This is a genomic window from Chitinophaga sp. 05T412 (assembly GCF_056396465.1).
The window spans coordinates 1-115,343 of sequence record NZ_JBFTLN010000008.1; the positions used below are offsets into that span (position 1 = coordinate 1).

The following is a 115,343-nucleotide window of genomic DNA, read 5'->3' on the forward strand; positions in this document are numbered from 1 at the left end:
ATATATGCCACAGGCAGTATTTGTAATGGATGTATGTCTTTGTGGAGATGAATTTTATATTGTAGAATGTAATTGCATGAATGCCGCCGGTTTTTATAAAGCAGATGTCACCGCCATTGTGGCCGCAGTCTCTGTGCATTTTGCCAATATTTTGTCATAATAAACGTTTTATTACTACGCATGTACATTGCGCTTGGCAGGCATATATTACACCGTAAATAATACTAATTGCTATCTTATGAGTGAATTTAAATTCTGGCATATTATTGAAGAAGCCTGGGCGGCAGCTCCTGCTTTGCTTGAGATGCGGAATACAGCGTTGATAACAAACGACGCTGCATTAATTGAAGATCTGACAGGTGAAGTATACGGTACCATTACCAATAATATCAGGGATTTACTGCAGGAATTGAACAAGGAAGAACTAACCGCCTTTAACCATATCATGGAAGAAAGATTATTCCATATTGACCGGGAAGATATCCACCAACAGACCGATGGTTCAGACGATGGTTTTCTTTATTGCAGATGCTTCATCGTAGGGATGGGCAGAGCGTATTATGAAATGATTGATGAAACCCCCTCCAAAGCAACCTACGGTGCAGAAGCGGAAATTGTAGGCTTCATTGGTTATATCGTGTACCAGGAATTGTTTGGAGAGGAATTTGATCGTAACACCGTGCATTGCATTGAAACCTGCTCCAATGCCCGGGGTTGGGAAAGTCAGTAAAACCATACACATGAAAAACGAAGAATTATATGGCATCAATAAAGAACACGCACACCCAAGAGCCATTGAACTAATACCGGAAGATTTTTTCTGGGATTGTGTAGATGAACTGGCTCCTTTTGGTTCTGATGAAGGCGATATGGCGCTCGCTGAATTCCGGGAATGGCGCAAAGCTAATCCGGATAAGCGGGTCAGGGAATGCCTCCAATGGGTGATTGAGTCGGTAGGGGAAATGAATATCGACGCATATAACGAAGACCTGCTCGACCGCGATCATATAAAAGCATTGATGGATGACCCCAACTATGATGACAGCTATTATATATTCACACTGGATGCTTCTATCATCGCAACGGGATTGGGGCAACTGGTAGATGAAGGCGTCATCGATGCAGAAAATAAAACAATCATCAGTATCGCACTGGAGCGGCAAATAGCTTGGGCGCTCCTCTCTGAAAGCTGGTCGTATGCAGAACAGCATATCGGCTACCTGAACATTATGAAACGCGCACTGGAAGAGGCGTAATTGATGTAAGCCCACTGAAATTTGTTAACTTGTAGCTGCATTACAACGCCCGCTCATGATCACACTCAACGATAAAACATACACTTGTCCTGTTGATGTAACACTCGGTTTTATAGGAGGTAAATGGAAACTGTTAATCCTTTTTCACCTGCACTATTTCAACAAAAGAAGCTATGCAGACATCAGGAATAACCTCCCCGGTGTTTCTGAAAAAATGCTGAGCCAGCAATTAAAAGAACTGGAACGTGATCAGCTCATTGAAAAAAATGTGCTGTCAGCCAAACCTTACCGGGTGGAATATGGACTAACGCCCATGGGGAAAAGCCTGGCGCCATTGTATGAATTCGCGAGTGAATGGGGCGTTGCTTACCTGAAAACAAATGGCATTGATTATATCAAGGATCAGCAGTTATATAAATAGATGAAGAAGACACACCGTGATGAAATGGTGGTATGCAGGAGTGCAGCGGATTATTTGTGTAGTAGCTCACTTAGCTGTTGCTATTCACATCACCGCATTATGATTCGCCGGTGATAATCTCCCGCTCCACGCCGGGTATCTCCATAATAAACTCCGCACCATAAGCGGTACCCGGTGTTTGATATCCCGCTTTCCATTGCCCACTACATATTTTCTGCGCCATCAGTAAACAACTGAGCATGGTGAGGGTATATCCGTCCGGGCACTTTAACCGCACCGTGGCTTTTCTGCCCGCCATGTTATACACTTGTCCCCATACCAGGCTGTAAGCAGTGCTGCGCATTTCATCCGTAGGACCAGAAGGACGTTGCGCTATTTTCTTCCTGATAAAATTCCGGACGAGTGCAGTCCGCAATAACCAGTTGAATAATTTCTGCAGTTTTAATAAACGATGCACATTCACCGGAACGGCCGTATAAGTGGTGATATTGGGAATGTGTGTGCTCACATAAGCAGTAGCCACATCGCCCCACGGAATACTCATCGTGAAAAGCTTCTTTTGACCAAAATCTATCCACCGTCCCTGGTGCCCTAATGGCCGGCTAATAATACGTCCCGCTCTCCTCACAGCACCGCCTTCTCCTAATTTATATGCCATCGACATGGCAGTACCATGTGATACGCCGCTACCCGAAGTAGCAAACGCCAGTTTCAGATCACTGGCATCCGGCAATAATGTTTTTAACAACACTGCCATACAATCTGTAGGAACTACATCAAACCCGGCGCCCGGTAGTAACATAATGCCGGCATCCTTAGCTGCCTGATCATATCGTTGCAGCATTTCAAAAACAGTAATGTCGCCGTTGATATCAAGATAATGGGTTTTAGCCTGTATACAGGCCGCTATCATGGGCTCTGCCGTTAAATGAAACGGGCCGGCTGCATGAATCACAAATTTAACCGCTTTCAATGCCTGCACTAATGCATCCGTATCTTCCAGCGAAATTACCTTGTAGGGGAGTTGAAGCCGGGATGCCAGCGCCTGTAACGCCGCTTCATTCCGGCCGGCCAGTACAGGCTGAAGTTGATATTGTGCGGCATATCTGGCAATCAGTTCACCCGTATATCCGTTGGCGCCATAAAGCAGGAAAGCATTTTGTTGCATCCCGGAAAGTACGAATAAACGCGATGTAAATGCAGGAATACTGGAAATTTTAGGAAAAAGGAAAACAAAAAATGCGAAAAGAAACCACTTTCCTTTCTGAAACGGATGTATTATCTTTTAGTATTAAAAAACCCATGTTATGAAAAGACTATCCGTCTTCTTCGCCTTATTGCTTTCTTCCATTGGCATATTGAAAGCACAAAATCCGGCGGTAGGCGCCTGGAAATCAGTATCCGGAGATGTGAACAGCGTATTGCTGATTACACCAGGATGGTTCAGCGTTACTGACTACAAGGAAAAAAGTTTTCTATCCAGCTATGGCGGTATCTGGAAAGATGTTGGAAACGGAGAAAGTAGTGTGACCATTTATTTTAACACCGCCAACCCTTCGCAGGCAGGACAAACCACGAATGTTCCTGTGGGGATGGAAAATGGTCACCTCATCACCAGTACACCTGGTGGCAGTAAACAGGAGTGGACCCGTGTTGATGATGGTGCCGGTACATTAGCCGGTAACTGGCAAATCACCGCCCGGGAAACTGAAGGGAAAATGAATCCCATCCCCGATGGTCCGCGGCAAACCCTTAAAATCCTGACCGGCACCCGCTTTCAATGGGTAGCCATCAACGTTAATACAGGTGAATTTTTTGGCTCCGGTGGCGGTACCTATACTTTTGAAAATGGCACTTATACGGAAAAAATCGAGTTTTTTTCACGCGATAACTCCCGCGTTGGTGCTGTGCTCTCTTTTAAAGGAACCGTTAATGGTAAAGACTGGGATCATAGTGGACTCAGTTCAAAAGGAGCACCTATTCATGAAGTGTGGAGTAGAAATAGCAATTAGCCATTAGCCATTAGCTTTTAGCTTTTAGCAAAATGCAGCGGAGATATAAGCGTAAGTAGTTATTATTTATTACTTGCTTATATCTCCGCTGCATTTTGCTAAAAGCTAAAAGCTAATGGCTAACTGCTATATCACCATCCTATCCCATAATCCTCTCCGTGATTACTACTACCGCCCCACAAACTTCCATGTTTACGGTCTATTAAGATGGCGTTTATCGGTCCGCTGGTCCGCTCACCGAAGCTAAGGTGATACCCCATTTTCTCCAGCGCGGCGCGTGTTTCTTTCGATGTGTTATTGTTGAGTAAGATACTTCCCGGACGAGGTTCCCTGTCGTGTACGGTACTGCCGCCCAGTGACAACCACAATTGATTGGTATTAATATTAGCCGCTTCTGTGGCTTGTTGTATGGTCATTCCAAATTCTACGATGTTCAGGAAAAACTGCAGAAGATTTTGATCTTGCGTATCACCTCCCTGTACGCCGAAGCAAAGAAAAGGCTTTCCATCTTGCAGTGCCATAGAAGGGGTGAGCGTAACACGGGGACGTTTGCCCGGTGCGATCACATTAAAAGGACAGAGCGCAGAATCCAGCACAAAGCTCTGTGCCCGCTGACTCATCCCTACACCGGTTTTACCGGCAATGCAGGCAGGGAGCCAGCCACCGCTGGGCGTGATAGATACTACCCATCCATCTTTATCTGCGGCTTCCACGCTGGTGGTACCTCTCCACAGGCGATCCATATAGGCGCTGTCTGGCGTATTGGAAGCGTATAAACGATTTAAGTCGGCAGCCCGTAAAAACGTAGTGGCGTCATGTTTAGGAACAAATCCGCCGGGTTTACGTCCGCTGCTGGTATCGGTTAATTGTTGGCGTTCGGATAAAAAATGCAGGTAGGGATTGGTTTTACCTATGTAAGGGTAGGGATCACCGGGTCCTGCGCTGGCATCGTTTTGCGTAAGATTAATTTGTTGTGCCCTGGCCTTCGCATAATCTTTGTTCAGCAGTCCTTTGATGGCAGGGTTGGTGTTGAAGGCCGGATCGCCGTAGTAAAAGTCACGGTCGGCGAAGGTGAGGTTCATGGTTTGATACAGCGTATGGATATAGTTGGTAGAATTATATCCCATGGCTTTCAGGTCAAAGTTTTCCAGGATGTTGAGGCTTTGCAGCAGCATAGGACCTTGCGTCCATTCCTGTAATTTATATACTTCGATGCCTTTGTAATTGACGTGTAGAGGTGTTTCTTCTATGGGCTTCCATTTGGCGAGGTCTTCGAGGGTAATGAGACCACCTTGTTCCTGGCAGCCGCGCACAAATTCTTTGGCGATGTCACCTTTGTAGAACCGGTCGTAAGCAGCCATGATGGCTTCTTTGCGACTTTTATGTTTCCGGAGTGCGTCTTGTTCTGCTTCCACCATTTTGGAGAGGGTAGCCAGCAGGTCTTTCTGCACAAAGATTTCGCCGGCTTCAGGGGCTTCTCTTTTTTCACCGGGGTGAGTCAGGAAGACGGCCTTGCTATACGGCCATTCTTTAATATATTTTTTGCCGCGTTCTATGCTGTTGGCGGTTTGTGCTTCTATGGGATAGCCGGCAGCCATTTCCATGGCGGGAGCCAGCACGGCTTTGAGGCTCATGGTGCCGTATTCGGCGAGCATGTAGCACAGGCCGCCAACGGTGCCGGGTGTAACGGCCGCCAGAGGACCGTATTCCGGTGGAAAATCATAGCCCTTGCCTTTATAGAAGGCGGGGGTAGCGCCAGTGGGAGCTACGCCGAGCGCGTTGATGGCAATTACTTTTCCTGTTTTAGGATTATAGATGAGTGCTTGTGTTTCACCGCCCCAGCTGAGTACATCCCACATGGTGCAGGTGGCCGCCAGCATAGCGCAGGCGGCATCTACCGCATTGCCGTGTTGCTGGAATATCATGGCGCCGGCAGTGGCAGCCAATGGTTTACCGGTAACGGCCATCCAGTTTTTACCATGCAGGGGTGGCTTCTGTGTTTGCTGGGCCTGTATATTCCTGAAAGGTACTGCTAACAGGAGCAGGAAAAGTAAGCGTTTCATGTAGCGAATTTAAAGCATTATTCTCACCGTCACCAGCAGTTGCCCGGTATGACGCATGGTATGCTCTGCTGCATGAAAGAGCAGGCCTTGTACCGTAGAAGGCAGCTGTTTACGGCCTACGCCCCGGAATTCGGTGAGGGTGTTTTCCGGTGTGGTGGACAATTGTAACAGGGCTTTATGGGTTTGCGCATTGAAGGCATCCAGCAGCTCCTGTAACGACGGGCCGGGTTGGCCTTCCTGTTTGAGGTAGGCGAATTGTTCCGGCGTCAGCTCTTCTGCACGGGCATAAGTAAGGAGCCGGTCCAACACGCCGCTGACGTGCTGCAGATGATAGCCGGGAGATGCAACGCCTTTGGGTTGTTCCCAGAGGCGCGCTTCTGGGAAGTCCTGCATCAGGTTATTTATTTCCAGGTTGGCCTGCAGCAATGCGTGCGCTGCAGGTTGCAACAGGGCCGGTATATGTTCCACCGGCCCGCTCATCCAATATTCTGTGGCCATGATAATGGAATTATACTGCTACGGCATCGTATACCACTACTTTTTCCCAGAGGTGGCTACATTTTTTGATAAACTCCTGATGGATGGGATGGTCCTGGTAGGTGGCTTGCCCGGCCAGGTCGCTGAAGAAAATCAGCTCGGATACAGACCAGCTGCTGTCTACTACTTCACGTTTCTCAGTACTCGCGACTACGCCTACACGAAGGTCACGTACGGTTTCAATTTTGGAGAGCGTTTTCACGCCGGCTATCAGCTGATCAAGATCTTCCTGGGAATTAGGATTCTTCAGCCAGAAGAACACATGATGTACAATCGGGTATTTCTTTTCCATATTTGAAGTGGGGATTGCTGCTGCAGCGGTAGTGCCTACGGCCAGTGCTGCTGCGGTTCCTAAAAATGTTCTTCTGTTTGACGTGCTCATAATAGGCCTGTTATGGCGATGAAAATAATAAAGATTGACGATTTATTATAGATTTCATACCGTTTTCCGGCACTTTCATCCCATTTTGCTTTGCCCCAAAGCGGCAAATGCTAATATTGCTGTAAATATTGATCCCTTATGAATCAATTTAAGAAAATTGAGTTTGGCGTCGCCACCGGCATTTTTCTATTGCTTTTGTTTTCCGTGCTTTATCCCAGCCTGGTGTATAATGTGTTTGAGCTGCAGGATATCTATGGTACCAAGTTCGCCATGTATCACCAGGTATTTGACTACTATATTCATTATCTGTTGCCATTAATGGGACAAATGACGATGGTGTACGTCGCCTTCCTCCTCGTGAATTTTGTGATTGTGCCGATGTTTCTGGAGAAAGGGCGATGGATAGGGGGATTGTTATTATTGATTCCACTCGGAGTGCTGTATTTTATTATCACTATTGTTTGTAACTCTTACTTCTATGGTTATTTGTTTGGGGTATACGATACCGTGAGAGGAGCGCATATGCATTTTGTGAAGGCGGCATTTATTACCACCGTTTTCTCCACACTGATATACGTGGTATATTATTTTGCGAAGCGGGCATTTTATGATACCCTGTATACCCGCTTCACCCGGGATATGATGTTCCGGCAAATGATGATGGAGATATTCTGGGCAGCTGGTTTGTTTGTGGTGATCTTTTGTTTGTCGTTTGGCGATTCGAGGGACCTGGCGCTGATGACGCTCTTCTTCGGCCCTTCGCAGATCGGGGTGTTCTTTATTCTCCGCTACAAAGTATTTCCGGCTTTTGAAGACGTACATCACGACAAGCGCATACTCATCAGAGATATTGCGCTGACGGTTTTTGCCAGTAATACATTGATGGCATTAATGACCCGTGCTATCGGACATCGGAGGGGAGAGTGGTTTGTTGGATTGGGGTCTATTGGCATAATGATATCATTGATGGCGGTAGTACCTCTTTGCTGGTTGCTGTTCCGGTCGCGTAAAAAGCATCAGCAAACAGTGGTGACGCTTAAAAAAGCGTTGGGCCGTTCCGCTGCAGATTTAGATTTTTTACGTTCCCAGATTAATCCGCACTTTTTGTTTAATGCGCTCAATACCCTTTATGGTACAGCGTTGCAGGAAGAAGCCGCCCGTACCAGTGAAGGTATTCAGAAGTTGGGAGATATGATGCGCTTTATGCTGCACGACAACAATCTCGAAAAGATACCCCTGGACAAGGAAGTAGCCTATCTGCAAAATTACATTGCCTTACAACGCCTGCGCGTACTATCATCTCCCGATATTATTATAGAAATAAATATTGATGAAAGCCAATGCCAGCATGAAATAGCGCCGATGTTGCTGATTCCGTTTGTCGAGAATGCATTTAAACATGGTATCAGTTTAAGACATCGTTCGCGCATTGTGATTTCCCTGAGCTGTACCGCTGAGCAGATTTTCTTTGATGTGTATAACAGTGTACATCCCCGTCCGGAGAATGATCCGGAGCGCGAAGGGATGGGCATCGGTTTGAATAATGTAAAAGAAAGACTGGCCTTATTATATCCTAACCGGCATGAATTGAGTATTCGCCAAACCGGTAGTGAATTTTTTATCCACCTTACCATTGATGTTAATAAATAATAAGATGAAGAAAGAAGAAGTACCTGCAGTTCCTGCGCCGGATGGCATGACCCGCTTTTTATGGTGGCTGGCCGCCGCAGATGCAGATATATTAAAAGATTGCAGAACGGAAAAAGAACGATATCGCATTATTGGTATATCCGTGCTCGTTACCTGGATGTTTGCCACCCTGGCGTGGGGATATTTCTTTTCTACCATTGTGAATGATGATATGGTAGTGGCCGGACTGGCCCTGTTTTTTGGCTTCGCCATTCTATCCATTGACCGTACACTGATTGCGGCCATGTCTCGCACCAACGGCAACATAAAAGTACTGCCGGTTATTTTTCGTTTAGTCCTTGCTGTTACTATCGGATTGTTTATATCACAGCCCGTAGTATTAATGTTATTTAAGAAAGATATTGATGCACAACTGGAGCTGAGTAAGCAAACCAAGCTCGATGCTTACCGGGAGCAACTGGTGAAGCTCAACGCCGGGCAGCTGGGCACTTTGCAGCAGTCCATGGAAGAAGGAAAAGTGCGGTTAGCACAGAAAGCGGCGGAGCTGAAAGTGTATAAAGACGGCTACATCAAAGAAACCGATGGTACCGGCGGTTCCGGCAGAATAGGAGAGTCGGATATTGCGCGGGTGAAGAAATCCGCCTACCTCAAATCGGAAGAAGAATATCAGGCGATGCAGCGGGCCTGGGAGCCACAGCAGCAACAGTTGCAGGCGCAGATCAATAAGATGCACAGCGTAGATAGTTTGAAGGAAACGGTGTACGTCAGTACACTCACCAACGGGTTCCTGGCACAGATAGAAGCGCTACACGAATTAACAGAAACACACCCGCCGGTAAAGCAACGCTACCGGCTTATTGTATTTATTATCACCCTCATTGAAGTGATGCCGCTGCTCAGTAAAATCCTGATGCCAAAAGGAGAGTACGACGAAAAGCTGGCCGCTGCTACAGAACAGGGCGTAATAGCGGCGCAACTGGAAACCACTAACAGTGAACAGTTGCAGGAACATTATCAGGCCGCCGCCTTACAGGCCGATAAAGAAACGGTAGATCACTTGTTTGAAGCCACCCGCGACCTCCGGAAAGAACAGGCAGAAGCCCTGGTGAAAGAGTGGCGCAGCCGTGAAAATAACCAGTATCACCATCTCTGGCAACAGGCGAAGAAATTGTTGCTGGGGAAAATTTAGTAAATCCCTATCTTGCTAATGCCTAAAATAGCCATATGAAGCTGACTGCTATTGCTATAGATGATGAACCGGTGGCGCTGGCTGTTATAAAAAATCACGCCGCCATGGTGCCCTTTCTGGAAATGAAAGGGTTTTTTACCAATGCGTTTGATGCCATAGATTTTTTAAGCAAAGAAAAAGTGGACCTGCTTTTTCTCGATATCAAAATGCCGGATATCTCAGGACTGGATTTTTTATCCAGCCTGCCTTATCCGCCTATGACGGTATTTACCACTGCCTATTCTGAACATGCGGTGAAAAGTTTTGAGCTGGATGCCATCGATTATCTCCTCAAACCCTTTTCCCTGATACGTTTCATGAAAGCCTGCAATAAAGCCAACAACCTGTTGCAGCTGAAGCAGAACAACGGTACACCCATCAGCAAAGATCAGCCGGATTATATTTTCGTAAAAAGCGGGTATGAACAATTCCGGATTGTATTGGAAGATATCCTTTACCTGGAAAGCGCCGGTAACTACGTCAATTTTATCCTGACTGACCGTAAGCTCATTTCCCGGCTATCTATGCAGGAAGCGGTAGACCTGTTGCCTATTGCCGCTTTTACCAGGGTGCACCGCTCTTATATTGTGGCGAATAATAAAATTGAGCGGGCCGACCGGAATTCATTGTACATCAAAAACATTCCCATCCCCATTGGTGCGGCCTATGCCACGGCGGTAGAGCGCATCCTGAGTCTCTGATCGGAGCACGACAAAACTTTTTTTTGAGAAATTGGACCAATTGGTCTAATTTGGTATTGCCATGGGAAAAGCAGAAAAGACCAGACAGTTTATCATTGAGCAGGCGGCGCCTATTTTCAACCGGAAAGGGGTGGCTGGCACTTCTATCAGTGATATTCTGAAAGCCACGCGGCTGGCCAAAGGAGGGATATATGGCAACTTTACTTCCAAAGAAGAAATTGTGATGGAGGTATTTGACTATATCGCGGAAGCGGAGCGGCAGCAGCTGACGAAAGTAACGGCTACGGCCAGTACGTCTGTCGGCAAGTTTGAAGCGCTGTTCGACTACTACGCTACTTTCCCGAAGCACCAGCGGGTAGGCGGCGGATGCCCCATGCTCAATTTCGGCGTAGAAGCAGATGATACCAACCCGGGCCTGAAGAAGAAAGTCAGTGAACTGGTGCTGTATTATGAATCCCGCATTGCCAAAATGGTGCAGTATGGAAAAGATAATGGGGAATTCCGGCACGACTGGGACGAGAAACAATTTGCCATTCGCATGTTTACCATGCTGGAAGGGGCTATCCTGGTGAGTAGTGTGCTGGGACATAACAAACAAATGTTGGTAGTGCTGGACGCGTTAAGGGAAGAAATGAAACGTCACATGTTGTGACTTTTTTTTACGATAAAAATAAACCAATCGGTCTAAAATCATGCAACACCAGGTTTTACCACTATCGCTACGGATGACGAGTACCCTGTTATCCTTGATGAGCCGCCCTTTTCCTGACTTAACGGCCAGGTTATTTTACCATTTATACTGCACCCCTCCAGCCGGGAAGCTGCATGCTACCCATGAAAAGCTGCGGAGTGAGGCCGTGGTGCAGCCCCTGCGGGTAAGCAGCTATCCTTTTGATGATACCCCGCTGGATATCGTTACCTATCGCTGGGGAAACACCGGCCCTAAAATATTGCTGCTACACGGCTGGGGAGGAAGTCCCCTGCATTTTAAACAACTGATTACCGCACTGCTGGCAAACGGCTATCAGGTAGTAGCCTACGATGGCCCTGCCCATGGACGATCCGGCGGCAAGCGTACCAACCTGGTACAATGGATGCACGTACTGGAGCAGGTAATGCTGCAGGAGGGCGAGTTATACGCCATTGTAGGACATTCTTTTGGCGCCCTGAATGCAGCGTTGACGCTTTCCAGGAAGTCAGTCAGCGTACCTAAACTGGTGCTGCTGGGGGCTGCACTCAGCGCACCCGTATTTTTTGATGAAGCCTTGCGGCTGTTTCGCATTCATCCGGTAGTGATGCCACGACTCACTACGCTGGTGAGAGAACGCCTCCGGGAAGACCTCACCGACATGGACCTGCACCGCTATATCAACGCCATCAAGGCCGGCAGCATATGGATTGCCTATGACACCACCGATACGCTGGCCAAAGCCACGGAAATAGACGATTATCTGCAACAGTATCCGGCCATCCAATCCCTCCGGTTTACCGGGGAAGGACACTTCCGGATTATGCGCCACGAGGCCGTACTAACGGGTATGCTGGCTTTCCTGGCAGCCTGATCATGATAAAAAAAATACAAATCCGGCTTGTTTGTTATATCTTGCGTGCTTCCCGTTAATTTGCTGGTGATATGCAGGATATAACAGACAAAGACCTGGTTATCCTCGTGCATTCGCAACCTTTAGAGGCGTTCCGGCTCATATACCAGAGGTATTGGGACCCGCTCTTTAATATCGCTTTTAAACGACTGCAGGATGCAGAGGAGGCCCGTGATATAGTACAGGAAGTGTTTGTAACGGTGTGGGATCAGCGCGCGCAGCTGCAGCCACGGGAATCGCTGTTGCCCTACCTGCAGGTCATTCTCCGCAATCGCATCTTTAATTTATATGCCCGCAATGAAGTGAAACTGAAATACATTGTGGAAACACAATGGCAGGCCACTTTCGCCCAGAATAACGCCGTTCAGCAACTTACCCTCAAAGAATTACAGGACATCGTGAACGATGCCATCGCACAGTTACCACCCCGTATGCAGGAAATATTTTTGCTCAACCGGGAAGATCAGCTCACCCCCGCCGAAATAGCACAACACCTGTCCCTCTCTGTACAAACCGTTAAAAATCAACTCCACCGCGCCACCGAGAAAATGCGGGAACACCTGCGCAGTAAAGTAGATCCTACACTGCTTATCACTATTATCGCTATCCTCACCGGAAAGTAATTTTTTTGTTATGTGAAGACGACGTACTAAAAGTAGATTACGTATATACGTTCCTGTTATCATCTCAAAAAAAATAATTTTCGGGTAAAAGCTTTAGTAGTATAACGTTTTAGCAAAGTTTTGCCCCGCTTTTGAATAAAAATAAAAGCAAACCATTTTTCTGTAAATACTTTTCAATAGCTTTGCATCCCAGTGGTTAAAAAAATGTTAACACACGGAAATATTGCTTGTGAAGATTTATCAGTGTCTGTAGTGATTTAAACCTGCACCACCTCTTTGTAGCACCCGATCGTCCTTTGTAGCCCGGCCCTTGCTGGGCTTAATTGTTGGGGTTTCACCCCGTCAGGATTCCTATGCGGTCACCAACCGCTATCGGACATCCCTTTTATACCAGCAACGCGTCCGGACCATTGTTGCCCCTGTATTAGTATTTAGTATATATCACTAATAACAATCCAACTATGCACGCAAGTTACAGGAAACTGTTATGGCTACTCCCATGTGTAGCCCTTTCGGCACTATGCCTCTCTTCGATGGAAGCCCAGGCTCAGTCAAAGAAAAAAGGCAGCTGGCTGTTTGGTAAAAAAACACCCGCAGCAACAGCGGATACGGCCTCCAAAAAGAAACCGGATACCAAAGGACTGAAACCTTATAAAGAGGTAATCACCGCCGATGCCGTTTCTAAAGAAGGACTGTTTAAAGTACACCGCGTAAAAACGGACTACTACTTTGAAATCCCCCTGAAACTCCTGGGACGCCAGATACTGGTGGTCAACAAGCTTTCCAAAGTTCCGGAACAGCTCAACGACGCCGGCGTGAATAAAGGAATGAACTATGCCAACCTGGTCGTTTCTTTCGAAAGAGACACCCTGCTCAACAAAATATTCCTGCGTAAACAGAACCCATTCCTGGAAGTACCTGCCAACAACGCCATCGCGCAATCTGTGGCAGATAACTTCATTCCTTCTGTGATCGACTATTTCAAAATAGAAACCTATAATACAGATACCTCCGCTGTGGTGGTAAACGTATCCAAAATATTCGACGGCTCCAACACCAGTATCAACAACGTGTTTGACGCACTCGGCATGGGTAGCTCTCCCATCAGAGACCTCTCCCGCATCCGCGTCATCAAAGCCTTTGAAGATAATATCGTGGCCAAATCAGAACTGACGGCGAAAATTACTGGCGTGGAAGTGTCTATTGAAACCACTACCAACATGGTATTGCTGAGCGAACAGCCCATGACGCCCCGCTTCGCCGACAGAAGGGTAGGACTCTTTACTACTCCCCGCTGGTATTTCAGCGATGAACAACATAAACTGGAAGAAAGAGAACTGATCACCCGCTGGCGCCTGGAACCCAAACCGGAAGATCTCCAACGCTATCGCAACGGAGAACTGGTGGAACCAGTAAAGCCCATCGTTTATTATATCGATCCTAGCACTCCCGCAAAATGGCGCCCCTACATTAAAGCAGGGATTGAAGACTGGCAGAAAGCTTTCGAAGCAGCCGGTTTCAAAAATGCCATCGTCGCTAAAGATGCACCGGTCAATGACCCCGACTTCGACGGCGATGATGTACGCTACTCAGTAGTTACTTATGCCGCTTCTTCCAAAGCCAACGCTATGGGTCCTTCGGTAATCGATCCCCGCTCCGGCGAAATCCTGGAAGCAGATATCATCTGGTGGCACAACGTGATGAGTACCCTGCACTCCTGGGTACGCATCCAAACCGGCGCCATCGATCCACGCGCACGTGGCAACCAGTTCAGCGACTCCCTCATGGGACACGCCATCCGCTTCGTTTCCAGCCATGAGGTAGGACATACCCTCGGCCTGCAACATAACATGGGCAGCTCTTACGCTTTTGACGTAGACTCCCTCCGCTCACCCGCGTTTACTTCCCGCATGGGTGGTACTGCGCCGTCTATCATGGACTATGCCCGCTTCAACTACGTGGCACAACCCGGCGATAACGTCACGCAAATCACACCCGCCATCGGCGTATACGATAAATTCGCGATCGACTGGGCGTATCAGTATACCGGTGCTAAAACGCCGCACGAAGAACTGCCCGCACTGAACAAACAGTTACGCGCACACGAAAATGATCGCCTCTACGCTTTCGGTGAACAACAGGAAGTACGCGACGCCATAGATCCCCGTTCCCAGATTGAAGATCTCGGTAACGACGCGGTGAAAGCCAGTCGCTACGGCCTCCTGAACCTGAAACGCATCGTGCCGCAAATCCTCACCTGGACCAAAGAAGAAGGTGATAACTACGACGAAGCCGGTAAAATGCTGAACAGCGCCATCGGCCAGTGGAATCAATATGCATATCACGTATTGGCCAACGTGGGTGGTATCTACATCACCCCTACCGTATACGGACAAAAACAAAATACCTACGAACACGTAGAAAAGAAAAAACAACAGGATGCCGTGCAGTACCTGGTGGTAGAAGTATTCAACACACCAGCATGGCTGTTCAAAAATGATATCTATACCAAAAGCTATCCTATTAAGGAAAGCCCCATTGGTAACATCGAATACGGTGCATTGGTATATGCCAAGAGCTTACAATCATATCTCTACTACGACTTGCTCCGTGATGAACGCCTGTCCCGTATGCTGGAAAATGAAGCTGCCAACGGCAAGTCTGCTTACACAGTGTCCGACCTGATGAGCGATTTGCACCAGGGCATCTTCGCTAAAACACTGCGTGGCCAGTCGCTCGATATCTTCGAACGTAACAGCCAGAAAGGCTTTGTAGATGCGCTCATTATCAGCATCGACAAATCCGTGGTGCGTACAGACGTGAAGAAATTACAGGCCAGCGAACCAATAACCGGTATCAGCGATTTCTGCACTTTCTCCCTGCAACCACAACAGCAAGGTGAACGCGCTTCCCGCAACATGATGTACTTCGCGGTAAATCGTGTATCCGACGCCGTAAGTGCAAAACGTGGAGAACTGAGCCGCCTGCTGCAACTGCTCAATAGTAAAAAGAACGGTGCAGACAGGGCTACAACAGACCACTACAGCGATCTTATTATTCGTATCAACCAGGCTTTAAATAATAAATAATCACATCTCTCTACATGAAAAAAAGTGCAATTTTACAAAAGACATTATGCCTGTTACTGGCAGTTTGTCTTTTCCCATGGTGGGCGCAGGCGCAAAACAGCCCGCGTATTATTAAGGGTAAAGTAGTAGATGCTGTTTCCGGAGACGCCCTCATCGGCGTATCCATCTATGCCAGCAACAAAACTATCGGTACCACCACCGGCGCCGAAAACATTATAGAAAATATCAGCATTGGTGCTATCACCAATGAGAAAGGTGAGTTCTCCCTGAACCTGCCAGACTCCCTGAAAGTAAAGCAGCTCACGGTGAACTATATGGGATATGAAACCCGTTTGGTGAACCTCACCGCCAGCAACTCGTATCATATTACGTTGGCTACCTCCGGTAAAAACCTCAACGAGTTTGTATTTACCGGTTATCAGCAAATCCGTAAGAATAAATCGACCGGTGCCACTGATAAAATCAGCATGGACAAAATAGATATCGGTGGCGTCATGAGCGTGGAGCAAATGCTGCAGGGACAACTGTCCGGTGTAGCGATCACCCCGCTCTCCGGTGCACCCGGACAATCGGCGAAAATCCGTATCCGTGGTACTTCTTCCTTACAAGGTACCCAGGACCCATTATGGGTAATTGATGGATTGCCGATTGAAGGTACCAATCTGCCTAAATTGGATGATGCCAAAGCAATTGATCAACTGTATACTTCTTCTATTGCAGGTTATAGCCCGGCAGATATTGAAAGTATCACGGTACTGAAAGATGCCGCCGCTACCGCCATCTATGGTGCACGCGCTGCCAACGGTGTAATTGTGATTACCACTAAATCCGGTAAAAAGAATGAACGCCTGAGCATCAACTACCGCAACAACTTCACCTTCACGCAAAAGCCTGATCTGGGTCGTCTGAACCTGATGAACAGCGACCAGAAAGTAAATCTGGAACTGGATCTCTTCAACTCTGACTACACTTATCTGCCGAATAATGGGGAAGTATCCCGTATCCTCAGCAAATATGGTGTTACGCCGGAAGAGTTGACCAGCAAAGGTTTTAACGGTATCAATGCCAGTGCACGCAGTGAAATTAATGCCCTGAGAGGGATCAATACCAACTGGAACGACCTGTTATTCCGCAGCGCTTTCACACAGGAACACAGCGTAAGCGTATCCGGTGGCGGTGATAGATCTTCTTATTATTTCAGCGGAGGTTATTATGATGAGAAAGGCGCCGCCATCGGTACTGGCGCTCAACGCTATAACATCACCCTGAAAACAGATTATGATCTCACAGATAAACTGAAATTTTCTGCAGGCATTTTCGCAAATCAGCGTTCGCAAACCTCTTTCCTGACAGATAATATGGCGGTAACCAATCCCATGAGATACGCCAGGTCTGCTAATCCATATACACCTGCCTTAGATAATAATGGCAACTATGTATACGATAAAAATACCATCGGCGAAGAAAGCGTAGTTAATTTTAACGTACTGGAAGAACGCGCCAACACCGGCAAAACGGTGAAGGCACAGGCGGTTAATACCAACTTTAAACTGGACTACGAAATCATCCCACGACTGCACATCAGCTCGCAGCTGGGTATCCAGTCAGAAAATATATCTTCCGAAAAATTAGCCCTGGAAAACAGCTACTATATCCGCCAGCTGGCAGATATCAGCCAACGCTATGACCCGGCCACCGGTACTAAATCAACCTTCCTGCCTAAAGGAGGTATGATTGATAACGGTGAGCAACGTATGCAGCAGTATACACTGAAAACACTGGTGGAATACAGCTTCAACGTGAATAAAAAGCATGATTTTAATTTCATGGGTGGTAATGAGCTGAGAAGAATTAAAGACAGACTCAATACTACCGTGGGTTACGGATATGATCCTAAAACACTGACCACGCAACCCCCCAAATACCAGAACGATAATGAAATAATATCACTGTATAAAGACAAACATCAATATACAGAAAATGCTTTCGTATCATTCTTCGGAACTGGTAGCTATACTTACAACAACCGCTATACCCTGGCAGGAAGTGTCCGTTTCGATGGATCAGACTTGTTTGGCGTAGACCCGAAATACAAATACCTGCCTTTATGGTCTGTGAGCGGTTTATGGCGCGTAATGGAAGAACCATTTATGAAGGATGTGCGCTTCCTGGATATGTTAAACATACGAGCTTCCTACGGTTTACAGGGGAACATCGACAAAAATACTTCTCCATTMGTAGTAGGCCGGTATATCAATGGAGCCATATTACCAGGCAATACCTCCCAGATGATTCTGGTAGATGGTCCTCCTAACGCAAAACTGAGATGGGAAAAAACCATCAATAAAAATATCGGCATCGACTTCGCGGTTCTGAAAAACAGGGTGAATGTAACGGTAGATTATTATGATCGTCATGGTAAAGATCTGATTAATGCGCTGGCGTTACCATTGGAAACAGGCTTCCAGTCTATGAATGTGAACTGGGCAGAAATGACTAACCGTGGGGTGGAAGTAAGCATCAATACCCGGAATATAACCCGTAAAGACTTCCGCTGGTCTACCGACTTTAATTTCGCGTATAACAAGAATACCGTTTTACGGGAAACCCTGCCGGATAACGCTGGATTCCCTTCACGGGAAGGAAATGCCATTGGTACCATCTGGGGACTGCCATATGCAGGGCTGAGCGAAAAAGGTATGATCATGGTGAACTATAAAGGTAAAGTAGAGTCGCTGTCAGAACTGATGCAGTTACAGGACGATTTTGCCGGTGATCCGGACCTGGGTGGACTGTTCCCTTATACCAATCTCACCAATGCACAGGTACGCGATTTATTTACCAATATGGGCAGCAGTGATCCATTGTATACCGGTGGGTTGAACAACAACTTTACGTATAAACAATTTGATCTGTCTATTGGCCTGATGTTTAACCTCGGTCAGAAAGTGAAGATTGATCCGCCTTACAGCCCGATGCTCTATAACCGTGGTTTGAACAGCAGCACCGCCATTCTCGATCGCTGGACACCGGCTAATCCGCATGGAAAATATCCGGCATTATTCGGAAATACAGCCGAAACAGATCCGGAGCTGAAATTGCTGGGCCATTGGCTGGAAGACAAAATGTACCAATACCAGGCACTCGGTTTATGGATCAGGGATGGTGGTTACGTAAGGGTACGTAATATAACCCTGGGCTACCGTTTACCGGAAAATATCAGCAATAAAATCAGGATGAAAGGATTGAAGGTAACGGCTGAAGCCAGGAATCCATTCGTGTTTGCGAAGAACTACGATGGCTTCCTCGATCCGGAAACAATGGGTAACAACTATGCACAACCCATTCCTAAAACATTTACCATTGGCCTCAACGCCACTTTCTAAAACTCAGTAAAATGCGTAAAGTAATATATGCCACAGGACTGGTGTTAACAATGGCTTCCATGTCCTCCTGCAAAAAGTACCTCGACATTGTACCAGTAGGTAAAGTAGTACCCACTACGGTAGAAGATTTTACCAAAGAACTGGATGCCGCCTATATCCTGCCGGACATGGATAAAGGACTGGCTTCTTATCGTGGAGACGAAATGACGGTGAATGAAGCCAAAAGCCGCGACGTGGATTTGGTGTCCAACAACTTCCTCTGGAATGAGAATGGTCCTACCAAAGGCCTTACCTACGATTGGCGCGGCAAATACCAGCGGATTTTCTATGCCAATCACATCATTGGTGCAGCACCTGCTGCTACCGGCGGTACCGAAGCACAGAAGAATCAATTGCTGGGAGAAGCTTACCTGATGCGTGCGTACACACATTTTAATCTGGTAAATCTGTATGGTAACGCTTATAACGAGTCTACCGCTGCTACTGATAAAGCAGTACCAGTGATTACAGAAGTGGATATGGAAAAAGTATCCCGTCGTAATACGGTGAAGGAAGTATATGCACAGGTACAGGCGGATCTCGACAAGGGATTGTCGTTGGTGAATGTAGATGCTTATGAAACGGCGCAATCCTATAAATTCAGCAAAACTGCGGGTATGGCCCTGGCAGCACGCGTTTATCTGTACACTCACCAGTGGGATAAAGCATTGAATGCCGCTAAATGGGTACTGGAGAAAAAGAATACCCTGGTAGATTTTAACACCAGCACTGCACTGCCAACCCTGTATACTTCTATTGAAAGCATACAGGCATATGATCAGAACTATAACGTTGTTACCATACAAACCGCTTTTGTATCGGATAAACTGTTTGCGTTGTACAATCCGTTAGGCGACTTACGTCTGAAAATATTCTACGGAAAAGACAAGAACAACAAAAACATCGTTGCTAAAATCAATACCGGTAATAATTATCGTCAGTCTTTCCGCGTGTCGGAAATGTACCTCGTCGCGGCAGAAGCAGCAGCACAGCTGAATCAGCCGGATGTAGCCCGTGATTATATTAACCAGTTAACGCAACGCCGTTTGACACCGGCATTCCATGCCACAGAGCAGCTTCGTCTGGCTACGCTTTCAGGCAAAGCCCTGCTGCAGGAAATTTATGATGAAAGAGCCCGTGAGTTGTCTTTCGAAGGACATCGCTGGTTTGATCTCCGCAGAACTACCCAACCGGAAATCGTTCATACGCTGAAAGGGAAGACAACTACCCTGAAAGCTGGCGATCCGCGTTATACGATACGTATTCCTATGGATGCCGTTGCGAGCAACCCGTTGTTAAACGAATAGTGTTGCTTTTGCATCCTTTTAAAGTGCCGCGGGGGAAACTCTGCGGCATTTTGATTTATATGCTCAGACCGATTTTTTGTCTTTTTCAGGATTAGACTGATTAGGCTGATTTTTTATTTAAAAGATATAGGTGAATTCGCCAGTTTCTCCCAAATCTTAAATTATAAAATCAAAAAAATAAAAATCAGTTTAATCAGTCTAATCCTGAAAAAGACAAAAAATCGCGAAAATTTTTTCCCACCACTGGTACGATCGCCTAAGCTCCCTGTACCTAATGTGTCAACCAATTACTATGCTCAGCTACCGGTATATCCGTTTTTTATTGCAAAAGCAGCTGGAAGAAAGACTCAGCGCGGAAGAAGAACTTTTTTTGCAGCAATGGTACCAAAGCCTGGACGCCATGCCGGCGGAGATGCCTTCAGCAGTAGAGCAGTCAGCATTGAAAGAACAATCCTGGCAGCACTTGTCGGCTATATATGAGGGCGCGGCCACCACTACGCCACCAGCTATTATTAAGCGCATGCTGCGATGGAAACGCCTCGCCTGGCCGGCGGCAGCCGCATTGCTATTATTTGCCGGCGCGAGATTATTCTTCCGGGAAACGCCCAAAACAGTACCCGCCAAATGGGTATCACTGGATTGCCCTGCCGGAAAGCGCCTGAAAATGGTATTGCCGGATCATTCGGTGGTATGGCTCAACAGCGGTTCCAGCCTGCAGTATAACCCCGATTTTGCAGCGCAACGTCAATTTAATGTCCGTAATGGGGAAGTCTTTTTTGAAGTGGCTAAAGATGCCCATCATCCTTTTATCGTACGAACAAGAAGCCTGGCAGTAAAAGTATTGGGTACCTCTTTTAACGTATCCGCCTATACGGAACTGGTGCAGGAAAAAGTTACCGTAGCCTCCGGAACCGTACAGGTACAGGATCAGCGCCAATGTAATGTGATCCTGAATGCCGGCGAAGAAATAGTATATAATAATAGCAAAGCGGCGTTCTCTACGCAGCAGGTCAATGCAGCCCGCGCCAACAGCTGGCGCAGCGGAGATATCTATCTCACCAATGTAAGCCTCGCAGAACTGGCCATCAAACTGGAAAATATCTATGGTTATCAAATCATATTCACTAACGATCAAATGAAAGGATGTATCAACAGCCTCCATTTTAACGATCAGGAGCCGGTTACCAAAGTATTGGACCTGCTGAAAATAATCGACAACATTACGTACACCATCAGAAACAAGCAGATAATTATCAGCGGTAAGCCTTGCTGATAGCAGATATTACCATTTAATACTTAATACTGATTATTTATGAACAATGGGTTTTTACCAACCAACATCAACCAAAAATGGGCAAAAGTCTTGCTGCTATGCACGATTTTATGCGGGGCTACTCAGCTACGTACCTATGCACAGTCGTACCTGCAAAAGCAAACGACCATTTCCTTCAGCTATGAAACAATTGCTTCCTGCCTGAAGAAATTACAGACAAAAAGCGGTATCAACATCTCTTATAATGAGAGTGATGTAAAAAAGTATTCTGTTAACACATTCGATTTTAAAGAAGAGCAAATCACCGTGATCCTGGATCAGCTACTTAAAAATACGGACCTGCAATACCGTAGCATGAACGATGGTATCGTGATTTTTAAGAAAGAAGGCGCCGAAAATGTGGCGATGCGTACCATTTCCGGTACGGTGAGCGGTGTAAAGGACAAAGAGCCGGTACCTGGAGCTTCCGTGCTGGTAAAAGGTACTTCCCGTGGTGCTGCCACCAACGGAGAGGGACATTTTACCATTAAAGTGCCGGCCGATAAAAATATTCTGGTGTTTTCCGCGGTAGGCATGCAATCCCGTGAAGTGGCAATTACCGGCGAGAATATGGACATTCAGCTTTCCGAAGATCCCAAAACACTGGGTAGTATCGTGGTAGTAGGTTATGGACAAGTTAACAAAAAGGACCTCACTGGCTCCGTATCCTCTATCAAAGCAGATGATATGAAGAAAATGAATACAACATCCTTCGATGCGGCATTGGCAGGCCGTACCGCCGGTGTAAACGCTGTGAAAACCAGTGGCCAGCCCGGAGCTGTAGCTGCCATCCGTATCCGCGGTGGTACCTCTGCGTATGGTAACAACGAACCCCTGTATGTGATTGATGGTATCCCTGTTGAAGTGGGTAATGGTCAGGGTAATAAACAATATTCCAATGATGCAGACAGACAAATATCTCCCCTTGCCAGCATCAATCCGGAAGATATTGAAAGCATGGACATCCTGAAAGATGCTTCTGCTGCCGCCATCTACGGTTCCCGCGCAGCCAATGGTGTGGTGATTATTACTACTAAACGCGGACGTTCCGGCCCTAAAGCAGATATCTCTGTTGGATACACTGCTTCTGTTGATCAATTCGCGAAAGTCTATCATACGCTGAATGCAGCCGACTATCTGAAGGTGGTTCAAACTGCGTATAGAAATGCAGAGATGCCGACTCCTAAAGACTCAATACGGTATCCCGGTGCTGACACCGATTGGGGAAAGGAAATGACCCGAAAGGCCATGACAAACAATGTATACCTGAACATCAACGGTGGCTCCAATAACGGTAGCACCCTGTATTCTGTTTCCGGTAGTGTGACGGATCAGGCAGGTGTGATCAGAGGGAGTGGTTTTAAACGCTATAACCTGAGAAGCCGTGTGGAAACCACGTTGTTTGATCGTCTGCGTCTCGGTACCAACATGTCTTATTCCATGATGGAAACGAATACCGGTAACACTTATTATAACATTATCCGTTATCGTCCGGATGTGCCGATCTATGATAATCTGGGCAGATATGGCACTATACCGGATAGTGCTGCGGCTAACCCCGTTTCACAGCTGGATTTMACCCGGCGTCAAAGAAGTCAGAACGTGCTGATGTCATTTTTTGGAGAAGTGGAGATATTGAAAGGATTAAGATGGCGTTCGGATCTCTCTTATAATATTATTAAGGGAGATATGTTAAACTATACCCCTGCTTCCAGTCCATCCGAAATAAAGAACAATCGTACCGGGTCGAGAGAAGATTATACCAATAACAGTACAGCACGTATTTTTGATAATACCCTGACGTATCTGAAAAGCTTTGGTCAGCATAACATCAACGCGGTAGCGGGAGCATCGTTCCAGCAAACCAAAGGTGACTTTGTGACGATCAAATCCAACAACTTCTCAGACGACGAATCGCTCAATCACCTAGGTGGCGCCAGCATCCTGAATACCTGGGCCAGCGGTGGTACTATCAGTGGATTACAATCTTATTTCCTGCGTACCAACTATAACTTCGGTGGTAAGTATTACTTCACCTTCACTGGTCGTGCAGATGAGTCTACCAAGTTTTCACCAGGTCACCGTTGGGCCTTCTTCCCATCTGCTGCTTTGGCTTACCGCCTCTCAGAAGCCAGCTTCATGAAAGCTGCTACCTGGCTGGAGGACCTGAAACTGCGCGTGTCTACAGGTAAAACCGGTAGCGCCAACTTCGCCGACTTTCAATATACTACCCTGTTTACTTCCGGTAGCTTCTATAACCGTAAAAACGGGATGATTGTAAATGACGTACCCAATCCGGATATCCGCTGGGAATCTACCAATCAACTGGATGCAGCAGTAGACTTCTCCATGTTCAAAGCTAAATTAAGAGGTACTATCGGATACTTCAGAAAGTATACCCGTGATATGATCCTGTATCGCAGCATTACCATGGAAACCGGGGCCAGACAACAGTACTACAACGTAGGCGATTTCTCCAACCGTGGATGGGAACTCCAGGTGGGAAGTGATGTCATCCGCCGTAAAAACTTCAGTTATATCACCGATGTAAACATCACGCGTATACGTAGCCGCGTTGAAAAGCTGAATGGCGGATTTGACCTGAACGGTACACTGAGAGAAGGACAAAGCATGGGCTATTTCGAAGGCTTCAGAACAGCTGGTATTTTCCAGTCACAGGCAGAAATTGACGTCCTCAATAAAAAGGCTCCGGACGGCTACTATCAATCTGAGGAAACCGCTCCCGGCGACATTAAATTTGTAGATGTGAATGGAGATGGCCGTATTACAGATGAAGACCGAGGTATTATCGGCAAATCAGAACCTGATTTTTATGGTGGCTGGAATAACATCGTACGTATAGGCAAATGGGAAATCACCGCTTTTTTCAACTTTAGCATCGGTAACTCGCTGTACAACCAGGCCCGCAGGGATATGATGATATTCGGTACTAATTACTACAATTATAGCCGCGACATCTTAACCGATTCCTGGTCTGAATCCAATAAGGGCGGAAAGCTGCCGCGACTGGTTACCTACGATCCTAATGATAACGGTCGTGACTCAGACTTCTTCATAGAAAAAGCAGGGTTCTTTAAACTCAAAAATCTGCAGGTCGCTTATATCATTAATACACCAGCACTGAATCGCGTGCGAATCAATCATATTCGTGTATTCGTAACCGGTAGTAACCTGTTTACATTAACAAAGTATAGTGGACTGGACCCGGAAGTGAACAATGCAGGCACCGGCAATTTTTCGCAAGGCTTTGATACCAACATCTATCCAATGACCCGTTCATTTACCGCAGGTATTAACGTTAATCTGTAAACGAAGAAATCATGAAACAATATATTATAGCTACTATAGCCACTACCTTTTTATTTGCTTCCTGCAAGCTGGTGAACGTTACTGACGTATCGCCGGTAAATCAGCTGGAGGATGCTAATGCCATTACTACCGTCGAAAAAGCACAGAGTACCTTGTATGGTACCTACGGTATTTTGAACGGTGGAGGTTCCCCGGCCTTTAACTATTACATGCCTGCGGCGGCCGCACTGATGGGCGGTACCTTGGATGCAGTGCAGGATGGGGGCGACTATGCCGCCAACAACGTGCGCACCAGCAATTACTGGCTGGAAAATATGTACGCCGGCGGGTACAAGTTGATTAATATGAGCAATCATATTATTACCAAAACAGCCGTGCTGCCAGGTAATGACCCACGTAAAACAAGAATCATCGGAGAAGCAAAGTTTCTCCGCGCGATGAGCTATTTTTTCCTGTTGCGCTTATTTGGAGAATTCTATGATTCCACTTCTAACTATGGTTTGGTGATGCATACCGAGCCGATAAAAGACGGAAATCCGGTTCCCCGTTCCAGTGTGCGTGCTGCTTACGATCAGATCAACAAAGACCTGGACGAAGCCATCCTCGAAACGAGTGAATTTTCCAGTACATTTTATGCGTCTAAAATTGCTGCACGAGCGCTGAAAGCGAAAGTACTGCTCTATCAGCAACATTACGCAGAAGCTGCTGCTATGGCTCAACAGGTGACCACGAGCACGCAACGTAACCTGGAGGATACTTTCAAGATCATCTTCTCCAAAAAAATATACAATACAAAAGAAGCCATTTTTCAGGCGCCTTATGATGCCAGCACCAACATCAACAATAAAGCTTACGCATTCAATACCTGGTTTAAACCATCTGACCTGTATCGGTCACTGATGGCAGGAGATAAGCGCGATACGATGGCGATTAAGGTGAGTGGTATCCGCGTACGTAATGGAAAATTCATGGCGGGGGCTATAGATGGCGCTCCTTCTAACGCAGATACAGAGTATTTTCTCCGCCTCGGGGAAATTTACCTGATCCAGGCAGAAGCCATTGTAAGAAGCGGTGGATCTTTGGACGATGCCCGTGCTGCACTGAACAAAATACGTAAGCGTGCGCTGATGCCGGATATTACGATCAATGACGCTGCAGGTTTGCTGAAAGCGATCCGGGAAGAAAAGCTCCGCGAATTAGGTGGAGAAAGCGGTGAAGAATGGTTTGATATGGTAAGATATGAGAGTAAGGGCGAGTTTGATATCAAAACCATGAAACCAAAGTTTATGGGCAAGCAACGCTACATCCTGCCTATCCCATTAAAGTCTATCCAGGCCGCTGGTAAAGTAGTTGCACAAAACCAGGGGTATTAATCAATAGCTATATGAAGAAGTTATTCTTATTAAACATGCTGTCACTGTGCTTCCTGCTCAGTGGCAGCATCATGGCGCAGACACAGCAAACTGAATCGGGGATTGTTTTCCGTAAAGATGCTTTTGCTGATGTACTAAAGGAAAGCGCCCGTACCGGCAAACTGGTATTTATCGACTGCTACACCAGCTGGTGCTCCCCGTGTAAATGGATGGAGAAAAATGTATTTGTAAACGATACCGCCGCCAACTACTACAACTCCACTTTTATCAATTATAAAATTGATATGGAGAAAGGAGAGGGCCCGGAACTACGGAAACGGTACAACGTACAGGTATTTCCAACCTACCTGTTTATTAACAGCAAAGGAGAACTGGTACACAAAGCCACTTCCCGCATGGAGTTGCCCGAGTTTATAGAAGAAGGAAAGAAAGCGCTGGACCCGAAACGTTCTCTCGCAGCCATGGAAAAGGCTTTTAATAGCGGTAACCGCAGCAAGGAAAATTTGCTGTCGTATGCAAAGGCACTACAAAGAACTGACCGTAACAAAGCAGATAGCATCAGCGAACTGCTGATAGCACAGTTAACAGATGCAGACATGCTGACGCCACTGGGATGGCAAACCATACAAGCTTTTGCGTGGGATGAAAATGAAAAGCCGGGTAAATTTTTCACCGCTCACGTAAATGAATACACGAAAAAATTTGATGCCGCCGAAGTGAGTAAAGTGCAGGAACGTTTACTGAACACCGCGCTCTATGGTTTAATTCGTAAAAAAGACAGCACCGCGTTTTTTACACGCCTCGCGCCATGGTCTAATGCTACCGATCCCGCCATACAAAAGAAGGCGTTGATGATGCAGGCAGAATACTACCTGACCACCGGAGATGTAAAGAACTTTATAAAGGTAACAGACATCGCGCTGGAAGGGGTAATGAAGAAAGACGACATCGGTCTGAGCTTCCTGGGCAGACGTTGCCAGTACCTTGCCAGCGGTAATAAAACCTTCCTGCAGCAAGCCTATAAACTGGCCAAACGCGCGGCGGTGATAGCACCGAGAGAATACAGCAATCAAGGCACCCTCGCCAGAATATGCCAGGAACTGGGCAACAAGCCGGAGGCGCTGGAAGCCGCAGAAGCAGCCTATCAGCTGTCGCTGCTGGAAACCTCTAAAATCCAGAAAATTGCCCAAAAAGAACTGGACGACATCAAAGAGATGAAATAAAATACGGACCTTCGGTGACATTGCTTTATTATGCCCAGGTATATTACTGTAACGTCACTGCTGAATAAAACAAAGAAAAGAGATCCGTGGTTTCTGGACGACTATACCATTAACCCATACAGCGGTTGTGCATTCAACTGTTTGTACTGCTATATCCGTGGCAGCAAATACGGCATCAATATGGCCGATAAATTGTCGGTCAAAGCAAATGCCTTAACGCTGCTTCGCAAGCAGCTGGCTACCAGAGCGGCAAAGCAACAACAGGGGATAGTGGTATTGTCGTCCGTTACAGATGCTTACCTGCCGATAGAAGAAAAAGAAAAACTCACAAGAGGTATTCTGGAGCTATTACTCGAATATCGTTTCCCGGTACATATCATCACTAAATCGCCGCTGGTACTGCGCGACCTGGACTTACTCCACCGCATCAACGAAAACGCCATTTTGCCCCCTGATTTGGCCAAATACCACCATCGTGCATTCATCACCTTCTCCTTCAGTAATATTGACCCGGTAATTGGTAAGCAATTTGAACCCGGCGCCCCCGATCCAGCCCTGCGCCTGGATGCCATGCAACGTTGCGCCGGCGAAGGTTTAATGACAGGCGTGAGCCTCATGCCGTTACTGCCTTTTATCACAGATGTACCGGACCAACTGACACGACTATACGCCGCTTTTCATGAACATGGCGCCCGCTATGTATTTCCTGCCTCCATTACTTTATGGGGAGAAGAACAGGCAGATAGTAAACAACTGGTTTTGCAGGCGATACAACAATATTATCCGCAATTTAGCGCCTACTATCAACAGCTTTTTGCACAACATACTGGCGTGCCAACGGCCTATAACAGCGCGTTACAAGCCGCCGCGGCTGCTGCTGCGGCCCCCTATGGATTATTGCCCCGCATTCCTGCTGAATAGTATTTTCTCAAAATTTTATGCTCCTAAACTTGCTTTCCCTCCTGTAAAAGAATATTTTAGGAAGATGAATTTTAAAACCCACGGATATGAGTAATGTAAACAATCGCAGACAATTCCTGCGTCAAATGGGAATATACACGATGGGAATCGGTATGTTACCCGCTGTACTGGCGGCATGTAATAACGGCAAATCTACCAGCGAAGGAACGAAAGATAGCGCAGCTGCTCCCAAAGGCGGCGAAGCGGCTGCCAAAGATCTTTTCTTTAAGATATCATTGGCAGAATGGTCTTTCCACAAAGCTTTGTTTGCCGGTAAAATGAATCACCTGGATTTCGCTTCCCGCGCTAAAAATGAATTTGGTATCCATGGGATCGAGTATGTGAACCAGTTTTTCAAAGACAAAGCGAAAGACAAAACCTATCTGGCTGAAATGAAAAAACGCGCCGACGATCTCGGTGTACGCAGTGTATTAATCATGTGCGACGGCGAGGGCGAAATGGGCGATCAGGATGTAAAGAAACGCCTACAGGCCGTAGAGAACCATTATAAATGGGTAGAAGCCGCCGCCTTCCTCGGCTGTCATTCTATTCGGGTAAATGCTGCCGGTGAAGGCACGCCGGAAAATGTAGCCAAAGCTGCCGCTGAATCTCTAACCAAACTCGCCAGCTTCGGCAAGGACCATGGTATCGGAGTAATTGTGGAAAACCATGGCGGTATGTCGTCTAATGGCAAATGGCTCAGTGGCATCATGAAAACCGTGAACATGCCTAACTGTGGTACCCTGCCAGACCTGGGTAACTTCTGCATCAAGAGAAGTAAACCTGAAAATGATACCCCCGAAGCCTGGGCTAAAACCACCTGCCTCGAAGAATATGATCGTTATCAGGGCGTAACAGAACTCATGCCTTTTGCTAAAGGTGTAAGCGCAAAAAGCTACGATTTCGATGCTAACGGTAACGAATCTACGATCGACTATGCACGTATCCTGAAAATCGTGAAAGACGCCGGCTTCACCGGATTTATAGGGGTGGAATACGAAGGAGAAAAACTATCTGAAGAAGATGGTATCCGGAAAACAAAAGAACTGCTGCAAAGAGTAGGCGGAGCGATGTAAGAAATTACGAATTACGGATTACGAATTACGAATTACGGATTTGTGGGTAGATAGTAAACGCGAAGATTACCTTCACTTCTATCTACCCACAAATCCGTAATTCGTAATTCGTAATTTTTAAAATGTGATCGTCGCTTTGTTATCGGCAATTTTATATTTAAAGCGTTGTTGTGCTCCCAAACGACGCAACACCTCCTCCAGGGAAGCATGATAAAAACGCTCGTCTGCAATAACAGGTGCTTTAGAGGCATCTCCCTTCATTTCTATCTCTACACCAAACCACTCTTCCAACGTCCGGCTTAAGGCCATTGGATTGGCATTTTGAATGTGTAAGGTATCAGATAACCATGCTTCCAGTTCTTCCGGATGGTAGGTTTCTTTTTCCATCAGGTCTATGTCGTTATTGGCGAGGATCATTTGTCCGCGTTCCAGTATTTCCGGCTGGTTGTCGGTAGGTGAATGATAGGATTTACTCACCCGGATTTTGCCGGTAAGCAGGTAAACGGTGGCGCCATGCTGACTGGCAAAAGAACGCATCCGGAAAGAGGTGCCTAATACGGTTGCCTTCAACTTATCACTGGTCACGGTAAAACTATCCGTAGAAGGCTTCACCTCGAAAAACGCATCTCCGTCTAATATCACCGCACGGTTGCCTTGCAGGTAGTTTTCCGGTACTTCCAATATGGAAGCAGCATTGAGGATAACCGTAGAGCTGTCTGGTAGTTTTACCACGGTTCTTTGGCCGGTTACGCCTTTGTGCGACTGGTAATGTACACCCGGCACTTGCAGGTTCACTCCCTTTGTTTCCGGCGCCTTTGGCTGGCAACCGGTCAATACTACCCCTCCCAGGATGAATCCGATGAAAGTCTTTGGCCACGCAGTAGTATCAGTTTTAAATAGCATATTCCGGGAATTTTGTATGTAATAGAAAAGACCTAAAAGTAATAAAATAAACAGCGGTAAAGCCGTATGCTTAAACAATTTATGAGAAGCAATAGACAATATCTGATAACGCTGTTAAAAAGATGCGCTGATATCACAATGATTTTTGTTTAAAAGCCAGACGCACCCTAACTTTGCGGCCCATGGAAAAGCAGCTACCTTTATCATTTGATAATACGGCTATTGCATTTGAGGCAAAGACCGACAAAGCACTGAAAAAAGCCAACTTTCTCTTTAGTAACATCGGGAAGCCCTGGTTGGTAAAGTTCGGTTCAGTGATGACACCGATCGCATTTAAACTGCGGTTACCTATTAAAGGAATTATTAAAAGCACCATCTTCTCCCAGTTCTGTGGAGGAGAAAGCCTGGAAGAAGCAGCTACCACTGCCTTACAGCTGGGCAACTATCACGTAGGAGTAGCATTGGACTACGGGGTAGAAGCCATGGAAGGCGAAGAAAGCTATGACGCTGCCGTACCGGAATTTATCCGCGCTATCCAGTACGCTGGCAGCAGACCCGATATCCCTTTTATTGCGATTAAAATCACCGGTTTTGCCAGGTTTGAATTGCTGGAAAAAATCCACCGCAAAGACACCTTATCTGCCGCAGAACAGGAAGAATATACCCGCGTACGCAATCGTATATACAGCATTGCGGAGGCTGCCGCTAAACACGGTGTGGCCGTACTGGTAGATGCGGAAGAATCCTGGATACAAGACCCGGTTGACCAGCTCACCAACGAAATGATGTCTTTATTTAATAAAGGCAAAGCTGTTTTCTTCAATACCTTCCAGTTATATTGCCACGATCGCTATGCTTTCCTGCAAACATCCCTGCAAAAAGCACAGCAGGAAGGCTACCTGTTGGGCGCTAAATTAGTAAGAGGCGCTTACATGGAAAAAGAAAATAAACGCGCCGCGGAAAATAATTATCCAACACCTATTCAACCCAGCAAAGCCGCCACAGATAAAGATTACGATGCTGCTGTGAAATTCTGCATCGATAACCTTGATAAACTGGCGGTATTTATCGGCACCCACAACGAAAGCAGCTGCATGCTGGCTGCCCGTATGCTGGATGAAAAGGGCATCACCCACAACCACCCACATGTTAGCTTCTCCCAGCTGCTGGGCATGAGCGATAACATTACCTTCAACCTGGCGCACGCCGGTTATAATGTCAGCAAATACCTCCCTTACGGTCCTGTAAAAGATGTAATGCCTTACCTGCTCCGCAGAGCTCAGGAAAATACGTCTATCGCCGGACAAATGGGCCGCGAACTGGCATTGATCAGAAAAGAAATGAAGAGAAGGGGAATATAAGCCGAAAGCTATTATAGCGGATGATCAGAGCGAATTTTGTCTGAGGGCAGGATTAGACTGATTATACTGATTTTATTTTTTGATAAAGAAAGAAGGGAGATTGAAGCAGATATATAATCCGCTTTAATCTCCCTTCATCTTTTTAAATCTTTAAAATATAATCAGTATAATCAGTCTAATCCTGCCCTCAGACAAAATTCGCTCTGATCTACAAATTACTTTCACTCTGAGGCAATGGATATTTAGCCCATACATCATCATCAGCCCTGTCAACAGGCAAGGTGTTTAACAGGTTATATCTTCTCACATCAACCCACCGGTGGCCTTCCATGAAGAGAGAATAACGCCTGTTGTACAACAGTTCGGTGATGTAGGCCGCTTGTGTTTTGGCTCCGCTATAGGGCGCAAGATGATGTACCACCCGGATCCTGTTTAAGGCGACTTCTGCATCGGGGAGTTGGTTCAGCTGAATCTTGGCTTCTGCATAAATCAGTATCAGTTCTTCGTTGCGGATAATACTGATGGGAGAATTAGGAGAAGTCCAGATGATCACGTCCCGGTCGCCGGTGAGGCCACTCTGGCTGGCAGAAGAAGTGCGCAACGCTGTTTTTAACTTTAGACGATCATCGCCAGCCTGCAAATCTGTGGCAAAAGTAGGATGCGATGCCCTTACTTCTCCATTACCATTGGGCGCGATATACATGGTATTGGCCAAATCGCCGCCATTGGTGGAAAACATATGGTAAATACCAGTGTTGAAGTCGCCATTCAGGTCAAAGAAAGATTCGCTCAATGCCGTTAAAGCATCGTTCCAGTTTTTACGATAAATATGTACCCGCGCAGCAATAGCACGATTGAATTTAATGAGCCCTGCAGCATCTTTAAATCCGGCAAAACCAGAAGATAAAGGGAAGACAACTTCCGATCCGGTAAGATCAGCTTTGCCGGCATCCAGGAATTTCAGGATAGAATCCAGTACTACATTGGGATCTGTAATGACGCCCCGTAGTACATCATCATTGGCTACCGGAATACGGGCGCCATTGGTGTTGGTCATATTAATATTCAGCAACAGCTGATATCCTATCAACGTTTTGGCAAACCCGGTAAATGCTTTCTTCTGCGCATCGGTGGCTATTTCCGGCTTGGTGTTTTTGATGGCATCCTGCAGGATGAAGCATTGACGGGCTACCTGGTACCGCGCTACCCATGGGTTGGTGAGGTAAAAGGTATTGTTATCCAGCGTTTTGGTACCACCACCTAACAAGTCGGTGGTATAACGGGGCTCTGAACCGGAGAAACGATAAATTTCCCGGCCAATAATACCCACGCCATCCAGGTACGCCGCAAGGCTGTTACGCATACCGGATTCCGCACCTGTTGCCAGGTTAAACAAGTCGCTTTTCGTTGGATTCTTACTGATAACGTCTACAACAGGTGTATTCAAACTGTTGATTTCTCCCTTCTGACAAGCATTTAATATCAGCAGGAAAATGACAACCGTAATATGGAGAATGTTCTTTTTCATATGTAATGATTTTAGCAGAAAGGAAATGATCAGAAATCTATGCCCACGTGAAAGCTGGCTCTTTTGGATGCAGGGAATGGCATTACGTCCACACCGGTAGATAAACCGGTACTACCGCGGCTTTGCGCAGTGGTAAGCGTGTTACTACCGAAGTTGGATACTTCCGGATCATATCCGATATACTTTGTCCAGGTGAAGAAATTGTTGGCAGAAATACCGAATCTTACTGCTTTAACATTTTTGGTATTTTTCAATGGGAGATTGTAGTATAAACCGATCTCACGGATACGTACATACGAAGCATCCTGTACATAAATGGAAGCATCGCCGGCACCCGGACGATACAGTCCTGCTTTAGTGCCCTTCATTGGTGCATCGAAGTCAGGAGAAGTAGATCCCAGGTCGGTTAACAGCTCGGTGAGGTTGATATTGTCGCCACCTTTTTTCCAGTGGATCAGGAAGCGAAGGGAGAGATTTTTATACAGCGTCACTTCATTGAAGAAGCTCATCTGGAATTTAGGCTCTGCGTTACCAATCACTTTCAGGTCGTCACCTACTGTACCTTTGATTTGCGTAGCAGGTTGTCCTTGTTCGAGATAGAAAGTACCCAGTGAGTTACCAAATGCGCCAATGGCGTAAGGTGGGATAATCAGCTTGGTTACTTTGGAGCGGTTGAACCAGAAGTTAATGCTACTGTTCCAACGGATGGTGGCGTTGTTGACAGGAATCAGGTTTAAGCCCAGTTCTATACCCTGATTTTTCAGGTCACCACTGTTCTTCCACTCGTTGGCATATCCGGAAGATCCAGGCAGGGCATGACGCAGCAATACATCGTAAATGTTTTTGTTGTAGTAGGTAGCTTCCAGGCTAATACGGCCATTCAGCACACTTACATCCAACCCTGTTTCAAATTCGGCCTGGCGTTCAGGTTTGATGTCCGGATTACCTTTCAGGTTATCTACCAATACGCCGGGCAAACCATCGATATTACTACCCAGCATACCGGTGAATTTACTGCCGTAAGGCGGTACGTTACCGGATTGGCCATAGGCGGCGCGGATCTTGAAGTTATCTATTGCGCTGATGTTCCAGAACTTCATTTTAGTTAAGTTCCAGGACAGGGCGCCTTTAGGGAATACATAGTATTTAAGGTAATCGCCATTGTTGGTAGAGCGGTCGAAACGTACGCCGGCACTAACGGTGATGGCATCTATCAGGGAGAGGTCTTCCTGTAAGAAGAGGCCGTTGTCGCGGTATTTCTGGCGGAACTGGTGCGTGGTGCTGTTGGCGCTGGCATCCAGGTTGCTCTGACCATTTATCAGGTTGGTAGCAGAGGTGATGATATAATCCATGAAGCCCGTTTCCAGCGTGGCACCGGCGGTACTGGTTAAACTGAGATTGTTATTAGGCGTAAAGGTATTTACTACAAAGCCGGCCAGGTTAGTATTGGTGTTATTGGTATTGCCCTGGATGGAATGTCCCTGCAGGTTATTGGCTTCAAATTGCAGGTTGCGGGGAAATAGTGCGGCTGTTTTATAGTTAAAGTAGTCGATACCGCCACGGCCAACAAGGCGGGTGGTAGACCGTTCATTTTGTTGCAACCGGATATCCACATTTGCTCCGCCTACAAAGCGATTTGTTTTTTCGTTGTTGGAGGCCAGGTCGCGCGTTTGCAGTGGATTGGAAGGCGCAAACGGGTTATCAGGATACTCTCCTAATGCATTCGGATGCAGGTCCACGAAGTCTGGGGTGGAGGATAAAGCCACGCCATAGGAAACCCCGTTGTTATCATTGTTGGTGATACCTCTGTCGGCAGAAGAGCCAATATAATTTGTAGTAACGCCAACGGTTATACGATCATTGACTTTATGATCCACATTTAACCGGATAGAGTTGTTGAAGTAGCCGGTACCTTTTACGATACCATCTTCCTGTCGTCTGTTACCAGAGAGATAGAAAGTTGTTTTTTCGCTACCACCGCTGAGGGAAACGCCGGAGTTCAATACCAGACCGGTTTGACCAAACATTTCTTTTTCGTAGTCGAAAATTTTACCGGCATTTTTGGCGGCGGTATATTGTGCAGCGTATTCCTCCCGTTTCTTTTTTACCTTAGGATCGGTGTTGGCAGCTGTTCCTGCGAGATCGGCGGCAGTTTCAGCGGTGAAGGAACGTACGCCCATCAGGTGCCGTACCTGTGTAAAACCTACTTCCTGGTTGACACTGATTTTTGTTTTACCGGTTTTACCTTTTTTAGTGGTGATGATAATTACGCCGGCTGCTGCTTTGGCGCCGTACATGGCCGCTGCAGAAGCGCCTTTCAGGATCTCGATGTTTTCAATATCTTCCGGATTGAGATCGGCAATACGGCTGGAAGGGTTATCCTGATTGTTAGGACTGCCGGAGGTAGCCGCACCGGTAACATCATTCAGGCCGGCAGGAATACTGCTGTTGTTGAAGAAAATACCATCTACTACATACAGTGGCTGTGAGTTACCAAATATAGAAGTAATCCCTCTCATTTTTACGGAGATACCACCGCCGGGAGCACCGGAGTTAGCGGTGATCATGGCGCCGGGAACTTTGCCGCTGAGTGCTGCGTCAAATGTTTGTGCAGGCGCTACGCCGGTGAGTTCTTTGCCGGAAATAGTGGCTACGGCATTGGCGAGATTACGTCGCTTTACCGTAGTGGCTAAACCTGTGACTACAATTTCTTCCAGTCGGGCGAAATCTTCTTCTAATGAAACATTCAATGCCGTTTCACCGGGTTTCAGTGCTATAGTCTGACTTTTATATCCCGTATAACTTACCAGCAAACTGGTGGTGCCGGCTGGAACGGCCAGTGTGTAAGTGCCGCCCACATCTGTGATGGTACCTTTGTTGGTATTAGGTACCCGAACAGTTACACCCGGTATGGGCTTGCCACTGACGGCGTCCTTTACTTTTCCTGAAATATTTTGTTGCGCAAATAGTGCCAGGGTACTGCACAGGCATAGCAGTACCAGCAAGCTGGATTTTGGTAGAAGCATAGCTTGTTTGGTTTAGATAAATGATGATGTGGATAAAGCGGTTATTTGATCATATAAGCCGATAAATAGATTTTGATGATTAAATATTGTTCGATTTTGGTTGTTCAGGTTTACAAGACACTATCGTTATACCCTTACCGGTCTTGGGTAACACGGGTTTTTCACTACAGCTACCGGTAGGGCTTTCTCATTAAGCCAGTTTTGTTGTAACGTAAAATATTCGGCTGGCAGATTACGAAATTTTACAGGTATTTCGGTTTTTTTTGTTTGACTTAATTATGTTATATTTTTCGACGTTGAAACTTCGTAAATTGCAGCCTTATGGATCAGTATTTATCTTTATTACAGCATATTATCAAAGAAGGCGCCGTTAAAACTGACCGCACAGGAACCGGTACCACCAGCTGCTTTGGCTACCAAATGCGTTTCAATTTACAGGAAGGATTTCCAGTAGTGACGACCAAAAAGCTACACCTTAAATCTATCATATACGAATTATTGTGGTTTTTAAAAGGAGACACCAACATTAAGTGGCTCAAAGAACATAATGTAAGTATCTGGGATGAATGGGCGAACGAAAATGGTGATTTGGGCCCTGTATACGGTAAGCAATGGCGTAGCTGGGAAACCCGTAGCGGAAAGGTGATAGACCAGATTACAGAGGCGGTAAATACCATTAAAAATAATCCTGATTCCCGTCGCATTATCGTGAATGCATGGAATGTGGGCGAACTGTCTGAAATGGCACTCAGCCCATGCCACTGCCTCTTCCAGTTTTACGTAACCCCGGCAGATCGGGCAAAAGGAGAAACCCGCGGTAAACTCAGCTGCCAGTTGTATCAACGCAGCGCAGACGTATTCCTGGGCGTGCCTTTCAACATCGCTTCCTATGCGCTGTTGACCATGATGATGGCGCAGGTATGTGACCTTGATGCGGGCGACTTTATCCATACCTTCGGCGATGTACATCTGTATAGCAACCATATGGAACAGGCCAACCTGCAATTGAGCAGAACACCATTCCCACTGCCGGTGATGAAAATCAATCCGGAAGTGAAGGATATTTTTTCTTTTACCTATGAAGACTTTGAACTGGTCAACTACCAGTTTCATCCTGCTATCAAAGCACCGGTAGCGATTTAATCTTTTATATGCGTATATCCATCATCGTGGCAGCATCAGAGAATAATGTAATTGGCATCAATAACATGCTTCCCTGGCGCTTACCCACAGATCTGAAATATTTCAAGTCCACTACTTTGGGCAAACCCATTGTAATGGGACGTAAAACATTCGACTCACTCGGAAAAGCCCTTCCCGGCCGGCCTAATATCGTGATCACCCGGCAAACCAACTATCAGCCGGAAGGAACGTACGTAGTGCCTTCCATTGATGACGCTATCGCCAAAGCCAAAACGTTTGAAGGGGAGGAGCTGTTTATTACCGGTGGCTCCCAGATATTCGAACAGGCATGGCCGCTGATAGACCGTATTTACCTCACCCGTGTATACGCCGTAGTACCAGGAGATGCATTCTTCCCACAGTTAGACGGAAAAGAATTTGAACTGGTCAGCGATGAACGTCATGAGGCAGATGAAAAAAATCAATATGCCTTTTCGTTCCAGGTTTGGGAACGGGTATAGGACCAATAACTCATTGCAAATAAAGAAAACACCCCCAAGCTTCGGCTTGGGGGTGTTTTCTTTATACTAACGTATACGCTTATTTGAAAATAACGGTACCCATACCGTTGGTCAGTTCTTTTTCCAGGGAATTAAGATGTTTTTGCATTTCCAGGCAGTTCATAATCTGATCCATATCTGTGGCTTTCTTCGCCTCTTCCTGGTTTTCATAGATCAGCTTTTTGATTTTCCGGAGTATCAGGTAATTGGTCGTGGAAATGGTGTCCTGCAGGTAAGCATTATCTCCATAAACCGTATCTATTTCAAACTCCTCTTTCCATTTCATGCTGAGATCCGCTTCCTGGTCTTCCAGGATATTGGCTATCTCTTTTGAAAACTGTTGATCTTCATGATAAAGGAACCAGCGTTTATCCTGTAGATTTCCTGCATCATACAAAGATTTGTACTCCCGTAAAATCCTTTTCACCAGCTCACTTTCTGCCAGTGCTTCAAAATCGTAGGGCAAATGGAACACGTAGTCCGCTACTGTACTATTCTCTTCTTCTTTAAAAGGTTTATCGCCAAAACGTAACAGGATTTTTACCAGCGCCTTTTCCTGTTTTTCATGCCCGTTGATCAGTGAGTCTACCGAAATACCTGTTTCGGCAGCTTCCATGGCGGCAATCGCTTCTTCACTTAAGCCATCATCATCGGGTGGGGGATTGTTGCGGGCATGCGCCTGTTCCCGTTTTACGAGCCGGTCGCGGATAAATTTATTCACCAGCTGTATCAGCCCTTGCTCATCAATATGCAATAACTGGCTGCACTGGCGGATATAATCCTGTTGCCGGGTAAAATCTTCTGCCTTATCAATTTTAGAAATGGTTTCCGCAATTTCATTGACCAGCTGTGATTTCTTATTGCTGTCGGTACCCGCCTCCTTCATGCTCAGCTGGAGCTTAAACAGTACGAAGTCCTGTTTATTTTCCTGGATGAACTCCCGGAAAGCAGTGGCGCCTATTTTTTGTACGTAGCTATCCGGGTCTTCTTTGTCCGGCAGCAGTACCAGCTTCACATTCAGCCCTTCCTCGATGGCCATGTCCAGCCCGCGAAGCGCGGCTTTCACACCGGCGCTGTCGCCGTCATAGAGGATGGTGAGGTTGTTGGTGTATTTTTTTATCAGTCGCAACTGATCCTGTGTCAGGGAGGTACCACTCGAGGCAACCACGTTTTCCACTCCTGCCTGATGCAGGGAAATTACGTCGGTATAACCTTCTACCAGTAAGCATTCATTGAGCTTGTCAATGGCATGCCTGGCAAAGTAGGTACCATACAGGACCCGGTGCTTTACATAGATTTCGTTTTCGGGAGAATTGATGTATTTCGGCGCCCGGTCTGATTTTACCAGGATGCGCGCACCAAAGCCCAGAATCTTCCCGGACTGATTATGAATCGGGAAAATAACACGGCCGCGGTAGTTGTCTGCCGGCTGATCATTACGAATCGTGACCAGCCCCGTTTTTTGCAGGTATTCCAGGTTGTATCCCTTGTTCAGCGCAGATTTTGCGAACGCATCAAAGGTATTCAGACAGTAGCCCAGCTGGAACTTTTTGATCGTTTCTTCCGTAAATCCACGTTCTTCAAAGTAACTGAGACCTACATTCTGTCCTTCTTCTTTATTGAAAAGCGTATCGGTAAAATAGTCACGTGCGTAGCCGTTGATGATAAACAAGCTATCCGCCATGAGCTGATGTTGCTTCAGCTCCGGACTTACTTCCGTTTCCTCCAGTTCTACCTGGTAACGTTGTGCCAGCCAACGCAATGCTTCTACATAAGAGTATTTCTCATGCTCCATGATGAAGCTGATGGAATTGCCGCTGGCGCCGCAACCAAAACATTTATAAATCTCTTTGCCGGGAGATACCGTGAAAGAAGGGGATTTTTCGTTGTGAAACGGACACAAACCCAGATAGTTGGCGCCTCTTTTTTTCAACTTGACGAAGGAACCCACTATTTCCACAATGTCGATGCGACTGAGGATCTGTTGTATGGAGTTTTGAGATATCAAGGTGCAAATAATCCAACTGCAAACATACGGGAAATTGACGAAGCCGGAAAGTAGCTAACAGGTATATGAAATATATTGAATATTTTTAATGAGATAAAAATGGCAGGCAGATCGTATCTGCTGCGCCATTATTCTTCGTCCATCTTTCCTTATATTTGGTAGATTATAAACTAGCCAAATCAATCTTATTTATCAGATGAAAGAAGTATTTATAGTAGCTACGGCCCGCACACCCATAGGTTCCTTCAATGGCGCACTGACAGGCGTTCCGGCTACCCAACTCGGTGCCACCGTGATCAAAGCCGCTCTGGAAAGAGCAGGCATTGCTGCGGCAGAAGTGAATGAAGTATATATGGGAAATGTACTCAGCGCCAACCTGGGACAAGCCCCGGCCAACCAGGCCAGCCTCGCAGCCGGTGTGCCTAATAATGTACCCTGCACTACCGTCAACAAGGTATGCGCTTCCGGTATGAAAGCCATCATGCTGGGCGCACAGAGCATTATGCTGGGCGACAACGACGTGGTAGTTGCCGGCGGTATGGAAAACATGAGCGCTGCGCCTTATTACCTCGACAAAGCCCGCAACGGTTATAAGCTGGGCCATGGTAACGTAATCGACGGTATTATCCGCGATGGCCTCTGGGACCCTTACAAAGATTTTCATATGGGCAATGCCGCAGAACTGTGCGCCACCGAATATAAAATCACCCGGGAAGACCAGGACGCATACGCCATAGAAAGTTACAAACGCGCCGCTGCTGCCTGGGAGAAAGGTTATTTTAAAGACGAAGTAGTACCGGTACAGGTACCCGGCAAACAGGTAGTAACAGTAGCAGAAGATGAAGATTATAAAAAAGTCATTTTCGAAAAAGTGCCTACCCTGAAACCAAGTTTCCAGAAAGATGGTACTATCACTGCTGCCAACGCTTCCAATATCAACGATGGCGCCGCCGCTGTGGTGCTGGTGAGTGGCGAAAAGCTGAAAGCATTAGGCTTAAAGCCGCTGGCTAAAATCGTAAGCTTTGCAGATGCTTCCCAGGCGCCGGAGTGGTTTACCACTACGCCGGTAAAAGCCATCAACAACGCATTGGCTAAGGCTGGCATGAAAATCAGCGATATGGATTATGCAGAAGTAAATGAAGCATTTTCCTGCGTTCCCATCGCCAATGCAAAAGACCTCGGTCTTTCTTTGGACAAAGTAAATGTATGGGGTGGTGCAGTAGCCATGGGACACCCGATTGGCTGCAGTGGCGCCCGTATAGTGGTAACACTGAATTCCATCCTGCATCAGCAGAACGCCCGCTACGGTGTAGCAGGTATCTGTAATGGTGGTGGTGGAGCCAGCGCTATTATTATCGAAAAGGTATAAGAGCAGCTGAAAGCATAAAGCCGAAAGCAAAAAGCTATTGAAGCGGATGATTAACGTATAAGGATATACGCTCTGGTCAATCACTTCAATAGCTTTTTGCTTTCGGCTTTATGCTTTCAGCTATCGTTTCATTGTCAGTACCGTATCCAGATTATTCAATTGTAGTCGTACACTATCTGCTCCATGTTTCGTCATCTTCAGAAAACGCAGGGGGGCCTTAGGATTCACCACATCGGGTATGACCTGTTCAAAAAGCAAATATTTATCCACTACGAGGCTGTAGGCGGGGTAGGTAGATAAGATGCTGGTGGTTTTTGTTTGCAGGGCGTAGTCATTATCAATATCGTAACGGTGAAATTCGCTGTCGTTCAGCAAGGTGATGGCAGCAACCAGCGTAATGGTACGCGTAAACGGGAGCAGCAGGCCAAGCAATAATACAAACGGGAATCCGAAGAAGCAGAGGAGGTAGGCGTATTTGGCGTCATTATCCGGTTTGGTAACGCCGTATAGCAACATCCCGGTGCCGGCATAGAGGGTAAAGAAAACCCTTTCGGTTTGGGTGCCTTTAAAGCCATAGTTGTTCAGCATCAGTAACAGGCATGTCACGGCAAAGCAGGCCAGTATGATGTGTGCATACCATAGGAGGACTTGTAAAACCGGTGCTTTCACCTTTTTAATGCGGCAGGAAAGCGCAGCTAAAAAGCATAAGGTGAGGATAGTGATCGTAATCATGACAGCGGGAAATTGTTGGCGGGTCTCAATAAGGTTAAAAAATATAAATATATGTATTTATTTTAATTAATCGCCCACAAGGAGGCTGACAGCGGTATAATAATTATTAATCGGGCGTTTACTTTGCTTTTTCGTGAACAAACAATATTTTTGCCCTGCCTTTCAATAAAGGCATTTAAACTTTCAATAAGAATAGCATGCGTCAGATAGCTTTCAGACAAGCCATAAGAGAAGCCCTGCAGGAGGAATTTCGCCGTGATGAACGGGTATTCCTTATGGGGGAGGAAGTAGCCGAATACAATGGTGCTTATAAAGTGAGCCAGGGAATGCTGGATGAGTTTGGTCCAAAACGCGTAATCGACACGCCGATTGCAGAACTTGGATTTACTGCCATTGGTGTTGGTGCCGCTCAGAATGGTCTGCGTCCCGTTCTTGAATTCATGACCTGGAACTTCGCTGTACTGGCGTTGGATCAGATCCTCAACACTGCGTCTAAAATGCTCGCGATGAGTGGTGGACAAGTTGGTTGCCCGATCGTTTTCCGTGGACCTAACGGTTCTGCCGGACAGCTCGGTGCACAGCACTCTACTGCTTTCGAAAGCTACTACGCCAATATCCCGGGGCTGAAAGTAATCTCCGTATCTAACCCATATGATGCAAAAGGTTTGCTCAAAGCGGCTATCCGCGATGATGATCCGGTTGTTTTCATGGAAAGTGAGTTGATGTACGGTGAAATGGGTGAAGTGCCTGAAGAAGAATACATCATCCCAATTGGTAAAGCAGATATTAAACGTGCAGGTAAAGATGTAACCATTGTATCTTTCAACAAAATGATGAAAGTAGCACTGGGTGCAGCAGAAGAACTGGCGAAAGAAGGTATCGAAGCAGAAGTAATCGATTTGCGTACCATCCGTCCACTGGATTGGTTCACTATCCTGGAATCTGTTAAGAAAACCAACCGCCTGGTAATCGTAGAAGAACAATGGCCTTTTGCGAGCATCTCTTCTGAAATCTCTTACCGTATCCAGAAAGAAGGTTTCGACTACCTGGATGCACCAATCCGCCGTATCACTGCTGTAGATGCTCCAATGCACTACGCGCCTAACCTGGTGAAATTATACCTGCCGGATGTTGAGCGTACTGTGAAACTGGTGAAAGAAGTAATGTACATGAAGAAATAGCAGAAAGCACAAAGCTAAAAGCATAAAGCTATTGAGGCGAATGACCTTTGCGAATATTACACTCGCATTGATCATTCGCCTCAATAGCTTTATGCTTTTAGCTTTCAGCTTTTTGCTCACGAAAACAAATCGCTTGATAAATACCGGTCGCCACGATCGCAGATGATACACACCATCACACCACTGCTTAACTCCTGCGATACACGCACCGCCGCTGCTACGGCGCCGCCACTGCTCATACCACAAAACACGGCTTCTTCTTTTGCCAGCCGTTTGGTCATGGTTCTGGCTTCCTCCTCTGAAATATCCATGATCCTGTCTACTCTTGATTTTTCAAATATTTTCGGGAGATAAGCTTCCTGCCATTTGCGGATGCCCGGAATTCTGGACCCATCTGTGGGCTGGCAACCTACTATCTGTATGTTGGGTTGTTGTTCTTTTAAATAGCGGGATACTCCCATAATAGTACCGGTAGTCCCCATTGCGCTCACGAAATGGGTTACCTGGCCTGCCGTATCCTTCCATATCTCCGGACCGGTAGTTTTGTAGTGCATACCGTAGTTATCCGGATTGGCAAACTGGTTCAGCATGAAATAACCACCACTGGCTACTTTGCTATTGGCATAATCTATAGAACCTTCCATAGACGCTTCTTTAGGAGTAAGCGTTACTTTAGCGCCATATACTTCCATCGTGAGCACCCGCTCGCGGGTCGCATCTGCCGGCATCACCAGCTCTATTTCCAGTCCGAATAAGCTGGCAATCATCGCCAGTGCAATACCGGTATTGCCGCTGGTAGCTTCAATCAGTTTCATTCCTGGTTTAATATCTCCCCGATCCAACGCACCTTTGATCATGCCATAGGCGGCCCGGTMTTTCACACTGCCGGCGGGGTTATTACCTTCCAGCTTGGCAAATATTTTTACCGCCGGATTTACGGAAATCTTTTTTAATTCTACCATCGGTGTATTACCGATCAGATCGATGATGGATGCCATTGTATTAATCCTGGTTTGTATCTGAAAATTTATGTTCTGCTTTATAGTAAATCCGCGAGAAAGGTTCCACACTTTTAATCAACCATACATTGCCTCCAATAACACTGTGGTGGCCTATTACGGTGTCTCCACCCAAAATAGTGGCGCCGGCATAAATCACTACATGCTCTTCAATAGTAGGATGTCTTTTGCTGCGCGCCATACTTTTTTCTATGCTCAACGCTCCCAGCGTAACGCCCTGGTACAGCTTTACATGCGGTCCTATCACGGTGGTTTCCCCAATCACAATGCCAGTACCATGATCTATGCAACACCAGGGTGCTATCACCGCCCCCGGATGAATATCCACACCAGTGCGGGAATGCGCCAGTTCTGTAATCATACGCGGTAATACCGGGATATGCAGGTTATATAATGCATGCGCAATGCGATAAAAGGCAATGGCATAAAAGCCCGGATAGGCGCGGATTACCTCATATATACAGGAAGCTGCCGGATCGCCCTGGTACATCGCGCTGGCATCTTTTGTCAGCTCATCATAAATCACCGGCACTTTGTTCATAAACGTTGCACTCAGCGTAGCTGCTGCTGCGGGCAACTGATGCTCCATAGAATGCAGTAACCCCTGTAGTTGCAGGTCCAGCTTATGGCTGTATCGTTCCAGTGCTGCAGGATCAGCAATCACCTGACCCTGATGCTCCGGAAATAACCAGTTCACCAGGTTGCTCACAAATTCATCTACTGCATCGGTAGCCGGATAGGCACTCGCTGCTGCCAGCTGGTGCCGCCGCTTCAACTCTTCCAAAAATTCATTCGTCATATACGGATGGATATTACAGGTATCGACGCTGTATCTATATTGAAAATGGCGCCTTAATACTCTGTAAAGGTAGTAGACTATTGGCGAAATTTCAACTTTAAAGGAAACCGTAACAGCGGGACTGTAAGTTCCTTAAAACGGCTGCTAAAACACTACACCTATAACCGCTCGTGTGACCACTCATAAGCACCTTCCATGATCAGGTCAAACACAGGATCTTTGATGTCATAATAGGCATCGGCATTATCCGGAAAATAGCGGGAGAGCTGTTGTTTTATCTCCGCATAAGCCCTCGCTGCCAGGGGATGCGTGCGCAGATAATCCCGGCACAATAGCGCATAACGTTGATTAAACCGGCCCAATACCCGTATATGTAAATTAACACGGCGGTGTTGACGGGAATAAAAATGTTTTTCCAGTTCTTCGGCTAACAGGTCTTCCCGGCCCGGCGGCCGGTGGTCAACAAGATGCTTTACCGGCTGATAACCCAGCTGCGTCAGCAATGGCTCCAGGGGCAGGTCCAGTGAAGCCACGGTTACCTGTACATCAATCACATCTTTGGCAGGTAATCCGGGTACACTGGTAGAACCAATATGGTCGATGGCCAACGCATAATGGCCAAGCGCACTACGCAATTGTGCGGCGATTTCCTGGTATTCTTCCGGCCAAAGGGCGTTATAAGGTACGATCTCAATTGTTTCCGACATGTTAAATCCTCTTAGATATCCTGCAATTTTAACTGATTAATCTTTATTTTTGCCCGTTGTGTAAATTGCACCGATTGCAGATAATGCAAAATCAAAATTGACTATGGCTAATATTCTGATAATAGACGACGAAAAAAGTATTCGTAAAACGCTCACGGAAATTTTAAGTTATGAAGGGTATAAGGTAGATGAGGCCGCCGACGGTATGGAAGGATTTAAAATGTTCCAGGCAAAGTCATATGATGCCGTTTTGTGCGACATCAAAATGCCTAAAATGGATGGTCTTGAATTCCTGGAGAAAGCAAGAGAAGTGAACGGCGACATTCCTATTATCATGGTATCCGGCCACGGTAACATTGATACAGCGGTAGACGCAGTAAAAAAAGGCGCCTACGATTATATTTCCAAACCACCTGACCTGAACCGCCTGCTCATTACCCTGCGTAATGCCATGGATAAAACCACGCTGGTAACGGAGACCAAAACCCTGCGCCGCAAAGTCAATAAGGTGCCGGAAATGATTGGCCAGTCTACCCCCATCCTGAAAATCAAGGAAACCATCGAAAAGGTAGCGCCTACAGACGCCCGCGTACTGGTGACCGGCGACAACGGGGTAGGAAAGGAACTGGTAGCCCGCTGGTTGCATGAACGCAGCAGCCGCGCCGCTGGTCCTATGGTAGAAGTAAACTGCGCCGCCATCCCCGGCGAATTGATAGAAAGTGAATTGTTTGGCCACGAAAAAGGATCTTTTACTTCCGCCGTAAAACAACGTATCGGCAAGTTTGAACAAGCCAGCGGTGGCACCCTTTTCCTGGACGAAATTGGCGATATGAGCCTCAGCGCTCAGGCCAAAGTATTGCGCGCCCTGCAGGAAGGTAAAATTACCCGTGTAGGTGGCGATAAAGAAATCAGTGTAGACGTGCGCGTAGTAGCAGCTACCAACAAAGACCTGCTGCAGGAAGTAGAAGAAAAGAACTTCCGTCTGGATCTCTATCACCGCCTGAGCGTGATCCTGATCCACGTACCTTCCCTGAACGATCGCAGAGAAGACATTCCTTTACTGGTAGATAGCTTCCTCGACAGCGTTTGCAACGAATATGGTATTTCCCGCAAAGCCATTGACAAAGATGCCATGAAGGCCCTGCAAAATCATAACTGGACCGGTAATATCCGTGAGCTGCGCAACGTAGCGGAACGCCTGGTGATTTTATCAGGTAAAACCATTACTGTTGAAGATGTGGACGACTTTGTGGTACCTAATCGTGATAAAAAAAGAGTTAGCTCTTAACCGATATGCAAAAACACTTGTATCTGATCAGTGGACTGGGAGCGGATGAGCGGATTTTTAATAACCTGCGCTTCCCCTCCGACTACCAGGTGCATCACCTGCATTGGATTGCCCCCCTGCAGGATGAACCCATCGGCCAGTATGCCGCCCGCATGGCGCAAGGCATCATGGCCGATGGGCCTGTTTCCATCATCGGTGTATCCTTTGGTGGCATCATGAGCCTGGAAATAGCCAGGCATATCCCCGTAGAAAAAAATATCCTGCTTTCCAGCATCAAACAAACTTCTGAAAAACCGCCTTACTACAACTGGGTAAAGCGATTGGGCCTGCACAAACTCCCGGATAGTATCCTATATCAACGCAGAAATATTATTGTGCGGAAATTCCTCAATATTGAAACGAATGAAGAGCGGGCGCTGGTAAATGAATATCTCGCGAAGCGGGATTATACCTATATGCGCTGGGCTGTGAATGCTATCCTGCATTGGGAAAATGAACACCTGCCTGCCGGGCTGGTACATATTCATGGTGCTAAAGACATGCCCTTCCCCGTTAAATACCTGCAACCTACTCATCTGATTCCCGATGGTGGCCACTTTATGGTACTAAACCGGGCCAAAGAAATCAATCAGATATTAGCCAGCGTACTCTGATCAGGCGATATCTGCCAATAGCTTTTCCAGACTGGTGATAACCCGTACATTTTCCGGTAAGGGAAGCGTGAGCTGTTTCGCTTGAGGGCCTGCTATCCATATTTGAACAGCCGGATAGGGCGTGCTCAGTTGCCGGACAAATTCATTGATGGCGACGGAAGAGATACTGGTGAGCAGATGGGTATAAATATGCGTTACCTGCTTTACGGTGATAAACGATGCCAGATCATCTAAAGGCACGTTGGGACCGAAGCTGGTGACCAGTTTCCCGTGCTTCTTTAATAGATACTGTACATACAGCAATGGGATTTCATGCAATTCTCCCTCCGGCAAAAATAACAGGAAATGTTCGGTAGCAGCCGTATTCATTGGCTGTCCGTCAATAGCTGTCATAATTTTGGTACGGATAATATTGGAGGAGAAATGCTCCTGCGCGGGAATCACCTGTCCTGTTAGCCACAGCAGGCCTATCTTTTCAAGAAAAGGATAGACTACCTGGGTAATACATTTTTCAAATCCCAGGTGCAATACCTGGCTGTAAAAGATGCGTTCAAAACGGGCATGGTCATAATCCAGGGTAGCCGCAATTAACTCATTGACCTGGAGACTGGAAGCGTGGCCTTTTGCTGCAATTTCAAGCGAGAGCTGGTTTTGTTCCGCATCCGACAAAGCGGCGATGCGCGAGATTTTGATCCCGTGATGGTATAACCAGGCAATGCGCAATAATGTCTTGAGATCTTCGCTATCGTACGTTCTATGGTTTGTGTCCTTTCGTCTGGCCAGAAAAAGTGGATAACGCTGTTCCCAGATTCTTATCGTGTGGGCCTTTATACCCATGAAATTTTCAATATCCTTAATGGTAAATGTATTCAACGCAGGTATAGTAAAAACCAAATGTAATTAATTCATTTGTGGTTGCTCTATATAGGGGAAAATTATAATAAATAACCTTTTAATCTATTTTTAAGAAAACTTTTCGAAAGTAAAAGCTACTGGCTAACGACAGAATATTATATTTGCCTTTTTAAGCATCTAATAAGCGTAACTGAATGAACCTGGCATTTTGGAAAAAAAACAAAGACAGTCAGCCAAAGAAAAAGAAATCTGCGGTTAGAGAATGGTTAGACGCTGGTATCTTCGCTATTATAGCAGCCACGCTTATCCGCACCTTCATTTTTGAGGCCTATACGATCCCGACCCCCTCTATGGAAAAGACCTTACTTGTAAACGACTTTCTGTTTGTAAGCAAGATCAGTTACGGTCCACGTATCCCGATGACGCCCCTGGCAGTACCTTTCGTACATCATACCCTCCCCTTTACCCAATCTGCAAAAGCTTATTCTGAAGCCGTAAAATGGAAATACAGACGTTTACCCGGCTTTTCTGATATCAAACGCTATGATGTAGTGGTATTCAATTTTCCGGAAGGCGATACTGTAGCCATCGGTTCTCCAGACCCAAGTTATTACAACATGGTAAGGGCAACAGGCTGGCAGTCAGTACAGAACTCTTATCAGATTATTACGCGTCCGGTAGATAAACGCGAGAATTATATTAAACGTTGTATGGCCGAAGCGGGTGATACGCTGCAAATCATTCACAGCGCGGTATACATCAATGGAAAGCCAGCTCCGGTACCTCCCGGCAGTCAGCATAAATATATTGTGGAAACCACTGGTGATCAGCTGAACTCCAGCCGTTTGGAAGAGTTAGGCATTGCTACTACACCGCCGGACTTCTACCAGATTGATGGCAATAAATTCCTTTATAACCTTACACCGAAAAATGTGGAAGCCATCAAGGGATTTGGCTCGATTGTTAAGAATGTAACATTGTACGAAGAAGCTAACTTCGCAGACTTCAACTATAACGCAGTGTTCCCGCACGATACCGCACATTTCAAATGGACAGATGAAAACTTCGGTCCTATGTATGTGCCGAAGAAAGGAGCTACCGTAAAACTCGACGAAAGCAATATTGCGTTGTACGACCGCATTATCCGGGTGTATGAGGGCAATACGCTGGAAAGAAAAGACGGCAAATTTATCATCAATGGTCAGCCTGCTGATAGCTATACCTTCAAAATGAACTACTACTGGATGATGGGGGATAACCGCAATAATTCCCTCGACTCCCGCTTCTGGGGCTTTGTACCGGAAGATCACGTAGTAGGTAAGGCATGGTTAATCTGGATGAGCTACGGAGAAGGCGGTATCCGCTGGAGCCGTATCTTCAGAAATATCAAGTAAGTAATTGTACCTGAAAATAATTTAAAGTAAATTACGGACCGGCATATCGCTGGTCCGTAGTTGTCTTACCCCGGCACGCTTACGGCTATATGTACTACCCAAAAACGCTGATATGGAAAAACAACTGCTGCATATTGAATACCTCGTTTACAATGATATTAATGGCCTGGATGATGCAGATGCCTGGTTGCTGAAGGAAGCCAGAGAGGTAACAGCACATGCATACGCCCCTTATTCTCATTTCCAGGTAGGTGCGGTGATCCGGTTGGCTAACGGCGAAATTGTAGCGGGTTCCAACCAGGAAAATGCGTCTTTCCCGATCGGCCTTTGTGCAGAGAGAGTGGCGCTGGCTTCTGCCGCTTCCGTTTATCCTAATATCGATATTGAGACCATTGCGATTAGCTACCACAATATCAACGGTGATAGTTCACATCCTATTTCACCCTGTGGTATATGCCGGCAAACCCTGGCAGAATATGAAAATAAGCAGGACGCACCTATCCGGTTAGTGATGGGCGGTTTAAGTGGAAAAGTTTATGTGGTAAACCGTGCGAGCGATTTATTGCCACTTTCTTTTAGTGGAGATGAACTCACCCTGTAAAAAAATGGATATATAATTTATTTATATAAATTATATATTATCTATATTTGTCACGCGCCCCATAAGTGCCGTGATTCATGAAACCCTGCCAGCTCACCAGTATCATTATCACCCTGTTATTGACTGCATGCTATTCGGTATCAGCCGTAGGTGTCTTTGAAAAAAAACAAGCGGTAGCAGTGAACGATCGGTCAGGCCTATACGTTGTAACAGATACGGTGGCGGTAGCTGCAAAATATCAGCAACAGGCAGACGACCTTTATCACAAAAAATTGTATAAGCGGGCAATAGTACAATGGAAGAAGGTGTTACATTTGCAGCCCGGGAATGCATTTGCGATGTTTATGTTGGGAAAATCGTATATGGGTGCAGGTGAGGCCACCACAGGTGCTGCCTGGTGTGATAAAGCTATCTTGGTAGGAGAAAAGAAAGATACACTTGATAAAACTATTTGCCACAGTGTAGAAGGATTTTAAACGGCGCATAAAGGAAAGGCAAGCTCCTTTTTTCGTTGCTGCTTACTGTGGTATTTTTTTCGGTAATTTCGGTCAACATGGCTGTAAATTGCTAACGCTGCGAGCTGAAAGGTTCGCAGCGTTTTTTTATGTTACCCTCTGTAGAAAAACGCAGGAGGAACAGACATTCCTCTAAAAAAGATGGCCCCATTTATAGCGGAGAGTAAATCTTCCAGCTATAAATGAGGCCACCTCTTTTTATAATATACGTTTCTTTTCTACATGCGTTCAGGTACCCTGATACCCAGTAGCTTCATGCCCTGTGCAATAGTGTTGGCAGTGAGCATAATGATTTGCATGCGCAGTTTTTTCTTTTCTTCGCTAGTGGCTCTTATAATAGAATAAGTAGGTACTCCTTCTGTTTTTTCAGCATAGAAAGAATTGAATAATTGGGCCAGAGAAAAAACATAATTGGCAATTACTGACGGACTCAGTTCACGATAGGCTTCTGCCAATACAGTGGGGAACTGTTCGTTTTGTTTTATCAATTCTCTTTCGAGTGGCAATAATTCTCCGGTATATTGGAAATTAGATAAGTCTGCTATAGTGCCTACTTCCCTGATAATAGATTTAATACGCGCATGTGAATATTGGATAAACGTTGCCGTAAATCCATGCATGTCGATAGATTCCTCTGGATTAAAGATCATTTTCTTTTTAGGATCTACGCGTAGCAGGAAGAATTTCAGGCCACCCATACCCACCGTGTTGTAGAGTTCATGAAGCTCATCTGCAGAAAACGTATCCAGTTTCTTTCCGGATTCGTTTGCGCTATCTTCTGCCATTTGCACCATTTCGGTTATCATATCATCCGCATCTACTACGGTGCCTTCCCGGCTTTTCATACGGCCGTGTGGTAATTCCACCATGCCGTAGCTCAGGTGCATCACGCCTGGCGCCGCAGGTTCGCCCATTTTCTCGAGGATCAGTTGCAATACTTTGAAGTGGTAGTTTTGCTCATCTGCCACTACGTGTATGCTTTGGTCCATGTGGTAGTCGTCGTATTTTAATACGGCGGTACCGAGGTCCTGGGTCATGTATACAGAGGTGCCATCGCCGCGGAGGAGGAGTTTTTGATCCAGTCCGTCAGCGGTAAGGTCGATCCATATGGAATTATCTTCTTTTTTGAACAGCACGCCTTTCTCCAGTCCTTTTGTAACGAGATCTTTACCTAAGAGGTAGGTATTGCTCTCGTAATAAATTTTGTCGAAGTCGATGCCAAGGCGCTTATATGTTTGGTCGAAGCCCTGATACACCCAGCCGTTCATGGTCGCCCACAGTTCCCTTACTTCGGGGTTGCCGGCTTCCCATTGTTGCAGCATGATTTTGGCCTGCTGCATGATCTCTGTTTTATTACGCGACATCTCTTTGATGTCGTCCATGATCTTGCCGGTTTTTTCTTTGTCTTCTTTTACTTCCGGTTTATGAACGGCGGTCACCAACTTTTCCAGTTTTTCCACTTCGGCGCTTTCAAAGTCGCTGAAGTTACTTTCCAGTACCCGGTCAATGATAGGTTCGGCCTGTTCTTTTACGACGGATTCAAATTTCACATAGTAGTCGCCTACCAGGTGGTCGCCTTTAATACCGGTGGTGGCAGGGGTGTCGCCATGGGCAAACAACTGCCAGGCCAACATGGACTTACAGATGTGGATACCACGGTCATTTACCAGGTTCGCTTTGATCACTTCAAAACCATTGGCTTTCATAATTTCCGCGATGGCATAACCGAGGAAGTTATTACGAAGGTGCCCAAGATGCAATGGTTTGTTGGTATTGGGAGATGAATACTCCACCATGATCTTTTTACCATTGGCGGGCTGCTGACCAGTGTTTACGTTGTGATAACTGGTTTTGAGGAACTGTGTCCAGAAAGCATCGTTGATGCTCAGATTTAAAAATCCTTTTACTACGTTGAAACGGGTAACCAGTTCCGGGTAGTGGGTAGTCAGGTATTCCCCTATGCGTTGTCCGGTTTCTTCCGGTTTTTGTCGGCTGAATTTGGTGAACGAGAAAACAACAATGGTATACTCACCTTCGAATTCAGGTTTGGTAGTATTGATTGAAATATCTGTTTCAACCAATGTCTGATCGTAAAGTGATTTAATGGCGGCCACGGCGGCCGTTCTGATAGATTGTACAACACTCATGCTGAAAATGATTAATGCGAGGGGCAAAGATAGCAAAAAGCAGAAGCATAAAGCAAAAAGCATGGTAAGAAGGCATAAAGCAGAAAGCGTAAAGCAAAAAGCTATTGCAGTGAGTGACGATTGCGAACATTAATACGCTTTGATCACCCGCTGCAATAGCTTTTTGCTTTACGCTTTCTGCTTTATGCTAAAACTGATAGAACAGTCCAATCTGCGCTACAGAGTTCTTATGATTGAAATTGTCATTGTCGAAAACATTGGTCAGGCCAAAGTTATAACGGGCATTTACGCCGAGGCCCATGTCAAACTGATAACCACATCCAAAGCCCAATCCGAAATCAATAGATCTCATGTTGTCTTTTATATCTGACGTATGATTGTTAACCCGGTATTTGGCGCTGGCCAGGATACCCAGTTGCGGTCCTGCTTCTACGAAAAAACCATCTGCAATGGTGTATTGTGCCATTACTGGTATGTTTACGTAGTTTAACTTTATGATGCCGGGAATGTTTCCGATTTCAAGCGCGTTACTCCGTTTAGTGCCTTGGGCAGAATAAAGTAATTCAGGTTGAATAGCCCAATTGTCGTCAAGACCGATGTGTACCAGACCGCCAATATTGAAGCCAGCCAGGGCTCTGGAGTCACCGTAAGCGGTGAGTTTAGCAATGTTCAATCCTCCTTTTACACCAAAGCTAACTTCTTGTGCCTTAGCTGTCAGCATGGTTCCGATGGCCAGGATGCCACACAGAATAAGTTTTTTCATGATATGTCTTTTATATAACGGCCCAGTTGTCAATAAGTATGCCGTTTTATAAAAGTAGCAAGAGTTCTACCCTGTGTGTAGCAGCTTATAAATCCTTCAACATCCAGCTATCACAGCCAAAATGGCCGGTATTTCCCAAAGGACCTGTCAGGTACCGGAACCCAAACTGTTCATAAACTTTCCTGGCGCGGGCCAGTTCCGGTGCGGTTTCGAGGTAGCATTGCGTATAGCCATTTTGTTTAGCATAGGTAAGACACAGGCCAATTAGTTTGCCTGCCAGGCCTTTACCACGGGCTTCCGGAAGCAGATACATTTTTTGTAGTTCGCATACATGTTCTTCTCCGCCATCCAATGGGTGAATACCGGCGCCGCCTATAATGCGACCTTCCCATTCTGCTACATAATAAGTGGCGCGGGGAATATTATAAACTACAGATAAATGATCGGTGGTAGGATCTGAAAAAGCCGTACCAGCCTTATTCATACCGAATTCTGTGAGCGTGGTTTTTACAATGTTAGCAAGGGTTGGATCATCTGTGGAGAGGATCGTTCTGATTATGATTTCCATGAAATGAAATTACGAATTTGACAGCTTTTGACCATTCGCTTTTAGAAAAAATGCAGCGAAAACCACCTGACGTGATCTTCGCTGCATTTTTCTAAAAGCTGGAAGCGAATGGCTAAAAGCTAAAATATCGTAAACTCTACTCTTCTGTTCTTTTGCCGGCCTGCAGCGGTTTTATTGCTGGCAATCGGCTGGCTCATACCATACCCTACGGCTTCAATTTTGGAGGCATTTACGCCTTTTTCTACCAGGTAACTCTTCACGGACTCGGCTCTTTCTCTTGACAGAGCGAGGTTACGTGTTTTATTACCTACATTGTCAGTATGGCCGCTGAGTTTCAGATTCAGGTTTTTGCGTTTCAGGAGTTCAGCCACTCTGTCCAGTGCCGGATAGGAATGAGGCTTGATGCTAGCTTTCGCAAAATCGAATTCCAGGTTCTGGATGGCTTCTTTAACAATACGGTTGTCTTCTTCGGTAATCACTATTTTTTCTTCTTTCTTTTCTATTACCGGTACCGGCAGTGGGCAACCGGAGCCATCTACCTTGGTATTAGGCGGTGTTCCAGGGCATTTATCGAAGAAGTCAGATACGCCATCGCCGTCGCTGTCTTTTGTCAGTTTATCAACGTCAGCCGTCAACCTGGCATTGTTTTGATTGGCAGCATCGAGGGCAGCCGCCAATGTGGCTTTTTGGGTTACCAGCTCATCATACATAGTGCTGGCAGGGTTATGCCATTGGAGCTGTGGCTTGCCCTTTTTGCCTAAGGCAAATTCCAGTCCCGCATAGCCATAGGAGTATTTATCCTTGTTGGGGCCATGCGCGTAGCCATCCAGGTTATCGCCATCCGTATAATTCATCGTATAGCCAAGGTCCAGGTTAATGAATTCAGATAACCTGAATTTGAGGCCGGCGCCTACAGGAATAATCAATTCCTTAATGGCTTTGCCATCTGATTTATAATCTACTTTGGTACCATTGTTCAGTTCCAGGGTGGGTTTATATCCTGCAATACCGCCACCCACAGAAGCATACAGCGACACGAAGTTTTTCCGGAACAACCAGTTAACAGTAGTGATGTTGAATACGGCATTTAAGCTGGCAGACCATGGGAGCTTGGTTTCATAAGACTTGTAAGGACTGACAAGTGGTTTACCATTACCCAGGTTTTTACTGTTATCCGCCTGTAATTTGCCTCCTACATAATCGGCTCTTAAAGCCAGGAAATGCAGGATCTGGTACTTTACATAGCCACCATAACCGAATGATCCCTTCCATTTGGTAAAATCGTTGCTGCCACCAGTGGGGACTACAGGTGCCAATACGCCGCCATTGACGCCAATGGACCAGGTTTTATAGTCACTGGGGCCGCGGAATAGTTGTACAGATGGAGTGGCACTAACGGCAGATGTGGTGGATGGTTGATCCTGGGCCTGACCCATCATTGGGGAGATGGCTAACAGCAAGCATACAGCCCTCCATAGCATGGATTTGTTCATAAGAATAACGTTAGGTTATACAATTTTTGACAATAAAACGGGTAGGTCAGGAATGAAATAGCTGAAAGAAAGGCGAGGTTATGAACAATTTTGTGTGTTGGGTTATTTAGTTATCAGGGGCAGATAAATAGCATAAAACAGCTTAATAACTAAATATTTGAATCAAATATAGGGTACCTGACTGACATAATTTCATATTTTTTTGGTTGGCATAATCATTGACAAACGAACGACAAACACAATAACATACTTACAACTAAAGGATAATCTTTAATACTATGGGAAAAATAATAGGCATTGACTTAGGAACTACCAATTCATGCGTTGCCGTAATGGAAGGTAACGAACCGGTAGTGATTGCCAATGATGAGGGCAGGAGAACAACCCCATCTGTAGTGGCTTTTTTAAAGAACGGAGAAAGGAAAGTAGGTGACCCTGCAAAGCGTCAGGCTATTACCAATCCGGTAAATACCATTATGTCAGTGAAGCGTTTCATGGGCCGTCATTTTAATGAAGTTGCCAATGAACTGACTCACGTTACATATAAAGTGGTAAAAGGTGATAACAACACCACTCGTATCGATATCGACGGCAGATTATATACACCGCAGGAAATTTCCGCAATGATCCTGCAGAAAATGAAGAAAACAGCGGAAGATTATTTGGGTCAGGAAGTAACTGAAGCGGTAATCACCGTACCAGCTTACTTTAACGATGCACAACGTCAGGCTACCAAAGAAGCAGGTGAAATCGCCGGCTTAACCGTTCGCCGTATCATCAACGAGCCTACTGCTGCGGCACTGGCTTATGGTATGGATAAAAAACACCAGGATAGCAAAATCGCTGTATTTGACCTCGGTGGTGGTACCTTTGATATCTCCATCCTCGAATTAGGTGATGGCGTATTTGAAGTAAAATCTACCAACGGTGATACGCACCTGGGTGGTGATGACTTCGATAAAGTGATCATGGACTGGCTGGCTGACGAATTCAAGAAAGACGAAGCCGTAGATTTACACAAAGATCCAATGTCATGGCAGCGTTTGAAGGAAGCTGCAGAAAAAGCCAAAATTGAATTGTCTTCTTCTCAGGAAACTGAAATCAACCTTCCTTATATCACTGCAGTGGATGGCGTTCCTAAACACTTAGTGAAAAAATTAACCCGTGCTAAATTTGAGCAACTGAGCGATGAACTGGTGGAAAGAACACTGGAGCCTTGCCGCAAAGCGCTGAAAGATGCCGGTATGAACACTTCCGAAATTGATGAAGTAATCCTGGTAGGTGGTTCTACCCGTATTCCTAAAATTCAGGAAGTAGTAGAAAAATTCTTCGGTAAAAAACCTAACAGAGGTGTAAACCCGGATGAAGTAGTAGCTGTAGGTGCTGCCATTCAAGGTGGTGTACTGACAGGTGAAGTGAAAGACGTACTGTTACTGGACGTTACTCCACTGTCACTGGGTATCGAAACAATGGGCGGTGTAATGACCAAACTGATCGAATCCAATACCACTATCCCAAGCAAAAAATCAGAAACTTTCTCTACTGCAGCTGATAGCCAACCTAGCGTGGAAATCCATGTACTGCAAGGTGAAAGACCAATGGCAAGCCAGAACAGAACATTGGGCCGCTTTATCTTAGGTGATATTCCTCCGGCTCCACGTGGTGTTCCTCAAATCGAAGTAACTTTCGATATCGATGCCAACGGTATCCTGCACGTAACTGCAAAAGATAAAGGCACCGGTAAAACACAGAACATCAAGATTGAAGCTGGTAGCGGTTTGAGCAAAGACGAAATCGAAAAGATGAAAGCCGAAGCGAAAGCCAACGAATCTGCCGATAAGGAACAACGTGATCAGATCGAAAAGCTGAACAAAGCAGATAGCCTGATCTTCCAAACCGAAAAACAAATCAAAGAATACGGCGATAAACTGCCTGCTGATAAAAAAGCAACCATCGAAGCAGCACTGGAAAAATTGAGAGAAGCACACAAATCTCAGAACGGTGCGCAGCTGGATACAGCTACCGCCGAACTGGAAGCTGCATGGACTGCTGCTTCTGAAGAGCTGTACAAAGCTTCTCAAGGTCAGCCAGAAGGCGCTCAGGCCGGTGGTCAGCAACAGGGTCAACCTAACGCTGCGAACGATGGCGTAACTGATGCCGAGTTCGAAGAAGTAAAATAAGCCGGTTAGTTTTATTCAGTTTTATACTGATAAACTGATGACTAGTTTTTATATTATTGGCGAAGAGAAAACATTTGTTTTCTCTTCGCCTTTTTTGTGGGGTGAAAAATCCATCTAATTAGTATAATCAGGAATAAGACAAGCTATTTTTTCTTACTTTGTTCCAGCTTAGCCGGGACCAATGAATTATAGACTACGTTTTTATCTCCGTTACCATACTTATTACGGCCAGGAACTCTACCTGCTCGGTAATTTGCCTGCATTGGGCAGTGATGTACCCAGGCATGCCCGCCGCATGCAATGGCTCAACGCAGATTGGTGGTATACCGATATTCAATTGGCCCCCGGAGAAACCGCCGTGCTGCAATACCAGTATCTCCTGAAAGAACTGGAGGAAATTGTTTTTGAAGGCGCTGCCCGTGAATTTATCTTCTCCCCGGAACAACCTGCCGAAATAGTATTTACAGATACCTGGAATGATGCTGCAAACCCGGAAAATGCCTGGTTGACCGCACCTTTTACCCGCGTGTTTTATCCTCGTTCCAACACTACTGTTCCTGGATTACTAACGGCCACGCATATATTTCGCATACAGGCGCCCCTGTTAGATACGCATACCACTATCTGCTTACTGGGCAGCCATCCGCAAACAGGTAGCTGGGATATATTACGGCCACTATTGCTGCAATACGATGCCGGTGGCTGGTTTTCAATAGGACTGGATCTTTCCGGTATACCCGTACCGCTTTACTATAAATACGCTACATACGACCTGGTAAAACAACAGCTGATACAGTATGAAGAAGGAGAGAACCGGGAAATGCATACCGTTGCCGTAACAGGCCGGCAGGTAGTGTTGCATGATGGTATCCTGCGCATGAACTACACGCCCTGGAAAGGCGCCGGCGTTGCCATACCCGTGTTCAGCCTGCGCAGCGCCGCAGGGTTTGGTACCGGTGAATTTGCCGACTTACCACTATTGGCACAATGGGCAAAACAAAGAAACCTGCAGCTGATACAGCTGCTTCCCGTGAATGATACCATCCAAACTCATACCTGGAAAGACTCTTATCCATACGCGGCCATCTCTTCTTTTGCCCTGCATCCGCTGTATATACGATTACAAGCCGTAGGCACGCTGCCGGATACCCATCCGTTACAGCGACAATTTGACCGGTTACGGCAGTGGTTAAACGAAAAAGAGACAGTCGATTATGAAACTGTGATGTCGTATAAAATGGCCTATCTGCGGGCATTGTACGAAACGAACGGAGAACAGCTGCAAACCCGGGAATATTGGCAATGGTTCGCGGCCAACGAATACTGGCTGCTACCTTATGCCGCATATTGCTACTTGCGCGATACCTGGCAAACCGGTGATTTTACCCGGTGGCCACAATATAACGTATACGACTATACTGCTATCAATAAGCTGATCATGGCAGATGAAGCCGCTGCGGCGGCTGCACATTATCATTTTTTTGTGCAATACCACCTGCATCAGCAGCTGGCTGCCGCCACCGCTACTGTACACCAGCAAGGGGTAGCGCTCAAAGGAGATATTCCTATCGGCGTGGCCCGGCATAGCGCCGACACGTGGATGCATCCCGAATACTTTTACCTGGATATGCAGGCCGGCGCTCCTCCCGATAGCTTCACTGCCGAGGGGCAAAACTGGGGCTTTCCTACTTACAACTGGAAACAAATGGCTACCAATGGACTGGAATGGTGGCAGCAGCGATTACGGCATATGTCCGTTTATTTCGATGCCTTCCGCATTGATCATATCCTCGGATTTTTCCGCATCTGGCAAATACCACAGGACGCTATTCAGGGACTACTTGGTTATTTTCATCCAGCCGTTCCCGTTAGCCGGGAAGAAATGTTGCAGCGTGGAATCGATTTTGAGGAGGAACGCTTCTGCCAGCCTTATATTACCCATGCCATCCTGGAAAATGCATTCGGGAATTATGCCGGAATGCTGAAGGAGGAACTGATGCAACCATTGCCCGGTGGGCGTTACCAACTACTGCCTGCCTACAGCACGCAACGGAAAGTACAGGAGTCGGCCCTGCCGGAAGCCGTGAAAAATGTGCTCTACACGCTTATTGCAGATGTGCTGTTGATAAAGGTAACTACCGGTAGCAGAACGTTGTACCATCCCCGTTATGACCTGGCAGCCACCCACTCGTTTGCTGCATTGGATCAGAAAAACCGTGTGGCGTTGCAGGCATTGTATCACAACTACTTCTATGTACGGCAGGAGAGCTGCTGGCGCAAGGAAGCGATGGTAAAACTACCGTTGATCAAAAGGGCCACCAATATGCTGATTTGCGGAGAGGACCTTGGCATGGTACCGGATTGCGTACCGGGAGTGATGGCGGCGCAGGGCATCCTGAGCCTCGAAGTAGAACGAATGCCCAAGCAGCACGATGTTACCTTTACGAACATCGCAGCGGCGCCATATCTGTCTGTATTAACCCCTTCTACGCACGATATGAGTACATTGAGGGGATGGTGGAAGGAAAACTTATCTATCTCCCGAAAATATTACCAACAGGAACTACAGCATAAAGGTATTGCTCCCCTGGAAGCCAGTCCTGCACTGATCCGCGAAATTATTGCCCGGCATATGCAGGCACCCGCCATGTGGCGTATTTTCCAGATGCAGGACCTGCTGGCTGCAGAAGGCCGCTCCACTGGCCATCCGGATGCAGAGCGTATCAATATCCCTGCGGTGGCTTCGCACTACTGGCGGTACCGCATTCCACAAAATGTGCTGGATAGTGCAGATGAAAAAAAAACGTAGTATTTTCAGGATATGAAGCTGACTTTGTATCCTTTTGAACTGAAATTCCGCCACACGTTTACGATTTCCCGTAAATCGAAAGATGTACAACCCTTGCTGGTAGTAGCATTGGAGCAAGATGGTTTTTGCGGGCTGGGAGAAACAGCCGATAATTCCTATTACAACATGACGGTGCCCCGGCTTATGGCGGCCATTGATCAGCACCGTTCCTTTATTGAAAACTATCACCTCACCGCACCGGCTGCTTTCTGGCAGGACATGTATCCTTTGCTACAGGACAATATGTTTGCGCTCTGTGCCCTGGACATTGCCGCCTGGGACCTGTATGCCAAACAACAGCATCAGAAACTTTACCAGGTGTGGGGCCTCGATATCCGCCATAATCCGCTGACAGACTACACTATCGGGATTGATACCATAGAAAATATGGTGCGTAAGCTGAAGGAATTCCCCTGGCCCATTTATAAAATTAAATTAGGTACCAAAGAAGATATTGCCATCATCACTGAACTGAGAAAGCATACAGACGCGGTTTTCMGGGTAGATGCCAACTGCGCCTGGGGCGTAGACGAAACCCTGCGCAATGCCATTGCCTTAAAAGCACTGGGGGTAGAGTTTATCGAACAACCTATGCCGGCAGCAGATAAAGCCGGCATGAAACAGGTATTTGAAAAGGTAGCCTTGCCCGTAATAGCAGATGAAAGCTGTATTGTAGAATCGGATGTAGCCCAATGCCAGGGCTATTTTCATGGTATTAACATCAAGCTCACCAAGTGCGGTGGCATCACCCCCGCCTTGCGCATGATTGCTGCTGCAAAACAAGCCGGCATGAAGGTGATGACCGGCAGCATGAATGAAAGCACTGTTGGTACTTCCGCCGTAGCACACCTGTTACCGTTACTGGACTATGTAGACATGGACGGTCCGCTGCTGCTGGCAGAAGATACCGCTACCGGTATTAAAATGGAAAATGGTCGTATTATTTATGCAGCAGGCAACGGTACAGGCGCGGTGTTACTGCCCTGATGAAGCATGAAGATCATGCACTTCTAACTCCCCGTTTTCAGTGATAATAACAATATGTCCTTTTTTAGGAATCGCTTCCACTGCACATATTGGCGCGTTGGTAGTGATTTTATGACTATGCACCGCTACCGTTCCATCGCTTATTTTATACACCTGCGCAATATTATCACGATAGGTGATGATAAATTCATGTGGTAGATATTTCACTTTCATGCCGTCCTGGATGTCGGAAATACTGCCGTGTACTTTCGCTTCAGCATCGCCATAGGTATAGGTTAACCAAATGATGCCATCTTCTGTAGCGGCTACCATGCCTAACTTATCGCCATCATAACCAGCGTTCAGTTGATAAATATCATCTGTTTCCAGTATGGGATCTAGCCGGCTTTGAAAATCCAGTTTAAAAATGCAATCCACCAGGAAAAGATAGAACGAACCATACCAGTATACCATTTCCTGAACCTCCTGATAGAAGTCCAGTGGCCGTTTAAACGTATGGTCATTATCACTGCCATATATGGTACAACAACTGCTGCCCTTTAGCTCACCCTGATGGGTGTAGCGACTTGACATCAGCACATCATCTTCCCAATGTACTACTACAATATCCCATTCGGTGAAACAATAGCCAACCAGGTCACGTGGTAGCCATTCCGCACCAACCGCAATGAGCTCTTGGCGGAATTTTTCATGATCGGTCGGGTAACGGGAAAGGCGCTTTTGGGTTAGTGTAAACGGCAATGGGTGTTGTATCAGCAGCAGATTACTATATCGGGTATCGCTTAGAAGCCTGAATGTTGTCTTGTCGGGTACTGTTCCTTGCCAGTGTGTATAAGTCCAATGTTCCATCAGATCATATCGCAATATGTACACGCCGGTGGCATTATGACCTATCAACAGTAAATCATCTTCCATCAACCTGCCAGCCACCCATTTTACATCTGCCGCAAAGCGTTGGGACGACAGTGCTTTGCTGATGGTTGCGGGCATGGGTAAATGGTTAATGAAACGGTGGCAATCGTGTGATAACAGGCGATCATCCGGCACGAAGGAATTCAGCAACGATAAGTTTTCCGTATGCCCCTGAAGAGATTGTTTGCTGATAATTTCATAGGCAATATCCCTGGCAAGATCGGTGGCTGGCGCCTGCCGGAATCGATCCTCCGTTTTGCTTAACAGCTGTAAAAAATTATTTTCCAGTGACGGAGAGAGATGATGTTCGTATACATGTTGTATGGCCGGAATCAGTTGATCGGCCGACAACTCAAAATATCGTTGCAAGCAAACATTGGCCTGTAAGTGCTGATCCCATCCCTGCAGCAGTACCTGTTTGGTGCGGGGAATATCTGTGAGTTTGTGTTGTATAACGCTGGCCGCAGCTAACATATCATGGTTGTTAATTGCTGTGGTGGCCACCTGTTCGTATAAAGGAATCGCCTTCTCCCGTTGTTCGAGCTGCAGGTAAAGATCGCCTGCTTTTTCCAGTTGTTGCAGAGAGATATAGATGTCGATAGCTTCCAGCAGTAGTCCGCCTTTCTCCAGGCAATGAGCGGCCAGTCCAGGATTTTTCAGGTGGTCTTTATACAGTATTGCCGCCTCGCGGTAATGGCCGCCCTGCTCCAGCACATTGGCAGCATGGGTATAGTTACCTAACAGGTGCGCATATATATAGGCAGCTTTTTTATAGTCGCCTGCACTGATCGCTGCTTTGGCCGCTGCTTCATATTTCTCCATTAACTTCAACCGATAATTACCGGCATCCCATACGTCAGCCGGACCGCCACCACCGAGCCTGCTCAGGCTAAAGTTGGTGTTTTGCCGGTGTAAAGATGTGCCGGAAGCCGCTGTGCCACGGTGTTCATAGGGGCTATCCATTGGCAGGGCGTATTGCAGCGCCAGCGCTTCGTCTTTATCAAACATTTGCAGCAGTTGCTCCAGCGCCTCATCTCTTTTCTCCTGCAAATTTTCGGGCAGCATGGAAGTTGCATAGCTGATTGTTTGGCCAAACATACCGGCCAGTTTTTGCCATATTTTTTGGAAGAAAGAATTTGCTTCCGGCAACGCGGATGCGGAAGGCGAATCACTTTTACCGGATAATTGGGATAATGGGAGATGACCAACCTCCCCGCGAACTGCTGCAAAAGGATCTGTGTCCGATCCCACGATCTCAATACGATGCAGCTTTACCCGTGGAGCAATACCCATGCGTGCAAATTCCCAGTCAGTTGATGCGGGTGTAGTAAAAGATAATAGTGCGCTGATATCAATTACATCCTTTACTTCAAATCCGGTAAAGCCCCATACCGGGTGAAACACTTGCCAGTCCCAGATCAGCAGCCGGGATAATTCATCAGTATGCAGCGCTGGTGTTAAGCGCGCAGTTGTTGGAATAAAAAGTTTACCGCCTGTCAACTGATAAGGATGCCCGATGCGGTCGGGGTGTTTAACATCAACATGTTGCAACATGACCAACAGACCCGCTGGCGTGAGTGTTTCTTTGTTAGCAGCAATCAGCAAGCCTTTGAGCGATTGCATAGGAATCTCCCAACGGTCCATTTCAGCCAGCCAGATATCCGCCGAATGCCCGGGAATAAAGGCGCCGGCTACCGTAGCAGCTTGCTGTTCATGATATTGTAAGCCGAGTGTTAAGGGCATTTGAGTAATGCGATATAGGGTTGAAGATATTGATGATAAAAGTCCCGATCTTCCATTCGAGGGGTGGTTGCGTCATGAATAAAATATTCATTGCCGGCGCAGCAGTTGTCGGATGCCCAACCAGTTATTTGCTTATCTGTTATCATTGTAATGCATACTTCTGGTAGGGAATCATTATCTGTCTGGAGATATAGAAAACCTCTGGAATCTGCTGTTGCAATAACGCCATTAGCGCATTCAAACTGGGTGAATATCAAATTGGTATTAAGAGGATGTGTAAAGGTATGTGTAGCGATGTTCCCTGATTTATCGTGATCAACTTTTATCGAATCATCAGAAAACCGCAGTTGCTGATGATAATCCAGCTTAAGCTGCCAGTTGCCGATAACCAGATGATCAGTTGCATCCACATAGATACTTCGGATTTTGGTGAGCGTATTATAACCTTTTCTGACAAAGCGGAATACATCATTCACCGTTTTTTGTGCGGTAAGTGCATTGGTTAGATAATGCTTATTAAATGTTTCTTTATTGAGAGGAGTGCCGGTTATGTTCTTGGTACACGAAACCGCGTAATATTCTCCTGCAGTTTGTATGTGAAAATATTTATCCAGGTAGATGATTTTGCTGTCAGCAATTGGTATAGAAACGGGATAAGATGCTTCATCACCTTCAATTATGTCAAACACGTACAGAAACAAAGATATTTCGTCAGATTCACTTAGCAATAAAGAAATCTGATTGGGATCAGATGATCCCACAGTATAGGTACCATTTTCAATAAAAGGAGAGACCTCAATTGCTCCTTGTGATTTATTCGGCCAATAGAGTATTCTTTGATCAGTAGTAATACATACCACTCCCTCGTTGACCAGCCAGCTATTATTGATGTGTCGTTTTAAACGTGAAGCGGGATGACGCAGCGGAAATGGATTCTTGCGTAAGATAGCGGGTATTTTTTCAGTATACGGACCACTGTCTTTAGCTTTGGGAGCCACCGACTTAAATAATAATTCATCCAGATCGAGTATTACCGCGTTGCAAAGTTTTTTCCGGCCTTTGCTGTATTGGTATAAGCGAAACTGACCGTTTCTGTTAACGGTAATCAGGCAATTCAGCTTCGCCTGCTGCCGCACTACCGCTTGAACAAAGGCCGGTTGTTGCATGAGTTCTTCCGAGGTGATGAGGTAGTAATCCGCCTGTCCCGGCTTTTCTTTTTGCAGCAGGGATTCCAGCGCTTCGCCGCTATGCAGGTGATTGTCCAGCACAGACAAGGCTGCTACTACTCCTTTTTTGTCGCGCAAATTGGCAGGTACAGCAGTATTCCCTTTTAGCGTATATGCAATAACGTTAGTATGTTGTTTATCATATTGCATGCAGGCCAGTGCTGATGCAATGGCAAACGCCCGTGGTTTACCCCACATTTTCAGAGAAGCATCTATCAATATCACCTTGTCTTTTCCCGGGTTGGTGGTCAGCGCTTCCCGTTTCAGGTACAGCGCTTCATTATGCGCAATACGGGCCATCAGCATGTGATCTTCCTGAGCCAGTTCACTGAGTAGCAGACGATCGTAGCTACCTTTGTTACTGATATCGGATATCCCGCCGAACGACTGATCATGATCGGGATGTGTAGGTATGGGAATATGCAGGGTCGCCAATATGCGTTGTGCGATGTGGCCAATACCAGCGGTTTCCCGGTCGGAGGTCAGCTGTGTGATCAGATCCGGCTCCGGGACGGTCAGGTCAACGGGGGCCGGGGCAGGTACTTGCTCCAGGCCGGTACGCAGTATTGATTCGAGGGCTTCTTTGCTCTCTATTCGTTCCGCCGCCGCCGCCAGGGTCGCTAATTCCGCCAATAGTTGCGTGTGTACTTCCTGATGGTTGCGAAGAAAATCTTTATAGAAAAAGGCTAATAAGTATTTGGCTTGCTGGCTGTTTACAGGGAGTGGAATGCCGGCAAAAATGCTTTTCAGCAGTAAAGCCCTTTTCTTTCCKGTGCGGTATGCTGGTGATAACTCACTGACGATTTGAAGAAGTCGCAGCGCAGGAGCTACATGTTTTTTTATTGGGGCGGCTTCCTTCAGCTGATAATACTGCCAAATGACAATATCACTTTTTATCTTTGTAAAATGTTTACCGTCTTCTTTGCAAGCCAGTAATATCATTAGAATGCATCCCAGTGGTGGCCAGCCCTGATCGCTCATTTCGGCCAGTATAGGGAGCAGTTCATCTGCATAACAGATGGTGATATCTTTATTCCAGCCTATCACTTCCCCATTATCCAACCACTCCCAGTAATGATTGTTTGATGCCCCAAAGTAGGCGGCAATTTTATTTTTTTGCTCATCCATGCGCCAGTTCTTTTTGGGTTAGCCTGACAGCGCTTCTATCAGCTTTTACAAAAGCAGTAGTGGGAATGCGTTCCCAGATGCCATTAGTACGAAACAGTAAAAAGTCGGTCTGTGCCGGATTCAGTTGTTGACTCACAATGGATGCAATGCCGGGAGGTGTAAAGCAATAGCCGGCTGGTAACAGCAGTTGCTGCTGCAATACGTATTCCTGCCCGGGTATTGGAGGGAGCGGCAATCCCATAATCAATGCCTGCCCATCTGCTGAAACCGCAAAAGAAAGCTGACGTAGCCTGGCTGCAGACGCGGTGTTCGCGTATTGCTGCCAGGTATCGAAAGTAGTGAGCAAAACATTTCCTGATTGAGATTCCGCGGAACGGGCCAGCTGTAAGGGTTCAGGCATCGGCGGGAGTGCCGGCATGCCGGACACTGGAAGTGTCACTGGTAACAGTTCCGCCAAACTAATCCAATGCAGTTGTTTTAGTGTAGCCACTGGCGTTAGTTTGCCAATGGGAAACAGTTGTGCTTGGTCGTTCAGCAGCCAGGTGTGTAGCGCCGGCAGTTGCTGGATAAGCGGGTCGGTCTTTTCCGGATAAGGAATGCCACGTAGCCACAGCTCATCTTTATCTATGGCGGCTGTCAGGCCTAGCAAACAGCGCACAGCCCCGAGGGCGGCATATTGTGCGGCTGATAACAACATCACCATTTCTTTAGGAGGCTTACTCATTTTTCCTGCAGGATTTTCTTCCAGAGTGCGGCTACCGGTTGCATTACATATTCGCGCTGGGTAGGATTATGAATCCATTCACAGCGGCCATTCAGGTAGCGGAGCCGGTCTTTGATAGCAGATTTGTCTGCGTCACTTACTTCGGCATCGTCCCATTGGGCAGTCATTTGCAGCAGCTCTTTATAGATTTCGTCGGCATTAGGCGTATTCGCGGCGTTGGCACGGGGGTGTTGTGCTACCGTTACTTCATCTGCTGCCACCATGGTATTCACGATGCCCGCTATAATTTCCTGTTGTTCGGTGGTATCCCAGATATACCTGAGCACCCACATGTCGGAAGGCACGGCTACCAGGCGTTTGCAGAGCAAGGCGCTGGCAGCAATGACCCGTTGTAATTTTACGGCTCGTCTGTCGGAAATCATCAGGCCGGCATTACGGAGTTGTTGTATCAACGTAATGTATGATGGCCGGATATTATCCAGGTTAACGAGACTAGTCATTTGTTGCAGCTGTTTGATGTCGGCAGCGCTGATGATATGGGTGGTGGCGGCAGTCAGCTGCTCCATTTTCCAACCAGCATGTAATACGTCGTTGAGTTGCGTTGGCGCTACGTTTTCGCAGGTAGCACGTAACAGGAAGCGGTCATAGAGTGCCTGCAACGCTTCCTCTTCCGGCAGCTGGTTGCTGGCGCCTACTATCATCAGGGCCGGCAGGGCACGGGTTTCACGGCCACGGCGGAATACTCTTTCGTTCAATACCATCAGCAAACTATTCAGGATGGCGCTGTTGGCATTTAATAATTCATCCAGGAAAATAAAAGAGGCTTCCGGCAGCATGCCTTCGGTATTGGTCACCAGTTCGCCGTCTTTGAGTTTACGGATATCGAACGGACCAAAGAGTTCGTTCGGCTCCGTGAAGCGGGTGAGCAGGTATTCGAAGGTGTGTCCGTCGAGCATGTTGGATAATCCACGTACCAGCGCACTTTTAGCGGTGCCGGGAGGGCCCAGCAGGAACAGGTTTTCGCGGCCGGCTAAACAAATGCCCATCAGGTCTATGATGTCATCTTTGCCGACAAATGTATTTTTGAGTTGTTGTAAAGCGTCGTTAAGTTGATCTACCAGTTGCAGTTCTTTCATGATACAGGTTTTGTGTTGCTACTACAGCAGTGATGCAGGGAATATTCACCTATTATTGGCTTCCCGCATAAAGATAACTAGTATTTATAATCGGGCCAGAGTATACTGGTATAGTTGCCTAGTGAGGCGGTGACGATTTGTTGCACGGCGGGGATATCACACCTGCCCGAATCGCGGGTAGCAATAATTTTGTCGGCATATGCTTGCAGCAGGGATGGAGAGGCAATAATAGCGCTCATATCTCCGTGTGCTGGCAGGTTCATGCCGGTAGAGGAAAAGGGCCAGTGCATGGCGGTTTCCCTGATCTGTTGTACCAGCGGATCATCAGGCGCCAGTCCTTTGCTGAGGCTCAGTAAGTCCGGTAGGTATCGCAGGCAAAGATCGGCGCTATAGATGGTGGCGGCGGTTTGGGGCAGGGGGTAGGGTGTCAGCCATTCCTGGATCTGTGCGGCACCTGCGTCCCGTAGCATTGCCAGTTGTACGATCCGGTAAATGTAACCGGCAGACCATAAGGCTGCTGCCGCATCAAAATCCGGTGCTGTACCGGGTATTTCCAGCACATCATGTTGGTAATAGCCGGCCAGTATGATTTGGGTATCCTGTAATTCCTGCGGTGTAAATGGGATCAGTTGATTGACTACAGTCACTTGCCCTTCGCGTACAAGGTGGTTAATAAACGCAGCTAAATTCATAGGTAAACATTTGACAGTTCGCATTCCGCAACAATAGCGGACTACGTTGGCGTGCCAAAATAGTAAAAAAAGTCATAATAAAAAGATGAATGGGATGAAGGGGAAAGCTAAAAGTCATATCGCTTACATCTTCCCAGGTCTTTTTAAAACAAAAAATCAGTGTAATCAGTCTAATCCGGAAAAAGACAAAATCCGCTCAGGTCAATCGCCTCAACAGCTTTGTGTCTTCAGCTCTCAGCTTCTTTCCACGTCTGGGCCAGAAACACATAATCGTCTATGCTCCCGGTGGCAACAATTGTTTTGCCGGCCAGGGGCATGAGTGGATTTTGCATAAAGGGATTAGCGCCGGCAGGACGTATCAGATAGTCGCCCTGGTCTGTAACCAGGAATACGCCGAGGTGTTCACTTTTACTGTGTTTGCCGAAAGTGCGTAGCACCAGGCGTCCGGTGAGTGTAATGAAGGGATTACTTTTATCCCTGTTGGTGTTATCTGCTGACATATTCACGATACCCCAGTATTTGATTATTTTTTTCTTTCACCACTACTACCTTGGTTAAAGGTATTTCCCCGATGGTGGCAGATTCCGAAAATACATGAAATTTTACAGATGGCATGGAGTTGCCGTCTGTATGATTCTTTTTTCTGTTGACAAAGATTTTTGGTGCGCGGTCTTTAGCGAAGTTTTTTTCATCCAGCAACTGATGCATAGCGGTATGCAGGGCAGGATCTGTGGCGTGTGTGTCATCAGAGGGATGTGGAACGGCGATAAAATCATCCAGCATTTTGCCTCTGGCTTCCAGGTTGTCACGGCGGTTTTGCAGTGTATTCACAAATGGCTGTTCGGCGGCCGTCGTGCTGGGATCTTTTTGGTTGATCACTGGTTGCCAGGATGGGTCACCGAGCAGGTAGAACTGTGCCGCTGTTTTCAATTCGTAGGGGTCCAGGGTGGGGCCCATTTCATGGAGAAACCGTTGCCTCGCTTCCAAAAGCGCTCTGCCGGTAGAAGCCCCGTTTAATACGTTGATCACAAAAAACTGTGTCAGCAAATCTGCCAGCCCCTGGCCGGTAGGCGGGCCATAAGCAATATTGGAGCTGCCAACAAAAGCCAGCGCATGATTGAGCAGGTAGCTGTTCGCCATACTCATTCTTTTGGCACTGTTTTTCTTTGGATCGAATAACTGTCCGCCATAGCAACATTCTGCCGCTACAATAGTACCAGGTGTAATTTTATCCGTAAGTCCATCCGACCGTAGCGCCAGTGGAAAATCCCCGGCTTTCTGACCGTAGTAAGAGGGATTGTTAATAGCGCCATGACAGTTGATGAAATGTGTTTTAGCCTGTAATTGGGCCGCAGTCCAGTTGGTACCGGTGAGGGCGGCATCTCCCGGAAAAACCAACAGGCTGTTATGATTACCAAAAATGTTCTTTAGACTATTCTGCGTAGAGTCCTGCCAGTCGAAGGTACTCAGGGAAAAGTAAGGCTGGTAATCGCCCGGTTCCGCAGGCGTTGCCACCAGTATATTGGTGATAAGGGTATGCAGATAACCGGGGTCGTTCACCGCCGGAATATCCGGTAATCGCCCTACTACGCGGGTAGGGGAAATGAATTTTCCGGGATCGGTATCATAAGGGGTATCGCAGGCATAGGGCAGATCACTGGGGATGTTTCCATCAGGATCGTTGTCGCCCGGCAGCAGATTTTTTAAACGTTGAAACGGGATGATATCCTGGGCGCCTATCAGCAGGAGATATCCTGGTGAATAAAAGCGGTACAGGTCATCAATCGCTTTCTTATTTTGCGCGTCATCCGTGTTGTCTGTCACAGGAGTAGCCTGACAGGCTTGCATTTGCACCGGATCATCTAAGAAAATAATATGTGCATCCAGGTGCCGGTTGTTATCAAACGCCTGCAGCGCGGTTAAATCATCCAGTATCTGCTGGTGCGTTTCCCCATATTTTTGTTGCAGGGCTGTTTTGTTGGTTATAATGAGTTTTGTAGTCAGCATATGTATATTGGGGGATGCCATAGTATCCTTATTAGCGATCAAAAATATTGAATTAAAGGATAATTAGCTACCCATGCTGCAACAATATTATTGTTTCACTCCGCATCCTATTTGCATACTGAAAAAGTAAACCGTATTTTTCTGGGAATCTATGCAGCGTTTATGAAAAAATTCCACGGCCTTTTCGTTTGTTTATTGCTGATTGCAGCGCAGGTGCAGGCACAGGTGATGGCCAGCTTCCTTGTGAAAGCGGGTAATTTTCCGAGAAATAACAGTATCGTATATACGACATTGCCGGCTGCCGCCGGTAATACCCCCGTGAGCATGGAAGAAATCAGAGATGGAAAACGTATACCCGTTGCCGTTAACGTGTATAAAGGTCAGCTCAGCTGGATCATGGAGGGCATCACTCCTGCCGGCACGGAGCGGAAATATGAGCTGAAAGCAGGCATGCCGGTTACGCAACCGGTGATGAAAACCGTTTTAGAAAACGGACACCTGCTGCTGGAAGAGCAGCAGCAACCCATTCTCCAATACAATTTTCAAACGGTGGCCGCACCAGCAGGCGCAGATACGGTGTATAGCCGCAGCGCCTTTATTCACCCGCTCTGGGCGCCAAATGGGGTAGTGCTTACCAATGTATTCCCCAATGCCGGCCACCTGCATCATATGGGCATCTGGAACCCGTGGACGCATACGTTGTTTGAAGGCCGGGAAACTGATTTCTGGAATGTGCAGAAGAAAGAAGGTAAGGTGCGTTTTAACGGCGACCTGGAAACCCTGTCTGGTAACGTTTGGTGCGGCTTCAGCGCCGGCCAGGACCATATTGCTTTTCTGAAAGATGGTACCGAAAAAACGGCTATCCGGGAAACGTGGCTGGTACAGGCTTATCCCGCTACGAATGAGGGCTCCCGCCGTCAATGGGATTTTACTACTACCTTCTCATCTGCTACTGCTAATGGCATTACATTGCTGCAATATCGCTATGGTGGAGGATTTGGACTTAGAACTACACCGGAGTTTACCGCTCAAACCAGCCAGGTACTGACGTCTGAAGGAAAGAATCGCAATGAGGCCGACAGTACCCGTGCGCGTTGGGTGAAAATATCAGGCACTACCGCCAAAGGAAAAGCGGGAATGCTGATTATGAACTATCCTGATAATTTTGATTCACCCGAACCGCTGCGCGTTTGGCCGGAAAATATGGAAGGCGGTGAACTCATGTTTAACTATACACCTACCCGTATGAAGGCATGGCAACTTTACCCCGGAGCACGCTACCAGCTGAAGTACAGGGTAATGGTATTTAGCGGCGACATCACCGCTGCAGAAGCAGAGGCTGCCTGGGAAGAGTATGTACATCCGCCGGAAGTACAAATCATCTGATATTGTATTTTGTGATTTCTTTCTTTTTCATTTATTTAGCGCAGTGAATGATTCGAGCAGCTATTAGTAGTTAGCTATTAGCAGTTAGATAAATGCAGCGGAGATGAATTTTGATTGGTAGCAGCGGCGTAACCCCTTGTCACTAACAGCTAACAGCTATTTATAACCCTTAACCATCATCTTAATGAGCAATTTACAGGACCCCCAAAAAGAAGAAGAAATCAATAAATCTACTGAGGAAGAAGATGCGCCGTCATGGGGCGGTGTGATCGTAGGATTGTTGCTGGGCATAGCTGGCATCGTGCTGATCTTCTACCGGTATAAACAATTTCATAGCCCCGGCGATGAAAGTATCAGCATTACCAAAATTGAAATGCTGATTTATAAAGTTACCGGAGAAAGCATCTGGGCGCTGATTGCCGCTTATGCGTTGGTATCCCTGATCGGCTTCTATCTTGCCATCAGTAATTTTACTAAAATGAAGTCTAAATGATCTGACACTATTTTCCTAAACACATACTAAATGAAAAACCTTTCCGAACTGAAAGACATCCTGCTCGACATCCATGAAAAAGATAGAAAGCAGACTATTACTGCCCTTATTACCGCAGAAGTATTAGCAATACTTGTTTTTGGCCTCATCGGCTATTCTATTTTCTCCGGAAAAAGTGGCCAGGCACCTACCTTTGTGCTGTATATCTTATTGTTCTTACCAATAGGCGTGCTGATTCCCTATCTCATTATGTTATACGGGGCTAAAAAACGTCCGGAGAAAATCCACGATTTCATCAGCCGTCTCGAGAAAGGAGAAGCGGTGAATAACGTTGACACCTATACGGATTATAAGTTGACGCTGCCGCTGCGCATTATCAGACTACGCTTGTTTCCCATGGAATATGCACATATAAGGATCGGGCAAAGCCGCTCGTTTTTCAAGCTGCCTTTATCGGCCGAACACGTACAGCCTTTTAAAGCATTGATCAGTCAGCAGGCCCCGGTAGCCAGCTCTATAGGTGGCGCTTCTGCCAATTGGTCTTCTAACTGATAAGGGTATATGAAAACATTGGAAGAATATAACAGCTTCCTGGACCAGCAGCTCCATGACGAGCTGCTGGCCATGGAAAAGCAGCGCAAGTCCGGCCGTAACTGGATGCGTTGGATGTGGGTGGCCTGCCTCATTCCTTTTGCCATCTTCGTTTTTTTTATCGTTCGTTTTTCTACCCAACCCCACACCGATAGCAACAGCAACCCTACCTTACTGATCATTGGCCTGGTGGTCCTGGTTTCATTAAGTGGTTATGCCATCAGCTATTTTATGATGAAGGGAAAGGGAATGAATGATGCAGTGGATTTTCAACATGATTTTAAAAACAGGATTGTTAAACCCATCATCGGTTTCATTAATCCGGCATATACCTATCAGCCCCTCAATTATGCCAGTTATGCCGAGTTTACAGAACATGGCCTGTTTGCGCTAAAGGATTACCGCATCACCGGCAACGACCAGATCTATGGCAAAGCAGGAGATATGAATTTCCAGTTTTGTGATTTGCTGGTAACGCATACGCCACTCATTACGGTACGCGGTCAGGGCCCCGATACTGTTTTCTGCGGCAGCTATTTCATTGGCCAGTTCCCGCGGTATTTCAGCACACCTGTGTATATCATTTCCCGTAACAGTACCATGGAAAGCCTGTTTTCCAGTACCGCCACCGACAATGGATTTATTCAAACCTGGGATCTTGGTAAAAAGGTGTTGCCAGCAGATACCGCTTTTAATAAATTATTCATGGTCTATGCACCAGACACCAACGAAGCGCAACAACTGCTGACACCGGTATTAATGGGAAAAATTATCCAACTGCAGGAACGTAGCAGCGCAAAGTTGTTTATTTCTTTTTATAACAACCGCGTCTATGTTGGCATTGGTCACGGTACGGATTATTTTGAAACCACCCTTCACAAGTCTTTACAGGACCGGGAGTTATTGAAAAATTTCTACCTTGATTTCGTATCCTTGTTACAGTTAGCCGAAGACCTGAAGTCAAATACTGGTATCTGGACCTCTCACGCATTTTCCAGGTCATAATTTTTTTTAGGGAGATGAATAATGCATAGTACCTATTTAATAGGTAGACATCCTCCCCATTATGTTGGATCAAGAAAAGCTTTTTCTGCCTGGTTTTTGCGTCAAAAAATAAATTTAATTAATATGTTACGATATTTTTTGTATTTGGTGTAACTGCCGATGGTGGCTTGTTTGGTAGGTATGCGCCTACGAATAATATCCGGTTATGTACAGATTAAGCGTGCTGGACATAGTTTTTTTTCAGATTGAATTCTACGTAAATGTTTTCGCTGTATCTTTACCACGCTCTGTAAGCGGAGCACCCATATAGTAATTGTAATTGTTAACTTAATAATAGAAAAACCTGGAATCATCCAAATGACCCTGTCAACATTAACCATATTTGGCCCTGCATTGCAATCTGCAGTAAAGATTGCATCAGCCATTGCAAAAGATTATCATCATCCGCAGTATACACCTGCACATTTGCTGCGCGCCTGTTTGCATAAGGAAACAGGGCTGGTAACTGCATTGCATCAGCTGAACTTTGACGTGTACTACCTGGAAGAATGGGCCGAAGTGCGATTGGATGAAATGCCCAGATCTCCCCGCATCACCGATGATCCCACTCCGGATGAAGCCGCAGCAGCCGTATTGAATGAAGCACTTAGTCTCACCAACGATAATGAAGAAGCAGACGCCTGGAGCCTGCTCACTGCACTGTGTACACCTGGCGTAGGGTTTTCTTACGAACAACTGAAAACATTTCCTTTTACCCGGGAGCAATTAAAAGCAGCCGGTAAAAGTGGAAAAGATACACCACCAGAAACCAATACAGGGAAAGGGATCAAGCCCGGTGCGCTCAAATATGTATACCGCATCACTGATCCGCAGCTGTTGAAAACGTTTCACCCCGTAATCGGCCGTGATGGCGAAATACGGGCTATCACGGAAGTGCTTACACGGAAAGACCGCGCCAATGTATTGGTGATTGGAGAAGGGGGAGTCGGTAAAACCGCTTTGGTAGAAGGATTGGCGCGTGCTATTGTACAAAAGGAAGTGCCACTGTCTTTGCAGTCCTCCCAAATGTATGCGCTCGACTACGGCGCTTTTATAGCCGGGGCCGCTTATAAAAATGAATTAGAAGATCGCCTGTTGCAAATTATTCAGCAACTGAAACAAACGGGCAGGCATATACTTTTTATCGATAACCTGCACAGCCTGCTTGATAAACAATCCGGCGGCGGAATGGCCAATGTGCTGAAAGCAGCACTGGGTCAGGGTGAAATAGTGCTCATCGGTACTACTACGCCCGAAAGTTTCCGTAAGCTGATAGAACCGGATGCCATGTTACGGCACCGTTTCGAAACCCTCACGCTGGCAGAACCCGACGAAGTGCTGGCAGGTCGCATGATTCATGCCATTGCCCCGATATATGAAAACTTTTACCAGCTGCAGTTGTCACCCGAAAGCATACACGAAGCCATCCGGTTATCACGGCGCTATGTAAAAGAAAGATGTTTGCCGGACAGCGCTATCAACCTGCTGGATCGTACCATGGCGGCTATACGCGCCATGCAGGATACAGGAGTATCCCTCTCTCAAAGCCTGCAAACTTCCTTTGCAGAGATCAGTAGTAAGGAAACCGTACTGGTGGAAGATTTGCAATGGTTCTATCGCCAAATGACGGAACGCCTCGGCGCCCTGCTGACGGCCAGGCTGCATATGGCGGAGGATGTTGCTAAAATGACCGCAGCGGAATTGCAACCTTACCTGCAACAATTACTGGAGCAGCTGGAAGTAGCTACTGCCACACAGCAGCAGGCTGTGAATCCGGTAGACCTGGCCACCATGATTGCCGCTATCACCGGTATCCCATTGGGAAAAGTACAGTCCGGAGAAAGGGAGCGACTGGTGAACATGGAAGCACAGCTACGCAAAAGAGTAGTGGGACAGGATCATGCACTCAAAGCAGTAGCAGATGCCATACTGGAATCCAGGTCAGGCCTGAGCCGCCCGGGACAGCCCATTGGCTCCTTCTTTTTCCTGGGCCCCACCGGTACCGGAAAAACGGAACTGGCGAAATCGCTCGCTGACTTCCTGTTTCAGGATGAGCGCAGCATGATTCGCTTTGATATGTCAGAGTTTAAAGAAGAACACGCGGCCGCCCTGCTGTATGGTGCGCCTCCGGGATATGTGGGATATGAAGAAGGCGGACTGCTGGTAAATAAAATACGGCAACAGCCCTACGCAGTAGTACTATTCGACGAAATTGAAAAGGCACATCCTTCTGTGTTTGATATCTTTTTGCAGATCATGGACGAAGGAAAGCTGCATGACCGTCTTGGTAAAACAGGCGATTTCTCCAATGCGCTCGTATTGTTTACATCGAATATCGGCAGTGAGGTGATTGCGAAGTCGTTTCAGGAAAATGTGATCCCCGCATCGCAACAGCTGATGGAGTTGATGGCCCGTCACTTCCGGCCGGAATTCCTGGGTCGGTTAACGGAGATTGTTCCATTCGGACCTATTCAACAGGCGAACGTAGAAAAGATATTTGATATCCATTTACAACATTTGTTGCAGTTGCTAACTCAGCAAGGTATACAACTGAATGTATCTGCACCGGCGCGGCAGCAACTCGCACTGATGGGGTATTCTCCACAGTATGGCGCAAGGCCGCTGCGGGAAGTGATCCGGGGACAGTTGCGCAAGCCGCTGTCGCGCATGATCATTGAGGGGCACCTGCGGAAAGATATGACGGTAACACTGGATATAAAAAATGAGCAGTTAGACTGGACCATAAATTGATTGTCAGATTCCAAAATTCTAAATTCTATATCAAATGAATGACAACTACGGAATTGGCGGCACAGAAGTGAAGCTGGACGCCAACGAAGCCATCGCGGAGATATCGCATAACCGTACCTTGTTTGCTGAAAAGTTAACCCAGCAGGCGCCTGTTAAACCTGAAATTGTGGAAGGGCTTACTTCCGTAGAAGCTGTTTTTGAACACTTCAAACCGGCCGTAAATGTATCCTTTCATGATGCAGAAGGCCGTACGGTTCCAGAAAAATTACAGTTCCATCACCTGGGTGATTTCGGTGTAAAAGGAATTACGGCGCAAAGCGCTTTCCTGAACGACCTGGCTACGGAAAAGGAGCAATACCTGAAAATTATGAAACAACTGAAAACGAATAAGATCCTGAAATCAGCACTGGCTGATCCCGATGCCCGCAAAGCTTTACTAGGCGCCATTCGCGGCATGATGAACGACCTTAATACCAAATAATTAACGGTTCCCCCCAATCCAGGAACATAACCTTACTGATTATGGCAGAATTACAGAAAAACCAGGAGCTGCAAAATGATGGCCTGTCGTCACAACAGGAAGTTAACCTCAGCGGAAATATTGAAGATCTTGCAAAATATGGTGGCTTCGATCTATTGGAAGGCACTATTGAAGGTGCGCAAAACCTTAACCCCGAAAGGAAAGCGCGCCGTAATATATTTTTAACGGAAGCAGGTAAGAAAGCAGAGAGAGAAAAACTAAAGAAAGTATTATCTCTCTGGGAGAAAATGTTGTCCGAAACAACAGAGCTGCCTGAAATGGTAGACTACTGCACTTCCCATGCGGAAGAAGCAGGAAAGGTACTGTCGGCCAACCTCGGGGAAGCAGTGGATTCCACCAGAGAACTGGAACAGTCGTACCGCAACGTGGCACTGTTCTACAAGAATACCGAATCCGATAAAGTAAAGAACATTTCCTTTATCAACGTGGAATTGGAGCAGCTGAAAGACCTCGATAACACCCGCTTTATTGACGCTGTTAGTAATGAGCTGGTGAGTAATTACGACCGGTTGGACCTGCGTACCAACTATAGCCTGCTGGTAATCCCCGGCTATCTGGGCTCTAACAAAGTGATTGAGAAATGGGCCAAAATTGCCCACGAAAATAAAGCGATGCTGGTCACCGACTTCGCTCACCTGGATGCCCCGGATGATGTGATGGAAATGTTTGAACTGGCTAACCTGACTGGTGGGGAAATACATCGCTCCAATGTCATCATGTCCTGCAACTGGCTGGTAGGCCGTGGCAAATTTGATGAAGTAGGAGAGCAGGATCACCTTTACGTACCTCCTTCCGGTGCGCTGGCAGGAAAAATCTATAAAACCCTGATGTCGCAGGTGACCGCTGGTAAGAAATTCGGCGGCATGAACGAAGTGGACGGGGTGAAATTTGAATTGAAGAAAAGCGAAATTGCCAGCCTGGAAAAAATGGGACTGGTGCCCATGGTGAAAGAATATGGCAAAGTAATGGCCTTCAGCGCCAAAACATTGTTTAACGGAGATAACCTGGGATTGCAGACCTACTCGGTAGTACGTGTATTCGATTTCGTGACCAAGGTGCTGATGGACTTCCTGAACCGCCGGGCTTTCGAAAACTTCAATGCCAATACCCGCAAGGACCTCATGAAGCAGATCATCCGTTTCCTGGATGGCATCACGGGACCGGATAAACTGATTGAAGACTTCAACATCCGCCGTTTTGAACAGGACCCGATCCAGAAAGATCGTATTCACCTGGATATCCATCTGAAGCCTTACTTCCCGGCCAAAAACTTCCTGATCAAAATGGAGGGCCAAAAAGGCGATGAAGCTACAGATTGGGATACTACCTACGAACAAGATGGTAAATAATCCTTTTAGGGCAGCTTTCGGGCTTACAACGGTATTTATAACTACCGGCTGGATGCCCGAAAGCTGCCCGCATAAAAATATCCCTACATTTTTTAAAGGTAAAAGCTGACGTAACGATGAAACGAGTGCTGTGCAGTCTACTGCTTTGTTTGTTAATCACAGGGCTGTCTGTAAATGCCCAAACAGGTACTGATAGTATCCTGACCACCAAAGGCGCGGTAACACTGATTACCTCTGGTGCCCCCATCACTACTTTCCAGATTGGCGACGGAAAGAACACGGACTATGACTATCGCATTGTAGACGGTAATATGGTATTTCTACGGCCCATCACTGCGGCCCCGCATCCAACCAACCTGATTGTACGGGAAGGAGAAAATATTCATTACATGATCATCGCCTATCGCGATAAGGCAGATTTAGCGCGACTGAAATATACTTTATCTGGCAAGCCTAAAACTACCGGCGCCTTCACCACACCCGAAGCAACACCTCAGGCTCCCCGCGCCGGCAGAGGAGAACGGAGCGGCGATGACCAGCTGACCAATCTTCCAGAAGAAACGGGTAACCTGATCAGCGTGGACACCGTTACCGTAGGTAAAATTGCCAGCGACTTCGGCAAGGATCATAAAGTAAACCACCAATACGAAGTGAAAGTAGACGGCGTGAGCCTGGGATATGCACAAGCCATGACCCTGAGCAATATGAACTATTTCAGCTTCCACATCCGGAACAAAGGGAAAGAACCCTTCGAGATTTTAAAAGCGAGTCTGATTCATAAAGAGAAAAAGGATACCTCTTTGTTGCATACCATGCCTATCCTCTACAGAAAAGGGCCCGCGGTTATAGCCCCCAAAGAGGACGCCAGCGAAGTGTATGTAGTGCCGTCCAAACAATTCAAAAAGGAAGATGAAATTATCATCGTACTGCAAACAACCCAGGGGAAACAACAGGTAGTATTATATCTGCCGGTAACGGTACTCCCCAAATATATGTTGGCTAAGCAATGATCAAACGTCTTTTTCTGATAGTAGGATGCCTCTTGTTGCTGGCCTTTTCCGGCCAGGCACAGCAGATAGATTTCTGCGGAGAAGTAGTTCCTATGGAAAGAGATTTCGTTTCCTTCCGGCTGATGGATGTGATTAAACGCAACCTGCGCTACCAGGGTTACCTGCCCGCGTTGCGGGGAAAGGCTGAACTATATTTCCCGGTCATAGAACCCATCCTGCAACAATATCAGGTACCATTAGATTTCAAATATCTGCCTATTGTGGAAAGCGGATTGAGTAATGCTACTTCTCCGGTAGGTGCACAAGGCGTATGGCAAATTATGCCAGGAACGGCAGCAGACCTGGGACTCACGGTAAGCGCCGGCTATGATGAACGCAATCACCTGATCAAAGCTACCCATGCCGCCTGTAAGCTGATACGTATGCTGCATGATCAGCTACACTCCTGGACATTGGCCGCGGCAGCCTATAACGCCGGATCGGGTAACATCTCCCGAAATATAAAACGGCAGGGGAGCAGCGACTATTATCAGCTGCTACTGAACAATGAAACCGCCCAGTATATTTACAAAATCATTGCTATCAAACAGCTTTTCGAAAGCCCCGAGCTATATATGCCCGGCTTTGGTTACAATGTATTCAGCAAAAATACCAATAATGGTTCCGTGTTCGCTACACCTGCGCCCGTAAATAAATCAGGGGATAAAGATTTTAACACCATCCGTATTGCTATCGGCAAAGCAGCGCCCGCAAAATCAGGTACAGCGGTATATGCAGCCCGCCTGCAAAATAACGCCCACTTCGAAGATGGACAGCTGGTGAGTATTCAGCTACTCGACGACCTGCAGGCTAACGGGGTGTATATCAGTAAAAATTCCAGTCTTTCCGGAAAGGGCTGGCTGGTCAGCAACCGCGTATATGTAGATCTTGGTTTCGGGAACACGATAGTATTATATGCGGCAGATGGGAAAAAAGGCGTACCGGCGGATTTGCTGAAAACCGGTGGGCCGGTGCAGCTGCGTGGAGTAGCCGATCATAAAAGCACAGTGTGGGACAATCGTGTACCCGGAATGCAGCTGGCAATGCAAAGTGTTAAGATCCAATGAATGCTTATCAGTTGTTTCAACAGGTATCAACGTGGAGAAGTTATCGCGCCTGTTGGTGGTAGATTGTTATTGCTGCAGCGTGAATGTTGGAAAATATAACCACATCAGAGGAAGAATGGGTCAGGCTAAAACAGGATCACTAAAAAAGTGAAACGTTATCAACCAGCCTTCCGCTGATCAATAACGTGCCTGTCGTATACATATGGCATGGATTTATGCCAGCACTTCATTGATAAATACCCGGTAAGGAAACGTATTACTGGATTTCTCTTCCAGCTGTAACAGCAATTCCTCTTTCATATAGTGAAGGTTAGCTACGGGATAACGCTCAGTCGGTTGATGCAAGGTAATCCGGATATCCAGCGTACGACTGTATCCTGCCCCATCGCCCGGTTGCAGCGCAATGCCTTTTACAATAGCCGCCGTTTTCATTTCTTTTCCAAAGATAGTTTTGCAGAGGCCCTTGATATCTTCCGGTGTCACAATGCGGTTATGCGATAATAAATGAGAACGGTACAAATTGATTTTTTCATCAATGTTGAGCCGGTCTTTGCCGCCCTGCGTATTGGTGAGTAATGTAATGGTATTGGGCCTGGTATTGATGCTGCCATATTCCAGCAGGCGGGTACCCATCCGGATATTATTGGCGGCGGTGCCGTTAGTGGAATAAAATTCTATGAAAATGTATTCTGCATTTTCTTTTGGCTTCACCATCACATAGGGGATGTTGCCTTTGTTGGCACTGGGTTGCAGCTGCTCTTCCAGAGAAGCAATGAGCTGATGTAATTCCCGCATGCGGTTAGTGACATAATCATTCTTCACTTCTTCAAACAGGGAGCTTTCATCCCGGATTACTTCCACGAGGTAGGCAATCACTTCTTTGGCTTCACGGGTATCAAAGCGACCGATGCCACTGCTACGGATCACCAGCTCGCCTTCCTGCATTTGGCCGGCAGTAGAGAAATTGCGCACATAGTAGTCGGCGCCTTCCAGATCGTATACGCGTTTGATATCGAAAAAGATATCCGGCGTTTGCATCGGAATGATGTTCAGGTAACGATTCAGCTTCATCGACTGCTCGTTATTCTTTTTGTTGATAACAGGAAAGCAGTTGATGCTGCAGTAAAGATCTTCCAGCAAAGTATGGTGCAGCGCTTCCGGAAATTCTATACGCAGCCACTGTACTTCTTTGTTGAGCCGGTTACTCTCAGTTCCGAAAATACGTTGCAGTGTTTCTGGGAGGCCAGGCGCGCCGGCAGGCGGTGCGTCTGTAACCGTGAGGAAATGGCGCCGGAAACGTTGCAGTATATGTTGACTGTAGCGGGCGTTGTTATTCACCGCCACCTGTATCATGCTGTCTACTTCTTCTTCGGCGGCACTGCKACTATGATGGTAGCCTGCTTTTACAGACACTTCTTTATCATTCAAAAATACGCGGGCCAGTGGCAGGTAGTGATAAAACATTTCCTGCTGGTGAATATTGCGGAGGTCAAAGAAAAACGACATGCCTTCCCAGGAATGGGCTACTTCGTCCATCAGTAAACCTATCCACAAGTGGTTAGGAGCCATGTCCGGAAAGGATTGTCCCTGGAGGATTTGTTCTTTGAACCAGTTATCGCGTGTTTCGTATAATTTGTTGCCGATGCTCAGGTATTGCACCTGGCCGCGGAAAAGCCGGTGATGGGTAACGGGCGAAAAGAAAATATCGCGGCTATGGGCGCCGGCTTTGGTATGTTGATAAAACTGATGATCCGCATGAATATCTGCTACAGGCTCAGTGGCAATGGCATGCAGGATACCATAAGCAGGCTGACTGCTGGTGATAGGTTCCGGCATCATGATCTGAGCTAGCCTTTCCACCAGTCGTGCGTGTGAAACATCCACTTCGCCAGAAATTTTTTCCAGTTCGCTGGCGCAGGCTTCCAGCAGCAGTTGCACTACCGGGTCAAAAGAGGTTTCCACTTCTGCATCGGGGTATCCCCAGAGGCGGGCAGCGGTTTTGAGCATCCGGTCTTTTATTCGTTCTTTCTTTTCTTTCATGAGTGGCGTTAATAAACAAATGATTAATCGTACGACAGGGGGCTGATGTAGAAGAAGCTGCTGTATTGAAATGGGTTATTGTTTTTGGCAATGGTGCCGGTAACAGTGACCCGGATTTTCTTCTTCATTTTGCGGGTGGCTGGCATCAGTAGTTCTTCCTGGTTCACAGCGGCCACTACCCTTATCTGTGCAATTCTTTTTTCATAGCGAACAACAGATGCTTTTACCGCGCTTTCTATTTGTTCTTTTACTTCATTGTTGGAGGCTTTGATATCAAAGTCGCTGTCCCACCACTGKCAGCCATATTGGGCGTCATCTTTATTTTCTCCCAATACAGTGGTAATCAGCAGGTGAATATGTTGTTCAATAGATTCTTCCAATGCAATGGCTGGCATATCTTTTTTTTGCAGCAGCTGCGAGAAGTCTATTGGTAGCTTATAATATTTTCCTTTCATGATAGTGGCTTAAAATATGCCCAACACTTTTTTACGATCGTACATGATCAGGATCTCATTGATACAGCCATCGGGTGTTTTAGTGAGATTGACCCTTTCTATCTTAAATTTCTTCTTGCCATAAATGCGGGAGCAGAAATGGGAGAAGTTATCTACATCGTTAGCATTCAGTACTACCCTGGCATTCATATTATTACAGAGGTACTGCGCGAAATCTGCAGCGCTCTTTTGTTTTTGTGTTACCTGAATCAGGAGATATTTGAATTCCTCATCCGAGATAGAAGGCTTCTTTTCCGGTGCCGGCGCAGGCGCTGGGGCCGGTGCGGGTGCAGGAGCAGGGGCGATATAGGGCTCTGGTGCGTCCGGGCGTTCCACCGGGCGGGCAGGGAATACGGTAATATGTTTCAGTACCATATGGCTGCTGTCGCCGTTAATGATCAGTGATAATGTTCTTTCGCCGGGAGAGGAGAAAGTATAAGTAACGGAGGAGCCGGTATGTACTTCTGCGTTATCCTGCAGCAGGTGCCAGTTCCATTTGGTGGCGGATGGTGTTTTATTGCTGAACGTAACGGGGCGTCCGGCAAATGCTTCAGAAGGGCCGTCAATTAAGGGGAATACGTCTGCATTGTTGTTGACAGCAGTAGTTGGTATATTCATCACTACCAGTACTTCCTTATTCCAGGTACATTTCCCGGAGGTCAGTGTAACAACGTAGCTGCCAGCTTTATTGAAGGAGTGGTATACCTGTTTACCGGTAGCTTTCGCACTGGAGTCGCCAAATTCCCAGGTATAGCTGCCTGTTTTTTTATCGTGATTGTCTGCATTAAATGTAATGACTTCTCCTACTGCATATGCTTTGCTGTTGCTATTTTGTATATGACTGAGTGTGATATCAGTATTGCTGCAGTCTTCCCTGCCATCCATCTGAAAGGCAAGCAGTACAACGCTGATGAGGAACAGGCCAAGGAATGTCCACAGCACCATGGGATCTACGTGACTGGCAATTTTACCAAAAGGTCGGAATGAGTTAACCTTACGTTCATTTTCGGGTTTACGGGGGGCCATCGGTTTTTCAGGTTTTTACAATTCAGATTTTTACAATTTTAGTGTTTTTTTGGATAAATTGCTAAAGTTAATTCACCTGAAAAAAAATTTCCCTGGGTTCAAAATTTAAGCCACAATAAATAAAAGCAATCCCCTATTTTTGTTGCTGGAGTTGTTAGCCCGGAACCATAGACGAATGATAGTTATGCTAACGGTAGATTAGCTGGATAAGAAAAACCTAAATCAGACCTTATGGTTAATAATGCAGAGAAGGCTGCCGCACTGGATGAGGTGATTGATCATGTCAACGCTTTACCCTACGATGTTAGGGCGGAAGTGGTGGTAGGGGAGTTACTGGAGAATCATGTGCGGGAAGAAGAGGTGGTAGTACAGATGAAGAATGTATTTACCCGTTCGTTTACCACAGATATTACTCATGTAAAACTGGATGATAGTCAGCCTTATCAGCCGTTTATTAATTTTTCTCTTTCGCGGGATGGTATTTATGATCGTTTACCGCAGGGTATATTTCATGAGTTTAAACAGGAGCCTTCTGCGCGGCAGAGCGGCGTCACGGAAATGGTGACCCGTTATAAGAAGCAGCAGCAACAACAGCAGCAGGCCCGCAGGTTCTTTCAACCACTGGAGAATGAGTTTTTTCTGCAGCGGGTATATCTGGAGCAGCGGGAAAAGCATTTGTTGTTTGATGTATTTGGGAAAGATGCCGACCAGTTGTTCCATGTGTTCTGGAACCTGCCGGAAGGACTTCCCGCAGCGGCAGCGAACAGATTAGTGAAGCTGTTGCCCTATATGCATCATATAGCCGGCAATATGACCCTCGTGAAGTTGTGTCTGGAACAGGTGTTTGAAGAGCCGGTCGCTATTTCCATCAACCGGCAACCACAGCTGGTGAGCACCGGAAATACGGTGCCATTAGGAGAATGTGCGTTGGGGGTGGACGCTATGGTAGGGACACAATGCTATACAGATATGCCGGTGTTAACGGTCAGTATTGGTCCGGTTACACGTCAACGTATATACGACTACCTGCCCTGGCAACCTTATGGGAAACTATTGGAAACCTGTTATGGATACCTGCTGCCGGCAGATGTGGAGGTAACCACACAGCTGTTGCCACCAGCAGGAGATAAGCAGGTAGTGATGTCTGACAAGCAGCCTGATCAGGGAATTATGGGATATAATTTTTTCCTCTGAGTAACGACCACTAGCTATTATGGAATTATTTTTGCTATTACCCAGCATCTGAAAAACCAAGAATGATGTTAGTACCCAAACCCGAAAAACCTGGACATACCAAACAGAACTATGAGATACACTGCTAAGTTTTATTTAATGTTGGCCGGCGTTATGGCCATAGGATCTCTTATAGTGGCTTTGCTCAGCAGATACATTAAGAATTTCAGCCTTTACAAAAAGAAAGCACTGTTGTATTTAATGTGTATGACGCTGATATTTGCCGTTATCAGTTCCATCCCTTTCCTGTTTACCCATCAAAACCTAATGAACCAATACTTCTTCTATGAAATATGGTTCCTGGGATTGGGTGTAGTGCATTGCCATTTTATGTATACCCGTTTCTGGGCCAACGAAACTACCCTGGTGTCTGAACTTGCCTTTATAGTGGCCATCTGGCTATTTGGCGGCGTTGGATTTGTGTTGGTCAACCGCTTCCTGGATAAGGATACCTTCCTGTATTATCCCATGCTGACCAGCATGTTCTCTTTTGTACTACCCACTTTTGTATACAAAACTTTTGAACGGATGATGTCCATTCCGGTGAAGGTGCATAAGTGGTGGCAATATCCGATGTATAAAGATATGCCGGAAGTAAATGAAGATGAAATGAGAGACCTGATTGTAATTGGACTGGAAATGGAAAAAGGTCCTATGGATAGGAGCCGTACCTATTTCAGGGCGCGTACACCTATTAAAATGGACCTGGGTGATTTGTTCTACCACTTTATCAATGACTATAACGATCGTTATCCCAATACCCCCATTGATTTTGTAGATAACACCGGACAGCCTTACGGGTGGGTGTTTCACCTCAAACCACGTTGGTTCGGGGGGGCTAAAACACTGGACCCGCATAAAGCCGTTTTTATGAATGGTATCAAAGAAAACAGTGTAATTATTTGCAACAGAATTATGTTATCCTAAAAGCAGCGTATTATGGCAGAACCGCTAAAGCATTTCCCCGTTAACTGGGTAGATGGCATGAAGATTAAGAAGCAACATTTTATAGATACCGAAAATGCACTGCTGGATCAGATCAGGGACGCATTGTCCTGTAGCATACATGCACTGAACTACGGCCTGTTACCTCCCAAAGCAGAAAATAAAGAATCACTTCGTTGCTGGTTTGTTACTGATAACCAACATCAGTGGCGTGTTAAATTAACGGAATGCCGGGCGCTAACCCCCGGTGGAGGCAGAATTGAAGTGCCGGAACATACGGTGCACTCCCTGAAATACGCCACTACTTTTCCTGAGGCCACATATACCTGGGACCCGCAGCATACGGAAAGCACTTACTATGTGCTGATACAGGTAAATCCGTTTAACCGGCAACCCAGCGGAGAACCCTTGCTGGATGAAGATCCGCCACGACTCCCCTACGCAACGCCTGAATATCATTTATACATAGCACCTGCTTCTCAGTTGCCTTCCGGTCAGTTGGGTAGCTATCAGATGGTGTTGGGCCGCATTAATGTAGCAGATGGACGCCCTCAGATGGATGATGATTATATTCCGCCTTGTAGTATTGTCAGCGCTCATCCGTCACTGATTGACCTGCATCATGAGCTGGATCAATTTCTGGGGCAAATGGAACTATATGGCGTACACATCGTACAGAAAATTTATGGCAGAAACCAGAACAACGACCTGGCCCTGGTAGTACTTTATATCACTGAGAAAATGGTGCAGTTTCTGGGTACCCGCATCACACAGTTCCGCTGGCTGGGCCTCAATCAGGCGCCTGCGCAGATGTTGGAAGTCATTGCCGGACTGGCCCGCACTATGAAGAATGCTATTGATCAACGCGCCGGTGCCGGAAAAGAAGAATTACTGAACTACCTGTCTGAATGGTGTGAACTGCGGCAGGGAGAACTGGAAACCCTGATGATCAATTGCGCAAATATCCGGTATAAACACCTGGATGTAAGAGAATGCCTGCAGCCAATGATTCCTTTTGTACGGGCAGTCAATAAACTATTTGAAAGCCTGAGCAGACTGGATTATATCGGACGCAAGCAGGACAGCAATATTTTTGTGAAAGAAGAATCCGCAGAAGATGCAGAATACCTGCGTAAACATAAAACCAAACGTTGGTTTTTTACAGATTGATGATCACACCGTATCCCGATAACTCAAAATAAAAACATTCCGCAGTATGCAAGTATTGAACAGACAGGAAAGAAGCATTTCATTTATATGGTTCCTGTTATTTTTTATCATCACAGTGGGCTTATTTGTATTGGCCATATTTTTTAACTACCAGGTACCAGCGAGGGAAAACGCCTCACTGCGAAAAGAGCTCAGTAGCTTCCGGCAGGAGCAAGCGTTCCAATCGGATTTTCTGCAGAAGCTGGAGAAAGTAAAACATAACCTGGACTCCATTAATCTGCCCAATCAGAATGCGAATTATATGGACCAGGTGATCGCTGCATCCCTGGCGGATATGCGCAATTCTATCCCTAAAGAAGCGGTTACGCATTATGGACTGTATGACAATATCGTACAGAATTGCCTGTCTTTGCAGCAAACCAAACAACAACTGCGCGAATTACAGAATGCGCAGCAAAGTATTGCTGATCTGAAAATGCAGGTGGCTGATCTGAACGCAAAGGTGGAAAGCAAAAGCAGGGACCTGGATAACTGCAGACAAATGATGTTGCTGAATAGCCGCGCTCACTAACGATCATGGGGATATTGGTTTTTCTGATCTAGTGTTAAATTATTTGTTAGGAGTGTTGACCAATCAGAAAAATCATCTTATATTTGGTACTTATAAATCAATAAATACTTTCTAAATTTTATTTCTTTATTGTAACCTTAAAAATTAACCCACATGTCCTTCAAGGCAAAATTTACATCAGGCGGTGAAGAGTACAACGTACAACACGTAGCCTACGATCTCACACAAGAAACAGATGCAACAGGACGCCCATCGGCAATTACCCGTGGCGGACGCATCAAACTGACGGTAGAATCTACCGGAAAAACCGAACTCTTTGAATGGATGGTAAACAACTTTGAAAGAAAAGATGGTTCCATTACTTTCTACAAAAGAGACACTGATTCCAAACTGAAAACGCTGGAATTTAAAGAAGGTTACCTGGTGAAGTTTGAAGAGTCTTTCGACTACGAAAACAAAAACCCAATGGTAATTTCCTTTACCATTTCTGCCCGTGAAATTAGCATGGGTAACGCAAAACATGTTAATGAATGGGTGTAATAACTCCTGACATTATGCAGAAAAAAGCCGGTTCGTATGAACCGGCTTTTTTTGTGCACATAGAGGAAATGTATACCGGGTTATATGCATGAGGTTGATTAATAGTTTAGCCGCCAAAATAGCTGTTGAAACAGATTTTAAAATATCCTATGTATTATTTGTTCATTTTTTTACCGGGTTTTTTCTGTTCATTTTTTGGGTTTCTGTTCATTTTTATATTCTTGCGCGAAAACAGGAGATTTTAAAAACATATTTTTTGATTCTGATGTTTTAAAAATCAGTTCGATAATTACAATTACTTAAATATTCCCTCTGAATAATAGACATATGCTACTAAGTAACAATAGTCCCGGGTATTTTCAAGATATAAACACATTTCGGGGGAGTGGCCATGTTGATGGCTATTTGGGTCAGCAACGATTTAGGAGTAAGGATTGCCATATTGAAAGCCAAGTACCGAATTTAACAACCATTAATTGGGGGATGTAACTTGTTATAACCGTAGACATACGCTGCCATTGATCAAAATATCAGGCATTATTAATCATATCATATGGGATCCAGATTTTACTATTCCGCGATTATCATGTTTATCCTATTAACAGGTTGTTCCAGCTCGAAAAAGCTTACTTACTTCAATGATATTTCCACTGTCAACGGTAGTGACACCGTGAATATCCCGCAGCAGTTAAGGATACAGTCAGGAGATGTTCTACAGATTACGGTCACCACCATTGATAAGGATGTATCAATGATTTTTAATCCCAATACGCTCAATAGCCCCACAGCTGGGGGGAATAATATTGAACAGGGATATGTGGTAGACAGTACCGGTAACATTATTTTGCCCGTAGCCGGGAAAATTTATGTAAAAGGATTAACCACCACCGGTGTCACGGAAGCGGTCAGGCAGGCATTGGAAAAGGAAATACGAAATGTGTATGTGTCTACCAGGCTGCTCAATTTCAAAGTATCCGTACTGGGAGATGTGGCGCGACCGGGATCTTATAAAGTATCGTCAGAACGGTTTACTATCCTGGATGCCTTGAGTATGGCAGGTGACCTCAATATAACGGCTAAACGAAATGATATTATAGTCATAAGAGAAGTGAATGGGGTGAAGAACTATGGAACCGTAAATCTCAACGATGCCAAAACACTGAGTTCTCCCTATTACTACCTGGGCAATAATGATGTGGTGTACGTGAAACCCGGACCCAATAAGTCCTTTAGTTCATCAAAAACATTATTGCTGTTACCTGCGATACTGAGTTTTATTTCTCTTGTTACAACGATCGTTATTCTTCGCAAATGAAACATGTTGTTATGGCGGATAGAAATACAGTCAATAAAAATGGCGTGATTGACTTGAACGATTTTCTCCGGAAGATCGTCTTTCACTGGCCTTTGCTGATCATTATATCGCTGCTGGCTGTGGGCGCTGCATTTGCCTACCTGAAGTACAAAAAGCCCATGTATTTGTCCAGCACCAAAATTTACCTGAAAGACGAGAAGAAGCCCGGTGGAGAGGAAATGGACATGTTAAAATCGCTCTCGCTGTTCAATAATAATAAGAATATTGAAAATGAAATGGAGGTGCTGAAGTCCCCAATACTATTGGAGAAAGCCATCCAAAGCAATCATTTTAATATCCGGTATTTTAAAAAAGGAGCGGTAAGGGATGAAGAAATATACAACCCCAATTTTTTAGGGATTCAGTTGTTGACCGATAGCAGCAACGTAGGGAATTATTCTTTTGATGTGACACCCGGCAGTGATTTCCTGAAAGTAAAATATTTTGATGAAGATGATCACCTGGTAACACAACTGCAGGTGAAGTCGGGCGAACCTTTTATAATGAATAAGGATAAATTCAGTATCCGCTACACACCGGATGAACAAGGGCCGATGGGTAGTTCTTTTCGCATTGTAGTAGATTCTGTGATGGACCTGGCATATAAAAAGATAGAACATATTGGCACCAGCCTCGTAAATAAAGATGCTACTGTAGTCGTAGTAACCTATGAAGACCAGGTGGCCGACAGGGCCGCAAAGTTTCTCAATGCCTTGCTGGAAACCTACAACCAGTATACATTGGATGATAAAAATAAAGTGGCTTTAAAAACCATCAATTTTCTTACAGTGAGAATTGATTCCCTCCGGGAGGAATTGGGCCTGTTGGAAAAGCAGGAGGAAAGCTTCAAAGTACAGCGCGGCATCACAGATATAGAGGCCAGTTCCAAGCTGGCACTGGAACAGGTAAAAGATGCAGATGTTCGCCTGAATGAGGCAAATATGCAGCTGTCTGTGGTGAATCAGGTGGAGAATTATATCAATCATCCAGGCAGCGATTATCCATTCGCCCCCGTTAGTACAAGCGTTGATCAAACATTGACTTCCCTGATTAATCGCTATGAAGAAGGCTTGAAAGAAAAGAGACGATTATCTCTTTCTCTTCAGCCTACCAGTAATATCCTGCAAAATCTGGACGCACAAATAGAAGATTCCCGGAACACTATCCGAAATTATATCGCAGGTTATAAAAGAAATGCCGGTGTGATACAACAAGGAACCCAGACCAAGGTGAACGAAATCATGGGTAAAATCGCCAACATTCCGGCTTATGAACGGGAATATATCAATATAAAAAGACAACAGGGCGTAAAAGAAAATCTCTATTTATACCTGTTAAAGAAAAAGGAAGAAGCATCGGTATCTTACGCCAGTAATGTTACGGACAATAAAATTATTGCGCCGGCTTTTGTTCCGCAAAAGCCTATTTCACCCAAGAAGTCATTTGTCTTTGTCGGGTTTATAGCCGTGGGCCTCGTGCTCAGTATCGCTTACATCTATCTCAAGTATTTCCTCAACCCACGGGTGCTTACCAAAAAAGAAATTGAACAGATATTTGACCTTCCGGTAATGGCTGAAATATTTCAGCAACACGACGATTTGCCTATCATACATGAAATATCTGCACAAAACAGGTCCATTATACAGGAACAGATATTTAATCTGCGTACCAACCTCAAGTTCGTATTGGCAGAACAAAATGGATCTGCTACGGTAATGATCACCTCCAGCGTATCCGGCGAAGGAAAAACTTTTATCTCTGCCCATCTGGCCAATGCCCTGACAGTAGGAGGTAAGAAGGTAGTGCTGGTGGAAATGGATCTCAGAAAGCCTAAACTCTCCAGATCTATTGGGATGGATAACAATATCGGTCTCACTAATTATATCATCGGAAATAAAACAGCTGAGGAGATCATCAAAAAAATCCCCGACAAAGAAGGGCTCTACCTCGTGTCTTCCGGACCTATTCCACCCAATCCGGTAGAACTGATAGAAGGAAAGCGGATGGCGGATTTACTGGGATTGCTGAAGGAGCGGTTTGACTATATCATCATTGATATTTCACCGATTGGTATTGTATCGGATGCGAAAAGTATTTCTCCTTATGTGGATTGTACACTCTTTGTAGTCCGTTACAATTTTACACTCAAATCCAGGTTGTCGGCAGTGGCAGAAAACCTGAATGAAGTATTCCGTCGTAAGAAGGGAATCATATTTAACGGGATTGAGCAGGATGCATTCCACCCGTACGATTATTACGATCACTACGGATATGCAGCCAATAAACACAATAAGGCAAAAAGGGTATCTGTCTTTAAGAAAATAAAAAGGAGAATTGCATAAAGTATTTGAAAATAGTGGCTGGTTACTCGTTGATAAACTGAGTAAATTTTTCCCGGGAATCATCGTCCTGGCAATAATTGCGCGGCATTTAGGTCCTGAAGAATTCGGAATATGGAACTATGCGCTGGCGCTTACCACCATTGTAGGAAGCTTTGCATTACTGGGAATGGATAAGATTGCCGTGAAGGAATTGCTGAATACTAAAACGAGTCCTTCCTCTATTGTGGCGATACTCATTTTTATGCGTATCGTAGCCGGCATTATCAGTATGGTGTTGAGCGTAACTTTTGTGATGCTTTCCAAACCTCACCAGGAGATATATCTTTATTGCACCGTTTTCACGGCATTAACAATTGTGCTGCAATCCTTTGATGTGTTTGATTATTTCTATCAGGCGCAGAACGATGTAAGAAAGGTCATTGTCCCCAAGGTGGTGGTTTTCCTGATTTTTTGTGTCATAAAGCTGTTGGTTGTTTTTACCGATGGAACACTGTCTGATTTTCTATGGGTGACGTTGGCGGAAGGTGTGGTGACTTATACGGTGATCATTGATAATTACCAGCGCCGGTATGCTGCGGGGTGGTTGTCGAACCTCGACTATAAACTGGGGAAGTCGTTGCTGGCACAGGGGTGGCCATTGCTTTTTTCTAATCTGGTGGTGGTGTTGTTTGTAAAAATAGACCTTCTTTTATTGGACATGTTAGGAGCTGCTTCACAGTTGGGAGAATATGTGGTGGCCGCAAGAATATCGGAATTGTGGTATGCTATCCCCGTGATTTTAGCCACTGCCATATTACCAGACCTGATTAACAAGCGGAAAACGGATATAGCCGCCTATTGGCGTAGTGTGGAGAAATGTATCCGTTTATCATTCTGGGCTAGTTTCACCATTTCACTGTTAGTGATGTTACTGGCAAATCTGATTATTCCCCTTTTATACGGACAGCAATATGCGGCAGCTTCCGTTATTCTGATGATACATGTGTGGGCCAGCGTGCCTGTGTTTTTGTGTTCTATGTTTACACAATACCTGATTATTGAAGGCAGCTATAAGATTAATCTCTACGGCAATATAATGGGCCTTATTATCAATGTAGGGCTCAACATTGTGCTTATTCGTCCGTATGGGGGTGTAGGTGCAGCTGTAGCTACCGTAATCGCTTATTCAGCGGTATACCTGGCATTGGTAGCATTTGATAAAAGTGGGAAGGGATGGCTGTTTACCAGGAGAATGTTTAATCCGTTGCTGGCATATGAAGATGTTAAGCGGGCTTATCATTCCCTGAAGTTTTTTGCGCTGAATTATTTTTCTATCACACCTGAAAATTCATGAGCGAATGAGTTGGATGAAGACCATAGCAGTAAAGGCCATTTCCGGCATGTTTCCGCAAATCAGGTATCGCAGAAAGGCATACAGTTCTGAGGGGGAAGACCTGATACTGAAAAGAATTTTTCATCACAAAGTGAAGGGTACCTATGTGGACGTAGGGGCGCATCATCCATTCCGGTTCTCCAACACTTACCTGTTTTATAAAATGAAATGGCGGGGGATTAACATAGACCCGATGCCGGGATCTATGGCTTTATTTGATAAATACCGGCCGCAGGATATCAACCTGGAAATCGGCGTGTCTGCCTCCAGGCAGTACCTGACCTATAACGTATTTAATGATCCGGCATTGAGCACATTTTCAAACGAAAAAGTGACGGAATATAGCCAGGCGCCACAATACCGTGTAATCGAAAAAAAGAAAATTGAAACCTGGCCCTTGTCGGAGATACTGGACGAGCATTTACCGGCTGATGCATCCATTGATTTTCTGACGATCGATGCGGAAGGATTTGATATGGAGGTGTTGCGTTCAAATAACTGGGAAAAATACCGGCCGTCATATGTATTGGTGGAGTCGCAGCCATTTGAACTGGAACACATGGCTGATAGTGAGTTGTTACAGTTTATGCAAGGGTTGGGATATACCGTGTTTGCCAAAACATATTATACCTATTTTTTCAAAAACAGCAGAAGCGAGTATGTCAGAGAATAAGCTATACATACAGTACGGTTGCGGGCCTTTTTCTGCACCCGCGGGTTGGAAGAATTATGACGCTTCTCCGACCTTGAGATTGCAACAACTTCCTGTTATTGGAAAGCTGCTGAAATCCGGTATGCACGTTACCTTTCATGAGGATGTGTTACTGGGAGATATCCGGAAAGGATTACCACGCATCGCGGCAAATTCATGTGATGGAATTTATTGTAGTCATGTGTTGGAGCATTTGTCGTATGAAGACTGCCGCCTGGCGGTGAAGAATACCTGGCAGTTGCTGAAGTCCGGCGGCTATTTCAGGTGTGTGGTGCCGGACCTGGAGTCTGCCAGCCGCCGCTATCTGGAGAATCTGGGCAGTAACGATCAGGAAGCAAATGTGAAGTTCCTGGAAGAAACGATGTTAGGTAAATTAAAAAGGCCGTCTGGATTTAAACAGCTGATGCAACATGCTTTTGGTAACCGGGAGCATTTGTATATGTGGGATCGGATATCGTTGGCGCATGTGCTGAAGGAGGCTGGATTCAGCAGTGTCAGATCATGCAATTATCATGATTGTCCGGATCATATGTTTCATTTGGTGGAAGAGGAAACCAGATTTAATAACGCGGTTGCATTAGAAGCGATAAAGTGATGTTACAGACACCCATTCTTTTTCTTGTATTTAACCGTTTGGAGGAAGTGACGCTGGTTTTCGAACAAATCAGGCAACAACAGCCAACGCGGCTGTTTATTGCTGCTGACGGACCGAGGGCGGCTATACCAGGAGAAGAGGCGTTGTGCATGGCAACACGGGCGTATGTGTTGGAACATATCGACTGGCCCTGTGAGGTGAAAACACTGTTCCGGAGTACTAACCTGGGATGTGGTAAAGCGGTAAGTACTGCAATAGACTGGTTTTTTGAAGAAGTAGAAGAAGKAATTATACTGGAAGATGATTGTGTTCCTGATACTACTTTCTTTTCATTTTGCACAGCGTTGTTGGAACGATATCGGGATCAGCATCATGTAATGCACATTGGCGGTAGTAATTTTCAGCTGGGTACCCGGCGTTCTGAAGCGTCTTATTATTTCTCCCGCCACATACATGTGTGGGGATGGGCTACCTGGCGGAGGGCCTGGAGAAAATACGACTTTTCACTTCGTCCCTACCGTCAGTTAATGAAGAAAAAGAACCTTGATCCGATCGTTAAATATTTCCTGTCCATTTTTCACCGGCACGTGGATACCTGGGATATTCAATGGGTGCTGGTGGTATGGTTTAATAACGGTTGTGGTATTACGCCTGACATCAACTTAGTCAACAATATTGGCTATGGAAAGAATGCAACACATACCCGGCATGTACCGTATTGGTTAGGGAAGATGAACTACGGGAGTATTCCCACCGTCATACATCCGGAAAGTGAAGCCATTAATGACGTGGCAGATAAGTTTACCAGTGACAAAATATTTCACATAGGAACGCTGCCCGTCAGGATTAAAGGTGCATTGCAACAGGTGGGGGTATTGAATAAAATATACAAACGGATTTTTTTGTAAATAAACAACGGATGAATAGGATATCTAAAGCAGGGGATACCTGTGGATGTCAAACGAATCATCAATAATGTCAGGATATGGATGTTGGATATGACCTTTTAATAAGTGACAACATTTATGTGGAGACTTTCAGGGAGAGCATGCCTCTCCTGATTGCCGGTGTATTATTGTATTTATACTATAACAGAAGAATATCTGCCGTTGATTGTTTGCTGTACGCTTTCGCATCCGAGGCCTATTCCATGATCATGATCGGACCAACGTTTACCGGCACCTTTTTTATTGGGATAGCTTTTTTAATAGACCAGCTTCATCAGCTGGTGAGGGGGAAATTGTATATCCGGCGGGAATATCTGTTGTTGCTGGTGCTTCCGCTGATATCCAGTGTTGCAGTGTTTCTGATCATCCAGTTTTATAAAGATCCTTTTTACTACCCGGGTGATAAGTATTATGTTTTTTATACCAGGCCCATTTACTTCTATCTGAAAACATACCTGCCTTTGTTTGCGATAGGAAGCAAAATAGTGCAGGAGAAAGATATTTATTCTTTTGAAGATTTTTTGGCTACGGTAAAAAGAATCACAAAAATATCCTGTGTGATAGCGGGTATACAGATTGTTGCGGAATATACTTTCAGTAGTCCGGACCTGGATGAGATATTGGGATTGCAACGCAGGTATTTGATGGAACAATCCAATGATGCATTTAGTCTCCGTGTGCAGGCATTGTTTTCTGAACCTAAAATGTTAAGTGCTTTTCTGTCGTTGGCCATTCCGGCGTTTTTGAGAGACCGGAATTATAAAATGACCATCATCGCCCTGGTTACCTGTTTGCTGACGGTATCTCAAACCGGATGGATTAATCTGTTGGCGGGAGCGTTGATCTTCTTTGTTTTTAAAGGGGTATCGTCTATACGGGGGAAGGTTATTTTAGCGCTGGCAGCTATTGTAGGGCTTTTCATGGGGGTGGCCAGTTCCCGGGAATACTTTATTAAGCAGTATACGGAGAATCAGAAAAGCGCGGTGTATCAACTGGTGTTTAAAAGGTCGTCTTATCGTTATAATACTGAAATATGGGGAAAGAACAACATCATCCTTGGGATGCCGTTGCAAAGGGATTTGGAGTTACCCGTAGTGGATTTTTTGAAAGATGAACCTTATTTGTTGTTATCAGGATATGGTGGTGGTAACAGTACTTTTATTCCGCCTAAATATTTCTTTGGACAAATGAATTACGATAACCGGGTAGCGGGTGTTGGCGGTAACAACCTCAATATGCGCTGGTTTTTTATACTCGCGGAGTTTGGAGGGATTGCCCTGGTGGCTTACTTCCTGGTATTAATGAAGCGTAACGGCAACAATAGTGCATTTCAGAATAATTACCTGGCATTTGTAGCGGTTTGCTTTTTCTTTAGTCAGATAGATCTGATTATGATTATGGTAACCATGTTAAGTGCTTATGGTGGAAGCGAACCTCAAAATAGCGAAGTAAATGAATCGACTGAGCAGTACCATATGGGGATGTAAGTTTCGGTTGATGCTGTTATATCATTATCTCGTGAGTAATAGTATCCGGAGCAGAACATCCCTGCGTGAGATGGTGAGTCATCTGTTCTCTCCTACAATGAAGGCTGTGGCGGCGAGGGAGTCTGAGTTGGTGAAAGAAAATGATCAGTACAAGTATTTCCGGATCAGGGGGTACAATGATTTGTTTGTGTATCCTGCTACTGCGCCGATGTATAGTCTGGCCATGGTGTTGTCTGAGTCGCGGCCCTGGCACTGGCATTATTATGAAATTCCACAAACTGCGGTGGTAGCAGGTGATGTGGTGGTGGATTGTGGCAGTGCTGAAGGGTTATTTGCTTTCCGGCATCAATACACGGCTGGGCACATTTTCATTATGGAGCCGTTGCCGTTGTTCCAGGATTCTCTGAAAGTACTTTTCGGGCAGAATAAAGCCATCACTATTTTACCAGTTGCGGCCGGAGATACTTGTCAGCAGGCATATCTGTCCATGACATCGGAGAATACCGCACTGGATGCTACTATCCAGACGACTGCCGGAAATGGTCATGCGCTGAAGGTGAATGTGGTAACGATCGATAGCTTGTTTGCCAATCGCGGAATTAAAATTGACTATCTGAAAGCAGACATAGAAGGGTTTGAGGAACATATGATTCGTGGTGCATTGGAAACGATTCGTATCAGTAAACCTAAAATTGCGATCACGACTTATCATAAGGGACAAAATTATCACACACTGATTGATCTCATAAAAGGAGTGGTACCGGAGTACAATCACCTGGTGAAGGGGATACATTACTTAAGCGGTAATCCTGTTATGCTTCATATGTGGTTATAATGAACAAGGAGCTATGCAATTATTTCTGGATAATCTGGTTTTTTCAATTCAGCGGAGCGGTGGCGTATCCGTTTACTGGTATGAATTGATTACTGGTATTTGCAAAAGTGATTTGTCTGTTAGTTTTTTGAATGCAAGGAAATCATCCACGAATATTTTCGAACAAAGAATAGATTATCGTGGTTTTGATTGCATCCGGGAAAGCTGGATACCAGATAAATATTTGCGGTATCTGCCTGTTCGTTATCCTATTCCATCCGGCGCTGTTTTTCACGGGGGATACCTGCGTGTTGCGCCACGGAAGGATGTGCTGAATATTCTTACCGTGCACGATTTTGCACATGAGAAAAAGCTGGCTACGGCCTTTCCGAGGGCCTGGGCTAATATCCGGCAGAAAGCATACGGTATTAAACAGGCCGATGGCATTATCTGTATTTCAGAGAATACGCGGAAAGACCTGCTGCATTTTTATCCGGATACAGATCCGGACCGCATCAGGATCATTCATCATGGTATTGCAGATGATTTTTATCCGATATGGAAACGTCTATTAACACAGGAAACGTTACCGGTGTCTCCGGACATGAAATATATTTTATACGTGGGTGCAAGAAGGAACTATAAAAATTTTTGGGTGGTGACGGAAGTCATGCAGCAACTACCGGCTGGTTTTCACCTGGTGATAGTAGGTGGTGAAACATGGACGGATAAAGAGATGCAGGATATCCCTACTAAGCAGCGGGACCGCTATCACATTTTACAAACGGTGAGCGCAGCTACTTTGAATCTGTTATATAACCATGCGTTTTGCCTGCTGTATCCATCTGCTTATGAAGGATTTGGATTCCCTCCGGGAGAAGCAATGAAAGCGGGTTGTCCCGTGGTGGCAGCCAATATGTCGTCTGTTCCGGAAGTTACAGGGAATGCGGGATTACTGGCTAATACCATTGATGCCGCGGCGTTTCTGGAAAAAATCAAATTACTGGAAACCACGCATTGCCGGGAGAAAGTGATTGCGTCAGGCTTGGAACAGGTAAAGAAATTTACCTGGGATAACAGCGTTGCGGCAACCATCCGGTTTTATAAAGATTGTTGGCATCATAAATTTTCGAGATGAGCTTATTGTTTAAAATATCTGATACGGTAAAAGTGTTCCTGAAGTCGGGGAGAGGTATTTCATCTATGTTGGAAAAGGGGGCTTCCGTGGCTTCTACGCAAATACTACATAATTGCCGGCATTATATTCCACAATTGAATACGTTGTTGGATGCAGGTGCTAATCAGGGACAGTTTGCCTTGGCTGCCAGTCATTTTTATCCGGGTTGCTACATCCATTCGTTTGAGCCGCTACCGGAAGTGTATCCTTTATTGCAACAGAACACCCGCAAAATAGAAAAGATTCGTACATATAATTACGCATTGGGTAGTGCTGCGGGTACCCTGATATTTTATAGCAATGCTTATTCACACGCCAGTTCCGCATTGCCGATGTCTGACTTACAGCAGCACCTGATTCCCGGAACAGCGAAGGTAGAGCAAATAACAGTAGACGTAAAGCGGTTGGATGATATCAGCACGGAGCTTGCTTTGGTGCCACCGGTATTGCTGAAAATGGATGTACAGGGGTTTGAAAAAGAGATCCTGAAAGGAGCTACCAACTGTTTGCATCAGATCGATTACCTCCTTTTTGAAGCGTCTTTTGTGCCCATGTATAAAGGAGAACCGCTGTTTGATGAAATGCACAGCTTTGTGAAAGAATTGGGATTTGAGTTCATAGCGCCGGTAGGATTTTTACAATCAGAACAATTACAGATCCTTCAAATGGATCTTTTATATAAGCGGAAACATTAGATACAACAACACGGATTTAGGTGTTGAAAATGGGTTAGCTCATGAGAATAGTCATTAATGATCACTCGGGACATGCTTTTCCATTACAGCTAAGCCGGCAGCTGGCTGATAATGGACACCAGGTATTGCATGCTTATTCTACTTCGTTTCAGTCGCCTAAGGGAGACTTTTCCGCAGTAGATACAAACGGAAATCTAACGGTGTTGCCCATTACTATCAAAGGTGTTTTTGATAAGTATTCGTTATTGAAACGAAGGAAGCAGGAAATCGAATACGCGCGGCAGCTGGCCTTACAGCTGGAGACCTTCCGGCCGGAAGTAATATTGAGTGGAACAACGCCACTGTTTGTACAACAATATCTGCAGAAATATTGCCGGCAGCGGCAAATTAAATTTATTTACTGGTGCCAGGATATCTACACGGTAGCCATTCAACAGATTGCGCGGAAGAAGTTGGGTGCTTTAGGATTCCCGATCTGGTATTATTTCAGAAAACTGGAGTCGGGGCTTTTGCGTAATAGTCATCATATCGTTAGTATCACCAGTGATTTCAATCATATTTTTCGGCAGTGGAAGGTGCAATTGGAAAAGGTGACCTGTATCCCCAACTGGGCGCCTATTTCAGAGATCATGCTGGTGGAAAAGAATAATGACTGGGCAAGAAAATATGGTCTTACAGATAAGACCTGCCTGGTATATTCAGGTACGTTGGGGTTAAAACATAATCCTGCGATACTGGTGGCTGCCGCCCGTCATTTCCGGAAACATAATGGGGTGGTTTTTATTGTTATTTCAGAAGGATTGGGCGCGGACTACCTGCAGAAAGAAAAACAACGGCATGCGCTGGATAATCTGTTGGTACTTCCTTTTCAGGATTTTAAACAAATGAGTGAAGTGTTGGGCACCGCAGATGTTTTATTGGCTATACTGGAAAAGGAAGCCGGTATTTATTCGGTGCCATCCAAAGTACTGACGTATCTGTGTGCACAGAAACCAATTGTGGTAGCGATGCCACTGTCTAATTTAAGTGCCACTATAATACATAATAACCAGGTTGGATACTGTGTATCACCGGATGATGAAAAGGGCTTCTGTAACGCCCTGGAATTGCTGGTGGATAACAAAACATTGCGCGGCAAAATGGGACAAAATGGAAGGGCGTATGCGGAGAGAACATTCGATATACAGCGAATTGGGAATGAATTCGTGGAAATATTTAATAAAACCATTGAAGTAGCGGCTATTTAACCTAATTCATTTTAGGAGTTTTTCAATTCATTCATGCTATGAAACGTATCATCACCATCAACTTCTTTGTAAGATTGATCCTTGATTACATCGTGCTGACGGCTTTTTTTCTGTTTACCCGCGAATATATCGCCGTTAAAGGAGATGTATTTATGTCGCCATTTAATTTCCTGTTGCTGGGATTAAGCATTTTTGCCTGGACTATCATCGGGTTGTTTATGCATTTGTATGATGATTTCAGAACGAGATCATTTTCCTTTGAGTTTATAGCGATTCTGAAGACAGTTTTATTGCACGGTTGTTTTTTCACTTTTTTGTTTTTCTATGTCTTCAAATTTTATCCATATCCGAGAACATTTACACTATTGTATACCAGCTTGATTTTCGGTGGTATTGTAGTAGCTAAATTCACCATCAAGCAAATCCTGCTGCAGTTGAGAACGGCTGGGTATAACATCAAAAATGTGTTGATCATTGGAGCGGGGGAAACCGGTTGGAGCTTCTATAAAACCATGCGGGCGAATGATCATTTTGGCTATCGCTGTGTAGGGTTTTTAGATGATGAACGTATGGCAATGCTGAATGGGCAGTACCTGGGCAAAATAGCGGATTTGCCTGGCATCCTGCAAAGTACGGACATCGACGAAGTGGTGGTCGCTATCCCGGGAGGGCACAATGATAAAGTAGAGAAAATTATTGTCGCCAGTGAGAAAGAAGCCAAGCGGGTGAGGATCATTTCGGAATGCCACCGGTATTGTACGCCTACTGCCAGTATGCACTTCATGGGAAGCTTCCCTTTATTCACTGTGCGGACTTCTCCTTTAGATGATATTACCCTGCAGCATTTTAAGCGGTTGTTTGAAATGGTGTTTACCATCGTGTTGTTTATCACGGTGTTTAGTTGGTTATTCCCGATTATTGCGCTGCTGATTAAGTTGACATCAAAAGGCCCTGTATTCTACAAGCAGGAAAGATGGGGACTAAAAAACAAGCGTATTTCCTGTTATAAATTCCGTTCCATGGTAGTGAATAGTGATGTAGTAGATGAGCATGGACACTATTTACAGGCTACCTCCCGGGATGCGCGKGTAACACCACTGGGCAGAATACTCCGTAAAACAAACATCGATGAATTACCTCAGTTTATTAATGTGTTAATGGGAGATATGTCCATTGTAGGTCCCCGTCCTCATCCCATACCATTACACGATGAATCAAAGAATGTGATTCAACATTACATGTTACGGCATTTGGTAAAACCTGGAATTACAGGTTGGGCGCAGGTGAATGGCTGTAGGGGGGAAACGAAAGAACCCGGCAAAATGCAGCGGCGTGTAGACCTTGACTTGTGGTATATAGAAAATTATAGTTTCTGGCTCGATTGCCAGATTATATTCCAAACCATTATGAATATGATAAAGGGAGACAGGAATGCTTATTAGTCGGGTTATTGCCTGATGGCGACAATATTCTGAAAAGCGAATATTTCAAATTCTGTGGTATTATAAGTACCCAGTGGCAGCAATCCATTGGGTAGCAGCCGGTAGAAGTCGTAGTTAGGCAGGATGCCTTTAATGTCTCTGAAAAAAGTCCTCGAAATAACATTCATCTCATTGAACTCTATCTGAATTACATCTGCCAGTCCCTGGCGAATGGTATTAGCAGCTCCTTTCAGCACATTGAGTTCATTTCCTTCCGTATCAATTTTCAGGAGTGCAATCCGTTCTATCTGATGTTTGGCAACAAAGTCGTCTATGGTGGTGAGCCGAATAACAACACCCTCTGCCTGGCTGTGGCGGAGGGTGCTGAAAACATCTTCATACATGCTGGCGTGTTCAGAGCCGCCATCCCCACTATAGTCGTAAATGGTAGTGGTGGTAGCCAATTCACCGGCGCCTTCCGGAACTGCGGTAAACTGATGTGTGCGGGCAGTTTCTTCCAGTTTCTTAAATGCCACCGGATGTGGCTCGAATGCAAATATGGGGAGTGATATATTATTTTTCCGAAGCATCACGGTGTAGTTGCCAACGTTGGCGCCCACATCCAGTATTACGCCGGAATGCAATTTCCGGTTCCGGATAAGATAACGGATAAATGCCCTTTCACCGGACACGCTTTCATTTTCAAAATTGCGGATACCGAGTCCACACATACTTAGTTTGTAGAAGTATAAATTGAATCTGTAAAATGCTTTTCTGGCAAACAGCCATACGTACACTCTTTTCACAGATTTTACCAACTTTGCCATCCGGAAATTATTATGCAGTGAAAGTTATCAGAGGGAGCTATATTGTCGCTGATAAATATACTCATAATACATGCATGAGTAGCTGTTCACTTTATTCATTCCGGAAAACTAAGATAGTTTTATCCAATCGCCCTGTTCAGGTATGATAGCCGACAGTCCTGCGGCGCTGACTGCTTGTGCCAGTGCTTTCCGGGTTAAGAAACAGTGATTGATGGCTTCCATATGCACCGCAACGACCTTGCTTTTTGCCGGATGTTGTATGGTGGTAATCACATCGGCGGCAGTCATTGTAATAGGATCACCTTGCAGGAACTGTGCTGCGCCGGCATTCACTACTACATAATCAGGTTGGAAGGTATTCATCGCTGCATTCACTTCTTCACACCAGATAGTATCGCCGGCAATATAGAGTGTCAGGTGTTGTGCCTGTAATACAAAGCCGGAAACCGGCGCCATTTTTTTGCCAATTTCGCCGGTGCCATGCTGGCCGCCGGTACGGGTGATGGTGGTGTTTTCCCATACCACAGCAGTATCTACCGGGTGCAGGTTGGTAAAGCCCTGTTCCGTGAGTGCGGTTACATCTGCAGGCTGACAAAATACCGGCAGGTGTTTTGGCAATATGGCCTGCGCCGTAACGTCCCAATGATCACGGTGACGATGGGTAACGATGATGGCATCCAGGGTAGCCAGTAATTCATTCAGGGCTGCTTCGCTGACAGGGAGATCAACCAGTGGGTTACGGAGGGTGTTAGCGGCGTTGACAACGGTATCGAGACTGTCTTTAGCGCCCAGCATAGGATCAACCAATATCCGCTTATTATTCCATTCTAATAGCAATGTGGCATTGCGTAAAAATTGTATGCGCATGGTCATGAATTTAAGAATGGAATAAAGGTATTAATTAATCGCCCACCATATCCACAAAATATATAAGGGTTGAAACAATAATCTGCTCCAGGTATACCAGGGTTTGGCCGGTAATCCACCCGGTGCAGGCAGCTGTTGGATGGCTACACGAATATTGGCGGGAAACATGGCTACCAGGAGAATCATTAATCCCCAACCAGCATAATATTGTGTGGCTGGAAACAACAAACCTATGCCCAGTAACATTTCCAGTACACCGGTAAAAAGAATGAGAAAGCAGGGGAATGGAAACCAGCCTTCAATCATGTAAATAAGTTTATCTGGTTTTGCGAGGTGGAAAAAACCAATCAGCAGGAACATAACGGCAGCGGATATACGCGCATCGAAAGAGAATATTTTCAATATCTCGATCGAAAAAATATAACCAATCGCCAGTAACAAAAGCGCAATACTGCATAAGCCGGAAAAGAAAGCCATTTGTAGATCATTTAGGATACAAAGGTCTGCATCTCCCCGGCAAATACCGCTAACAAATGTTAGTTAATCCGGCTGGCTCATATTTTTACGGATGCGACTCAAGCTCTCTGGTTCAATGCCCAGGTAAGAGGCGATCTGTTTGATGGTTATATGCTGGATCACTTCCGGGTGTTCCCGCAGCAATTGTGCATACCTTTCCTGCGCAGTTAACTGAAGGAAAGACAGTTCCCGGTTGTATTTCTGAAGGTACTGGTACTCCGCCATCAGCCGGCCAATTTTCTCCGCTTCATGGGAGGTAGCATAGAGTGCCTGCAAATCGTCGTAAAAGAAAGCATAGCCGGTTACGGGCGTAATGGCCTGTTGATATACTGCCGCTGGTTGCTGGGTAATAAACGAGGCATAAGAAGCGGTAAAAGATCCGGGGAAGGCAAAGTCCATACTGATTTCTTTGCCCTGGTGCAGCGTAAATACCCGCACAATCCCCGTTTCAATAAAGAAAATAGCATGGGAGGTTTTCCCTGCCTCAGAGAGATAGCTTCCTGCCACGAAGGTAACCGGCTGCAGGATTGCCTCAAAGGATGTCCAATCTACCATGGAAGCTTTTAGCAATGCCTGCAGCTGTTCGCGTATTCTTTTAGTATCTGGCATTAAGTTTTTCTCAGTTGAATAGATTGCACAAAATGATGATGTCCTTTTTCCAGGATCAAACTGGCCCGATAACGGGTAGGCGCAATGTTTTGTTCAAGGTTAGGTTTGTTGATATCATCCCAGATTTGTGTGGCTAATTCCACGGTGGCGGTATCGGAGAGATGCGCATAGCGGTGGAAGAAGGAATCCGGATTCTGAAAGGCGGTTCTGCGCAATGATTCAAAACGGGCAATGTACCATTTGCGGATATCTTTTTCTGCCGCATCTACATAAATGCTGAAGTCGAAGAAATCAGAAACGAAAACGGCGGGATCTTTTTGTTGTTGCCGTGGACGTACCTGTAATACATTCACACCTTCTACAATCACGATATCCGGCTGCTCTATCCATTGTAGTTGCCCCGATAATATGTCGTACTCCAGGTGTGAATACAGTGGCGCTGCTACTTTCTCTTTACCGGATTTTACATCCGCCAGGAAATGTATCAGCCTTTTGATATCATAACTTTCCGGGAAACCCTTACGGTTCATGATATTCCGGGACTCCAGTACTTTATTCGGATACAAAAATCCATCTGTGGTCACCAGGTCTACCCGTGGATGATTAGGCCATGCCTGTAATAATTTTTGCAGCACTCTGGCGGTGGTACTTTTTCCTACCGCCACGCTACCTGCAATGCCAATGATATAAGGTACTTTATGCGCCTGACTGCTTAAAAAATTGCTGGTGGCAGTATGCAGTTTTTGCGAGGCGGTAACGTATAAATTTAACAGGTGCGCCAATGGAAGATATACCTGTGTAATTTCTTCCTGTGTAAGTGGTTCGTTCATGCCATGCAGCGCTTCCAGGTCGTAGTCCTGCATTTGCAGCAAAGCATCACCGCTTCGTTCTGCCCAGTCTTTACGGGAGAAACTGATATAGGGAGAGTAGCGGTCGCGTTTCAGAGAAGTGGTCATTGTACTAGCTGTTAGCTTTTAGCTGTTAGCCATTAGCAAATGCAGCGGAGATAACGATTGGTTATCTGTCGAGGCTGTAGCTATTAGTATACGCAGCAGGAGCAAATGTTAGTCTTCGCTGCATTTACTAAAAGCTAAAAGCTAATGGCTAAAAGCTTTATTGTTGTATATAGACAGTTTTTATGTTCAAAAATTCGTGTGCCCCTTCCAGTGATAGTTCGCGTCCGTAGCCCGATTGTTTTACGCCGCCGAAGGGCAAACGTGCATCAGAGCGTACCATGGCGTTGATAAAAACGTTACCGCTTTCTATCTGAGTGGCTAGTTTGGCTGCTTTATCGAGGTCGCTGGTCCATAGAGCAGCGCCTAATCCAAAAATGGTGTCGTTGGCGAGGGCAATAGCATGTGCTTCGTCCTTAGCTTCTATGATAACGGCCAGTGGGCCAAATGTTTCTTCCTTGAAAGCTGTCATTTGATTGGTTACCCCGGTTAGCAGTGTGGGTGCAAAGTTACAGCCTTCATACGTGCCGCCCAACTCCAGCTTTGCGCCCTGGCTAATGCTTTCCTGTAGCTGCCTCGCGAGATCTTTTGCCAGGTCCGGACGCGCCATAGGCCCCATGGTAGTGGTTTCCAGGGAGGGGTCGCCTTGTTTGATATCCTGGATAACGCGTTTTACCGCTGCGGTAAAGTCGGCCACTATTTCTTTTTCCACAATCCAGCGTTTGGCAGCAATGCAGGATTGCCCGGCATTTTGCATGCGGCCTTGTACGGCTGTTTTAGCAGCTGCTTCGAGGTCTGCATCTTTCAAAACAATAAAAGGATCACTACCTCCCAGCTCCAGTACGGTTTTCTTGAGATATTGACCCGCCAGCGCCGCTACACTTTTACCCGCTGGTGTGCTACCAGTGAGCGTAACGCCCTGCACGCGGTCATCTGCAATAACAGGGGTAATGTCTTTGGAAGATACCAGCAGCGATTGGAAAGTGCCTGCCGGAAAATTACTGTCGGAAAATATTTTTTCGATGGCCAACGCGCAGCCGCTTACATTGCTCGCATGTTTCAGCAGACCTGTGTTGCCTGCCAGTATATTCGGAATAGCAAAACGGAACACTTGCCAGTAGGGGAAATTCCACGGCATGATCGCGAGTATAATACCTTTGGATTCATAAGATACATAACTTTTATATGCATCAGAGCGGATCGGTTTTGGCTGCAGCATCTCCGTGATGTTTTCAGCATAATATTCCGCGGAGGTAGCACATTTCAATACTTCTGCCCTGGCTTCTTTCAACGTTTTCCCCATTTCCTGTGAAATCAGTGCGGCGTGCATATCTACCTGGTCCTTCATGGACTGTGCCACCTGCATCATCCACTGGCGGCGTTGTTCCAGTGACACCTCCTTTAACTGCTGCCAGGCTTTATGACCCAACTGTAATTTCTGTTCTATTTCTGCAGGCGTATGTGCTGTATATTCAGCGATGGTTTCCTGTGTAAATGGATTAATGCTTGTAAACATACCGTTAGCTTTAAGTAAATAGTCACGCAAATTTACCGTTTTCCACTAAAAGCGAAGTCGTAAAAGCGAACTTGCTATCTTTGCATCGTCAAAAAAAGACAGCACGATTTTATGGCACTTAGCAGATGGAATATATTAATTATGGCCCTTTGTACCGGGCTCATTGTGGCAAATATTTATTATAGCCAACCCTTGCTGGTACTGATGAGCGAAGAATTCGGCGTCAGCGACAGCAACGCGGGACAAGTTACCTTTTTTACACAGGTGGGATATGCACTGGGACTACTATTCTGTGTGCCGCTGGGGGATAAGCTGGAAAGAAAAAGCCAGATTGTAGTGATGACGGTGGCGGCAGTAGGTGCGTTGATAGCAGCCGCCATGTCGGTAAATATCACCATGTTGAAAATAACGGGTTTACTAATTGGTTTTACTTCGGTAGTGCCTCAGTTGATCCTGCCATTGGCGGCAAATCTTTCTGATCCTGCCAGTCGTGGTAAAGTGATTGGTACTATTATGAGTGGTTTGCTGGTGGGTATTTTATTATCACGTACGCTCAGTGGCGTAGTGGGCCATCACCTGGGCTGGCGCGCCATGTTTTGGATTGCAGCCGGTATCAGCGCATTGCTGGCGGTGATTATGATGACTTCCTTTCCTTCCAGTAAGCCGAATTTCAAGGGTACTTACGGCGATCTGATGAAGTCGCTGCTGACGTTGGTCAAGGAGCAGCCCATGTTAAGAGAAGCCTCCGCCATTAATGCCTGTTGCTTTGCAATGTTTGGTATGTTTTGGACGACGGTGGTATTTCTGTTGTCAGATGCACCATTCCATTACACGAGTGAGCAAATTGGATTGATGGGGCTGGCCGCTGCTGCCGGAGCTTTAGGAGCGCCATTGATCGGACGGATTGCGGACAAGAAAAATCCTCGTATAGCCATTGGGTATGGTATCATTTTCTTATTCCTGGGTTACTTTTTATTTTATGCTTTCCGGGCCAATATTATCGGCATCATCGCTGGTATCATTGCGATAGACCTGGGCTTGCAGGGAATCCATGTATCCAATCAAACCCGCATTTATACACTGTTACCGGAAGCAAGGAACCGTTTAAACACGGTGTTTATGACCACCAGCTTTGTAGGCACCTCGCTTGGCTCCGGTATTGGCTTGTGGGTATGGTCTTTTGCACAATGGACAGGCGTTTGCATTGCAGGTACTGCTTTAATTGCCACCGCTTTTCTCATTTATGTGCTGACCTATAAAAAGGAAAATAAGGTTGTCAACGCTTAACCCGGCGCAACATATACATGACTATTGCCAGATAGCCTATCATGCAAAACAGCGCTACTTTATAAGCCAGGTAATAGTTGCCTGAAGTATGTGCCAGGTGTAGAAAAATACCACCTAAAATACTTACGCCCAAAGCAGAAGCAATTTGCTGGATGGTGGAATACACCCCACTGGCAGCTCCTGCTTTGGCGGCAGGCATATCCCACATGGCTACTTTTAATAAGGAAGGCATTAGCAAGCCAGAGCCCATGCCGTAGATGATCAAGCCAGGAAAAATAGCCCAGGGCGTGATCCCATCTCCCTGAAATAAAATTAATTGCAGGACAAAAGCCAGCACAATGGCAACAACACCCGCCTGCAGCAGCCGGACTCCATAGCGTCCTGCATTTTTGATAGACCACAAAGAGGCCGTCAGATAAGAAAGTGTTTGCAATACGAAGTAATTACCGGTTTTGAAAGGAGGGAGATGAAAGCCCGACTGGAAGAAGATGGAGATGATGAAAATATACGCGGTATTCACCCCAAAGAAAAAGAATACGCTGATGATGCCGGTGTTGAAACTGCGGATGCGGAAGAGATCCAGTGGCACCAGCGGGTCCCGTTGCAGGATGCCCATCCGGTATTGATATCGAACGAAAATAATTAATAGCAGTAACGCGAATACCAACATACCGATGGTCCATGCCGGCCAGCCCAGTTCTGTGCCTTGTACAATAGGATATATTAAGAGAGACAGGGCCAGGGTGAGCAAAAGGGTGCCAGGTACATCAAAACGGGTCGATTTATTTTGTGGGGATTCCTGTACAAAGTAGGAGGCCAGTATCATGGCGATGGCGCCGATGGGCAGGTTTACGAGGAAAATCAATCGCCAGCTGTCGTGGATCAGGTGAGAAGAAATGAAGTATCCGCCAAGGAATTGTCCGATGGTGGCGCCGGTACCCAATGAGGCGCCGTAGAAGCCGTAGGCTTTATCGCGGTCGGCGGGCGACTGGAAAGTCAGCTGAATCAATGTAATAGTTTGTGGCACCGTAAATGCGGCAGCTATGCCCTGTAGCAGGCGGGATACGATGAGCATTTCCATGGAGGTGGCAAAGCCGCACATGCCGGAGGTGATGGTAAAGGCGGCCAGTCCGGTGATCAGTACCCGTTTTTTGCCGAGGTAATCGCCGGTGCGGCTGCCGGTGATGAGGAATACTGCGTATCCCAGCAGGTAGGAGGCGATGACCAGCTCCAGGGCGGCGTCTGTGCTGTGAAAATAGCCTTTGATGGCGGGGGCGCTGATGTTAACGATGAAGATGTCTACCACGGTGATGAGTGGCGCCAGCAGGATAACGCCCAGGGTGATCCATGGGTTGGTCGCTGGCGGATGAATATATACAGACTGGTCTGTTTTCATACAAGCAAAATTTTTGAAGCAGTGAAAAGTATATCGCCATCAGCGGGCCGATGGGCGTTTAATTATTAAGGAAAGTATGTTATAGTGTGTTGAGTAGTCGGGCTACTACCTTTTTCGTGTCTTCCATGGGCTTGGCGGACTTCAGGATGTATCCCTGCAGGCCGGCGCCTTCGTAGAGATTGAGCAGCATGTCTGCCATCTCATTTAGTTCATTTTCCGGGAAGTTTTTGCGAATGACTAATAATTGTTCGGCGATAAAGTGCTGGATGGTTTGGCTATGGGTACGTATTTGCACCAAGGCTTCGTCGCTGAGTCCGGGTAGTTCGTAGGCAATGCGGATGAAGGCGCAGCCTTTGAACTGGTTGCTTTGCATATGCTGCAGCCGGTATTCAAAGAGGCCCATAAGCTTGTCTTTTCCCGGGGCCAATGTATTCAGAAACTGCATCCTTAACTCGTGGTTATGGAGGCGGGTTCTGAGCAGATAAGCGGTTAGCAGCGCATCCTTGGAGGGGAAGTGCTGGTACAGGCTGGCCTTGGCGATGCCTGCTTCTTCAATAATCTGGTTGATGCCGGTGGCCAGGTATCCCTGTTCATAGAATAATTCACCGGCAGCATTCAGGATTCTTTCTTTAGCACCATTTTCTTTCATGAGGCAATATTAGGGATTATTTCTCAAAAACAGACAAGTCTGTATGTATTTTTTAAAACCCATAAAAAAAGCAGCGAAGAATACCTTCGCTGCTTTTGCTAAATCCAATTAGCTAATATGTAAATGTTAGTCCACTTTCGTGATCTTCAACATGTTAGTCGGTAAGTGTTCTTTTACTGGTGTACTACCGGTGTTTACGCAAACGTCGCCGGATTTAATGAAACCTCTTTCTTTCAGGATGTTGATCTGATCGAAAACGATATCATCGAGGCTTTCTTCTTCTTCATAGTAGAAGGCACGTACACCCCAGCTGAGGCTGAGCTGATTTACCAGTGATCTTTCTTTGGTGAAGATAAAGAGTGGGCTGCGTGGGCGGTAGCTGCTCAGCATAAAGCCGGTGTATCCGCTTTGGGTCATACCGATGAGGGCATCTGCATCCAGGTCTTCCGCAATTTTACAAGCGTTGTAGCACAGCGCATCGGAGAGGAAGGTAGGAGAGTGGCGGTGAGGGATCAGGTTACGGTTGTAAATGATCGCTTCTTTTTCCACTTCCTGGATGATTTTATTCATGGTTTGAATCACCAGTTCAGGGAACATACCGGTAGCGGTTTCGCCGGAGAGCATTACTGCATCAGCGCCTTCCAGTACGGCATTTGCTACGTCGGTGATTTCACTACGGTTGGGACGGGTGCGGTCCATCATGCTTTCCATCATCTGTGTTGCCACGATAACAGGTTTTGCACGGTGAATGCACTTGCGGATGATATCTTTCTGGATCATTGGAATTTGCTCAACAGGCAGTTCCACACCGAGGTCACCACGGGCAATCATTACCCCATCACTTTCCCAGATGATTTCTTTCAGGTTCTGGATGGCTTCAGGTTTCTCAATTTTAGAGATCACCTTAATTTTAGAATTGCGTGCTTCCAGGCGTTTGCGCAGTACAGCGAGATCTTTTACACTTCTTACGAAAGATAAAGCTACCCAGTCGCATTCGTGATCGATGATGAATTCCAGGTCGATAATATCTTTCTCCGTCAGTGCTGGCAGAGATATTTTGGTATCTGGCAGGTTAAAGCCTTTTTTGGAAGACAGTACACCTGGTAAACTTACTTCAGCTTTGATTTCACCGTTTGCAGTGATTTCTTTTACAACGGTTTCGATTTTACCATCGTCCAGCAAAATTTTCTGGCCAACGCGAAGATCTTTGTACAGGTCGGGATAGGAAACGTAAATTTTTTCCATGTTACCTACCAGCTTCTCATTTACGAAGGTGAGGAGGTCGCCTTTTTTCAGCGGCAGGGCATTGTTTTCGATTTCACCTACACGCAGCTTAGGACCTTGTAAATCGGCCAGGATCGCTACAGTATAAGGCTCAGTTTTGTTGATCTGACGGATGTATTCAATGATGCGTGCTTTGTCTTCATGCGATCCGTGCGAGAAGTTCAGACGGAATACATTCACACCTGCTTTTACCAGGGTGAGTAATCCTTCATAGGTATCACAGGCCGGGCCTACGGTAGCCACGATTTTTGTTTTGTGCGAAGAGTGTTCCCTACCTGCAGCGTTGTCCATCTGCTTGTGGTAGTATTTCGATAGATCCTTTGTACTCATAAGTCTAATTTTTTAACTCGCTAGAATTTTAACAATCTTAAACCATTCGGGGTCAATTTCCTGTTTGGCTTTAACAGCTTTATCAAGAGGAGTGTAATGGATTTTGTCGTTTACCACGCCAATCATTACATTATGAATGCCTTCGAGGAGGGCATCTACTGCTGCGTAGCCGAGACGGCTGGCCAGAATACGATCTGTGCAGGTGGGAGCGCCGCCACGCTGAATATGCCCGAGGATACTTACCCGGGTGTCCAGCTGAGGGCACCTTTCTTTAATAATGCGACCAACTTCTGTAGCACCGCCGGTTTCATCACCTTCAGCCACTACAATCAGGTTAACCAATTTCCTGCGGCGTTCATTGGCCTGCAGTTCTTCGATAATGTCATTTACTTCTGTTTTGCGTTCAGGCAGCAATATATGCTCCGCACCAGTGGAAATGCCGCTGTGTAAAGCGATGTAACCGGCATCACGGCCCATTACCTCAATTACAAATAAGCGATCATGCGCATCCGCTGTGTCCCTGATTTTATCTATCGCTTCTACCGCAGTATTCACCGCCGTGTCAAAACCAATAGTAGAATCAGTCCCTGCAATGTCCTTGTCAATAGTACCAGGCAAGCCTATACACGGAATGTCAAATTCCTGGCTGAACTTTTGCGCACCATTGAACGAGCCGTCTCCACCAATAACTACCAGCCCGTCAATGTTGTGTTTTTTCAGATTTTCGTAAGCCATTTTTCGCCCTTCATATTCATAGAACTCTTTGCACCGGGCGGTCTTCAATATGGTGCCCCCGCGCTGTATGATGTTGGCAACAGACTTCGACTCCATTGGGAAAATTTCGTTCTTCAACATTCCCCTATAGCCGTACATAATGCCATACACATTCAGCTGATGATAAATGCCCGTTCT

96 protein-coding genes (1 of these 96 running past the window's edge) are annotated in these 115,343 nt (G+C 46.0%); 59 read left to right on the forward strand and 37 right to left on the reverse strand.

Annotation, left to right across the window (positions count from 1 at the left end):
* Positions 1 to 238: 238 nt before the first annotated feature.
* Genes AC1DFM_RS18115 through AC1DFM_RS18125 form a run of 3 tightly spaced genes read left to right on the forward strand, consistent with a single transcriptional unit; the run spans position 239 to position 1,677 of the window.
* Positions 239 to 730 (forward strand): DUF4240 domain-containing protein, encoded by a 492-nt coding sequence (locus AC1DFM_RS18115; protein WP_477078153.1) that lies wholly within the window; start codon positions 239 to 241, stop codon positions 728 to 730.
* Positions 731 to 740: 10 nt separating this feature from the next.
* Positions 741 to 1,256, forward strand: coding sequence for a hypothetical protein (locus tag AC1DFM_RS18120; protein WP_477078154.1), 516 nt, complete (start codon positions 741 to 743; stop codon positions 1,254 to 1,256).
* A 55-nt stretch (positions 1,257 to 1,311) separates the two neighbouring features.
* Entirely contained in the window at positions 1,312 to 1,677 is a 366-nt protein-coding gene (locus AC1DFM_RS18125) for a winged helix-turn-helix transcriptional regulator (protein ID WP_477078155.1), read from the forward strand.
* 97 nt (positions 1,678 to 1,774) lie between these two features.
* On the opposite strand, the gene AC1DFM_RS18130 is transcribed toward AC1DFM_RS18125, so the two are convergent.
* Positions 1,775 to 2,845 (reverse strand): saccharopine dehydrogenase family protein, encoded by a 1,071-nt coding sequence (locus AC1DFM_RS18130; protein WP_477078156.1) that lies wholly within the window; start codon positions 2,843 to 2,845, stop codon positions 1,775 to 1,777.
* 139 nt (positions 2,846 to 2,984) lie between these two features.
* On the opposite strand from AC1DFM_RS18130, the gene AC1DFM_RS18135 reads away from it, so the two are divergent.
* A complete protein-coding gene (locus tag AC1DFM_RS18135) occupies positions 2,985 to 3,689 on the forward strand; it encodes a hypothetical protein (RefSeq protein ID WP_477078157.1) in 705 nt (234 codons plus the stop codon).
* A 131-nt stretch (positions 3,690 to 3,820) separates the two neighbouring features.
* Here the strand turns inward: AC1DFM_RS18135 and AC1DFM_RS18140 are convergent, their stop codons facing one another.
* The 3 genes from AC1DFM_RS18140 to AC1DFM_RS18150 are packed head-to-tail and all read right to left on the reverse strand — an operon-like array spanning position 3,821 to position 6,671.
* Positions 3,821 to 5,752 (reverse strand): gamma-glutamyltransferase family protein, encoded by a 1,932-nt coding sequence (locus tag AC1DFM_RS18140; RefSeq protein WP_477078158.1) that lies wholly within the window; start codon positions 5,750 to 5,752, stop codon positions 3,821 to 3,823.
* A gap of 9 nt (positions 5,753 to 5,761) precedes the next feature.
* A complete protein-coding gene (locus AC1DFM_RS18145) occupies positions 5,762 to 6,250 on the reverse strand; it encodes a DinB family protein (RefSeq protein ID WP_477078159.1) in 489 nt (162 codons plus the stop codon).
* A 10-nt stretch (positions 6,251 to 6,260) separates the two neighbouring features.
* Complete coding sequence (locus tag AC1DFM_RS18150) at positions 6,261 to 6,671, reverse strand: Dabb family protein (protein WP_477078160.1); 411 nt, start codon at positions 6,669 to 6,671, stop codon at positions 6,261 to 6,263.
* Positions 6,672 to 6,809: 138 nt separating this feature from the next.
* Here AC1DFM_RS18150 and AC1DFM_RS18155 point away from each other — a divergent pair, with 138 nt between their 5' ends.
* The 15 genes from AC1DFM_RS18155 to AC1DFM_RS18225 all read left to right on the forward strand — a co-directional run bounded on the left by AC1DFM_RS18155 (position 6,810) and on the right by AC1DFM_RS18225 (position 29,569).
* Positions 6,810 to 8,321, forward strand: a complete 1,512-nt coding sequence (locus AC1DFM_RS18155) for a sensor histidine kinase (RefSeq protein WP_477078161.1) — start codon at positions 6,810 to 6,812, stop codon at positions 8,319 to 8,321.
* 4 nt (positions 8,322 to 8,325) lie between these two features.
* Positions 8,326 to 9,510 (forward strand): DUF4407 domain-containing protein, encoded by a 1,185-nt coding sequence (locus AC1DFM_RS18160; RefSeq protein WP_477078162.1) that lies wholly within the window; start codon positions 8,326 to 8,328, stop codon positions 9,508 to 9,510.
* Between the two features lie 35 nt (positions 9,511 to 9,545).
* Entirely contained in the window at positions 9,546 to 10,250 is a 705-nt protein-coding gene (locus AC1DFM_RS18165) for a LytR/AlgR family response regulator transcription factor (protein ID WP_477078163.1), read from the forward strand.
* A 61-nt stretch (positions 10,251 to 10,311) separates the two neighbouring features.
* A complete protein-coding gene (locus tag AC1DFM_RS18170) occupies positions 10,312 to 10,902 on the forward strand; it encodes a TetR/AcrR family transcriptional regulator (RefSeq protein ID WP_477078164.1) in 591 nt (196 codons plus the stop codon).
* 40 nt (positions 10,903 to 10,942) lie between these two features.
* Positions 10,943 to 11,812 (forward strand): alpha/beta hydrolase, encoded by an 870-nt coding sequence (locus AC1DFM_RS18175; protein WP_477078165.1) that lies wholly within the window; start codon positions 10,943 to 10,945, stop codon positions 11,810 to 11,812.
* A 71-nt stretch (positions 11,813 to 11,883) separates the two neighbouring features.
* Positions 11,884 to 12,474, forward strand: a complete 591-nt coding sequence (locus AC1DFM_RS18180) for an RNA polymerase sigma factor (protein ID WP_477078166.1) — start codon at positions 11,884 to 11,886, stop codon at positions 12,472 to 12,474.
* 461 nt (positions 12,475 to 12,935) lie between these two features.
* Positions 12,936 to 15,563, forward strand: coding sequence for a zinc-dependent metalloprotease (locus tag AC1DFM_RS18185; RefSeq protein WP_477078167.1), 2,628 nt, complete (start codon positions 12,936 to 12,938; stop codon positions 15,561 to 15,563).
* Between the two features lie 14 nt (positions 15,564 to 15,577).
* Positions 15,578 to 18,949 (forward strand): SusC/RagA family TonB-linked outer membrane protein, encoded by a 3,372-nt coding sequence (locus AC1DFM_RS18190; protein ID WP_477078168.1) that lies wholly within the window; start codon positions 15,578 to 15,580, stop codon positions 18,947 to 18,949.
* Between the two features lie 11 nt (positions 18,950 to 18,960).
* Complete coding sequence (locus AC1DFM_RS18195; protein ID WP_477078169.1) at positions 18,961 to 20,295, forward strand: RagB/SusD family nutrient uptake outer membrane protein; 1,335 nt, start codon at positions 18,961 to 18,963, stop codon at positions 20,293 to 20,295.
* Between the two features lie 292 nt (positions 20,296 to 20,587).
* The gene (locus AC1DFM_RS18200) at positions 20,588 to 21,568 is read left to right on the forward strand and encodes a FecR family protein (RefSeq protein WP_477078170.1); all 981 of its coding nucleotides are present in this window, start codon (positions 20,588 to 20,590) and stop codon (positions 21,566 to 21,568) included.
* A gap of 39 nt (positions 21,569 to 21,607) precedes the next feature.
* Entirely contained in the window at positions 21,608 to 24,937 is a 3,330-nt protein-coding gene (locus AC1DFM_RS18205; protein WP_477078171.1) for a TonB-dependent receptor, read from the forward strand.
* 11 nt (positions 24,938 to 24,948) lie between these two features.
* Entirely contained in the window at positions 24,949 to 26,310 is a 1,362-nt protein-coding gene (locus AC1DFM_RS18210) for a RagB/SusD family nutrient uptake outer membrane protein (RefSeq protein ID WP_477078172.1), read from the forward strand.
* Between the two features lie 11 nt (positions 26,311 to 26,321).
* Positions 26,322 to 27,533, forward strand: coding sequence for a thioredoxin family protein (locus tag AC1DFM_RS18215; protein WP_477078173.1), 1,212 nt, complete (start codon positions 26,322 to 26,324; stop codon positions 27,531 to 27,533).
* Positions 27,534 to 27,563: 30 nt separating this feature from the next.
* Entirely contained in the window at positions 27,564 to 28,454 is an 891-nt protein-coding gene (locus AC1DFM_RS18220; protein WP_477078174.1) for an SPL family radical SAM protein, read from the forward strand.
* Between the two features lie 86 nt (positions 28,455 to 28,540).
* A complete protein-coding gene (locus AC1DFM_RS18225; RefSeq protein ID WP_477078175.1) occupies positions 28,541 to 29,569 on the forward strand; it encodes a sugar phosphate isomerase/epimerase family protein in 1,029 nt (342 codons plus the stop codon).
* 117 nt (positions 29,570 to 29,686) lie between these two features.
* Here AC1DFM_RS18225 and AC1DFM_RS18230 read toward each other — a convergent pair whose 3' ends face one another.
* Positions 29,687 to 30,472 carry a FecR family protein gene (locus tag AC1DFM_RS18230; protein WP_477078176.1) on the reverse strand — a complete coding sequence of 262 codons (786 nt, stop codon included), beginning with the start codon at positions 30,470 to 30,472 and terminating at the stop codon, positions 29,687 to 29,689.
* Between the two features lie 182 nt (positions 30,473 to 30,654).
* Between AC1DFM_RS18230 and AC1DFM_RS18235 the strand changes: the two genes are divergently transcribed.
* On the forward strand, positions 30,655 to 31,833 hold the full coding sequence (locus AC1DFM_RS18235; RefSeq protein ID WP_477078177.1) for a proline dehydrogenase family protein: 1,179 nt from the start codon (positions 30,655 to 30,657) through the stop codon (positions 31,831 to 31,833).
* Between the two features lie 208 nt (positions 31,834 to 32,041).
* On the opposite strand, the gene AC1DFM_RS18240 is transcribed toward AC1DFM_RS18235, so the two are convergent.
* Positions 32,042 to 33,361, reverse strand: coding sequence for a RagB/SusD family nutrient uptake outer membrane protein (locus AC1DFM_RS18240; protein WP_477078178.1), 1,320 nt, complete (start codon positions 33,359 to 33,361; stop codon positions 32,042 to 32,044).
* Between the two features lie 29 nt (positions 33,362 to 33,390).
* Positions 33,391 to 36,387 carry a SusC/RagA family TonB-linked outer membrane protein gene (locus AC1DFM_RS18245; RefSeq protein WP_477078179.1) on the reverse strand — a complete coding sequence of 999 codons (2,997 nt, stop codon included), beginning with the start codon at positions 36,385 to 36,387 and terminating at the stop codon, positions 33,391 to 33,393.
* 321 nt (positions 36,388 to 36,708) lie between these two features.
* Between AC1DFM_RS18245 and AC1DFM_RS18250 the strand changes: the two genes are divergently transcribed.
* Positions 36,709 to 37,530, forward strand: coding sequence for a thymidylate synthase (locus tag AC1DFM_RS18250; RefSeq protein ID WP_477078180.1), 822 nt, complete (start codon positions 36,709 to 36,711; stop codon positions 37,528 to 37,530).
* An 8-nt stretch (positions 37,531 to 37,538) separates the two neighbouring features.
* Positions 37,539 to 38,030, forward strand: a complete 492-nt coding sequence (locus tag AC1DFM_RS18255; protein ID WP_477078181.1) for a dihydrofolate reductase — start codon at positions 37,539 to 37,541, stop codon at positions 38,028 to 38,030.
* Between the two features lie 79 nt (positions 38,031 to 38,109).
* On the opposite strand, the gene dnaG is transcribed toward AC1DFM_RS18255, so the two are convergent.
* Entirely contained in the window at positions 38,110 to 40,077 is a 1,968-nt protein-coding gene (dnaG, locus tag AC1DFM_RS18260; RefSeq protein WP_477078182.1) for a DNA primase, read from the reverse strand.
* Positions 40,078 to 40,273: 196 nt separating this feature from the next.
* Here dnaG and AC1DFM_RS18265 point away from each other — a divergent pair, with 196 nt between their 5' ends.
* Complete coding sequence (locus AC1DFM_RS18265) at positions 40,274 to 41,446, forward strand: acetyl-CoA C-acyltransferase (RefSeq protein WP_477078183.1); 1,173 nt, start codon at positions 40,274 to 40,276, stop codon at positions 41,444 to 41,446.
* Positions 41,447 to 41,566: 120 nt separating this feature from the next.
* Here AC1DFM_RS18265 and AC1DFM_RS18270 read toward each other — a convergent pair whose 3' ends face one another.
* Positions 41,567 to 42,178 carry a hypothetical protein gene (locus AC1DFM_RS18270; RefSeq protein WP_477078184.1) on the reverse strand — a complete coding sequence of 204 codons (612 nt, stop codon included), beginning with the start codon at positions 42,176 to 42,178 and terminating at the stop codon, positions 41,567 to 41,569.
* 197 nt (positions 42,179 to 42,375) lie between these two features.
* On the opposite strand from AC1DFM_RS18270, the gene AC1DFM_RS18275 reads away from it, so the two are divergent.
* Positions 42,376 to 43,359 (forward strand): pyruvate dehydrogenase complex E1 component subunit beta, encoded by a 984-nt coding sequence (locus AC1DFM_RS18275; protein WP_477078185.1) that lies wholly within the window; start codon positions 42,376 to 42,378, stop codon positions 43,357 to 43,359.
* Positions 43,360 to 43,475: 116 nt separating this feature from the next.
* On the opposite strand, the gene cysM is transcribed toward AC1DFM_RS18275, so the two are convergent.
* The 3 genes from cysM to AC1DFM_RS18290 form a co-directional block, all read right to left on the reverse strand.
* Entirely contained in the window at positions 43,476 to 44,357 is an 882-nt protein-coding gene (gene cysM, locus AC1DFM_RS18280; RefSeq protein ID WP_477078186.1) for a cysteine synthase CysM, read from the reverse strand.
* Between the two features lie 4 nt (positions 44,358 to 44,361).
* Complete coding sequence (locus AC1DFM_RS18285; protein WP_477078187.1) at positions 44,362 to 45,177, reverse strand: serine O-acetyltransferase; 816 nt, start codon at positions 45,175 to 45,177, stop codon at positions 44,362 to 44,364.
* Between the two features lie 158 nt (positions 45,178 to 45,335).
* Complete coding sequence (locus tag AC1DFM_RS18290) at positions 45,336 to 45,884, reverse strand: GrpB family protein (protein ID WP_477078188.1); 549 nt, start codon at positions 45,882 to 45,884, stop codon at positions 45,336 to 45,338.
* 103 nt (positions 45,885 to 45,987) lie between these two features.
* Here AC1DFM_RS18290 and AC1DFM_RS18295 point away from each other — a divergent pair, with 103 nt between their 5' ends.
* Both AC1DFM_RS18295 and AC1DFM_RS18300 read left to right on the forward strand, forming a co-directional pair.
* Positions 45,988 to 47,172, forward strand: a complete 1,185-nt coding sequence (locus AC1DFM_RS18295) for a sigma-54-dependent transcriptional regulator (protein ID WP_477078189.1) — start codon at positions 45,988 to 45,990, stop codon at positions 47,170 to 47,172.
* A 5-nt stretch (positions 47,173 to 47,177) separates the two neighbouring features.
* Complete coding sequence (locus AC1DFM_RS18300) at positions 47,178 to 47,825, forward strand: alpha/beta fold hydrolase (RefSeq protein WP_477078190.1); 648 nt, start codon at positions 47,178 to 47,180, stop codon at positions 47,823 to 47,825.
* On the opposite strand, the gene AC1DFM_RS18305 is transcribed toward AC1DFM_RS18300, so the two are convergent.
* The gene (locus AC1DFM_RS18305) at positions 47,826 to 48,719 is read right to left on the reverse strand and encodes a MerR family transcriptional regulator (protein WP_477078191.1); all 894 of its coding nucleotides are present in this window, start codon (positions 48,717 to 48,719) and stop codon (positions 47,826 to 47,828) included.
* 155 nt (positions 48,720 to 48,874) lie between these two features.
* On the opposite strand from AC1DFM_RS18305, the gene lepB reads away from it, so the two are divergent.
* The 3 genes from lepB to AC1DFM_RS18320 all read left to right on the forward strand — a co-directional run bounded on the left by lepB (position 48,875) and on the right by AC1DFM_RS18320 (position 51,151).
* A complete protein-coding gene (gene lepB / locus AC1DFM_RS18310; RefSeq protein WP_477078192.1) occupies positions 48,875 to 50,074 on the forward strand; it encodes a signal peptidase I in 1,200 nt (399 codons plus the stop codon).
* A 112-nt stretch (positions 50,075 to 50,186) separates the two neighbouring features.
* Positions 50,187 to 50,675, forward strand: coding sequence for a cytidine deaminase (locus tag AC1DFM_RS18315; protein WP_477078193.1), 489 nt, complete (start codon positions 50,187 to 50,189; stop codon positions 50,673 to 50,675).
* A gap of 77 nt (positions 50,676 to 50,752) precedes the next feature.
* Complete coding sequence (locus tag AC1DFM_RS18320) at positions 50,753 to 51,151, forward strand: hypothetical protein (protein ID WP_477078194.1); 399 nt, start codon at positions 50,753 to 50,755, stop codon at positions 51,149 to 51,151.
* A 257-nt stretch (positions 51,152 to 51,408) separates the two neighbouring features.
* On the opposite strand, the gene AC1DFM_RS18325 is transcribed toward AC1DFM_RS18320, so the two are convergent.
* The 4 genes from AC1DFM_RS18325 to AC1DFM_RS18340 form a co-directional block, all read right to left on the reverse strand.
* On the reverse strand, positions 51,409 to 53,337 hold the full coding sequence (locus AC1DFM_RS18325) for an arginine--tRNA ligase (protein ID WP_477078195.1): 1,929 nt from the start codon (positions 53,335 to 53,337) through the stop codon (positions 51,409 to 51,411).
* Between the two features lie 187 nt (positions 53,338 to 53,524).
* Complete coding sequence (locus tag AC1DFM_RS18330; RefSeq protein ID WP_477078196.1) at positions 53,525 to 54,100, reverse strand: porin family protein; 576 nt, start codon at positions 54,098 to 54,100, stop codon at positions 53,525 to 53,527.
* A gap of 85 nt (positions 54,101 to 54,185) precedes the next feature.
* A complete protein-coding gene (locus AC1DFM_RS18335) occupies positions 54,186 to 54,668 on the reverse strand; it encodes a GNAT family N-acetyltransferase (protein WP_477078197.1) in 483 nt (160 codons plus the stop codon).
* A gap of 119 nt (positions 54,669 to 54,787) precedes the next feature.
* Complete coding sequence (locus AC1DFM_RS18340) at positions 54,788 to 56,161, reverse strand: OmpA family protein (protein WP_477078198.1); 1,374 nt, start codon at positions 56,159 to 56,161, stop codon at positions 54,788 to 54,790.
* A gap of 278 nt (positions 56,162 to 56,439) precedes the next feature.
* Here AC1DFM_RS18340 and dnaK point away from each other — a divergent pair, with 278 nt between their 5' ends.
* The 3 genes from dnaK to AC1DFM_RS18355 all read left to right on the forward strand — a co-directional run bounded on the left by dnaK (position 56,440) and on the right by AC1DFM_RS18355 (position 62,176).
* Positions 56,440 to 58,341, forward strand: a complete 1,902-nt coding sequence (dnaK, locus tag AC1DFM_RS18345) for a molecular chaperone DnaK (RefSeq protein ID WP_477078199.1) — start codon at positions 56,440 to 56,442, stop codon at positions 58,339 to 58,341.
* A 181-nt stretch (positions 58,342 to 58,522) separates the two neighbouring features.
* A complete protein-coding gene (locus tag AC1DFM_RS18350; protein ID WP_477078200.1) occupies positions 58,523 to 61,150 on the forward strand; it encodes a 4-alpha-glucanotransferase in 2,628 nt (875 codons plus the stop codon).
* 12 nt (positions 61,151 to 61,162) lie between these two features.
* Positions 61,163 to 62,176: a dipeptide epimerase gene (locus AC1DFM_RS18355; protein ID WP_477078201.1), complete on the forward strand. Its 1,014-nt coding sequence runs from the start codon at positions 61,163 to 61,165 to the stop codon at positions 62,174 to 62,176.
* On the opposite strand, the gene AC1DFM_RS18360 is transcribed toward AC1DFM_RS18355, so the two are convergent.
* The 7 genes from AC1DFM_RS18360 to AC1DFM_RS18390 form a co-directional block, all read right to left on the reverse strand.
* Positions 62,165 to 64,831 (reverse strand): hypothetical protein, encoded by a 2,667-nt coding sequence (locus AC1DFM_RS18360; RefSeq protein ID WP_477078202.1) that lies wholly within the window; start codon positions 64,829 to 64,831, stop codon positions 62,165 to 62,167. The genes AC1DFM_RS18355 and AC1DFM_RS18360 overlap by 12 nt on opposite strands.
* Positions 64,822 to 67,185, reverse strand: a complete 2,364-nt coding sequence (locus AC1DFM_RS18365) for a hypothetical protein (protein ID WP_477078203.1) — start codon at positions 67,183 to 67,185, stop codon at positions 64,822 to 64,824. The genes AC1DFM_RS18360 and AC1DFM_RS18365 overlap by 10 nt, the downstream gene beginning before the upstream one ends.
* Entirely contained in the window at positions 67,178 to 67,909 is a 732-nt protein-coding gene (locus AC1DFM_RS18370) for a hypothetical protein (RefSeq protein WP_477078204.1), read from the reverse strand. Before AC1DFM_RS18370 ends, AC1DFM_RS18365 begins: the two co-directional genes overlap by 8 nt.
* Positions 67,906 to 69,045, reverse strand: coding sequence for an AAA family ATPase (locus AC1DFM_RS18375; protein ID WP_477078205.1), 1,140 nt, complete (start codon positions 69,043 to 69,045; stop codon positions 67,906 to 67,908). Before AC1DFM_RS18375 ends, AC1DFM_RS18370 begins: the two co-directional genes overlap by 4 nt.
* Positions 69,046 to 69,122: 77 nt before the next feature.
* Entirely contained in the window at positions 69,123 to 69,737 is a 615-nt protein-coding gene (locus AC1DFM_RS18380; RefSeq protein ID WP_477078206.1) for a hypothetical protein, read from the reverse strand.
* 227 nt (positions 69,738 to 69,964) lie between these two features.
* The gene (locus AC1DFM_RS18385) at positions 69,965 to 70,243 is read right to left on the reverse strand and encodes a hypothetical protein (RefSeq protein ID WP_477078207.1); all 279 of its coding nucleotides are present in this window, start codon (positions 70,241 to 70,243) and stop codon (positions 69,965 to 69,967) included.
* Positions 70,224 to 71,765: a hypothetical protein gene (locus AC1DFM_RS18390; protein WP_477078208.1), complete on the reverse strand. Its 1,542-nt coding sequence runs from the start codon at positions 71,763 to 71,765 to the stop codon at positions 70,224 to 70,226. Before AC1DFM_RS18390 ends, AC1DFM_RS18385 begins: the two co-directional genes overlap by 20 nt.
* 141 nt (positions 71,766 to 71,906) lie before the next feature.
* On the opposite strand from AC1DFM_RS18390, the gene AC1DFM_RS18395 reads away from it, so the two are divergent.
* The 9 genes from AC1DFM_RS18395 (at position 71,907) to AC1DFM_RS18435 (ending at position 82,015) form a co-directional block, all read left to right on the forward strand.
* The gene (locus tag AC1DFM_RS18395) at positions 71,907 to 73,130 is read left to right on the forward strand and encodes a DUF6807 domain-containing protein (protein ID WP_477078209.1); all 1,224 of its coding nucleotides are present in this window, start codon (positions 71,907 to 71,909) and stop codon (positions 73,128 to 73,130) included.
* Positions 73,131 to 73,314: 184 nt separating this feature from the next.
* On the forward strand, positions 73,315 to 73,623 hold the full coding sequence (locus tag AC1DFM_RS18400) for a hypothetical protein (protein ID WP_477078210.1): 309 nt from the start codon (positions 73,315 to 73,317) through the stop codon (positions 73,621 to 73,623).
* Between the two features lie 30 nt (positions 73,624 to 73,653).
* Positions 73,654 to 74,175, forward strand: coding sequence for a hypothetical protein (locus AC1DFM_RS18405; protein WP_477078211.1), 522 nt, complete (start codon positions 73,654 to 73,656; stop codon positions 74,173 to 74,175).
* A gap of 9 nt (positions 74,176 to 74,184) precedes the next feature.
* On the forward strand, positions 74,185 to 75,219 hold the full coding sequence (locus AC1DFM_RS18410; RefSeq protein WP_477078212.1) for a DUF3137 domain-containing protein: 1,035 nt from the start codon (positions 74,185 to 74,187) through the stop codon (positions 75,217 to 75,219).
* A gap of 357 nt (positions 75,220 to 75,576) precedes the next feature.
* The gene (locus tag AC1DFM_RS18415) at positions 75,577 to 78,009 is read left to right on the forward strand and encodes an AAA family ATPase (protein ID WP_477078213.1); all 2,433 of its coding nucleotides are present in this window, start codon (positions 75,577 to 75,579) and stop codon (positions 78,007 to 78,009) included.
* A gap of 34 nt (positions 78,010 to 78,043) precedes the next feature.
* A complete protein-coding gene (locus tag AC1DFM_RS18420; protein WP_291926650.1) occupies positions 78,044 to 78,490 on the forward strand; it encodes a hypothetical protein in 447 nt (148 codons plus the stop codon).
* A 41-nt stretch (positions 78,491 to 78,531) separates the two neighbouring features.
* Positions 78,532 to 79,899 carry a DUF5458 family protein gene (locus AC1DFM_RS18425; RefSeq protein ID WP_477078214.1) on the forward strand — a complete coding sequence of 456 codons (1,368 nt, stop codon included), beginning with the start codon at positions 78,532 to 78,534 and terminating at the stop codon, positions 79,897 to 79,899.
* 116 nt (positions 79,900 to 80,015) lie between these two features.
* A complete protein-coding gene (locus tag AC1DFM_RS18430) occupies positions 80,016 to 80,909 on the forward strand; it encodes a hypothetical protein (protein ID WP_477078215.1) in 894 nt (297 codons plus the stop codon).
* The gene (locus tag AC1DFM_RS18435; RefSeq protein WP_477078216.1) at positions 80,906 to 82,015 is read left to right on the forward strand and encodes a lytic transglycosylase domain-containing protein; all 1,110 of its coding nucleotides are present in this window, start codon (positions 80,906 to 80,908) and stop codon (positions 82,013 to 82,015) included. The genes AC1DFM_RS18430 and AC1DFM_RS18435 overlap by 4 nt, the downstream gene beginning before the upstream one ends.
* 213 nt (positions 82,016 to 82,228) lie before the next feature.
* Here the strand turns inward: AC1DFM_RS18435 and AC1DFM_RS18440 are convergent, their stop codons facing one another.
* Genes AC1DFM_RS18440 through AC1DFM_RS18450 form a run of 3 tightly spaced genes read right to left on the reverse strand, consistent with a single transcriptional unit; the run spans position 82,229 to position 85,575 of the window.
* Positions 82,229 to 84,055, reverse strand: a complete 1,827-nt coding sequence (locus tag AC1DFM_RS18440) for a hypothetical protein (RefSeq protein ID WP_477078217.1) — start codon at positions 84,053 to 84,055, stop codon at positions 82,229 to 82,231.
* 23 nt (positions 84,056 to 84,078) lie between these two features.
* Positions 84,079 to 84,510, reverse strand: coding sequence for a GPW/gp25 family protein (locus AC1DFM_RS18445; protein WP_477078218.1), 432 nt, complete (start codon positions 84,508 to 84,510; stop codon positions 84,079 to 84,081).
* Between the two features lie 9 nt (positions 84,511 to 84,519).
* Positions 84,520 to 85,575, reverse strand: a complete 1,056-nt coding sequence (locus AC1DFM_RS18450) for a PKD domain-containing protein (RefSeq protein WP_477078219.1) — start codon at positions 85,573 to 85,575, stop codon at positions 84,520 to 84,522.
* 231 nt (positions 85,576 to 85,806) lie between these two features.
* Here AC1DFM_RS18450 and AC1DFM_RS18455 point away from each other — a divergent pair, with 231 nt between their 5' ends.
* The 17 genes from AC1DFM_RS18455 (at position 85,807) to AC1DFM_RS18535 (ending at position 104,218) form a co-directional block, all read left to right on the forward strand.
* Positions 85,807 to 86,769: a type VI secretion system baseplate subunit TssG gene (locus AC1DFM_RS18455; protein WP_477078220.1), complete on the forward strand. Its 963-nt coding sequence runs from the start codon at positions 85,807 to 85,809 to the stop codon at positions 86,767 to 86,769.
* Positions 86,770 to 86,922: 153 nt separating this feature from the next.
* Positions 86,923 to 87,735, forward strand: a complete 813-nt coding sequence (locus tag AC1DFM_RS18460) for a TssN family type VI secretion system protein (protein ID WP_477078483.1) — start codon at positions 86,923 to 86,925, stop codon at positions 87,733 to 87,735.
* Between the two features lie 12 nt (positions 87,736 to 87,747).
* Entirely contained in the window at positions 87,748 to 88,923 is a 1,176-nt protein-coding gene (locus AC1DFM_RS18465; RefSeq protein ID WP_477078221.1) for a hypothetical protein, read from the forward strand.
* A 46-nt stretch (positions 88,924 to 88,969) separates the two neighbouring features.
* Positions 88,970 to 89,494: a type VI secretion system TssO gene (tssO, locus tag AC1DFM_RS18470; protein WP_477078222.1), complete on the forward strand. Its 525-nt coding sequence runs from the start codon at positions 88,970 to 88,972 to the stop codon at positions 89,492 to 89,494.
* 153 nt (positions 89,495 to 89,647) lie between these two features.
* Positions 89,648 to 90,034 (forward strand): type VI secretion system tube protein TssD, encoded by a 387-nt coding sequence (gene tssD / locus AC1DFM_RS18475; protein WP_291926631.1) that lies wholly within the window; start codon positions 89,648 to 89,650, stop codon positions 90,032 to 90,034.
* Between the two features lie 553 nt (positions 90,035 to 90,587).
* Positions 90,588 to 91,349, forward strand: a complete 762-nt coding sequence (locus tag AC1DFM_RS18480) for a polysaccharide biosynthesis/export family protein (RefSeq protein ID WP_477078223.1) — start codon at positions 90,588 to 90,590, stop codon at positions 91,347 to 91,349.
* The gene (locus AC1DFM_RS18485; protein WP_477078224.1) at positions 91,346 to 93,730 is read left to right on the forward strand and encodes a GumC family protein; all 2,385 of its coding nucleotides are present in this window, start codon (positions 91,346 to 91,348) and stop codon (positions 93,728 to 93,730) included. Before AC1DFM_RS18480 ends, AC1DFM_RS18485 begins: the two co-directional genes overlap by 4 nt.
* The gene (locus tag AC1DFM_RS18490) at positions 93,723 to 95,063 is read left to right on the forward strand and encodes a flippase (protein WP_477078225.1); all 1,341 of its coding nucleotides are present in this window, start codon (positions 93,723 to 93,725) and stop codon (positions 95,061 to 95,063) included. The genes AC1DFM_RS18485 and AC1DFM_RS18490 overlap by 8 nt, the downstream gene beginning before the upstream one ends.
* Positions 95,064 to 95,067: 4 nt before the next feature.
* On the forward strand, positions 95,068 to 95,775 hold the full coding sequence (locus AC1DFM_RS18495; protein WP_477078226.1) for an FkbM family methyltransferase: 708 nt from the start codon (positions 95,068 to 95,070) through the stop codon (positions 95,773 to 95,775).
* Positions 95,762 to 96,409, forward strand: a complete 648-nt coding sequence (locus tag AC1DFM_RS18500) for a class I SAM-dependent methyltransferase (RefSeq protein WP_477078227.1) — start codon at positions 95,762 to 95,764, stop codon at positions 96,407 to 96,409. Before AC1DFM_RS18495 ends, AC1DFM_RS18500 begins: the two co-directional genes overlap by 14 nt.
* Complete coding sequence (locus tag AC1DFM_RS18505) at positions 96,409 to 97,317, forward strand: hypothetical protein (RefSeq protein WP_477078228.1); 909 nt, start codon at positions 96,409 to 96,411, stop codon at positions 97,315 to 97,317. The genes AC1DFM_RS18500 and AC1DFM_RS18505 overlap by 1 nt, the downstream gene beginning before the upstream one ends.
* Before the next feature lie 77 nt (positions 97,318 to 97,394).
* The gene (locus AC1DFM_RS18510; RefSeq protein WP_477078229.1) at positions 97,395 to 98,843 is read left to right on the forward strand and encodes a hypothetical protein; all 1,449 of its coding nucleotides are present in this window, start codon (positions 97,395 to 97,397) and stop codon (positions 98,841 to 98,843) included.
* Complete coding sequence (locus AC1DFM_RS18515; RefSeq protein ID WP_477078230.1) at positions 98,809 to 99,678, forward strand: FkbM family methyltransferase; 870 nt, start codon at positions 98,809 to 98,811, stop codon at positions 99,676 to 99,678. Before AC1DFM_RS18510 ends, AC1DFM_RS18515 begins: the two co-directional genes overlap by 35 nt.
* Positions 99,679 to 99,691: 13 nt before the next feature.
* The gene (locus AC1DFM_RS18520) at positions 99,692 to 100,795 is read left to right on the forward strand and encodes a glycosyltransferase family 4 protein (RefSeq protein WP_477078231.1); all 1,104 of its coding nucleotides are present in this window, start codon (positions 99,692 to 99,694) and stop codon (positions 100,793 to 100,795) included.
* The gene (locus tag AC1DFM_RS18525) at positions 100,792 to 101,529 is read left to right on the forward strand and encodes an FkbM family methyltransferase (protein ID WP_477078232.1); all 738 of its coding nucleotides are present in this window, start codon (positions 100,792 to 100,794) and stop codon (positions 101,527 to 101,529) included. Before AC1DFM_RS18520 ends, AC1DFM_RS18525 begins: the two co-directional genes overlap by 4 nt.
* Positions 101,530 to 101,570: 41 nt before the next feature.
* Complete coding sequence (locus tag AC1DFM_RS18530; RefSeq protein ID WP_477078233.1) at positions 101,571 to 102,776, forward strand: glycosyltransferase family 4 protein; 1,206 nt, start codon at positions 101,571 to 101,573, stop codon at positions 102,774 to 102,776.
* Between the two features lie 38 nt (positions 102,777 to 102,814).
* Positions 102,815 to 104,218, forward strand: coding sequence for an undecaprenyl-phosphate glucose phosphotransferase (locus AC1DFM_RS18535; protein ID WP_477078234.1), 1,404 nt, complete (start codon positions 102,815 to 102,817; stop codon positions 104,216 to 104,218).
* Positions 104,219 to 104,223: 5 nt separating this feature from the next.
* Here the strand turns inward: AC1DFM_RS18535 and AC1DFM_RS18540 are convergent, their stop codons facing one another.
* From AC1DFM_RS18540 to AC1DFM_RS18565, 6 genes are all read right to left on the reverse strand, one after another.
* Positions 104,224 to 105,024, reverse strand: coding sequence for an FkbM family methyltransferase (locus AC1DFM_RS18540; RefSeq protein ID WP_477078235.1), 801 nt, complete (start codon positions 105,022 to 105,024; stop codon positions 104,224 to 104,226).
* 108 nt (positions 105,025 to 105,132) lie between these two features.
* Positions 105,133 to 105,891: an MBL fold metallo-hydrolase gene (locus AC1DFM_RS18545; protein WP_477078236.1), complete on the reverse strand. Its 759-nt coding sequence runs from the start codon at positions 105,889 to 105,891 to the stop codon at positions 105,133 to 105,135.
* A gap of 30 nt (positions 105,892 to 105,921) precedes the next feature.
* On the reverse strand, positions 105,922 to 106,368 hold the full coding sequence (locus AC1DFM_RS18550; protein ID WP_477078237.1) for a DoxX family protein: 447 nt from the start codon (positions 106,366 to 106,368) through the stop codon (positions 105,922 to 105,924).
* A 63-nt stretch (positions 106,369 to 106,431) separates the two neighbouring features.
* Positions 106,432 to 107,016, reverse strand: a complete 585-nt coding sequence (locus AC1DFM_RS18555) for a Crp/Fnr family transcriptional regulator (protein ID WP_477078238.1) — start codon at positions 107,014 to 107,016, stop codon at positions 106,432 to 106,434.
* Positions 107,016 to 107,972, reverse strand: a complete 957-nt coding sequence (coaA, locus tag AC1DFM_RS18560) for a type I pantothenate kinase (RefSeq protein ID WP_477078239.1) — start codon at positions 107,970 to 107,972, stop codon at positions 107,016 to 107,018. The genes AC1DFM_RS18555 and coaA overlap by 1 nt, the downstream gene beginning before the upstream one ends.
* Positions 107,973 to 108,129: 157 nt before the next feature.
* On the reverse strand, positions 108,130 to 109,485 hold the full coding sequence (locus AC1DFM_RS18565; protein WP_477078240.1) for an NAD-dependent succinate-semialdehyde dehydrogenase: 1,356 nt from the start codon (positions 109,483 to 109,485) through the stop codon (positions 108,130 to 108,132).
* A gap of 111 nt (positions 109,486 to 109,596) precedes the next feature.
* On the opposite strand from AC1DFM_RS18565, the gene AC1DFM_RS18570 reads away from it, so the two are divergent.
* The gene (locus tag AC1DFM_RS18570) at positions 109,597 to 110,772 is read left to right on the forward strand and encodes an MFS transporter (protein ID WP_477078241.1); all 1,176 of its coding nucleotides are present in this window, start codon (positions 109,597 to 109,599) and stop codon (positions 110,770 to 110,772) included.
* Here AC1DFM_RS18570 and AC1DFM_RS18575 read toward each other — a convergent pair.
* From AC1DFM_RS18575 to pfkA, 4 genes are all read right to left on the reverse strand, one after another.
* A complete protein-coding gene (locus tag AC1DFM_RS18575) occupies positions 110,762 to 112,168 on the reverse strand; it encodes an MFS transporter (protein WP_477078242.1) in 1,407 nt (468 codons plus the stop codon). The genes AC1DFM_RS18570 and AC1DFM_RS18575 overlap by 11 nt on opposite strands.
* A 79-nt stretch (positions 112,169 to 112,247) precedes the next feature.
* On the reverse strand, positions 112,248 to 112,817 hold the full coding sequence (locus AC1DFM_RS18580) for a TetR/AcrR family transcriptional regulator (protein WP_477078243.1): 570 nt from the start codon (positions 112,815 to 112,817) through the stop codon (positions 112,248 to 112,250).
* 126 nt (positions 112,818 to 112,943) lie between these two features.
* The gene (pyk, locus tag AC1DFM_RS18585; RefSeq protein WP_477078244.1) at positions 112,944 to 114,431 is read right to left on the reverse strand and encodes a pyruvate kinase; all 1,488 of its coding nucleotides are present in this window, start codon (positions 114,429 to 114,431) and stop codon (positions 112,944 to 112,946) included.
* A gap of 12 nt (positions 114,432 to 114,443) precedes the next feature.
* Positions 114,444 to 115,343: the 3' portion of a 6-phosphofructokinase gene (pfkA, locus tag AC1DFM_RS18590; RefSeq protein ID WP_079468763.1), read on the reverse strand. 81 nt of this gene lie beyond the right edge of the window; the window shows 900 of its 981 coding nt (coding positions 82–981); its start codon lies off the right edge, out of view; its stop codon occupies positions 114,444 to 114,446.

Excerpts from the sequence above, each read along its gene's own strand:
- AC1DFM_RS18570 (WP_477078241.1), top strand. The coding sequence starts at position 109,597 with ATGGCACTTAGCAGATGGAATATATTAATTATGGCCCTTTGTACCGGG.
- AC1DFM_RS18555 (WP_477078238.1), bottom strand. The coding sequence starts at position 107,016 with ATGCCAGATACTAAAAGAATACGCGAACAGCTGCAGGCATTGCTAAAA.
- AC1DFM_RS18415 (WP_477078213.1), top strand. The coding sequence starts at position 75,577 with ATGACCCTGTCAACATTAACCATATTTGGCCCTGCATTGCAATCTGCA.
- AC1DFM_RS18125 (WP_477078155.1), top strand. The coding sequence starts at position 1,312 with ATGATCACACTCAACGATAAAACATACACTTGTCCTGTTGATGTAACA.
- AC1DFM_RS18400 (WP_477078210.1), top strand. The coding sequence starts at position 73,315 with ATGAGCAATTTACAGGACCCCCAAAAAGAAGAAGAAATCAATAAATCT.
- AC1DFM_RS18340 (WP_477078198.1), bottom strand. The coding sequence starts at position 56,161 with ATGAACAAATCCATGCTATGGAGGGCTGTATGCTTGCTGTTAGCCATC.
- AC1DFM_RS18530 (WP_477078233.1), top strand. The coding sequence starts at position 101,571 with ATGAGAATAGTCATTAATGATCACTCGGGACATGCTTTTCCATTACAG.
- AC1DFM_RS18250 (WP_477078180.1), top strand. The coding sequence starts at position 36,709 with ATGGATCAGTATTTATCTTTATTACAGCATATTATCAAAGAAGGCGCC.
- AC1DFM_RS18220 (WP_477078174.1), top strand. The coding sequence starts at position 27,564 with ATGCCCAGGTATATTACTGTAACGTCACTGCTGAATAAAACAAAGAAA.
- AC1DFM_RS18200 (WP_477078170.1), top strand. The coding sequence starts at position 20,588 with ATGCTCAGCTACCGGTATATCCGTTTTTTATTGCAAAAGCAGCTGGAA.
- AC1DFM_RS18520 (WP_477078231.1), top strand. The coding sequence starts at position 99,692 with ATGCAATTATTTCTGGATAATCTGGTTTTTTCAATTCAGCGGAGCGGT.
- AC1DFM_RS18115 (WP_477078153.1), top strand. The coding sequence starts at position 239 with ATGAGTGAATTTAAATTCTGGCATATTATTGAAGAAGCCTGGGCGGCA.
- AC1DFM_RS18290 (WP_477078188.1), bottom strand. The coding sequence starts at position 45,884 with ATGTCGGAAACAATTGAGATCGTACCTTATAACGCCCTTTGGCCGGAA.
- AC1DFM_RS18480 (WP_477078223.1), top strand. The coding sequence starts at position 90,588 with ATGGGATCCAGATTTTACTATTCCGCGATTATCATGTTTATCCTATTA.
- AC1DFM_RS18545 (WP_477078236.1), bottom strand. The coding sequence starts at position 105,891 with ATGCGCATACAATTTTTACGCAATGCCACATTGCTATTAGAATGGAAT.
- AC1DFM_RS18120 (WP_477078154.1), top strand. The coding sequence starts at position 741 with ATGAAAAACGAAGAATTATATGGCATCAATAAAGAACACGCACACCCA.
- AC1DFM_RS18335 (WP_477078197.1), bottom strand. The coding sequence starts at position 54,668 with ATGGAAATCATAATCAGAACGATCCTCTCCACAGATGATCCAACCCTT.
- AC1DFM_RS18320 (WP_477078194.1), top strand. The coding sequence starts at position 50,753 with ATGAAACCCTGCCAGCTCACCAGTATCATTATCACCCTGTTATTGACT.
- AC1DFM_RS18540 (WP_477078235.1), bottom strand. The coding sequence starts at position 105,024 with ATGGCAAAGTTGGTAAAATCTGTGAAAAGAGTGTACGTATGGCTGTTT.
- coaA (WP_477078239.1), bottom strand. The coding sequence starts at position 107,972 with ATGACCACTTCTCTGAAACGCGACCGCTACTCTCCCTATATCAGTTTC.
- AC1DFM_RS18275 (WP_477078185.1), top strand. The coding sequence starts at position 42,376 with ATGCGTCAGATAGCTTTCAGACAAGCCATAAGAGAAGCCCTGCAGGAG.
- AC1DFM_RS18255 (WP_477078181.1), top strand. The coding sequence starts at position 37,539 with ATGCGTATATCCATCATCGTGGCAGCATCAGAGAATAATGTAATTGGC.
- AC1DFM_RS18425 (WP_477078214.1), top strand. The coding sequence starts at position 78,532 with ATGGCAGAATTACAGAAAAACCAGGAGCTGCAAAATGATGGCCTGTCG.
- AC1DFM_RS18245 (WP_477078179.1), bottom strand. The coding sequence starts at position 36,387 with ATGCTTCTACCAAAATCCAGCTTGCTGGTACTGCTATGCCTGTGCAGT.
- AC1DFM_RS18160 (WP_477078162.1), top strand. The coding sequence starts at position 8,326 with ATGAAGAAAGAAGAAGTACCTGCAGTTCCTGCGCCGGATGGCATGACC.
- AC1DFM_RS18455 (WP_477078220.1), top strand. The coding sequence starts at position 85,807 with ATGGTTAATAATGCAGAGAAGGCTGCCGCACTGGATGAGGTGATTGAT.
- AC1DFM_RS18380 (WP_477078206.1), bottom strand. The coding sequence starts at position 69,737 with ATGAATTTAGCTGCGTTTATTAACCACCTTGTACGCGAAGGGCAAGTG.
- AC1DFM_RS18240 (WP_477078178.1), bottom strand. The coding sequence starts at position 33,361 with ATGAAAAAGAACATTCTCCATATTACGGTTGTCATTTTCCTGCTGATA.
- AC1DFM_RS18390 (WP_477078208.1), bottom strand. The coding sequence starts at position 71,765 with ATGGCATCCCCCAATATACATATGCTGACTACAAAACTCATTATAACC.
- AC1DFM_RS18165 (WP_477078163.1), top strand. The coding sequence starts at position 9,546 with ATGAAGCTGACTGCTATTGCTATAGATGATGAACCGGTGGCGCTGGCT.
- AC1DFM_RS18135 (WP_477078157.1), top strand. The coding sequence starts at position 2,985 with ATGAAAAGACTATCCGTCTTCTTCGCCTTATTGCTTTCTTCCATTGGC.
- AC1DFM_RS18195 (WP_477078169.1), top strand. The coding sequence starts at position 18,961 with ATGCGTAAAGTAATATATGCCACAGGACTGGTGTTAACAATGGCTTCC.
- AC1DFM_RS18265 (WP_477078183.1), top strand. The coding sequence starts at position 40,274 with ATGAAAGAAGTATTTATAGTAGCTACGGCCCGCACACCCATAGGTTCC.
- AC1DFM_RS18175 (WP_477078165.1), top strand. The coding sequence starts at position 10,943 with ATGCAACACCAGGTTTTACCACTATCGCTACGGATGACGAGTACCCTG.
- AC1DFM_RS18525 (WP_477078232.1), top strand. The coding sequence starts at position 100,792 with ATGAGCTTATTGTTTAAAATATCTGATACGGTAAAAGTGTTCCTGAAG.
- AC1DFM_RS18315 (WP_477078193.1), top strand. The coding sequence starts at position 50,187 with ATGGAAAAACAACTGCTGCATATTGAATACCTCGTTTACAATGATATT.
- AC1DFM_RS18405 (WP_477078211.1), top strand. The coding sequence starts at position 73,654 with ATGAAAAACCTTTCCGAACTGAAAGACATCCTGCTCGACATCCATGAA.
- AC1DFM_RS18430 (WP_477078215.1), top strand. The coding sequence starts at position 80,016 with ATGAAACGAGTGCTGTGCAGTCTACTGCTTTGTTTGTTAATCACAGGG.
- AC1DFM_RS18130 (WP_477078156.1), bottom strand. The coding sequence starts at position 2,845 with ATGCAACAAAATGCTTTCCTGCTTTATGGCGCCAACGGATATACGGGT.
- AC1DFM_RS18410 (WP_477078212.1), top strand. The coding sequence starts at position 74,185 with ATGAAAACATTGGAAGAATATAACAGCTTCCTGGACCAGCAGCTCCAT.
- AC1DFM_RS18500 (WP_477078227.1), top strand. The coding sequence starts at position 95,762 with ATGTCAGAGAATAAGCTATACATACAGTACGGTTGCGGGCCTTTTTCT.
- AC1DFM_RS18495 (WP_477078226.1), top strand. The coding sequence starts at position 95,068 with ATGAGTTGGATGAAGACCATAGCAGTAAAGGCCATTTCCGGCATGTTT.
- AC1DFM_RS18300 (WP_477078190.1), top strand. The coding sequence starts at position 47,178 with ATGCAAAAACACTTGTATCTGATCAGTGGACTGGGAGCGGATGAGCGG.
- AC1DFM_RS18375 (WP_477078205.1), bottom strand. The coding sequence starts at position 69,045 with ATGAAAGAACTGCAACTGGTAGATCAACTTAACGACGCTTTACAACAA.
- AC1DFM_RS18140 (WP_477078158.1), bottom strand. The coding sequence starts at position 5,752 with ATGAAACGCTTACTTTTCCTGCTCCTGTTAGCAGTACCTTTCAGGAAT.
- AC1DFM_RS18360 (WP_477078202.1), bottom strand. The coding sequence starts at position 64,831 with ATGCCCTTAACACTCGGCTTACAATATCATGAACAGCAAGCTGCTACG.
- AC1DFM_RS18145 (WP_477078159.1), bottom strand. The coding sequence starts at position 6,250 with ATGGCCACAGAATATTGGATGAGCGGGCCGGTGGAACATATACCGGCC.
- AC1DFM_RS18235 (WP_477078177.1), top strand. The coding sequence starts at position 30,655 with ATGGAAAAGCAGCTACCTTTATCATTTGATAATACGGCTATTGCATTT.
- AC1DFM_RS18465 (WP_477078221.1), top strand. The coding sequence starts at position 87,748 with ATGGCAGAACCGCTAAAGCATTTCCCCGTTAACTGGGTAGATGGCATG.
- AC1DFM_RS18580 (WP_477078243.1), bottom strand. The coding sequence starts at position 112,817 with ATGAAAGAAAATGGTGCTAAAGAAAGAATCCTGAATGCTGCCGGTGAA.
- AC1DFM_RS18575 (WP_477078242.1), bottom strand. The coding sequence starts at position 112,168 with ATGAAAACAGACCAGTCTGTATATATTCATCCGCCAGCGACCAACCCA.
- AC1DFM_RS18460 (WP_477078483.1), top strand. The coding sequence starts at position 86,923 with ATGGCCATAGGATCTCTTATAGTGGCTTTGCTCAGCAGATACATTAAG.
- AC1DFM_RS18150 (WP_477078160.1), bottom strand. The coding sequence starts at position 6,671 with ATGAGCACGTCAAACAGAAGAACATTTTTAGGAACCGCAGCAGCACTG.
- AC1DFM_RS18395 (WP_477078209.1), top strand. The coding sequence starts at position 71,907 with ATGAAAAAATTCCACGGCCTTTTCGTTTGTTTATTGCTGATTGCAGCG.
- AC1DFM_RS18170 (WP_477078164.1), top strand. The coding sequence starts at position 10,312 with ATGGGAAAAGCAGAAAAGACCAGACAGTTTATCATTGAGCAGGCGGCG.
- AC1DFM_RS18330 (WP_477078196.1), bottom strand. The coding sequence starts at position 54,100 with ATGAAAAAACTTATTCTGTGTGGCATCCTGGCCATCGGAACCATGCTG.
- AC1DFM_RS18270 (WP_477078184.1), bottom strand. The coding sequence starts at position 42,178 with ATGATTACGATCACTATCCTCACCTTATGCTTTTTAGCTGCGCTTTCC.
- AC1DFM_RS18370 (WP_477078204.1), bottom strand. The coding sequence starts at position 67,909 with ATGAGTAAGCCTCCTAAAGAAATGGTGATGTTGTTATCAGCCGCACAA.
- AC1DFM_RS18515 (WP_477078230.1), top strand. The coding sequence starts at position 98,809 with ATGAATCGACTGAGCAGTACCATATGGGGATGTAAGTTTCGGTTGATG.
- AC1DFM_RS18420 (WP_291926650.1), top strand. The coding sequence starts at position 78,044 with ATGAATGACAACTACGGAATTGGCGGCACAGAAGTGAAGCTGGACGCC.
- lepB (WP_477078192.1), top strand. The coding sequence starts at position 48,875 with ATGAACCTGGCATTTTGGAAAAAAAACAAAGACAGTCAGCCAAAGAAA.
- dnaK (WP_477078199.1), top strand. The coding sequence starts at position 56,440 with ATGGGAAAAATAATAGGCATTGACTTAGGAACTACCAATTCATGCGTT.
- tssO (WP_477078222.1), top strand. The coding sequence starts at position 88,970 with ATGCAAGTATTGAACAGACAGGAAAGAAGCATTTCATTTATATGGTTC.
- AC1DFM_RS18435 (WP_477078216.1), top strand. The coding sequence starts at position 80,906 with ATGATCAAACGTCTTTTTCTGATAGTAGGATGCCTCTTGTTGCTGGCC.
- AC1DFM_RS18565 (WP_477078240.1), bottom strand. The coding sequence starts at position 109,485 with ATGTTTACAAGCATTAATCCATTTACACAGGAAACCATCGCTGAATAT.
- AC1DFM_RS18230 (WP_477078176.1), bottom strand. The coding sequence starts at position 30,472 with ATGCTATTTAAAACTGATACTACTGCGTGGCCAAAGACTTTCATCGGA.
- AC1DFM_RS18350 (WP_477078200.1), top strand. The coding sequence starts at position 58,523 with ATGAATTATAGACTACGTTTTTATCTCCGTTACCATACTTATTACGGC.
- AC1DFM_RS18325 (WP_477078195.1), bottom strand. The coding sequence starts at position 53,337 with ATGAGTGTTGTACAATCTATCAGAACGGCCGCCGTGGCCGCCATTAAA.
- AC1DFM_RS18450 (WP_477078219.1), bottom strand. The coding sequence starts at position 85,575 with ATGGCCCCCCGTAAACCCGAAAATGAACGTAAGGTTAACTCATTCCGA.
- AC1DFM_RS18285 (WP_477078187.1), bottom strand. The coding sequence starts at position 45,177 with ATGACGAATGAATTTTTGGAAGAGTTGAAGCGGCGGCACCAGCTGGCA.
- AC1DFM_RS18210 (WP_477078172.1), top strand. The coding sequence starts at position 24,949 with ATGAAACAATATATTATAGCTACTATAGCCACTACCTTTTTATTTGCT.
- AC1DFM_RS18295 (WP_477078189.1), top strand. The coding sequence starts at position 45,988 with ATGGCTAATATTCTGATAATAGACGACGAAAAAAGTATTCGTAAAACG.
- AC1DFM_RS18215 (WP_477078173.1), top strand. The coding sequence starts at position 26,322 with ATGAAGAAGTTATTCTTATTAAACATGCTGTCACTGTGCTTCCTGCTC.
- tssD (WP_291926631.1), top strand. The coding sequence starts at position 89,648 with ATGTCCTTCAAGGCAAAATTTACATCAGGCGGTGAAGAGTACAACGTA.
- AC1DFM_RS18550 (WP_477078237.1), bottom strand. The coding sequence starts at position 106,368 with ATGGCTTTCTTTTCCGGCTTATGCAGTATTGCGCTTTTGTTACTGGCG.
- AC1DFM_RS18185 (WP_477078167.1), top strand. The coding sequence starts at position 12,936 with ATGCACGCAAGTTACAGGAAACTGTTATGGCTACTCCCATGTGTAGCC.
- AC1DFM_RS18225 (WP_477078175.1), top strand. The coding sequence starts at position 28,541 with ATGAGTAATGTAAACAATCGCAGACAATTCCTGCGTCAAATGGGAATA.
- AC1DFM_RS18180 (WP_477078166.1), top strand. The coding sequence starts at position 11,884 with ATGCAGGATATAACAGACAAAGACCTGGTTATCCTCGTGCATTCGCAA.
- pyk (WP_477078244.1), bottom strand. The coding sequence starts at position 114,431 with ATGAGTACAAAGGATCTATCGAAATACTACCACAAGCAGATGGACAAC.
- AC1DFM_RS18510 (WP_477078229.1), top strand. The coding sequence starts at position 97,395 with ATGGATGTTGGATATGACCTTTTAATAAGTGACAACATTTATGTGGAG.
- AC1DFM_RS18155 (WP_477078161.1), top strand. The coding sequence starts at position 6,810 with ATGAATCAATTTAAGAAAATTGAGTTTGGCGTCGCCACCGGCATTTTT.
- AC1DFM_RS18485 (WP_477078224.1), top strand. The coding sequence starts at position 91,346 with ATGAAACATGTTGTTATGGCGGATAGAAATACAGTCAATAAAAATGGC.